The organism is Spirosoma utsteinense (assembly GCF_014282275.1).
In the GTDB taxonomy this organism is placed as follows: domain Bacteria; phylum Bacteroidota; class Bacteroidia; order Cytophagales; family Spirosomataceae; genus Spirosoma; species Spirosoma utsteinense.
In genome coordinates, this window is the sequence record NZ_VFIA01000016.1 from 1 (window position 1) to 115,343 (window position 115,343).

Here is a 115,343-nt window from a genome sequence, read left to right on the forward strand (position 1 = left end):
TTGGAGTTTCACGGTGGCTACGGCTGAAGATAAACTCAAACGATGGTATGAGCAGGTCAATCCTATGAATAAATCAGATTATTCTAATAATTAAATTGGACAAGTACTAGTCCCGTAGTAGAAAAGTAAACCATCTTTATCTATAACTACCTGTTCGTTGGCGCGACCTCCCTTATATCTCTTGATTTAAATCAAGCTCAATAAAAAACGCCGATCTTGCAGTCAAGATCGGCGTTTTTTATAAATGGGTACCCTCGCTAGGGCTAGAAATGCCGGTCGCCTGCTTCGCGTTTGCCCAGCATAACCGCGCCGACCATCGCTACCAGGAACAGGACTGATGCCAGTTCGAAAGGTAAAATGTAGTCGTTATAGAGCAGGTTGCCCAGATTCTCGACCAGACCCGTTTTGGGGTTAAACGCCGTAGCACTATAGGTTGGCACCTGCGCACTTTTGGCGCGGAAAATAGTAATAAGCATGACCATAAGCATTCCACCCACAACGACGGAAGCCATTTTAGTGAGGTTCGTCTTCGACTCTTCATCATCCTGCCGTAGGTTGAGGAACATAATCGTAAACAGGAACAAAACCATGATAGCGCCGGCGTAGACAATGATATTTACCGCTGCCAGAAACTGAGCATTCAGCAGAATATAATGGCCTGACAGACAAAAAAACGTGGCAATTAGCGCTAATACACTATAAATCGGGTTACGGGCCGTAACGACGCCGATAGCACTGAACAACGTAATTATTGTCAGAATCAGAAATAGATACCCGGTCGGTGTCAGGGTTTTAAAAAAGCTTATAAATTCAGTCATAGCTTGGTAGTCAATAGATAGTCGTAACTCATCATTAGCGGTCATTGCAGCCATCGAACATAAAAGTTGTCCACGCCCGGCAATGACACAATGACAAGTTTCTAGGTTGCAGCCCGTGTGAGACTTGGTTCGGTTGGGGTTGCTTTTACTTCGGAGTTGGCGACACGAATATAGCGGTCGTCCATTTTCTCGACCAGTTTGTCTTTTCCATAAATTACGTCCTGCCGCTCGGTGAAGATAGGTACCATCTGGTCATGCCGAAGGTAAACCGCCTGTTTAGGGCATGCTTCTTCACATAAGCCACAGAAGATGCAGCGCAGCATGTTTATTTCGTACACAGCTGCGTATTTCTCTTCCCGGTAGAGCTTCTCTTCGCCCTTCTGACGTTCGGCCGCTACCATAGAGATCGCTTCGGCCGGGCACGCTACCGCACACAGACCGCAAGCCGTACAACGCTCGCGTCCCTGTTCGTCTCGCTTCAATATGTGGTGTCCTCTGTAAATGGGACCGAGGTATTTCTTTACTTCCGGATATTGGATAGTCGGCTTTTTTCGGAAGAAGTGACGGATCGTGATGGCCAGACCACCAATAATGGCGGGCAGGTACATCTTTTCTGCCATCGTCATCTCTTTATTGCTGACTTGTACAGATCGATTAGTTAGTTGCATGGCTTTCAAGTTATGGCTTACGGTAGCGGACATTTGAATAAGTGCCTGTTACCGTAAACTGTGTCCCTGTAACAGATTAGGTTCGTTGCGGAACAATGTTCGGTTTTGGAGCGCGGGCAGTCGATACCACCGCCATCACGATCATAACAATAGCGATTAGCCAGGTAGCATACTTGAAATTGTAAAGCAACCCAGCACCCGTCAACACGACGTTCAGAATAGACAGGGGAATAAATGTCTTCCAACCCAGATTCATCAACTGGTCATAACGGAAGCGGGGAAGCGTCCACCGAACCCACATGAAGAAGAAGATAAAGAAGAAAATTTTGCTGAACATCACCACCACACCAATCAGTGTAGCTACGTTATGACCAGCCACGGCACCCAGGGAGTTCTCAAGAGCCTGGTTCACTTCATTGATGAATGGATAATGGAAACCGCCAAAATACAGGCATGAGATGAAGGCCGATGAGACAAACATGTTGATGTACTCCGAGAACAGGTAAAACCCAAGTTTCATGGAGCTATATTCCGTATGGTACCCGCCAACAAGTTCCGTTTCGCACTCCGGTAAGTCGAAGGGGGTGCGGTTACACTCAGCAAACGAACATGTTAAAAAGATGACGAAGCCCAGGGGTTGCGTAAAAATGTTCCACTCGAAAAAGGTAGCCTGCTCATCGATGATGGCCCGTAACGACAGTGAACCTGTCATCATCAGGATCGTAATCAGCGAAAGCCCCAGTGCAATTTCATAACTAATATTCTGCGATGCCGCACGGATAGCGCCCAGGAGGGAAAATTTGTTGTTCGACGCCCAGCCGCCGACCATAACACCATATACGCCCAGTGAAACAACACCGAAAATGTACAGAACCCCGATGTTGATCTCAATTCCCTGAATAGCTACTTCGTAGTTCACTTTGTCCCAAATGAACCGGACGCTGTCGCCGAAGGGAATGACCGCACTCGACATAAGGGCGGTCAGCATGGCCAGGCAGGGACCCAGAATAAACAACCATTTGCTGGCCTGCGACGGAATAAAATCTTCCTTGAAAAACATCTTGCCCGCGTCGGCTATGGGCTGTAATAAGCCCCATGGACCCGCCCGGTTAGGACCAAGGCGGTCTTGCAGAAACGCTGCCACCTTACGCTCAGCATAGGTGGAGTAGGTCGCAATAAGCAGCGTAATCCCGAAAATAGCGAGGATAATCAGCCCTTTGACCGTTAATACGGGTAGTTCCATATTGAATTAATAGCGGGTTGCTGAACCCGGCCTTGTTGAATAGGTATCCGGTATAGAAACCGGATACCCCGTTGATGTCAAAAATTTAAATCTCTGGCTCCATGGCTGAGGGCAGCGTTTTTGCGAACCGTTCAGGTGGCAATTGCTGGATACCTAACTGCGACGTGTCACGCTCATCATGAATCTGTTTGTACTCTGCAGCAGCCAGCCGCTTGCCGAAGCTTGGCTTGGCAGCGTCGGCCCGATACTTGTTTGTCGAAATGACCGATGCCCGCGATATTTTGGTGGGCCCTTCTATGGTCCAGTCGCTGGTATTTTTCGTTTCGAAACGGCAGGTGTTGCAGATAAACTCGATAGCTTCACCCCACTCATTCTGCCGCGATGTTACCCGAATCACTTCTTCTCCCCGATACCAGAGCGTTACATTACCCGAACAGGTTGGGCAATTACGGTGGGCATCAACGGGTTTAGTGAACCATACCCGGTTTTTAAACCGATACGTTTTGTCGGTTAGCGCACCAACCGGGCATACATCGATGACATTACCCGAAAAATCGTTGTCGATCGCTTTCTCGATGTACGTACCAATTTCAGAGGCATCGCCCCGGCCCAGTACGCCGTGAACCCGTTTGTTCGTAATCTGGTCGGCGGTATACACGCAGCGATAGCAGAGAATGCAACGCGTCATATGCAACTGGACGTAGGGTCCAATGTCATGTTTCTCGAATGTACGGCGTTCCTCTTCGTAACGGGTTGTGGCTTTGCCGTGGTCGAAAGCGAAATTTTGCAGATCGCATTCGCCAGCCTGGTCGCAAACAGGGCAATCGAGCGGGTGATTCAGCAGCAAAAATTCAACGACGCCATTACGCGCATCAATTACCGCTGGATTGGTCTTGTTTTCAACCACCATCCCGTCCTGAACAGCCGTCAGGCAGGAGGCCACTAATTTGGGCATTGGACGCGGATCTTTTTCTGATCCGGCGGCTACCCGAACCAGACAGGCCCGGCATTTTCCACCACTGCCTTTGAGAGGCTGGTAGTAGCACATTGCCGGAGGGGCCACGTCTGGACCTATCTTACGGGCGGCCTGTAAAATGGTCGTTCCCGGCTCCACCTCGACCATGATACCGTCGATGGTGACTTTAAGTAGTTGCGGCTTTATTTCTTCCATGTATCGTAATGCGGCTTATAGCCGCCAATCATTCGTTACTAAACGGCTTTTCAGCCCCATTACAATTACACTAACGCCATTTCGCCCCGATAGACAGCGCCCGGCTGCGTCGCTTCGGTTGGGTGGTCGATATGCCACTGGAACTCGTCACGGAAATGCCGTATGGCACTGGCAACAGGCCAGGCGGCTGCATCGCCCAACGGGCAAATCGTATTTCCTTCAATTTTCCTGGCTACATCAACAAGCAAATCGATGTCCTGCTGATGGCCATGGCCGTACTCGATCCGGTGAAGGACCTTCTCCATCCAGCCCGTTCCTTCCCGGCAGGGGCTGCACTGTCCGCAGGATTCGTGGTGGTAGAACCGTGAAAAATTCCACGTGTTCCGAACGATACAGGCTGTTTCGTCAAAAACGATGAATCCGCCTGAACCAAGCATGGTACCCGTTTGGAAGCCACCTTCCGATAGCGACTCATAACTCATCAGTCGTTTATCACCATTAGCCAGGGTAAGGGCCAGATTCGCAGGCAGGATAGGAACCGATGAACCACCAGCAACAAGGGCCTTGAACTTATGGCCGGGCCGGATACCACCGCACCACTCATCAGCGTAAAGGAAATCTTCGACCGGAAGGCCCAGTTCGATTTCATACACACCCGGTTTGTTAATATGGCCCGAAGCGGAGATTAGCTTCGTACCCGTACTGCGTCCGATTCCAACCGCTGCGTAAGCATCACCGCCGTTGTTTATAATCCAGGGCGTTGTTGCAATCGACTCCACGTTGTTGACAACAGTAGGGGATTGATACAGCCCTTTTACGGCAGGGAACGGTGGTTTGTTGCGTGGATTACCCCGTTTGCCTTCGAGTGATTCGAGTAGCGCCGTTTCTTCACCGCAGATGTAAGCACCACCGCCCGGCTGTACGACCAGTTCAAGGTCATAGCCGCTACCAAGAATATTTTTCCCGAGAAATCCCTTCGCTTTCGCTTCAGCAATGGCTTGTTCAAGGATATTGATCACATACATCAATTCGCCCCGCACATAGATGAAGGACGTATTGGCTCCCAGGGCAAATGACGAAACAATCATTCCCTCAATAAGCAGGTGAGGGTTGTTCTTCATCAGGTAATGGTCCTTGAACGTACCCGGCTCCGACTCGTCGGCGTTGCAGACCAGGTACCGGGGAACGCCTTCGGGCTTAGCCAGAAAGCTCCATTTCATTCCCATCGGGAAACCGGCCCCACCCCGGCCACGGACACCCGCTTTTTTCACTTCTTCAACGATGGTTTCGGGCGTCATCGTTTTCACGGCTTTCTCAACAGCCGTATAGCCACCCTGCTTCCGGTATACATCGAAGGTTTCGATGCCGGGAACATGGATGTGTTCTGTCAATATTTTAGTAGCCATGTGTGGGTTATTTAGACAGTTCGTCGATGATCTCGTCTACACGTTCGTTGGTCAGGTTCATGTAATACTTCTCCCGTACCTGAAACACGGGGCCCATACCGCAGGCTGCCAGACATTCTACTTCCTTAAGCGTAAACTGACCGTCAACAGTAGTTTGGCCCGTATCGATGCCCAGGCGTTGTTTCAGGTGAGCATACACCTCTTCGCCCCCCATCAGGCAACAGGGTCCTGTACGGCAGTACTCGATTACGTGCTTGCCTACGGGCTTAATATGATACATGGTGTAAAAGGTGGCTACTTCGAATACTTCGATGGGCTCAATGCCCAGCAGCTGCCCTACATACTCCATGCCTTCGGGGCTGGTCCAGCCTTCCTGCTCCTGTAGAAGGTGCAACAATGGTAACAGAGCCGATTTTTGTTTGCCCTCCGGATAACGGGCGATCATTTCCTGCGATTTGGCAAGTCGTTCCGGCGTAAATAGTACTTTATTAGGTGTCTCGGTCATCATTATGTACAGCAGGTTTACGCGTCTAATTCACCGGCAATTACGTTCATGCTACTCATGATCACGATGGCATCGGAGAGGGTCAGACCTTTACACATTTCGGGATAGGCCTGGTAATAAATGAAACACGGCCGACGGAAGTGCAGACGGTAAGGTGTCCGGCCACCGTCGCTGATGAGGTAAAAACCTAACTCACCATTACCCCCTTCTACGGCGTGGTACACTTCACCAACCGGCGCGTCGATTTCACCCATAACAATTTTGAAATGGTAAATCAGCGCTTCCATGTTCTTGTAAACTTCCTGCTTCGGAGGTAGGTAATACTGAGGAGCATCGGCGTAGTAAGGTCCTTCGGGCAGGTTGTTGAGCGCCTGCTCTATAATGCGCAGGCTCTGCCACATCTCGCCGTTACGAACCATAAACCGATCGTAGGTGTCGCCACTCTGCCCCACCGGAATATCGAACTCAAAATCCTGATACGAGGAGTATGGGTTCATTACGCGAACGTCATAGTCGACACCGGCTGCCCGCAGGTTCGGCCCTGTAAAGCCATAGCTCAGGGCTCGCTCTGCCGAGATGCCACCCACGTTTACGACGCGGTCCATGAAAATCCGGTTGCGGTTGAACAGGTTTTCAAACTCCGTCAGCACTTTCGGAAACCGAACCAGCAGCTCCTTTATTTTACGGATGGCAGTTGGTGATAAATCACGCTCCATTCCGCCAATACGGCCCATATTTGTAGTCAGACGGGCTCCGCAAACTTCTTCATAGATATCGTAAATGTTCTCCCGCTCCTGATAGATGTACAGAAAGCCGGTGAAGGCACCTGCATCTACGCCCAGGATACCGTTACAGATGAGGTGATCCGATATGCGGGCCAACTCCATCAGGATAACCCGAATATATTGTGCCCGCTTGGGTACGTCGATACCCAGCAGCTTTTCAACCGTCATGTGCCAGCCCATATTGTTAATCGGCGACGAACAATAGTTCATGCGATCAGTGAGGGTGGTAATCTGGTAGAAAGGACGACGCTCGGCAATCTTTTCGAATGCCCGGTGGATATAACCAATGGTCTGCTCACTTGATACGATCTTCTCGCCATCCATTTGAAGGATGTTCTGAAAAATACCGTGGGTGGCGGGGTGGGTTGGTCCGAGGTTGAGTGTTGTCAGTTCATTGACATACTGAACGGGGCCATTATCGTTGCGGGCTGGCAGATCATTACCCGGAACGTTTTTCGGCGCTATATCGAGTTCTTCGGAAATCATAGTCAAAGAGTGAAAGAGCAAAAGAACAAAAGAGTGATAAGGTGCGGCTTCAGCGCTCTTTCACTCTTCAATACTTCTACTTTGGTCATCGTCCAAACAAGGCGTCTATTTTGTCTTCCCGCGTCTCATCCTCGAGCGGGTACTGTTTGCGCATGGGGTGATAATCCATCTCCTCCATGTTCAAAATCCGGCGAAGGTCGGGATGACCATCAAAACTGATACCGAACAGGTCGAAGGTTTCGCGTTCCATCCAGTTAGCACCGGCAAACAACGGAATGATCGTTGGTATATGCACGTCGTCGGCCTGGAGATATACCTTGATCCGTATCCGGAAATTATTGGTCAAACTGTGCATGTGGTAAACCACACAGAACTCTTTTCCAACAGAATCCGGGTAATGGACTGCCGTAACATCGGTTAGAAAACCAACCTGATATACCGGGTGATCTCTCAGGTACTGAACAACCTCAACGATATGATCCCGGCTGGTCGAAAAGGTCAGCAGATCATACGGATCGTCGAAGTCGCTAACGGTCTCGCCAAACTGTTGAATAAGGGTCTGCGCAACTTCCTCGTTGGTCAGCATAGTGGGTGAAAGGTGATTTAGATATCGAAGCCATTTGCTGATTGGTCAGCTCTGGCAAACGCAGGATGAACCGGGCCAGGTATACACTTCATGTACCCGGCCAGCGGTTATTCAATACTATATGAATTCAGCAGCTTTGTATATTCTTCGGTATTGCGTCGGCGCAGTGACTCGTTCTTGGCGAGCTCCTGTACCTGCATTACGCCATCGAGAATCTGCTCCGGGCGGGGTGGGCAGCCGGGCACATAAACATCGACGGGAATAATGCGGTCGATACCCTGCAATACGCTATATGTATCGAAAATACCACCACTCGACGCACAGGCACCAATAGCGATGACCCAGCGGGGTTCTGCCATCTGTAGATACACCTGTTTCACAATAGGGCCCATCTTCTTGGCGATGGTGCCTGCTACCAACAGCATATCGGCCTGACGGGGTGAGAAACTTGGTCGCTCTGAACCAAACCGGGCCAGATCGTAATGGGAAGCCATCGTTGACATAAACTCAATGCCGCAGCAGGAGGTAGCAAATGGTAAGGGCCAAAGCGAATTTGCCCGCGCCAAACCAATCAATTTGTCGAACGATGTGGCCTGAAATCCCGGACCTTCGTAACTCGCCGGGCCTTCTACTATCTTGATGTCAGTTGCCATATAAAACACGGTCCGCCGTGCGGTTGTAGTTGCTTATTATACAACGAATAGGAATGATTAAAAATTCATCTATTGAGCTACTCCCACTTCAGGACGCCCTTCCGGATGATGTAGTAAAAGCCTGCAAGCAGCAAGCCCATAAACAGGACCATTTCAACGAAACCTGTTACCCCCAGTCCTTTAAAATTAACGGCCCAGGGATACAGAAAAATTACCTCCACATCGAAAAGAACGAAGAGGATGGCAATCAGGAAGTACTTGATCGAAATTGGGGTACGGGCATCGCCCTGGACGGGAATACCGCACTCGAAAGGGTCATCCTTTTTCAGGCTGTTGCGCTTTGGTCCAATGTTATGGGTAACAATCATTGTTGTTACAATAAAACCAAGCGCCAGTGCCAATTGAATTAATACCGGTAAATAGTCTGCTGGAACGTATGTTGCGTTCATATTATATGCTTGAGAAGGATACGACAAAGGTAACGATAAAACCAATTGAGCCATGAAGTTAAGTTGGCCACGGGCTTTGGGAAACTAACGTTCAAAAATACGAAATGCGGCTGTGCAATACATTATACGTACCTTAAACTACTGATACTTTATACCTGTTACAAAGAAAAGCCCTTCCACATGGAAGGGCTTTTCTTTGTAACAGGTATAAAGGCTTACCGGTTGATGATGATGCGCCTGGAGACGTTGAATCCCGATGAACGTACCCTAATGATGTATTCGCCCTGGGCAAGACCAGTTAGGTTAATGCTCTTGCGCTCGTCCAGCAGCGGAACCTGTTGTGTAAATAACTGCTGCCCGGTGAGCGAGAAAATAGCTATACTCGCATCATTCAGGTTTTCCAGTGTTTCAATGATCACAACACCATTGGGGGAGGGGTTTGGATATACACTGAGTCCGCCTGCCGACTGGTCGAAGGTAAACGCCTTTGGCGTACTGTAATCGGAGTAGCAGGTCAGGCTGTCACTACCACTGATAGTGAAGGTCGACTTGGCGCGGGTCGTGTAATTAGATGTTACAACCACTTTTATGACCGCGCCTTTTTGAGGCAATAACTCTCCCCCCCGTCGCCAGTCAAATAGATCGGACTGGGCACCAGATGGCGTTGGCAACACGGCCTGTAACGAATAGGTCCCAATCTGTTCGACGCTTGGCGTAGGCACTTTAGGCCGTACAGTCAGGCTGATGGCCGATGTCTGCGCTGATTTACAGCCGTACACACTAATCGATTGTGCCGTATAGTTACCGGCGGTGCTGACAGCTATTGTTTTGCCAACCGTACCATTGCTCCAGATAGCTGAACTGTTCGTTCCCGTATTGGCCAGCAGCGACAGAGACGAGTCGGCACAAACCTGTTGTTGCGCATTGGCAACCCGATTAGGCTGATTGACCAACGAAATAGTTGGGTTGGTGGGCTGGATCGGACCCTGTACGTTGAGAATAGGCGACAGGTAAGTGTTGCCATACTCATCTTTTAAAATGGCCCTGTAATCGCCGGTTTGGTTGATGTTGATGGACTGGGTCTTTTGACCTGAATTCCAGGTGTATGAGGTATACAGGTCGGGAAGTTTGACCGTCAGTGCGTTGTTCGACGCTGCACACGTAACCGCAATGGTTGGTGGGGGTAAGGGTGGCAATGGACGTGAGCTGGCAAAGAAAACAGCGTTCAGACTTTCGAACCAGGCTTGTCCCAGCTGCTTCAACCCTTCGCCACCAAAGTGAACTTCGCCTTCAAATCGCGGCACTTGTATATTATCAGTGAAGGGCCCCGCAAAAACATTGTTATTGTAGGTGTTGATAACATCGTTCTGCGCCTGAATAATCTCCTGACTTACTTTACCGGCGTTGTAGGACGAGCGGGCCAGTACCCAGGCTGGATAACGGCGTGTGTCGGCTCTGGTCTTGTTGATGATATACTGCATATCCTCACTGTAAGCCTGCCGGGTCGAGTTCAGCGGGACATTGTCGTTTTCACCCTGCTGCCATAACACGGCGCGCATACCCTGAATAGAACAGTAATACCGGAGGGCAATAACCAAATTGGCATAAGGCATTCCCACCGGAAAATCCTCGAAAGGCGTACCCATCGCGAAAATGTTCTTTGTTATCTTTCCCTCCGCACTTTCTCGCCAGTTTCTGATTACGGTACCCTGCCAGGCCGTGTTGATAAACAGAACAGGAACTTGATATTGCTTGGCAATCAGATCACCCAAAACGCCCCAGCACCAGGCGCTTTTACCCCGCGGCCCAATTAGCGCCGACGCGCTCAACTGCTGAAAGATTGGCGCTGGCGGATCGTTCAGCGAATTGGCCGTGGAATTATCGTACGTTACGCAGTTGACCCGGTCGTCGGATGCGCCTACCGCCCCAAAATTCTGGAACCCCTGTGCGTTCGACTGGCCTGTAATGATAAATACTTCACCAATACCTACTTTACGAACAACGTCGCTGGATATAACGGTTCTACCTGCGAAAGCCTGTACCTCAAGCCGGTACCAGCCACCTTTTGCCCGTAGCGCTCCCTGGAACACGCCCCCTTGCGGAGCGCGCTGAATCGTGACCCAGTCCGTATTCAGTCCCTGACCAGCTACTTCTGCCTGTACCCTGGCCTGCACACTATCGATGGGCTGGTAATAACTTCCCGATAGATAGATGGTACTGGTATTATCGTTCTCACGTTGAAAGACAGCCCTGCTTTCAGGGTAGGTAATCTTAATGAGCTGACCAGTAGTCTGAGCCGACGCGATGAAAGAAGTTAGCGTCAGACTAAGAACTAATAGTCGCCGTAAAAAATAGTGGTTATTCATTCGCTGTTCATTAGTAGCAATTTCTACCAGACTACGATTTCATTAAAGAACAGATCTGTAGATAAAGTAGAAAATAAACCTCACTCGTTCAATACGATTATGAATTTTGCTCTTTTCCCGGTAAAATGCAAATTCAAAGGTACTGTTTATGATTGAACGGTATGTCTTGGATTAATATTACAATCCGAGAAGAATTCGTTTTGAAACGTCAAAATCAGCGGCTTGGACTCGTAGTATGTATTGGCCCGATTGCATACCCGTTAACCGTAACTGTTTTCGCTCATCGAAGGAAGGTACAACACTTGTAAACACAGCCTGACCTGTTAATGTATAGACTGTTAAGGTTGCATTGGTCAGCACTGTCTGGGTTTCGATCACCAGAACTTTATCTGGATTGGGGTTTGGATAAATGCTCAGGCCATTGATACTCTCATCGATCGTGAACACGTAAGGAGCCGATGGGACTGAAAAGCAAGTGAGCGTTGGTGAGTAAATAATTGAAGCACGAGCTGTATAGCTGCCTGATTGGCTCGCTTTAATAATGGCCGTCGGAGTCGTTAGCGAATCGTTATCCCGGCGCCAGCGGAACTGGGTACCGTTGGTTGAACTGATCGCTTCGAGTGTAAATGTGCCCACCATGTTAATGCTCGGCGCAGGTGGCAGAGGACGCAGTTCAACCGTAGTATTCCGGGATTGGGTCGATACGCATCCATTGACATCACGTACCCTGGCCGAGTAGGCACCAGCCAGATTTGTCGTGATCGTTTGGGTCGAATCGCCCGTACTCCAGAACACGGTATAAGGGCCTTCTACCCGAAACGTAATGCGGTCGCCTTCGCAGATCGTTGGCTCCCGGCTCGATAAAATAGGAGGAGCCGCAGGCAAAGGGTTTACGGTAACGGTAATGGCTGGTGAACTGGGAGACAAACACCCGTTCTGGTCGCGTGACCGAACGGCATAATTCCCCGATGTAGTAACCGAGATCGTCTTGTCGGTTTGGCCACTCGACCATACCACATTCAGGTCGCTGCTGGCATTCAGTGTAACACGGTTGCCAGCACAAAATGTGGTAACGCCTGCCGCCGAAGCAGAAGGCGTTGGGGGTAAGGGATTTACCGTTGTTCTGATCACGTCTGACTGAACGGAGTTGCAACCGAACTGATTACGCGTCTGTACGGAATATGCCCCCGGCTGGTTGGTAGTGATGGAACGAGTGGTTGGCCCGCCTGTCCATTGGTAGGTAAGCCCCTCGGGTGCCGTTAATGTGAGCGATTGATCGGCACAGAATGTAGTTGGTCCGCTCAGCGCAATAACGGGCTTGGCGGGCACTGGGTTAGCCGTTACAACAATCGTATTCGATTGAGCTGAAGTGCAATTGTTTTGATCGGTCACTGTTGTGAAGTAAGCTCCGGATGCGCCGACCGTAATCGTTTTGTTCTGCTGACCATCGCTCCAGTTGTAGCGTACGTTGTCACTGCTACCCCGAAGCACGGTGTTATCGCCCTGGCAAAAAGTAGTGGGCCGGTCGTTGGCAATAGTGGGGGTAGCCGGCAGTGGATTGACCGTTACGTTCAGGGTGTTTGAGGTGAAGTCGCAGCCGCTTACGTCACGGTATCTAACATAATAGGCACCCGCGTTTGTTGTCGTAAGCGTCCGGCTGGTCGATACCGTTTCGTTCGTTTGCTGATTGATCCACGATACGTTATCGTAGTTGGTGGTTAGCCCTAAACTACTGCCAATGCATACCGATGGTGGACCATTCCCCACTACGCTGGCGACGGGCAAATCTGACACCCGCACGTACGTGGTAAAAAAAGTATTGCCGCGACTATCTTTCACCTTGGCCCGTACTTGCGTACCGGGTCCTTTTGTAATGGAACGTCCTGTCTCGCCCGATTCCCACTGGATGGAGGCATAATCGCCATTCACCGTAAACGTCACGTTGGTACCTCCGGCGCAGGCTGCTGTTACAACCGGGGCGGGCGATGCGCTTATGGGTGTTGCTCCCTGAAAAAAGGAATCATTCAGGCTATTACTCCAGGCATTGGCCAACTCAACAAGGCCATTCATGTCGAAATGCAGGCCGTCGAACAGGGGTGCCCGGCTACGCGGTACCTGAATATTGTCGGTTTCAGGTCCTGCAAATACGCTGGGCGTGGAGGCTAGCACCTGATTTTGAGCCGCAATGATAGCGGGGTCTGTACCACCAATGAAGTCGCCATACGACACTCTGGATACAACCCAAGGGACATTCTTACCAAAATCCTGTCGACTTTGATTGATCACGAATTGTAATTCGCTTACATAACGGCTTGTCTCTGTATTGATCAGATTGTCCGTCTCACCCTGATGCCACAACACAGCCCGAACGCCAAGCATATTGGAGTAGAACTGAAGGGCTAATTTAATATTTATGTAGGGTTGACGCGCCAGGTAAGGCAGTCCATTAACAACGCCATAAGCAACACCCCCTTCAGGCGCACTATCGCGCCAGTTTCGCACAGCTGTTCCTGTAAAAGCAGCATTAAAAAACATAACCGGAACATTCAGGCGTTTTACCAACAAATCCCCTAGTTGCCCCCAGCACCAGCTCCCCACGCCACGGGGCGCTATGGTAAAATCGGGTGAGTTATCTAACCGAGTGAATACCGGTACGGGTGGGTCATTTGGAAATGCCTCGTTTGGATAACGATAGTTTACGCAGTTGACCCGGTCATTCTGTGGATTTGGCGCATCCTGGTGAATTCCCTGGGCATTGGATTGTCCGGCAATGATAAATACTTCGCCAATGCCCACACGATCAACCGTTGTCACGCTACCTACCTGCTGATCACCGTTCATACCCCGCACTTCGAGGTTGTACCAGCCGCCACTGCCATTGATATCGCCAGCGTAAACGCCACCCGTCGGGTTGTCCTGGACGGTGCGCCAGTCTGTATTTGTCCCCTGGCCATCACGGGCTATCAAACGGGCTTCAATGCGACCAACGGCCGTTGAATAGAAACCGGTAATCCGAATGGTGGCCTGGTTGGCTCCATTACGCTGGAGGACTGCTCTACTGGTTGGAAAGGAAACCTGTACCTGCGCCAGGGTAAATAGGGGGATCAGCAAAAAAAAACCCGCGCACAAAAATACGGAAAAGTGTTTCATAGCATAGAGCAATGCGGCCGGAATCATAAGCATAGCCGCGTATTGATAGGTATATAGCTATTCCGGTTCATTGGCTATCGTCAGGCTTTGCCAGATAATATCCTTTAACTCGTCTAAGCCTTGCTGATTAACGGAGGAGATAAACGCAACAGGTACATTTTTGGGTAAATTCTCTTTCAAACGGCTCAGTGCCTCCTGATCGACGAGGTCAATTTTGGAAATAGCCAGTAAACGCGTTTTATCCATCAACTCTGGATTGTACTCCCGTAATTCGTTTAGCAGTGTATTGTATTCGTGGCGTATATCTTCACTATTGGCTGGTATAAGAAATAGCAATATGGAGTTACGTTCGATATGTCTCAGAAAACGCAGTCCTAAACCCTTTCCCTGAGAAGCCCCCTCGATGATACCCGGAATATCAGCCATAACAAACGACTTGTAGTCTCTGTAAGCTACGACCCCTAAATTGGGTACAAGGGTTGTAAACGCATAATCAGCAATTTCGGGGCGGGCGGCTGAAACGACGGATAGCAACGTAGATTTACCGGCATTGGGAAAACCAACCAGACCAACGTCAGCCAGTAACTTTAACTCCAGCACAACCCACTCTTCGCAACCTGGTTCGCCCGGCTGGGCATAGTCGGGTGCCTGCTGGGTTGGGGTTTTAAAATGGTCGTTACCCAAGCCGCCCCGTCCACCCGGAAACAAGATAATATCCTGCCCATCTTCTGTTATTTCGGCAAGTACATTGCCCGTGTCCGGATTGCGGGCAATGGTCCCCAAAGGCACCTCCAGGATGACATCTGTTCCCTGAGCCCCGCTTCGTCGGCCACCTTCACCAGCTACACCGGCTTCGGCTTTGATGTGTTTGCGATACTTAAGGTGTAGAAGCGTCCACATCTGCGAGCTGCCCCGCAAAATTATATGCCCTCCACGGCCGCCGTCACCGCCGTCGGGGCCCCCTTTGGGCGTGTGTTTCTCACGACGAAAATGCACAGATCCTGCACCACCCGCGCCTGAGCGACAGTTTATTTTTACGTAATCTATAAAATTCGATGAAGCCATGGTTGTTGTTTACTGCATAGTTTACCCAGCCAGTTTATGTACTGGCAATGGGCATCAATCGGCTTTCTGGTCCGATTTCTCAAGTTCTTTACAAATACCACCAAAAATGGTATCGATATCTCCAATGCCATCAATGGCTGTATATTTTCCCTGTTGGCCGTAATAATCAGCAACGGGTTTTGTCTTACTATTATATTCCAGTACACGTCGGCGGATCAACTCATCGTTCTGATCGTCTGGCCGCCCCGATGTCTCGCCCCGCTTTAATAGTCGGCGAATCAGTTCTTCATCCTCAACCACAAGCGCAATCATCGTTGTGATCTGGGTATTGTACTGCGCCAGTAACTGATCGAGTGCTTCGGCTTGTGGTACGGTACGGGGAAAGCCGTCGAAAATAAACCCTAATGCTGACTGATTTTCGCGCAACTTATGACCAATCATGCCGATCACTACCTCATCCGGTACCAGCAGTCCCTGGTCCATTAATTGTTTTGCCCGTAGCCCAAGCTCAGTCCCGGCAGCAATTTGGGAACGTAATAAATCGCCGGTAGACAGATGAATCAGATTATATTTTGCAATTAGTTTCTCACTTTGGGTTCCTTTTCCGGCGCCTGGAGGGCCAAACAGTACAAGGTTAAGCATACGGATGTATAGTAGTAGTGTCGTTCAGACAAAAAATTGCGCCCGCAAAGTTACGATTAGCCCTGAAAAATAATAACTACCCTTACGGAGCACCGCTGGTTTTTATTATTTGGGCATTAATAAAGAAAAAGCGCGGACAGTTTGCCCGCGCTTTTCTATTGGTTACAATTTGTATATCCAGCTTACTTGCTGGCTGAACTTTTCTTAGCCGGTGCTTTTGTTGCTGGCTTAGCCGCTGGCTTTGCCGGATCAAGCGCCTTCTTCACGTCGGCATCGTTTGGATCGAGTTCCAGCACCTTATTGAAGTACTCTTTTGCCTTCGCTTCATCCTTTTTGGCCAGATTGTAGGAGGCCAGGAATTTATACGATGTTATCAGGTTCTTCAGATAAGACTGCTTCTTGGTTGAATCCGGTTCAGCGTTCGCCATCTCGATGAATTTCTCGTAGTGAGGAACCGCAGCACCTGATGCCAGCGATACAGTCGGCGGATAAGCATAGTACGTCGACTGTCCACGGTAGTAGTAAGCCAGCGGGTATGTTTCACCGGCTGTCTTCTCAACCTGCTGTGCCATTTGAGCAAAGGCCGAATCTGCCCGCAGGAAGTAGGTTTGTCTGCCTACCCGGATCTGCGCCGTGTCCATCGGAGCTGCCAGCGAATCACGTCCTACCCGGAAACCATACTGATAGTTGGATAACGCGTTGAACAGATAGTCGTTGTTCAGCGGTTTCTTGTCTTTCTGGATGGTTTTTGCATAGTAGTCAGCTGCCTTATCATACCGCTTGATATCGTAGTACTTCTTCGCGATTTCACGGTAGAGGTTTTCCGTAGTGTCTTCAACTGCTGCTTTCTCCAGGTTAACGATGCTTAACGAATCGCCTTCTGGCGTACCCAATTGACCCTGGGCCCGACCCAGATATTTGTAATCGTCGTAGATTACTTTCTGAGGAGCTGTCGAGATAAATCGGTTCAAAGATTCTACCGCTTCGTTGTTTTTTCCGAGTGCAGTATAGGCCCAACCGTACATACGGTCGATAATCGGATTGTTGATCTTTCCTTTCAACTGATCCAAATAAGTAATAGCACCCTGATAATCTTCAGCCAGAAACTTATAGCGGGCTACATCGAGTAGTAACTCAGGATCCGTCGTACCACTTTTCTGAATATACAGTTCGTAGTTCTGTGCTGCTGCTTTATAAGCGCGGGAGTTGGCTAGCGCATCGGCAAATGCACGATACGTTGGTGCAAACTCAGGATCGTTCTGGATGGCCAGTTTAAAAAACTCCTGTGCTTTGACATAGTTCTTACCACGCAGATAGAGCTGTCCAATTTTGAAGTTCGCTTCGGCGAGAGTTGGACTGATCGTTAATGCATTCTCATATTTCGTGATAGCGTTACCACCATCATTCTTGAGAAAATAAGCATCGCCCATCGTCATCTCGATGTCTGCACGCTCGTTTTTCTTGTCTTTCTCGTCAGCAATCGTCAGCAAACGCAGTGCCTCCGCAGGATCGTTGGTCTGCTCTGAAATGGTGTACATTTCAGCAGCCCGAACCAGCACATCCTGATTTTTGCTCTTGGTTTGATTAACAGCGTTGTCGATCAACGTTTTAGCCGCAGCCCGGTCCTTTTTCGATAAGGCTACACCAGCAAGCCCAATGTTGTTCAACTGGTTCTTACCATCAGCAGCCGCTCCTTTCTCGAAAGCTGCTTTAGCCTGATCGAGTTGCCCGGTTTTAAGGTAGTAATAACCAAGATAGAACTGATTGTCAGCGGAAGGTGAACTGGACGCTAATTGAGTTAACGTCTGACCTGCTTTGGCAAACCGCTCAGCATCGATGTCTTTCAAGGCCGTTTGTACGTCCTGCGCCATCAGTGGAGCAGTTATAGACGCTCCTACAAACAGGATGGTCAACAGCGACTTTTTCTGGTTGTTCATCATGTATTTTAGGTTGGAAATGGGAAAAAGTTAGTTGTGTCTTATAAACACCCGGCAAAACTAAAAAATTGCGATCAAAGCAAAAAACTTGATCACTTTGTCAGGTTAACCTCTCTATTATACTGCATTGCGGGCCATAAACCCAATTTTCGAACAATTAAAGAGCCTGCGTCCCGAGTAATATAATTGATCAATCCTCCACCTAAACCAGGGTGGCTTTCACGACTTAGTATATAAACTGGCCGACGAAGTGGGTATCGCTGCATACCTAAATCCTCCTGAAACGGCTGGAAATAGTCGCTTCTGCCTGTAGGATTCGTTTTGTTTGAAACACCTACAACGCGCAAATCACGAGCCAGATCAACAGAAAGCGGCTCATCGCTATCGCTAATCCAGTTGACACCAATAAAGCCTAGTGCCGATGGATTTTTACGAACAAAGTCAATTACCTCCCGATTCGATTTCGTTGTGAAAATACGCAGATCTTTTACACTACTGACCTTTAGCGTATCCAGCACAAAGTCCAGATTACTGGAATTATTATTGTCAAAAACGAGTGTAATAGGATTTTTCTGATTACTACCTTTTAATTGTGCCCATTGTTTGGTTCTACCGCTAAAAATATCGCGCAGCTCATTCATGGTGATCAAACTATCCGTATTGGCTTTGTTGACAATAAGCGCAACACCATCGGTAGCAATCTTGATAGCAGCTCCCTTGATTTTCAGGTTATCCAATGCCAAACGCTCATTTGCAGTCAATTTACGGGTAGCAAACACCAGCCGGGCGCTATCCTTCAGCATCATATTGATGGCTTCCTGCTCTGGCTTGAACACGACATTGAAATGGACATTGGGATAGATACCCGCATAAGCCGATGTCAGCTGAGTAACCAACGGTAAAAATGATTCGTCGGCAGCTACCGTTATGGTACCTCGCGACGGATTGTCCAGTTGCGACTTGCCGCCATCGCAACCCATCAACAGTGCCAGACAACCGAATGACAGAGCAACCTTAGACGCCAGATAGTTAATCATCTTCCTGAAAACGTTGATAAGCACGATAGGCCCGAAAGCTCCCGTAAATGAATAGCAGCGTACCCATACTATACCGCAGTAGGCCCGGCTCCGGAAACACACCAAAAGACTGAGAGGAGGCTATCAGTGCGATGCCTCCTCCCAGGTACGCCAGCGAAGCTAGCACTGCAACATACAGCGTTAATCGCGCTGGTCCTTTATTCTGTCTGCGCATGGGAAATTATTCCAGCGTAAAGTTGATAGGCAGGTTGTATTTTACCCGAACAGGCCGTCCTGACTGCTTACCTGGACGCCATTTCGGCATACCTTTTACCACACGTTGTGCTTCTTCATCGGTACCGAAGCCAAGTCCTTTCAGTACTTGAACGTCCTGGATACTGCCATCGGTATTGACAACAAAGCTCACGAATACGCGGCCTGCTACGTTTGCCCGCTGAGCAGCTGCCGGATAGCGAAGGTTCTTTTGAAGATACTGGCCTAAAGCAGCCATACCTCCTGTGAACTCAGGCTGTTGTTCTACTACCGTGAAGATTTGCTCTTCTTTAGGAGCAGCTTCTACAGCTACCTCTACTTTCGTAGGAGCCGCCGATGCTTCAGGTGCAGCAATGATATCTTCCGCGTTAGGATCACCTTCCTGTGTTTGCTCTGCAGCAACTGCTTCTTTCAGTTCTTCTACAGCAGGCGGAGGAGTTTCTTCCGGAACTTCCTCATCCGGCTTCACTTCGGGCGGAAGGAACTTCACCGTATTCACCTTGGGCACCTCAACAGGTGGTGGTGGCGGTGGTGGCGGCTCATTAGGGTCAATGGGTGGTGGTGGTAACTTCATCAAGTCGACCTCAACCATTGCCTGTTTTTCTTCTTCCGGAGCTAAAGCTGTTATGATGGTCGGGGCAAGTACGCCCAGTGTGAACAGGATGCCGCCAATGATGAGGGCCCGTGTTACAGTCTTGGGGTATTCTTTCCGCAACGAATAGGCACCATACGCCTTATTCCGGTTCGCAAACACAATATCATCGAGTGTTGCGTTTTGGGGATTCTCTGCCATGGTGTTATGCGTCTATTTTAGCCTTATCCTTGAGCATTTTTTTCTCATCCGCCGTCAACTGATCAACGAGGGCATATCGCTTCGTTTTTGTGATGGCCATCTCGTCCAGTACATCAACCATATTTTTATAGGTCGACTGCTTGGTTGGCTTGATAACTACCACAAATTTGTCACCGGGTACCTTGCGGGCGTTCTCCTGGATGGCCTGCCGGAATTCGTATCCGTAACCAACCGTTTTCACTTCAGGGTCTTCGTTAGCGGCTTTGCCAAAGATGTAATGCGCCTTGTTGTCTTTGCCCAGAAAAATGGTCATTACGTTCGACGCTTTGATTGGCTCCGTTTCTTCTGTTTTGGTCTTGTCCGGCACGTTGAGCGTCATCGAGGATGGCTTGCTCAGTGTGGTGGCCAGAATGAAAAAGGTAATCAGGAGAAATCCCAGATCAACCATGGGTGTCATATCCACCCGGGTTGACGCTTTCTTGGACCGTACCTTACCACCATCATGCTTACCACCACCACCACCAGTGTTAATTTCTGCCATGATTCGTGTTCGTTTGTGGTTTGTGGCTATTGGCTAATGAACTCATCTCGGAGTCACTACCCATTTCACGACAAACAGAGTTAGTCTGCTTTCCAGCCTGCCGGGGGAGCTTCCGTACCGGTGATCAGGTTGAATTTATTGATGTTCTGAGCCTGGAGCGTAGCCAACACATTTTTGAATTCCGGGAATTTGGCGAGGTTATCACCTTTTACCGCAATCCGCAATTTGTTGTTAGCCTTCCGTGCATTGTAAACCCACTCTTTCAACTCATTCGATGGGGCTGCACCGGTCGAATCTGTTGGAATGCCTGACTGTTTTACTTTGCCCTGCTGTTCTTTGGGTAGGCTCAAAAAGGACTTCAACTGGTTAATGGGCAAGCCGAAATTCGACATCAGCGAGAACTCCTTCTTTTCGTTGTTGGAGAACGTGATTCCTTTTGCGGCAGCAATGTTATCCAGCATGGCAATGCGGTTTGCCGCGTTATCGATGCCGAAATATACTTTGCCATCCCTGCCCAGACCAATCGTCATGATATCGCTGTCGGGGACTTTGATACCAGAGATAGACGAGGGTGTTTCGATGCTGGCCGCATCCTGCGAACGAAATTGAGCCGTCAGGATAAAGAAGGTCAGCAACAGGAACGCCACATCGGTCATCGCCGTCATATCTACCGATGAACTGGCGCGTTTAATTTTAACTGCGGGCATAATTAGTTCTGTTTCTGCCTACCCGGCCTGGGGCCGGGTAGGATGGTTAATTACACAACTGTGATCCGTCAATGACGCAGCCTTAGTTGTGAGCCGCGAAGTTTTGCTGGATGCTCAAACCGATTTCGTCAATGTTGTAGGTCAACACGTCGATCCGGCTAGTAAAGTAGCTATACATGATGGTTGCAATAGCAGCCGTACCGATACCCAGAGCCGTGTTTACAAGGGCCTCAGAGATACCCGTCGACAGAGCGCCTGTGTCAGGCTGGCCCGTAGCACCCATAGCTGCGAAAGCACGGATCATACCAAGTACAGTACCTAGCAGAGCGATCAGAGTCGATACCGAAGCCAGCGTAGCAATGATGGTCAGGTTCTTTTCCAGCATTGGTAGCTCTAGCGTAGTAGCTTCTTCTACTTCCTTCTGGAGAGAAACCAGTTTCTGCTCTTTGGTCAGTTCTGTGTCGGTCGACAGTTGCTGATACTTCACAAGGGCCGTCTTAACAACATTACCGATTGATCCTTTCTGCTTGTCGCACTCCTGGATAGCACCGGCTATGTCGTTACGGTCGAGTTGGCTTTTCACCTTACGAACGAAATCGTCGATCGAACCCGTGCCATTAGCGCGGCCGATGGTGAAGAAACGCTCGATAGAGAAAACCAATACCGTCAGGAAGCAAGTGAACAGAATAGGCACGATAAATCCGCCTTTGTACACGGTACCGAAATAATCTCCTGGCAGAGGTTCTTTTGTGTTGTCACCTTCCTGGAAGTGGCTCCCGTCGCCAAATACGAACATGTACGTCAGGATACCGATCAGCAACAGGACCGGAATAACGAACGCGGGATTCAGGCCACCCGACGACGACTTCTTGGGTGCCGATGCTTTGGCTGGTGCTGGAGAGGGAGTTTGTGTTTTCATTGGAACTGGACTGTAGGGTTAAATTGAAAGTTGGTTTGCCCGGTAAAAAAAGTGAAAATTTTAGACTCTTTCGGTTTGTACTTCCAAAAATTGATGGAAACGCCTTCAAACCTCCACAAAACTATGGCTTTTCTAACTAAAACCACACAATCATGTTTGCCAAATGTTTCACTTTTATAGCAATCCAGCAAGTTTTTTATGGCAATTCGGCAATATTTACTTGGATATATCTGACTCTAAAGACTTAGTAGTAAATAGGCTAAGAGGTAGATAAAACCTTGTTTGTCAAGCCTGAAAATAGTATTCTCTCCAGTTTCATTTGGTAAAATTCGTTGTTTCAGGGGGGCGCGTGGCTCATAAAATAATTGTTAAGGTTAATAAACTGTTTGAACGGGAATCCTCGATTACCTCTCCGAAGGGCTACACCATCTTTTTCAAGGGAGATGAAAAGTTGCCCGTAATTCCATAAAAGAATCTCAAAAAATTAGAGGATAACGCATTTTTTTACCCCTTTTCGGTCTTCGTAGTCGGTAACGCTACCGTGTATAGGCCAATTTATAGGCCAAATAAGTAAGTATAAAATTAAAATTTAGTTACATAAAGTCGGTGCCGGGCGGGTATATATGACATGATTTGCCCGTTCGAAATCCCATAAAACACAACTCAGGCAGGGCCCATAGCCGGGCTATAGGTAGAATGATTCGCTTGTAGAGAGTGCCGTTCGACGAGTTCGGAGCGTACGAGTTGAAGGACTATTTTGAAAGATGGAGTGATAGAAGGTGCCTATAGATCACCCTATTTTACATTGGCAGAACAGGGGTCCGGTTATTTTTTGCACAAAAAAAAGCTGACTAAGTTAGTCAGCTTTGAGTCGGGAAGGCGGGATTCGAACCCACGACCTCTTGCACCCCATGCAAGCACGCTACCGGACTGCGCTACATCCCGAATGGTTTGCAAAAGTAATGGATAAAGAACAATGTACAAGGCCCTAGGAACTGAAATTCTTTATCAACTCATCAGGCCCTGTACATTGTTTACAAATTAAAACCTAGTTCTTGCCGCTTCCCTGGGTAGCAGCAGGCTGAGTAGCCCGCTTCTGCTGCTGCATTGGGTTTGGCGCTGCTCCACCACCACGCTGCTGTTGTCTGAACAACTGAAAGCGCGTTGGAGCTGCCATCCGTGGGAACGCGTTGTTCTCCGTGTCGATGTCCGCAATCTCCTGATAAGGGTCAAGAATCCACTGCGTCACCTTCTTGGGCGTTGCAATCACTTTCTTGATCGACACATCGTTGAAGCGCCAGATCTCGGCCGGGAAACGGGCTACCGAATCGGTGCCGTCTTCGAACTGCATCCGGATGATAACCGGCATGGGCAACCCGCCTTTGTTCTTCAGCGACAGGGTGTAAAAGTTCGTTGCTGCGTTCGTTTCGAGAGTCTTTCGCTCGTCTTCGCTCAACGTAGCCAGGTAATCCTGGTACTTTTTCTTATCGGCATCCGTGACCGTGTAGGGGTCGTAGTTATTGTAAAAGTCTTTCATGGAGGAGTCTTTCGCAACAACTGATTCTGCCTGGGTAGCCGCATCGCGCTGCTTGCTGATCGTACCAGCGCGACGTTTGGCTTCAGCCCGGGCAGCCGCTTTGGTTACTTCCGGATTACCCGAATCGACCTGAAACCAATCGACTTCTACCAGGTCCTGATCTACCGGCTCAACGCCGTAGAACCAGCCTTTCCAGAACCAGTCGAGGTCAACCCCCGATGCATCTTCCAGCGTACGGAACAAGTCGGCGGGCTCGGGTGATTTGAACGCCCACCGGCGCGCATATTCTTTAAAGGCATAGTCGAACAGTTCGCGGCCCATTACCGTCTCCCGCAGGATGTTCAGCGCCGTAGCTGGTTTGGCGTACGCATTTGGCCCAAGACCAATGACGTTGTCAGACGAGGTCATGATCGGCGACAGCACCGCTTTGTCTGATTTCATATAATCGACAATCAGTTGAGGCTCACCACGACGGGTTGGGTAGTTAAAATCCCACTCCTTTTCGGCCAGATACTGGCAGAATGTGTTCAGGCCTTCGTCCATCCAGGTCCACTGGCGCTCGTCGGAGTTGACGATCATGGGGAAGAAGTTGTGCCCTACTTCGTGAATGATAACGCCGATCATACCGTATTTCACCGCTTCGCTATATGTCCCGTCCGCTTCCGGCCGACCACCATTGAACGAGATCATCGGGTATTCCATACCGCCACCCGCCGTCGCGTGGCAGGAGATAGCTACTGGGTACGGGTATTTGATGGTCCGGTTACCGTATGATTTCAGCGTATGCTCTACTACGCGGGTCGAATACTGACCCCATAGCGGGTTACCCTCTTTCGAATAAAACGACATGCTCCAGATCTTGTGGCCATCGCCATAAACGTCGGTTTGCATGGCGTCCCAAATGAACTTACGGCTGCTGGTAAAGGCAAAGTCACGAACGTTCTGCGCGTTATAGACCCAGGTTTTCTTGCCTTTGGCATCGCCGGGTTTGGCTTTCTCGGCGGCTTCGGCTTCCGCCTGCGTCACAATAACGACGGGTGATTTAGACGTAGCGGCCTGGGCCATGCGCTTTTGTTGCGCAGCCGTCAATACCTGCTTGTAGTTCTGACACTCACCCGTAGCGCCAACAATATGGTCATTCGGTACCGTGATGGCTACTTTGTAGTTGCCAAAGATGAGCGTGAACTCGCCCTGTCCCAGAAACTGCTTGTTCTGCCAGCCATTTACGTCATTGTAAGCGCACAGGCGGGGAAACCAGTGGGCAATGAAGTAATTGTAGTTGCCGTCTTTAGCAAAAAACTCCATTCCGCTCCGACCGTAGTACTCGGTGATGAAGTAGTTCCAGTCGACGTTGAACGAATAGCTGCCGCCGGGCTTAATGGCCGCTGGCAGATCGACCCGCATCATGGTCTGGTTAATGGTGTATTGCAACGTTTTACCTGACTTGGCATCTTTAACCGACACAATCTTATAACCGTATTTGTCAGACGCCTGCTGGCTGCTGCGCTCCCGAACCGATGTCAGGTTCTGCAACTGTGCGAAGCTCATCCCGTTTTCGTTGACACCGCCGGTGCGGGTTACGCTGCCGGTCGAGCCTTTTGCAAACAGGTTCTGATCGAGCTGAAGCCAGATAAAAGGCAGTGCATCGGTCGAGTTGTTGTGATAGGTAACAGTCTCCGTACCGATGATCTTCTGGTTGGCGTCGTCGAGTTCGACTTTGATGTCGTAGTCGGCGCGGTTCTGGAAGTAGTCTTTCCCCGGCGCGCCCGATGCCGTGCGAAAGGTGTTCGGCGTGGGCAGAACCGGGCCGAGCTGCTCAAAACGCGTGTTGGCGTTCTGCGTAGGGGCGGCTGGTGCCTGCGCCATCAAAGCGGCTGACCAGAGGGTTAAGCCTGCCATGAGCACTAGTTTTTTCATAGTCGATTGGAATAAAAGATAGGTTAGTTTCGGCCAGTACCTTGTTTAGCCGGTGGCTGCTGCTGCCGTTGCTGCTGCATTGGGTTCGGCGCTGCTCCGCCACCGCGTTGCTGTTGTTTGAATAGCTGGAACCGCGACGGCTGCGAAACCGGCGGAAATGAGTTGTCTTCCGTGTTGATATCGGCGATTTCATAGAACGGATCGAGGGTCCATTGCTTCACCTTCTTCGTAGTCGCCACCACTTTCTTGATCGATGCGTCGTTGAAGCGCCAGATTTCGGCCGGGAAACGGGCTACTGAATCGGTGCCGTCTTCGAACTCCATCCGTACAATGACCGGCATAGGGATACCACCCTTATTTTGCAGCGACAGTGTGTAGAAGTTAGTGCCGGCTTCGGCCTGGGTGCGCTCCTCGGGGGTTAGCGTTGCTAGATAATCCTGGTATTTCTTCTTATCCTCGTCCGTAACGGCGTAGGGATCGTACCGGTTATAGAAGTCCTTCATGGTGCTGTCCTGCGCCACAACCGACTGATCTTTGCTCGCTGCATCACGCTGCTTGCTGATAGTGTTGGCTCGCTTCTGGGCAGCTGCACGGGCTTCCGCTTTGGTGATTTCGGGATTCTGCGAGTTAGGCTGGAACCAGTCCACTTTCACCAGCGACTGATCGACGGGTTGTACGCCGTAGAACCAGCCCTTCCAGAAAAAGTCCAGGTCAACACCAGAGGCATCTTCCATCGTGCGGAAGAAGTCAGCGGGTTCGGGTGATTTGAACGCCCACCGGCGGGCATATTCTTTAAAGGCGTAGTCGAACAGTTCGCGGCCCATGATCGTCTCCCGCAGGATGTTCAGCGCCGTAGCGGGTTTGCTGTAGGCATTTGGACCGAAGGTACCCGGCAGGATATTGTCCGAGCTGCTCATAATGGGCATCTGCTTGCTTGAATCGAGCTGCATGTAGGGCACGATCGACTGCGGTTCGATACCACGCGCCGGGAAGTTGGCATCCCATTCCAGACAGGCCAGCCCTTCCAGAAAGCTGTTCAGGCCCTCATCCATCCACGACCACTGGCGTTCGTCGGAGTTGACGATCATGGGGAAGAAGTTGTGCCCCACTTCGTGAATGACAACCAGGATCAGGAAGTTCTTGGTGCCTTCCGAGTAGGTGCCGTCTGCTTCGGGGCGGGCACCGTTAAACGACATCATCGGATATTCCATACCACCCACGGGTCCGTGGACCGAATACGCTACCGGGTACGGGTAAGCGATAGTTCGGCGGGAGTAGGAGCGGAGGGTATGCGCAATAAGCCGGGTCGAGTACTGACCCCATAACGGGTTAGCTTCTTTAGGATAGAGCGACATCGCCCACACGCGTTTTCCTTCAATGTTGGGTTGCAGGGCGTCCCAGATAAATTTCCGGCTGCTGGAGAACGCGAAATCGCGGACGTTGTCGGCTTTGTATACCCAGGTTTTTGTACCGGTTGGCTTGCCTTTTTCAGCGGCTTCGGCTTCGGCCTGGGTTACAATCAATACGGGGTTCTCGCCGGGCTTGTCGCCCTTCGCTTTAGCTTCGTTCCAGCGTTTCTGCTGGGTAGCGCTCAGCACCTGAGACGTGTTCTGGAGTTCGCCGGTTGCGCCAACGACGTGGTCGTTCGGAGCGGTGATGGCTACCTTATAGTTGCCGAAGATGAGCGTGAACTCGCCCTGTCCCAGAAATTGCTTGTTCTGCCAGCCATATACGTCATTGTAAGCACACAGGCGGGGAAACCACTGGGCAATTTCATAGACGTAGTTGCCATCTTTCGGGAAAAACTCGTAGCCCGAGCGGCCACCGGCTGCTTTAGCGTCGATGATGTTGAAGTTCCAGTCGATTGAGAAGGAAACCGTTTTGCCCGGCGCTACCGCCTGCGGCAAATCGATCCGCATCATGGTTTCATTAATGGTGTACTTGAGCGCTTTACCCGCCTGATCCCGTACCGATGTGATTTTGTGGCCGTAGTCTTTACCCTTCAAAGCCGCGCTGGGGTCCAGTTGCCGCATGGAGGATCCCTGTTCGGCGTTGATGCTGTTGGTCCGGGCAATATTGCCGGTCGCATCAGGTTTGAACAGGTTCTGATCCAGCTGCAGCCACAGGAAGGGCAGGGCGTCGGTCGAGTTGTTGTGGTAGGTGATCGTCTCGGAGCCGGTGATTTTCTGTTTCGTATCGTCGAGCGTCGCTTTAATGTCGTAGTCGGCGCGATTCTGAAAGTAATCTTTTCCGGGCGCACCTGATGCTGTACGGAAGGTATTGGGCGTTGGTAACATAGGCCCAAGTTGCTCAAAGCGCGTATTGGCACGCTGTGTTGGTGCCTGTGCTTGTGCCATACCCATTGGAATGGTCAAACACGTCACCAGCAAAACTATCTTTTGCATAAACAAGGATATAGTTGTTGATAAGAAGGGTAAAAGTACAAAAAAAAGAGGTTGTGCCGTTTCAAATATGATAAACGGAGGAGGGAGTCTACCGGTTGATGATCAGTGATAAGGCCATGCCAGTCACAATCCCTGAGACGATGAGGGTCCAGCGTAACCGGCTTGTACGGAGCAGATCGATTACCACATAGGCCAACCCCAGAATCAGTCCTACAATGACTAGCTGACCAAGCTCCAGCCCGATGTTGAAGGCCAGTAATGGTTCAACGATGCTGGCTTCGCGCCCCAGTAAGCTACGCAGGTAATTGGAGAAACCCATTCCATGAATCAGTCCAAAAGCCAGCGCCAGGCCATATCGCCAGGGGCGGGTTGGTTCCTTACCGGCATTAGCAGACATCAGGCGCGTTCGGGGCTCCTTGTAAAAGAAATTAGTGATGGCTGTGATAAGGATCGTAATCGGAATAAGCAGCTCGATGAAATCAGTACTGTATTCGATAAGCCGAAGGGTAGCCAGAGCAAGGGTAATGGAATGGCCAATGGTGAATGCCGTAACCAGAATGAGCACCTGCCGCCACTGCCGAAGGGTATAAATGGCGCATAGCGCTACCACGAACAGGATATGGTCGTACCCGCGCGGGTCGGTGATGTGGTCGAAGCCTAAGCCGAGGTAGATGAAAAAGTCACTCATTCCTTGAACCAGTCCGCATACATAACGTAGTTATTGGCCGTCCGGGCAAAAATTTCGGCCTGCTCGGGCGAAACGGCTTTCAGGAGCCGGGCCGGATTTCCTGCGTAGATAGAGCCGGGCGGTACCACCGTATGCTGGGTAACAATAGCTCCGGCGGCAACGATACTGCCGGTACCAATCACCGCTCCGTCCATAACGATAGCCCCCATGCCGATGAGTACGTTGTCTTCAACCGTACAGCCATGAACGATGGCGTTGTGGGCAATAGAAACGTTGCTGCCAATGGTCGTCTTAAACCGCTGGTAGGTACAGTGAATAACGGCACCATCCTGAATGTTGGTCCGGTCGCCAATGGTAATGCTGTTGACATCGCCCCGAACAACGGCATTGAACCAGACGGTGCAGTCGCGACCCATCGTTACATCGCCAATGATGGTTGCGTTATCGGCAAACCAGCAGTTGTCGCCAGTTTTGGGATGGATACCGCGAACGGGTTTGATTAGTGCCATGCCGTAAAGGTAAGGAGCGTTTACGGGTGACTCAACAACAAAAGGGCCGATTCTGTTGAACCGGCCCTTTTTGTTACTTACATTCTAATCGAAGCGATTATTTCTTATCGACTTTGTCGACCAGTTTTTCCATAGCATCTTCGATGTCATCGACGACGCGGTTGGTTTCGCGTTTCACTTTTTTCAGGTCATCGTCACTGGCCCGTTGCACCTTGTAATAGGAATCAGTGAGCTGGCGACGCTTGTCTTCGAGGTCTTTAACTTTATCCTGACGTTTTTGACGATCCTTGCGGCTCTCGTTTTTAACATCGGCTTTGGACTCCTCGATCTGCTCATCAAGTTTGTCCATCTGTTCCGAAATCCGGTCGGTTAGCTCACGCTTGTCGCGGTCGCTATCACGATTGCTGGACCGGTCGCGGTCATCACGGCTGTCCCGATCGTTCCGATCCCGTTCGTCGCGGCTGTTATTCCGGTCATCGTCCCGACGGGAACTGCGATCGTCGTCCCGGTTCCGGTCATTATCCCGGTTGCTGTTGCGCGAGTTCCGGTCGTCGTCACGGTCCTGCCTGTCGTTGCGGTTATTGTCATGGCGGTCGTCGTATCGGCTGCTGGATCGATCATCGCGTGAGTTCCGGTCATCCCGGTCGCGGCTGTCGCGATCATCGTAGCGGCTTCGGCTATCACGCGAGTCGCGGTCGTCATTACGACGGGCGCTCCGGTCATCGTCACGGTCACGATCGTTCGTACGGCTATCGCGTGAATCGCGGTCGTCATAACGGCTCCGGCTATCGCGTGAGTCACGGTCGTCATACCGGCTGCTCCGCGAATCGCGATCGTTGTTGTTCTGGCTGTACGAATCGCGGTCACGGTTGTCATCTGACCAGCTGCTCCGGTCACGGTCATCGTATCTATTGCTACTGGAACTGCGCTCGTTGTCCCGGTCGTTATCAGCGTAGCGGTTGTTGTACGAATCGCTACCCGACATGCGGCTTGGGCTGTTTTCATTCCGACCTCCGCTGCTGTAGGGGTTGCGGTATGAATCGCTGGTTCGCGAATTGCTGCGACTATCGCGGTCATTCCGGCTACTGCTCAGATTGCGGTCATTATTTCGGCGGCTGAACAAGCCACCTTCACGGTCTTTGTCCCGATCCTGATCGCTGTCCCGGTTTCTATCGTTTCGGCTCATTGAGCGTTCTTCGTCTCTGTCCCGACGGTCGCTGTCGGTCGTACGATCCCGCGAATCCCGACTGTTACTGCTACGTTGTGATACATCCTGACGCTCGGGTCCCGAGCCGCCATAAAGCCATTTTTCGGTGGTAGCGCATGAGGATAAGCCTACCGTTGCGGCCAGCATGGTGGCAACTATCCATGTTTTCCTTTTCATAACGTTGTAGTAGTCTATTGGTAATGATGATATAATATTCGGCTCAAAAAGTGTACCAGTGCCGTTTGTCGCTGTAAACACGGTATAAGGGCCTGTTGTTGGGCAGTAGTTCTACAGTTTTTGTAGAACTACTGCCCGATCATCATCAGTTTATCAACAAGGTACCTGCCCCGCTATAGCTCCGATATTCACCGTTATACATAGCATCGGCCGATATGGGACCGATTATAAATCGTCCCTTTGTCGTAGCACGGGCCAGATAATAAAACGTCCTGGGATTGCTGTCGGCATTGGTGTAAAAGTTGATCCGATCGTCGCGCAGATCGAAATGGTCTGGTGTCGTCGTGGCTTTGATCCAGGGCATATCCCGTTGTTCGCTAAGCCGGGGATTCTCTACCTCCAGACCGGCAGGCAGCAGATCGGTGATAACGACGTTCTCGATGTTCAGTCCGGTCTGACTCGTTAAGGTGACTTTCACGATCACCAGATCATTCTGTCGAACTGTCCCTGCAATGGGTTTGCCATCGCGGTTCAGGTACTGCCGACGGATCTGTAATCCTGCATCTGTTTCGGGTATCTTTCCCTGCATAGGCACACCTTCACTTTGGGCAAAGTAGTAGATGTTTCCTGATCCTTTAGCATTTAGCAGGAGGGGTACGTTGGTAGGCAGGCGGTTCAGGTTGACGAACGCGCCGGTCAGGTTCCCCAGCGGCTTATTTCCGGCCAGCAGCGTGGCCGTAGCCGTATTGCCGGCGTTCTGGCGGGCAATTTTGCCCAGTGCGAGGAAAGCAAAAGCGGCTTCCTGAGTATTGAGGTAGGTGCTTTGGCGCAAGGCCGTTGACAGTTGCCGGGCAAGCGTTGGAATCTGAAGGTTGTTAGGGTCGGTATCTGCGAGCACGTCGAGAACCAGGGCGAGATTACGCAGGGGCGACGCATAACTGCCGCCGGTCTGGCGCTCCATCGGCTGATCTACAAACTGCCTGGGTAACAAAGCCGCGAAACTGCGTGAATCACCAAGCCGGTAAAAGGCCGCGGCCAGCAGGTAGCGGCTATCGAGGGTGAGGGTGGGCCCCGTTTTTTGAAGAGCCGCTTCTTTGTAGTAATTCATAGCTGGCCGGTTGGGCCTGCCTGCTACCGACAACGTATACAGCCCGTAGATGGCTGTCCGGCTGGCTACTTTCCGAACCGTCTGTCTGCCCGATTCGTCGAACGTGACGGTACTTTCGGTCGATGGGTTATTGGTGAAGGTGGTCAGGAAGTCGATAGCCGAACTAAGTACCGATGGTCGAACCTCATAGCCAGCTTCCTGCGCTTCGGAGAGAAAGTGCAGTGCATAAGCCGACGCCCACATATCGACGCCCGCCCCGCTAAACCGATTTTGACCTGTACTGGCTCCGGTCGCTCCCGGCCACATCGCAAAGCCACCCGTCTGTAATTGCAGGCTTTCTACTTTCTGTACAGCTTCCCGCACTGTAGTAGTCGGGTTGAAATCACTCTCCCCCGACCTGACGAAGTAGGTATGGCTGCCAAACTGTTTCGTCAGATCGGCAAAATACAGTTGCGGAAATGCTTTTGAGATCGTCTGCTCAATGCAGCCGTGTGGATATCCAAGCAGGTAAGACAGCTCCCGGCCATACTGAGCGATCGGCGACCGGCTCAAGGTCATACTGGCCCGCGCCGTACCGGGCAAGAACTGACCGGCCAGTTTCAGCGGCTGTCCCTGTCCACCCGCTACCATCCCTGCTATAGTGATTTTCTGTAAAGAAGCGGCCGGGCGAACTGTTACGTCTGTTTTCTCGGTAAACGTCTCGTTCAGCCCGTTTACCGTTACCAGCACCATACCGGGACCGATGGACTGGCTGGCACTGATCCGGAAGGTAGTGCGTACTTCGCGGCCGGGCTGGATAGTAAGTTTTCGCGTACCAGCGCTATCGGCTGTCAATGGGCCCGTCAGGCTGAGTCTGGCCGTAACGACAGCGGCTTTACTGGTTGTATTGCTGAGATTGACGGGTAACTCAACCTGATCTCCGGGGGTTAGAAACCGGGGAACGCCGGTACTGATCACGATAGGGTCGGCTACTTTTATGTTGCTCGTGGCCGACCCGAAAGCGTTGTCTTTATAGGCCACCGCCATCACCCGCAAATCGCCGGAGAACTGCGGCACATCGATCGAAAACGCTGCTTCGCCGTCCGAGCCTGTTTCCAGAATACCGCTCCAAAGGGCTACGAGTCGCACCCGGCCGTTGCTGAGCGGGTTCACGCGCCGTTCGAGGTCATAGCCATCACCACCGGTACTCGACCGGGCAGACCGCAGGGATAACTCGGGGTAAAGTAACGCGTAGAGATCATGGCTGCCCACCTCCAGCGCGCGTTTCTGATAGAAAAAGCCGTGCGGATCGGGGGTTCTGAAGTTTTTCAACTGTAAAATTCCCTCATCCACCACGGCCACCGTTACCTGCGCATTACGAGCGGTTTTGATGCGAATCGTTTGTTTCGTCTTCGATCGGGACTGTGGGCTGGCTGCTATGCTGATGGGAAGTTGTGTGGCGGGGTTCCCCACCGGAACCGATATATAACCGTGGGCTACCGTAATGGGTAAGTTAGCATCGGCCCCTGCACTGCTGCCGATGGCCCGGATAAGCGTGGCGGTTATGTAGACGTTGGGCAGGTGATCGGCTGTAAGGGCAAAGCTCCACTCAGCTGCTTTGTTGGCCGTCGTTAGCCAGTGATGTTCCAGTACCTGATTCCGTTCCACCGTTACCAGTAGCTTTCCATCAAAAGGGGCCTTGAAAAGAAGGGTGGCCCGGTCGCCGGTTTGATAGGTTGGTTTGTCGAGTGTCATCAATACCTGGCCTTCCTGACTCACATCGAACGAAGACGCCGATGTACTGCCGTAGCCGTAAGCATAAAAACGCGTGGCCGAATAGCCCGTCGATACGCCGGGCTGGCCCAACCGACGGACCCGTATTTCGTACTCACCCGACACGGTAGGTACATACCGGATGGCTGCCTTACCACCCTTGAACGGCAGTGTGTTGCTGTAGACGGATTTCTCCCGTCGCCGGGTAGTGTAATTGACCTGTGATTGATTACCCTCGCCCTTTTTCTCGATCACGGTCTGATAGTCGTACCGGACGATTTCGATTTGGGCCGATGCCGACAGACGCAGCGCACCCGCCGGATCGAGGGCAACGACTTCTGCCGCCAGGGGCGTGCCGGTTGTAACGTACCGATCCGGAATTCGTACGCCATACAGGGTTTCCTGCGTCAGTACGTCGAAGCGCCGGAGCCGGTTAACGGGCCGCCCGTTTTCGTCGAAGACCGTTACGAACAGCTTCCCGTCCAGCAGACCCATGTCCTGGTAAATAGCCGGTAGGAGGAATCGCTCGGTGGCTTGCCCGTTGGCGTTCGTTCGTCCCTGTCGTAACTCTTTGGGGAAAGCGTTCTGCCCGCCTGTTCCCGCAGCCTGATCGCTGGCCATCTTGAAATTGTACTCCTCGTAGCCTTTTGGCGCAAAGATTCTGGGTTTCAGCTGCAACTCCATCTCATAGGCGCGGTCGGCTGCGGGCGGGCCGAACAGGTTCAGGGCCGTTGCCGAAAGCGTGACGGTCTGGCCTGCTTTATACTGGCTTCGGTCGGTGAGAACGTCTACCTTGATGCGGTCAGGTACGAACTCTTCTACACTTACGGATTGAGACGTGAGCAACACCGTATTGGCGTTCAGTACCTCAATGGTGTAGTTGCCCGTTACTACAGCCGGGTCGAGGGGTACATCGGTTGAAATGGCTCCCTGTGCGTTGGTCGTTTTTCGGAACGCGCGTAACTCCCGGCCATTGGGTGTCAATATCCGGATCAGAACGGGGACTTCGGCTACGCTCTGCCACGACTGAGACCGGATAACGGTGTTAAAATGAATGGTTTCGCCGGGGCGGTATATGTCGCGATCGCCGTAAACAAATGCGTTGAACCCCGATTCGTTGTCCCGCTTGCCATCGACCTCGAAACGGGACGTTTCTATCTGCGTATCGGGCAGAAACAGAAAGTTGAAATCATTTGGACTAACCGCATCGCCGGAGCGAGCCGTCAACAGACTGATTTTAAAGCCGGGTGCTTTCTCGCTGACCTTGTCGAACCTGACAAAGCCGCTGCCATCGGTTTTCAGGGAATAAACCGACTGATTATTACTACTAATAAGCGTTACCTCAACACCCTGCATTGGCTCGGTGGTATGGATTGAGTTAGCCCATACGAGTATCTCGTCGTTCGTCTGCCGGGCAACCAGACCGATATCCGATACCGATACCAGTTGGCTTGCCTGTAGGTAAGCCTCCTCTTTTGAAGCAACCGATACCAGATAGATGCCCCGCAGGGGTTGTCCCTGAACCTGCTTTTCGTCGGGGAGGGCCACATTCAGCGCCGAAACGCCCCGCACGGTCGGCAGGTCACCGACGGCCACCGTTTTGTTGACCAGCACATCGCTGAGGTCGGCCTGCTCGTCGGCGCTGTAGGTAAATCCACCGGTGGGTTTCCATTGGCCATCGGCGGCTTCGGCATATTGCTCATAGCGGTTTGAGCGCAGGTAGGTCAGCAGGTTGTTCTCGTAGAGCTTCGCAATCTTCACCTGTACGTTGGGAACGTTAACGATGTTGAGGCCGATATTTCGGGCTCCTTTTGAGGTCAGGTACAACGCTTTGCTGTTGACGAACGATATGCTGGCGGGCATTTTGCCGAAAAACAGATCCCGCGTTACCGGCTCCGTCAGCTTTGTCCCCAATACACCCCGAATCTGATCGGTGAGGGTCAGCACATAGGTATCGGCCTCGGTGAAGTTGCCCCGGATGACGAACCCGTTTTCGGTCAGTTCAGCGGTTGTGGCCACCTGGGGCTGAATCGTATAATACTGGTCCAGCGCACCGGGCTGTAACTCCTGGGTCGTGATAACCCGCACAACGCCCTGCGGGCCACCCGCCCGATTGCCATCGAAACTCGTTTGTACGTCGGCAATGTCGATGGTATACCGCGACGGTATCGCTGTCTTTTGCTCAATGGCCTCCTGGCTGACATACGCTGTGCCGGATACTTTCAGCCCTTTATCGATATGCAGTGTCAATGGTTGTTCATTCCTGGCCTGCGACGACCCGGCGGGGAGGTTGTTGAGTACCAGCGCCATCGTGTGCTGCACGCTGCTGCCTACAACCTGTGTCGTAAGTGCCTGGTCGTTGCTGGTCGCGCTTAGTTTGCCCGATACCTCCGCTGAATTGACGGCGTAGTTGAAGTTAAGCCGGACTTTGGCTACCGGCTGTCCTGACTCAGCCGATCGGGACCACCAGCTTTCGGTACCGGCTAGTTGCAGGTAAGGTGTATGGAACGTGATCGGACTGGCCGACAGGCGCATTTCCTTGGCATCGGTTTGCCTGAGCAGATCACTGGTCAACTCAGCCCGGTAGTCAGTTGCCGGATCGAACGCAACGGCCGGCGAAAACACCAGTTCGTTAGGAGCTGTCCATTTAAACTTACCCCGAACAGCCGGTTTAAACCGGAGATACTGGGTCGAATCCCACTCGTTGATGGCCCTCTCGGCACCAACATTTTTATTGAAGGTGAAGGTCAGGTTTTGGGTCTGCTGGACTTCGTCTTCGAAGTTGCGGCCTACAACGGCTACTTCGTTGAACGACAGCCGGGAACAGCCCAGCCCGACAAAAACAAGACAGAGTAAGGTGTAGGCTAAACGGTGGGTGTAGAGTGCGTTCATGACAGGAAGATATTGGGGCGAATACTAACGAAAAAAACCCATTCCGTTGCTGGATGGGTTTTTCTGTGGCACAGTAAAGCACACGCTGGTTAAGGGCGCGGCAACGGCTGCGTTACTTGGTCGGCGTAAACTGGATATGCATGATTTTCCAGCTGGCACCCTGTTTGGCGCTAACAACGGATATTGCTGCGGTAGACTCCAGGGGTTGCCCCTGAATGGTGCCTTTTACTTTCCAGGTACCGGTCATCACAGCTGAGTCGCTGTTATACTGCCGCGTGCGGGCGTCGGAGACGACACCTGTTTCAATGACGACGAATCCTCCGCCAACACCTTGAACGAGCAGGTCGCCATCCACCGAACTGCCGTCGAAACTGGTCAGGCTAAAATCGCTGGACACCAACTTACCGATCGTAGTAGCATCTTCGTCAAGCATAGCTTTGAAAAAGGCATTGCCAAGGGCTGTTGGGTCCTGTGTGGGGTCGGCGGCTTGCTGAGCAAATGTGGCGGTGGTAATGAAAAAGGCCGCAATGAGGGATAATAGTACTTTCATGAATGAACGGATATAGAGTTTTCAGGCAGGAAAAGTCTTGAAAAATAGTGGTAAAGCCAAATTGTGCTGGCTCTATTCATTTTTTATTGTTACCCGTAAATCGCTGTGCCGCCCCCGGTCGTCGGCGCAGGAAATTTTGAGTTGGCCCGGCCACGGTCTGAAAAATACAGCTTCGTCAGGGCGGGCTCGGCGGTAAAGTTTATCGTTCAGATACCAGAAAACGAGTTGAACATCGTTAGCCGCCTGACAACCCAACTCCAGTTCGGCAGGTTGGGCCGCATCGATAAAGTATTCGCTGCCTTCATTCAGGCTCGTAATGGCTGGCCCCGCCATACCCGATACCCGTTCGCAGGCCGGGTTGTGGGGCGGTATTGGTTCAAAAGGGATGTGGCGGCTTTGGTAAAAGGTAACCAGATCGGGCGTTAAGTTAGGGTATGAACGGCGTACCCAGCCGGAGTCGGGCCGGCAGTGCGGGCAGTAGGCCAGCGTTCTGGCTGCGTTCGTGAATACCACTTTTCGGTGCTGACAGGTTCGGTGCCGCGATACACCCATAATTTGGAAATCGGTAACGGGGTTCAGGCAGGAGTCGCCCGGAATATCACCGGTCTCGGGGCAGACGAGCCGCGTCGTGAGTCGGCTGGTTGGGCTGGCGGGTGGCTGAAACCAGCCGTTAGGCGAGTTGTAGTCAAGTGCGTTAAATAACTGAAAGAGCAGCGGTGTGGCTGTATTGGCCCCGCTTAGTTCGGCCACGCCCACCCCCGAAAAATTTCCAATCCACACCCCGATCGTGTACCGCCGATTGTACCCGATACTCCAGGCATCACGCCGACCATAAGACGTTCCTGTTTTCCAGGCGATGCGTGGCAGGTGGTAGCTGTTGTCGAAGTTATTGGGCAGATCGGGGCGAGTGATCTGCGTGAGCGTATGGGTGATCAGATAAGCCGCTTCGGGAGAAAGAATTTTCACGGATTCTACGGCCCGTTTCTGCCCACCGTTGCGGGCGGGGTGAAGGGGGTCCGACGGGGTGGTAAGGGTAAGTGGCATCACCAGGCCGCCGTTGGCCAGCCCTACATACAAGCGTGTCATTTCTTCCAGCGTTACCCCACAACCACCCAGGATCATAGACAATCCCAGGTCTTTCGCCTGTCGTTTTACGGTCGAAAACCCCGCTTTCTGTAACGTCGAAACAAGCGCAGATGTGCCCATTTCCCGCAACAGCGAAACGGCGGGTATGTTGAGGGAGTTGGCGAGGGCAAACGATGCCGTAACGGGTCCGTTGAACTGACGGTCGTAGTTGTCCGGTTCATACCCGCTAAAATTAGTGGGAACATCATTAAGCTTGGTTTTGGGCGTTATAATGCCCGCATCGAACGCCAGCCCGTACAGGATGGGTTTCAGGGCGCTTCCCGGCGATCGTATGGCCCGCACGCCGTCTACCTGCCCCCCGTCGACGGGGTCCCTGAAATCTGACGATCCTACATAAGCTACCACAGCCTGCGTCTGGTTATCCACAATGAGCACGGCTGCGTTGTGGATATCGTTGACCCGGATACGATTGGCGTAGTTCTGCACGAGTTGCTCGGCGGTAGCCTGAATGCCCGGACTTAGTGCCGACCGGATAATAGGCTCTCCCGGCTGTTCGGCTTTAAGCCGGCGCGACAGGTGTGGGGCCAGTTGGGGCGCTTCGTGCCGGTAGGCCGTCAGCGGTTCGTTCAGGGCATCAATCAGGATTGTTTCGTCGTAGACATGCGCGGTCCGGAAGCGATTAAGCCAGCGGTTGCGCTCCTGCATTACCCGCTCGTTATCGACACCCAGGCGCAGGCTCGACGGCCGGTTCGGAATAATAGTGAGCGTAGTTAGTTCGGCCAGGCTGAGCAGTACGGGCGGTTTGCCGAAATACAGCAGCGACGCCGATTTCAGCCCTTCGATATTGCCGCCGTATGGAATCAGGTTCAGGTACAGTTGCAGGATCTCATCCTTCGAATAATGAAGTTCCAGCTGGATGGCCCGGCCCAGTTCGATGAGTTTATTGAGGTAGGTACGCCGACGGGGTTCGAGCAGGCGAACCGTTTGCATCGTAATCGTGGAGGCTCCCGATGTCCGGCGTCCGGCCAGCAGGTTACGCCCGGCAGCCCGTACCATAGACACGGGATTGAAGCCGGGGTGAACGTAAAAATATTTATCCTCTTTGTACAGAATGGCGTCCCGTAAGGTGGGGGTAATGTCAGAAAGTTCGGCATACATCCGCCATTTGTCATCCCGGCTCAGAAATGCGTGCAGGATAGAGCCATCGCGTGCTGTGATGACTGTAGAATAGGGAACAGCAGTGTTGATCGGGAACAGGCTGTCGAGGCCCAACGCGACGAGCAGCGCCAGCCCACAGGCCCTGACCGGTTTGCGCCGGCTAATTTGTTTCAGCCACGTCCAAATGCTTTCCACTGATCAAGTTGATAACTCCGTAAATATGTGTGTTTCTTTGTGGTTCTTCGTCTGCCAGCGTGGCTTCGGAGAGATCAGCCTAAATATACGTTCCTGAACGATGACCATTCAATTTTTTGGTGCAGCCCGTACGGTCACAGGCAGTAAGCACCTGATCACGACAGCCGACGGTACCCGGATTTTGCTCGACTGCGGGCTGTTCCAGGGTATCAACACCGACGAACTCAATCAGCAATTTGGTTTCGATCCGGCCGCAGTAGACTACATGGTGCTGTCACACGCCCATATTGACCATACCGGGTTGATTCCCCGGCTTGTTGCCAAAGGATTCGAAGGACCTATCTATACGACAGCATCTACCATCGATTTGTGTGAGGTAATGCTCATGGATAGTGCCCGGATTCAGGAGCGTGATCTGGAACGGGTCAACAATCGGCGCAGTCGCCGGGGACAGCCTGAACTGGAAGCACTCTACAATGAAAAAGATGTTCAACAGGCGCTCGACCAGATGGTAGCCGTTGGGTACAACAAGCCGTTCGAAATAGGAAAGTCGGTAACGGGACTGCTGACCGATGCGGCTCACCTGCTTGGCAGCGCAGCCATCAGCCTGACCGTCCGTGAGCAGGATAAGACAACGCAACTTGTTTTTAGTGGCGATATCGGCCGCCCGGATGATAAGATCCTGCGTAAACCAGATTCGTTTCCACAGGCGGATTATATCATTTGCGAATCGACCTATGGTGACCGGATACACGAACCCGAACCTGATGTGAAGGCTCATTTACTGCGTATCGTGCACCAGACGTGTGTGGAAAAGCGGGGTAAACTGCTGATCCCCGCGTTTGCTGTCGACCGCACGCAGGAACTGATTTACGCGCTCGATCAACTGGAGACGGAAGGCAAACTGCCTCGCTTACCCGTACACATCGATAGCCCGATGTCGGTGAAAGCAACGCAGGTAATGCGCGATCATGAGGAAGACTTCAATCCCGAGATACTGGCTTATATCAAGCGGGATGGCGATGCGTTCGATTTCAAAAATCTGCATTACGTGTCAGAGGTTGAGGGGTCCAAAGCCATCAACAGCAGTGATGAACCGTGCATCATTATTGCGCCGTCGGGTATGGCCGAAGCGGGTCGGATCAAGCACCACATCAAAAATAACGTCGAGGATCCCAGCACGACCATTCTGATGGTCGGCTATGCGTCGCCGAGTAGCCTTGGCGGTGCCCTGAAGCGGGGAGATAAAGAAGTGGTGATCTTTGGCGAACGGCTTGCGGTAAATGCCCGGATCGAAATTATGGATTCATTTTCGGCCCACGGTGATTACCGCGAAATGCTGCATTTTCTGAGTTGTCAGGACCCTGCGCAGGTTAAAACGGTGTTTCTGGTACACGGTGAGTATGAAAAACAGCTGATCTGGAAAGAAAAGCTAGAGGCAGCTGGCTTTGCGCACGTAGTCATACCCGACATGGAAGAAAAAGTGGATCTGTAGGGGACGAATGTCCATAAAAAAACCCGGCCTCACGGCCGGGTTCAGGAAAGTTGAAAAAGGAAGGGTAATGTCGCTATGTGAATCGAACCCGTGCGAAACAACGGTTTAGTACTACGCGGTACATTTTTCCAAACTGCGCATAACACCATCGTTTAAGTTGCTTTACTTCGTCAGGGATGAGCATTTTTATTGCTTTAGCAAGTTCTTTCTCGAATAAAGCTTTATCGAAACTCACCTTCTGAAGGATGGTTTTGATGTATTCTAACATCGAAAGCATGAGGAATCATTTTTTTAGTTAAAGTGCTAGAGAGATAGATAGAGACTAAAAATCCGTTACTCTCTGGTATATGAAAACGTAACGGCTCACGTTGTTAATTGTTGCTACAAAATAACAATGATGCTTGCAATATTCCGCAAATTTCTTGTATTATTTATTTGTTACTCAACGGCTTGCTTCGGCCAAGTTGCTGAAACTGTTAGTGCTATAGAATTGGGGCCAACTTCTTTTCCGATTGAACGGCCTTTCGCTATTTCGGTTACAATAGCGAACAGTGAGACTCGGCCGGTTCTGGTGTTCCCTGATATCCCGGGTTTCGTTAAAAAAGGGATTCTGACCAGTGTGACATCACCCGATATCAACGAAAAAAAAGCTGGTAGTCAGATTATTACCCAAAATTACCAGGCGCGGGCAGCGGGCCGATTTATACTGGCTCCTTTTACTATTACGGTTGAGGGAACGGTACTGAGATCAGAAGGAGCGGTGCTGATTGTACGGGCGTCGGCAACCGCATCGGTACCCAATACAACAACCGTGGTCAACAACCTCCCCCCACCCGGGGGCGCAGCGTTTATGGCATTGCGGGCCTCTAAAGCTACGGTCTACACAGGCGAAGGTGTAGGGTTGACACTGTCCTTCTTTGTTGCTGATAATTACCCCTACCAGTTGAATTTTACGGCCCTCGACCGGCAGCTGCAGGCCATCATCAAGAAAATCCGACCTGCGAATGCCTGGGAAGAAAATAGGCCCATTACGGAACTGAAGCCCGTTCCGGTATTGATTGGGGGCAAAAAATTCCGGGAGATCCAGTTGTATCAATCTGTTTTCTATCCGCTCGCCACCCGGTTGCTGACCCTGCCGGCTGTTACACTCTACCTGATCCGACCCCGTCCTAAAATTGGTCCTCCATCTGCCGAAGCAGAAACCGAAAGAGTCCTGTTCAGCAGCAAACCACTTACCATTGCCGTCCGGGCCTTGCCCCAACATCCGTTGCGGGGGCAGGTAGCCGTTGGCTCATTTCGGTTGAACGAGCAGCTGGAACGGAAGCACGTTCAGGTAGGCCAGAGTATTCGTTATAGGTTTTCTATTGCGGGAGAAGGTAACATCGCTACCCTGCCAGCACCCGTGGAACTGGCTAAATCAACGGATATCGACATATTCCCGCCCAAAGAACAACATAGCCTCAAACACACCGGCAATCAGGTGGATGGACAGAAGACATTCACTTATTTTATTGTGCCCCGTCAAAATGGTACTATTTCACTGGCCGACCATTTTCAGTGGATCTATTTCGACCCGCAACGGGCGCGCTATGACACGCTGCGACCTCGGGTTCGATTGGAGGCCGGAGGGGCCGATGTAGCCGCGCTGGCAACCGATTCGGTACCTATAGCAACGTCGGCCGAGTCGGTCGATGGTACGTTGTCAGCTTCGTCGGCGGGGCGATCTCTGTACACGGGCATCAGTACGCTCGACAGCACCTATCAGCCGATCAGTATTCCGGTTTTGATTCGGTCTGTAGCCAATGTATTGATTGTATTAATGCTGTTGGGGATGATCTTTGTGTTTTTTAGGAGATAAAGGCGGTAGCGTGCAGACGTCAGTGTTTGTGCGAGGCACCTATCGGTTCTTTCGGTAGCTATTATTTTGTCACATGAGTAGTACATACGGGACAGTATTCAAGATTTCTACATTTGGTGAATCGCACGGGCCGGGTATTGGTGTTATCATCGATGGATGCCCGGCGGGTCTGGCGTTCGACACTGATTTTATTCAGCAGGAGTTGACCCGGCGCAAACCCGGTCAGTCACGTATTACCACCCAACGGCGCGAAGCCGACGAGTTCGAAGTACTGTCGGGCGTGTTCGAAGGGCAGACGCAGGGTACGCCCATCGCACTGCTTATCCGCAACACCGATCAGCGCAGCAAAGATTACGGTCATATTGCCCAGCAGTTCCGGCCTTCGCACGCCGATTATACCTATCAGGTTAAATATGGCTCCCGCGACTACCGGGGTGGCGGACGTTCGTCGGCTCGCGAAACGGCGGCCCGCGTGGCCGCTGGTGCCGTAGCCAAGCTCTTGCTACGCCAGCAGGGTGTTCAGATCCAGGCTTACGTGTCGCAGGTGGGAACGCTGAAACTAGGAAAAGCATACACGGAGATGAACCTCGCCCTGGCCGAAGAGAATGCCGTTCGCTGCCCCGATCCCGAAACTGCAGAGCGGATGTTTCAGTACATCGACGACGTTCGTAAGCAGGGTGACTCCGTCGGCGGTGTCGTCGATTGTGTGGCTACAGGCGTTCCGGTTGGCTGGGGCGAACCCGTTTTCGATAAACTACACGCCGAGCTGGGTAAAGCCATGCTTAGCATCAATGCCGTAAAAGGGTTTGAATATGGCAGCGGATTCGCCGGGGTGGAGCAACTGGGTTCAACACACAACGACGAGTTCTATATCGAAGCGGGAGCCGGGTCGGAGCCGGGCCGGGTTCGCACCAAGACCAACCAGTCGGGTGGTATTCAGGGGGGCATCAGCAACGGCGAAGACATCTATTTCCGGACAGCTTTCAAGCCGGTAGCTACCATCATGCAGGATCAGGACAGCGTGGACGTAAACGGTGATCCGGTTACGGTTTCGGGTAAAGGCCGGCATGATCCCTGCGTAGTTCCCCGCGCCGTACCTATCGTGGAAGCTATGGCAGCACTGGTCCTGGCCGACATGTATTTGCGAAATAAGCTGGCGCGTGTGTAGTGGTTGGACGATCCCGTTTGTGCCGGCTGAAGTAATCTTGTCTGTGGCTAACACGAACGACTTCTCTGGTCGAAATCAGGAGAGTAACGTGAATTCGAGATTAAGCTGCCTTTTTTTGGCCCGTTAGGGCCTTTACAGCGCAGCGTCGGTAGGATAATTTGGTTTCAGCAGCGTCCATGTACCGTCAGGTATATAAGGCTTTTGTCTACCGACGCTGCGCTGTGAAGGCCCTACGGGCCAAATCTAACTATCTGACTCGGAGTCGCAGCACGATGTGCCTCAAAAGTGCAGGATTTACCCCACGCTTAACGAATGACTAATGCTGATTTCGACGGTCGAAAAAAACGGACTATTTCTTCCGGAAAACAGCCTGCATGATCGCAAAGCCCAGAAAGCCGAAGCCGACAGCCTGCGCCGAAATACCACTCGTGAGCAGGGTGCCTGTTGCTTCCCACTGGTGGCGCTTCCCATAAGCGCCCAAACCAGTCAGGGTAAGGCCCGATAGCCAGAAGAAAGCCGCCAGTAGTATAAATTTGTTTTTGATAGTAACCATTGTTCCGTCGATTCGGTAAGACTGTCTCGCTCAACGACCTTGAACGTCCGTATCTCTTTAGGTTTCCTGACTCGTCCGCTGCTGATCCTGCTCCTAATGCCGGGGCTGGTGATTGCGCAACCCGAAATGGCGCGGTTTTCGTTCCGGCGGGGCCTAATGGGTACCCAGTTTACCCTGACGTTTTTTGCGCCGGATAGTCTGACCGCCCGGCGGGTCAACGAGGCTGTTAACGCCCGGATGGATTCGCTGAACCAGGTCATGAGCGATTACATGGACGGGTCAGAAATCAACCGCCTGTCGGAAAGCAGCGGACAAAACCGATGGGTACGCGTTTCGCCCGATCTATTCAACGTATTAGAAAAAGCCAAAACCATTGCCCGGCAGTCGAACGGGCGATTTGACCCAACTATCGGCCCGCTCTCGCTCCTCTGGCGACGGGCCGTTCGGCGGGGCGAATTCCCAGCAGCATCGGCCCGGCGGCAGGCACACCGGGCGGTGGGGTATCGATTTATGGGGCTCGATAGCGCAACCCGGTCGGTTAAGTTGCTACGGCCCGGTATGAGGCTGGACGTTGGAGGAATCGGGCAGGGGTTCGCCACCGACGAAGCGGCCCTGCTGCTGCGGAAGCTGGGTATCAACGCCTTTGTGATGGATATTGGGGGCGATGTGCTGGCGGGTGAAGGCAGCTGGACCGTTGCGCTGGACTCCACCGTAATCACGTTACGCAACGCGGCCATCACGACCTCGGGCGATGTATACCGGTACCTCGACTACCGCGGCCGACGCTATTCGCACATTATGAATCCGCGGTCGGGTTTAGGGTTACGGCATTTCGTGCGGGTTACCGTGCAGGCCCCCGATGGCTACCGCGCCGATGCGCTCACCAAAGTATTCAGTGTGGCCCGCAGTAGGGCGTTTGGATGGCATAAAAGCCGTCGGTTACTACGTCGTTTTCCCGGAGTGACGGTACTGATCGTAGAAAACAAACGGGGCCGACTCCGCAAATGGCAGTCGGCCCCGTTTTGATAGACAGCCAAAAGATGGGTACGGAAGGCGTATCCTTTGGCGTGTAGGTTATACCGTTATCGTTTTGCCCGGTACTGCAATGGAGTAGAGGCCATTCGCGTCGGGTAAGCTCTTTGGCATGGCATCCCAGGCGAGTTTGTCGGGGAAGAGATCGATCTGCGAATTCAGGGCTTCGTCCCACTTCACCACTTTGCCGGAGTACGTAGCCATCCGGCCCATGATAGCGGTCATCGTGCTCTTGGCTACCCGTTCGGCATCGGCAAATTTGTATTCGCCTTTAGCAATGGCATCGAACAGTTCGTCGTGTTCGATCTGGTAGGGGTTACCATCTGCTTTTGCGTTGTGGGTATACAGTGCCTGGCCATTATAGCCCATCAAGGCACTGCTTTTCTTCTCCATACCTTCAATCTTGCCTTTGGTACCCAAAAACATTTCGTCTACCCGGCTGTAGGTTCCTTCGTAGTGACGACACTGGCTGTTGATAGTTGTTCCATCGGCATAGACGAAATCGACGATGTGGTGGTCGAAAATTTCACCATAATCTTTACCCGATCGAACCTGTCGGCCGCCCGTTCCCTGGCACGAAACCGGATAGCTGTCTTTTACCCAGTTGGCTACGTCGATATTGTGAACGTGCTGCTCATTGATATGGTCGCCACAAAGCCAGTTGAAATAATACCAGTTGCGCATCTGGTAATCCATTTCGGTCTGGTTGGGTTTGCGGGGTTTCTGCCAAACGCCCCCGCTGACCCAGTACACCGAACCACCCACAATGTCGCCAATAGCACCATCATGGATGCGCTTGATCATATCGCGGTAGCTAGGCTGGTAGCGACGCTGTAAACCGACGACTACATTTAGTTTTTTACGTTTAGCTTCTTCTGCAGCCGCCAGCACCCGCCGAATACCCGGCGCATCGGTGGCGACTGGTTTTTCCATAAATACCTGCTTACCCTGCTTCACGGCCTCTTCAAAATGACTCGGACGGAAACCGGGAGGAGTTGCCAGAATAACGACGTCGGCCAGGGCCATAGCCTGCTTGTACGCATCGAAGCCCACAAATTTGTGGTCTTCCGGGATGTCTACTTTTGGCGAACCATCGGCCGCTTTGGCACCGCGCTCGGTCAAGGCTTTGTAGGCATCATCCAGGCGATCGCGATACGCATCGGCCAGCGCTACGATCTTAACGTTTTGCTTCGTGCTGAGCGCTTGTTGAGCCGCTCCGGTGCCACGTCCGCCACAGCCAATCAAGGCTACTTTTATCGTATCATTTACCGAAAAATGATAACCAGCGGCTTTGGACCCAAACGGCATGGCAACACCAGGCAGGCTGCTCAGCAAGGCACCACCGGTTAGAAGACCCGACGCTTTCAAAAAGTCCCGCCGGTCCTGATTTGATTCGCTTTTCATACCTGTAAATATAGTGGCTAAGAGATATTTACCGAAGAAAGGCAGGGCTTTGGCCAATTTACTAGTTCAACCAAAATATTTGCCGGGTTTCCTGAGCATAACCCGTTGGCTTTGCCAACCAGCCACCAGGTGCTATTTCTGTCAGGTAGATAAAACCCGTCAGCGTGTTGATTTGCATAAAAAGGAAGTGCGTCCTTTCTAAAACGTTTATAGGGAGCGTTCTTATTTACCTGAACAAAAACACTCGATCAAAACCTTACTATTTGTAACTAGAGGTGACATGTTTTTGTATTGATAGTCAACTGGTTATATTTTTACCTGTAAATAAAATTTTTTAATATGAAGATTTTATTGCACTAAATTTATGCTTATCCGTATGTTTATCGCATAAATCATCTGGCTGTTGCAAACACGGGGATTAACGATAACCACCTATGAGAAAAATTACTACGCACTTCACAGTACTTGTCTGGCTTTTGTGTTTGATCAGCATCAGCACTATAGCGCAGACACGAGTTTCAGGTAAGGTAACTGCCGACGCGGATAAAGAAACGCTCGCCGGAATCAGCGTCGCGGTCAAAGGAAAAGTTGTAGGAACTATTACCGACACGAAAGGCAATTTCTCGTTCACTACCAACACGGAGCGGCCGTTCGTGATCGCCGTAACGGGCGTTGGTTTTCAGCCGCAGGAGTTCACGATCAGCAATGCCCGGAATGACCTGAATATTTCCCTCAAAGAACAGGTATTGATAGGGCAGGAAGTAGTCGTTTCGGCGTCGCGGGTAGAGGAGAGCGTCCTCAAATCGCCGGTGTCGGTGGAGCGTCTCGACATTCGCTCGTTTCAATCGACACCAGCTGCTACTTTTTATGATGCCCTGCAAAACATCAAAGGTGTAGATATGAGTACGCAGAGTCTGACCTTCAAGTCGGTCAACGTGCGCGGGTTTGGTTCTAATGGCAATACGCGGGTTGTCCAGCTGCTGGATGGTATGGATAACCAGGCACCGGGGCTAAACTTTTCGGTAGGTAACCTCGCTGGCGTATCGGAACTGGACCTGGAAAGTGTTGAACTCTTACCTGGGGCGGCTTCGGCTCTCTACGGTCCTAATGCTATTAACGGTTTGCTGTTAATGACCTCGAAAAGCCCGTTCCTGTATCAGGGATTAAGTGCTTACACAAAAGTAGGGGTCATGAATGCGAGCAATCGGTCAACGGCGACGACGCCTTTCTATGATGCCGCTTTTCGGTATGCCAAAGCTTTTAACAACAAGTTTGCCGTCAAGGTTGGTGTTTCATACCTGAAAGCAAATGACTGGCAGGCAACGGACTACCGCGACCAGAGTTTTTCGAATAGGAGTACGCTCGAAACAGGTAGTCGTGCCAACAATCCCGGTTACGACGGTATAAACATTTACGGCGACGCCAGTGCTAATCTCTACTCCAGTCTCTTCGCTAACGGGCAACCGGGGACAGGCGCGAATGGGTCGTCGGCCATTTTGGGTGCCATTGCCACTACTCAGATTCCGCAGGCGGGTAACAGAACATTGCCTCAATTGACAGGCCTGACACCCCAGCAGATTTTCAATAACATTATACCCAATCTGAATATTTCGCGGACGGGGTATCAGGAGAACGATCTGGTCAATTACAATGCAACCAACTTAAAACTAAATGGTGCCATACACTATCGTTTAACGGAGAATGTAGAAGCCATTGCACAGGCCAACTGGGGTACCGGAACGACAGTGTACACAGGTGCTGACCGTTATTACATCAAAGGATTTCAACTGGGGCAGTACAAGCTCGAACTGCGTGGATCTAACTTTTTCGTGCGGGCGTATACCACACAGGAACGATCAGGTAATTCATATGCTACCGCAACCCTGGGTCAGGGTATCAACGAAGCCTGGAGTGGCAGTGTCGCCAAATGGTTTCCCACTTATTTTGGCACCTACGCACAGAATGCGCTCACAGGATATGCAGGTGCTTACTTAACCGCTCTTGGTGCTGGTCAGGCTCCTGCCGCGGCATTGGCGGGTGCCCAGGCGTATGCAAACAGTCAGCAGCAGACATTGTTAGACCAGGCCCGCGGAGTAGCTGACCAGGGTCGGCTGTTGCCCGGAACCCCCGGTTTCCAGCAGGCACTTGAAACGGTAACCGGGAAACCCATACCAGGTGATGCAACGGGCGTAGGAGCGCGGTTTCTGGATAAAACCAACCTGTACCATGCGGAATTCATGTATAACTTCAGCAAGCAGATTGACCCGAAGACGGTTGAGCTGATCGTTGGTAGCAACTTCCGGCGGTATGCATTGAATTCAGAAGGCACGCTGTTCGCCCGCAATGAGGCTGGTGAAGAGTTTTCGATCGATGAGTATGGTGCATACGCACAGGCATCGAAAACACTGGCCAATGTGCTGAAACTGACGGGTTCGGTGCGCTACGACAAAAACCAGAACTTTAAGGCACAAATAAGCCCTCGTTTTTCGGCGGTGCTGACTGTGGCAAAACAACATAATCTACGTGCTTCATTCCAGCGGGGTTTCCGTATTCCTACTACGCAGGATCAGTACATTGATCTTAACACGCCGACCGCACGTCTGATCGGGGGGCTGCCATTTCTTAAGGAGCGATATAATTTTAGTGGTAGCCCTGTATATACACTTCAGTCTGTACAGGCGTTTGGAGCTGCTTTACAGCAGGGGGGGGCAGCCGCTTTGCCGCAGGCACTTACTCAGTTAAAACCAGCTGTCAATGCCGGCTATGATCCTGAGCGGGTAGAAACGTATGAGGTAGGTTACAAAGGATTGCTGGGTAATAAGCTATTTATTGATGCCTACTACTACTACAACCGGTTCCTGAACTTCCTGGGTAGTCAGGTAGTCGTTCAAGGTAAAAATCCTGTTTCTCTTACTAATCCTGTCACAGCCTTACAGTTGATAAATGGCTCTGCCCGCAACGTGTATTCATACCCCGTCAATTCACCAACCCAGTTGAAAAACGCAGGTTGGGCTATCGGTGCCGATTACATGCTTCCCGGGAACTACATGATTGGGGCAAACGTATCGTCTAATTTTCTAATGGATCAGGATAAGATCCCGGCGGGCTTCGTTACCTTTTTCAACACGCCTAAGTATCGCTATAACCTGTCGTTCGGTAACCGCAATGTGGCCCGTACCGGATTTGGTTTCAATGTCGTTTATCGGGCGCAGGATGCCTTCCTGTGGGAAGCAAGTTTTGCTAACACAGAAGCTACGGCTCGTAAACAAACCATCATCCCGGCTTATAGCACACTCGATGCCCAGATCAGCAAGAAGATTTCAGGGATCAAGTCTATTCTAAAAGTGGGCGGAACCAACCTGACTGGAAAACTATACAAACAGTCGTGGGGTAACCCGAGCGTTGGGTCCATGTACTACGTTAGTTTGACGTTCGATGAACTACTGAACTAACCAGTGCCTCCGCAAAAAAGAGCGCCTTTCCTGAATAACGGGAAAGGCGCTCTTTTTTTGTGCTGATTGTAACGGCCTGTTTGTTGGCTTACTGGTTTTTCGTCCCCGTTTGCGGATAGCTGTTTCCACCCGCTTTCTTACCGGCTGCATTGCCCGATGGCGTACCGGCTTTACCGGCACCGGTTGGCTGTGGTCCATTGGTCGATACGTTGGCATCGCTGGTCTTCGCTTCTTTCTGTACCGCAGCAGTCGACGTAGGCCGCTTGGAGCCGCCCGTTGCGCCGGATGTCGATTTGGTATCGACTTTAGCGCCGTAAGTCGGGGTTCCACCGCTGGTCAGGCCACCGTCAGACGCCGTACCGTTCTTGGTGCTTTTTGGACCATTCGACGACCGGGCGGCTTTTACGCCCGTACCGGGTGCGCCACCCGCCGAGGGTCGGCTGGCCGATCCCTGTGAAGTACTGCCCTGGGTATTGGTTGGCGACGTAGGTGAAAGGTTACTGTTGCCATTACGGGTTACGCCGGAAGCCATTTTGCCGCTTCCTTTACGCTTCATGCCTTCTGTCGAACTAGTGTTGGCGTTGGCCGATGTTCCCGACTGCGCCGTAGCGCCACCCGACGTCTGTTGTGATGGCGTTTGCGCCATCGATTCGGTTAGCAAGCCTGTTAGAAGAGCGGCAGCAAAAAGGATTATCTTTTTCATAACGGTTTTGTTGTAAGTACTGTCTATTAACTGATCGTTCATTTATCAACCTTTGTCTATCGGAATTGTTCTTTACTAGGCCGTTGACTCACCTGGTTTGGAAACCGAGTAGTTGAAGACGGCTAATTCATCTAAAACGAACTTTTACGCTGCCTGCGGCCGTTGGCGGAATAGTGCTATCGATGCTGGTATGTCTTTATTTCTGTTACGCTATTGATCGATTCTACCTCTCCCGAACTGCCCGATGATACAGTGCCTGCCACGTCGACAACAGCAGGCCAGGATGCGCTTCCCCGGCGGCTGAATCTCGTACAGGGAACGGCGTTGAACATGATCGACATGGTCGGTATCGGGCCGTTCGTGGTGCTGCCGCTGGTCATAAAAACCCTGGGTGGCCCGCAGTTTATGTGGGCCTGGGTGCTGGGAGCCTTTATCTCGCTGATCGATGCATTCGTGTGGGCCGAGTTAGGAGCGGCTTTTCCACAAGCGGGTGGTAGCTACAATTTTCTTAAAATTTCCTACGGCGAACGACGCTGGGGGCGTTTGCTGTCATTTCTCTACGTTTGGCAAACCCTCATTCAGGCACCACTGGTCATGGCCTCCGGCGCTATTGGATTTGCTCAGTATGCTTCGTACCTGATGCCGCTCGACGACTGGCAGCGCCGGGCTGTTTCGGGGGGCGTCGTATTGCTGATCATCGTATTGCTCTACCGGAAAATCGATTCGATCGGTAAGATCGGGCTGGTCATGTGGGGCGCTGTGCTGCTTACCCTTGGCTGGATTATCATTGGAGGGCTTACCAATGCCCGCATTCCGCTGTCGGAAACGATTTCGGGTATGATACCCGCTGTGGGGTCGGTGAGTGGCGGGTTGCTGGCGGCCGGATTGGGTCAGGCATCAGTAAAAACGATTTACTGTTACCTGGGCTACTACAACGTTTGCCACCTGGGTGGCGAAATTCAGCGGCCAACGCGCAACATTCCGGCCAGCATGTTTATTTCCATTGTCGGAATAGCGGCCCTGTATCTGCTGATGAACCTCAGTGTGGTGAGCGTGGTACCCTGGCAGGAAGCGCAAAATAGTGAGTTCATCGTTAGCACGTTTGTTGAAACGCTTTACGGCCCCGGCGCGGGCAAGCTGGCTACCATACTGGTGCTGCTGGTTGCGTTCTCCTCCCTGTTTGCGGTATTGCTGGGTTACTCGCGGGTACCGTATGCCGCAGCGGTAGATGGCCAGTTCTTCAAGATTTTTGCCCGGCTACACCCCACCCGGCAGTTCCCCTATGTTTCGCTGCTGTTTTTGGGTGGACTGGGATTTATCTTTAGCCTGCTCTTTCGGCTTGGCGATGTTATCACGGCCATTCTGGCCATGCGTATTGTCATTCAGTTTGTGGGCCAGGCTATTGGCCTGCTGCTGCTGCACCGCCGACGGGCCGTCAGCGATTTCCCGTTTCGGATGCCGCTCTTCCCCCTGCCGGTTTTACTGGCGATCTGTATCTGGCTGTTCGTTTTCTTTTCCACGGGCCTGACGTTTATGCTATCCGGCCTGACGGTGATCGGCCTCGGTATTGTCGCGTTTCTCGTCTCGGCGGGACTCAAGAAACGCTGGCCGTTCGACCCAACCAAGGGCGCATAGCCGTTACGGACCGACGCGCAGATCAAGCCCGGCGGTATCATCCTCCCCATTGAAATTGTTGGCGGCAGGGGTCGCTGATCCGGGTATTGAGTCAGGGTCGGGCTGGCCCGCCGACCAGATTTGCGCTGCATTCCGGACGTAGCCACTATCGGTCGGTGTAGCTATGAAGGCAATTGCTGCGGTTCCATTCACAGGTATTGATGCTATTGTACCCTCAACGATCGAGTAGCTGTCTCCTGTTGCGGCTATCCGGACACCAGCGGTTAAGACTGGGACGGTGAAGCCCCGCAACGTATCGCGCACTACCACATTGGTAGCCGCCAGTCCACCCGTATTTTTCACGATGATCGTAAACGTCACCGGTTGCCCCGGGGCGGGTGTTCGGTTGCTGACCGACATGGATAGCGACAGGTCTGCCTTGTTAGGGTCGGCTGTGGGCTGGCCGGACGATACCGCAGGCAACTCAACCTGATTGGGGTTTGGCGATGCGAAAATTGCCTCGGTCGTTGGTATGGTACGAATGTCGGCCCCGGCCGCATCGTCCTGCCCGTCGCCGGTGCCGGAGCCCGGCTGCGAGTCTGGGTCGGGCTGGTTGCTGGCCAGGATTTGGGCGGTGTTGAGGTAGATGCCGGGCTGGGTCGGTTTTAGCTGATACCCGATCGTGACCGATGTTCCGCTGGACAGCGACAGGCTGTTACCCGTTACGGCCGTGCCCGAGCTAACTACACCCGCATCGCCACCGGCAAATTCCAGCCCCGCCGGTAACCGATTTTGCCAGCTAACCCCGGTTGCCGTAGAGGGTCCATCATTGGTGATCGTCAACGAATACCCGACAGGCTGGTCGAGCATCACCGACCGGTTCGTTACGTGCATCGACAGGCGGAGGTCGGCCTGGGTGAGGGCTGGGGTTGTGTTAACGACCGAAAGCACATAATCTTCCGCTTCGCCATAGGCATATGACCCACATGGATCGAACGGAACAGCGTCGTTTCGGACCACGACCCGTAGCGATAACGTTCCGCTGGTTAGGGTGGCGGGCAGTGTTAGCGTACCTGAAAACGGTTCTGCCTGCGGAGTTGGGGTTTGATAGATCAACTCATTTTCGCCAGTTTCGTAAAGGCCATTCCGGTTCAGGTCAGCCCAGACGGTTACGCCCTGCGAGCGGATCGATGAAATAAGGGTACCCGAAAAAGGATAGGTCTTACCCGCCGTCAGCGTTGTCGACGTGGCCGTATACGATGAATAGCCGTTTGCCGAGCAACCCGAGTTGGTACTAAGCGGTGTATCGTTAACCACAAAGCTCGTTAGCCCATCACCCGATCCGCACCCATTATCGTAAAACGGGTGACAGATGCCGGTTGTCAGGCTGATGGCTGGGCTTACGCCGACCGTTGTGGCATTGGATGGACGTATCCGGTAAGTATACCGGGTAAACGCTGCCGTTCGTCGATCGGTAAAGGTCGTCGTGTTTGGCCCGACTCCACCGATCGGAACAAATCCGGATGTTGCCGAGGTAGATCGTTCGATAAAATAGCCCATCTCGTTGGATGCATTATCCTGCCAGCTCAGGACCACGCTGGCGTTGACGATCGATGCGGATAGATTATCGGGAGTAGCCACCGCCGTAGCCGGGCAGTTGAGCGAGTAGGCGGTATGGCTTTCGCGAAGAGCCAGCCCGGCCTGCATGCGATCATACTGGCCCGACGTAAAATCATGCGTGCAGGGAAAATAATACGACATGATGTTGGTGATGGAAGGTGCAAACAGTGCGCCCTGCGCATCTCTGGCCGTACCCTTATAGGCCAGACAGCCGTTTACGTCTGTTAGGGATGCGCCGGATACACCATGTGGATCGGCAGGGGTATCGCAGACCTCGTCGCCGTTGGTGAGGCAGTTGGCTCCAGCGCCCCGGGTCACCAGTTCCGTCGTGCCCGAGTTCGTGTTGCCGAACGTGTGGAACAGGCCGAAATTATGGCCTAGCTCGTGGGGGAGCAGTCGGTTGGCCAGATCGGCTTCATCGTCTTCGTTCAGGATGAATGACCGGGTCGATTCAAGTTTGTTATCTTTGGGGAACTCCGCATACCCACCCAGCCCGCTTTGACTAAACTGATTGACGTAGTACTGATTCATGGCATTAGCGGCATCGCGTCCACTAATGCCTGACTCGCTGAATGCCACGAAACCGTTGTACAAATTATCGTTATCGATATAATCGGGGGTGGTTCCGCAGAAATAGAACTGGATACCCGCCCCCCGCGAGAGATAGTAGCTGTTGGTAATGGCCATAACATTGTTCAGCTTCGCCAGTGTCATGCCGCCCGTACCGTCGCTTCTTCGAAAGATATGCGGCCGGATAGGGACATACGTAATTGTCGTTGGGGCTCCGTTCGTTGCCAGCTTCATACTCAGCGCCAGCGCGGCCTGGCTACTAAGGTTTCTGCGTTGCGCATCGGTGAGGCCGGGGGTAGCACACAGGGGAAAGTCGCTTCGGGGCGTTTGCTGTGCCAGCGTCAGTCCGGGCGTCAGTAACAGCAGGGTCAGACAGGAAAGCAAAAGGCCAGGAAAAGATTTATTCATGCAAACCAGTTGGAAAAACGCAATAAAGCTGGTAAAAATAGCCTATGCAACAACCACGAATGAACGCAATGGCTACAATTAGCAGAAATGCTGGATGAGATACTGACTCAGCCGTATAATTCAGTAATTTAGCCCGTAGAAACGTCGACACATGTGAAACAGGCACTGGCAGTTTTGATGGCAATGATGCTTTTTTTTGGGAGCTTGATTCCCCGGATGAGCATGGAGCAGGCGGCCCGCCTGCCCGAATTGCTGACGCACTACCAGCAGCACCAGCGCGAAGAGAACTGCGATCTTAGCTTCATGGCCTTTCTGATCGAACATTACGTGCTCGATTCCGATCACCATAAAGCACCCAGCCATAGCCATACCCGACTGCCGTCGCTGGATGGGGGTTCTCCTACGTACGATTTCAATCTGACGCTCCACCTGACGTACATACCGCTTGTGGTCGAGCTGCATTCCCTGGCTGTTTTTCGGTTGCGGTTCATGAACGCCTACCAGCATTTTACGTCGCTGCTTCAGCCTCCCCGCCGGTAGGGCTGCCATCTTTCTTCTGTATGGTTGCTATCCAGTAGTTCATACCAGCTAGTGTTGTTTGGCCTGGTATCCAGCTGGATATAGTCGCCCATATAAAATCTGCTTTTCCCCGTATTCAACGAACTGCCGTGGTGGTTCGCTTCTCCCTGTCTATTCATGTTTGATGCGATTATCCGATTTAGTATTCGGAATAAGTTAGTCGTTGGCGCGTTCGTGCTGGCCCTGATTGGCTGGGGCGGCTACTCCGCCTACTACCTACCCGTCGATGCTGTTCCCGATATTACCAACAACCAGGTAGTTGTTATTACCCAGACGCCCGCGCTGGCCGCTCAGGAAGCCGAACGGTTCATCACGACGCCCCTTGAACTGGCGATGGCCAACCTCCAGAATGTCGAGGAAATTCGATCGGTCTCCAAACTGGGCATATCGGTTTTAACGGTTGTCTTCACCGAAGATACCGATATGCTGAAAGCCCGGCAGTTGGTGTCGGAGCAGCTACAAACGGCGGTGCAGACCATTCCGGCTGATTATGGCCGACCTTTTCTGGCTCCCATCACGACCGGCCTGGGCGAAATCTATCAGTATACGATTGTGCCGCAGCCGGGTTACGAACACAAATATTCCCTCACCGAATTGCGTACGGTTCAGGACTGGATCGTGAAGCGGCAGTTGGCGGGTGTGCCGGGCGTTATCGAAATCAGCAGCTTTGGTGGCTACCTGAAACAGTATGAAGTGGCGGTTGACCCCGAGCGGCTACGAGCCTCGGGGGTAACGCTCACCGAACTTGCCGACGCCATGGCCCGCAACAACGCCAATACGGGCGGTAGCTACATCGAACGCAACAGCCAGGCTTATTTTATCCGGGGCGAAGGGGTTGTGGGGAGCCTCAAGGATATTGAGAACACCATTATCCGCACCCGTAACGGGCTTCCGGTACGGATTGGCAACGTTGCAGCGGTACGGTTTGGCCACGCGGTACGGTTCGGCGCACTGACCCGGAATGGGCAGGGCGAAGCCGTTGGCGCGGTGGTACTGATGCTCAAGGGAGCCGATTCCGAAACGACCATTAACAACGTAAAGGAGCGTATCAAACGAATTCAGGCGTCGCTGCCCGAGGGCCTTCGGGTTGTGCCGTTCATTGACCGGACCAAACTGATTGGCAAGACGATCAGTACCGTTGAGCGCAACCTGCTCGAAGGCGGGCTGATTGTCGTGTTCGTGTTGCTGTTGCTGATGGGCAACTGGCGGGCGGGCCTCATCGTGGCCTCGGTGATTCCGTTGGCCATGTTATTCACGCTCGGCATGATGAAAACGCTGGGGCTGTCGGCCAACCTGATGAGTCTGGGAGCCATCGACTTCGGCCTGATCGTCGACGGTTCCATCATCATCGTCGAAGCCGTACTCCACCACTTCGGCCAGGACAAAAAACTCATTGGCCGAACCCTCAACGCCGACGAAATGGACGAAGCGGTGTTCGAATCGGCATCGGCTATCCGGCGATCAGCGGCTTTCGGGGAGATCATCATATTGATCGTATACCTGCCCATTCTTTCCCTGACGGGCATTGAAGGTAAAATGTTCCGCCCTATGGCCGAGACAGTATCGTTCGCTATTCTGGCCGCACTCATCCTGTCGCTCACCTATGTACCGATGATGGCCGCGCTGCTGCTCCCCAGGACGGTGGTGGCAAAACGCACCGTTTCGGATCGCATCATGGACTGGCTCTACCGGGGCTACGAACCCATGGTGGTCTGGGCGCTACGCTGGCGCAAAACGGTGGTGCTGGTTGCGCTTGGCATGCTGGCGGGCGTCGTGCTGTTGTTCAGTCGGCTTGGTGGGGAGTTCATCCCGCAGCTGGACGAAGGCGACATGGCTATCGACTTCCGGATGCCCTCAGGTACGTCCCTGTCGGCCACCATCGACGCTACGCTGAAAGCCGAACGGGCCTTGCAAACGCACTTTCACGAGATCAGGCAGGTTGTGGCCCGCGTGGGTGCATCGGAGGTGCCAACCGACCCGATGAACGTTGAGCAATGTGATTTGATGATGAACATGAAGGACCGGTCGGAGTGGACCAACGCCACGGATCGGGACGATATGGCCGCCAAGATGGCCGACGTACTGGAGCAGGAGGTTCCCGGTTCTTCGTCGGAGTTTACGCAGCCTATTCAGATGCGGTTCAATGAAATGATGACGGGTGTGAAGTCCGATATTGTCGTTAAAATCTTTGGCGACGACTTGCAGGTACTCTTCGATCAGGCTACTGCCTGCGGTCGGCAAATCGAAAAAATACCGGGCATTTCAAGTGTGCGCGTCGAGCAAACGGTGGGCCTGCCGCAGATCAATGTGCAGTACGACCGGGCTAAACTGGCGCAGTATGGCGTAGCCGTTTCCGACGTAAACCGGCTCATCAAAGCCGGTTTTGCGGGCGAAATTACCGGTCCTGTTTACGAAGGCGAACGACGCTACGATATGGTGGTGCGGCTGGACAGCGCTCACCGGCAGACAATGGGTGATCTGAGTGGTTTGTATGTGTCACTGCCGGATGGTCATAGCATTCCAATTACCGAAGTTGCTACGATTCAGTACGTTCAGGCACCGGCACAGATTTCGCACGATGGGACTAAACGGCGTATCACCATCGGCGTCAACATCCGGGGGCGTGATGTAGAGAGCGTAGTTGGCGATATTCAGCAGCGGCTGGGCGCTAAGGTCAAGTTGCCCCCCGGTTACTATTTCACGTATGGCGGAGCGTTCGAGAACCTGCAACGGGCCAAAGACCGGTTGAGTGTTGCCGTTCCCGTTGCGCTCTTCCTGATCTTCCTGTTGCTGTTCGCTACGTTCGGCTCGCTCAGGTATGCCCTGCTCATTTTTAGCTCCATCCCGCTGGCCGCCATTGGGGGGGTACTGGCGCTGTGGCTGCGCGATATGCCGTTCAGTATTTCGGCGGGGGTTGGCTTCATTGCGCTGTTCGGTGTGGCTGTGCTGAACGGGATCGTGCTGATCGGCTACCTGAACGAACTCGAAAAAGCGGGTGAGCAAAACCTCACCGAACGGATCATGCATGGTATTCGGGTGCGGTTCAGGCCCGTGATCATGACCGCAGCCGTCGCGTCGCTGGGATTTCTGCCTATGGCTCTGTCGACATCAGCCGGCGCAGAAGTGCAGAAACCACTGGCTACGGTCGTCATTGGCGGCCTGTTTACGGCTACGTTGCTGACCTTGCTGGTATTGCCCGTTCTGTATAGTCTGGTAGCGGGCCGGAACAAGCGGAATACTGACCGCCCGTCACGGGTAGTCCCAACAGCGCTACTGGTAGGGTTGATGGTGGGGGCGGGTACGGTGGCTATAGGGCAAGCTCCGGTTCCTACTCCCCGACTGCAGCCCGCCGTTGTGGGCAGGACCGGCGAGGAAATACCAGCACCCGTACTGTCGCTCTCTCAGGCGCTTGATCTGGCCAACCGGCAGAGCCTGTTGCTGCGCGGCAGTACGCTGGAAATTGAAAGCCAGCGGGCGCTGGTTGGTTCAGCCTTCGATCCAGCCAAAACAAACGTAGAAGTACAGATTGGTCAGATACAGGCCCGGCCAACGGACTATGTACTGGGGGCCACCCAACTGTTTGCCATGCCCTCCTTTTACCGGGCACAGAAGCAGTTATACCAAAGTGCAGCCACATCGGCCGAGCGTCGGCTGGTGTTCCGGCGGGTACAGCTGCATACCGAAATCAAACAGGTCTACTACCGGCTTCTCTATGACGCGCAGGTATCGGTGTTACTCAGGCGTCAGGATAGTTTGTATCAGAATGCGGCTCGGGCGGCTACCGTGCGGTATAAAACCGGCGAAACGAACCGGCTGGAGCAGGTGTCGGCCGAGACGCGGCTGCAAAGCGTTCAGCTCCGGCAGTTGACGCTCCGCGCCGATATCGAAGCCAATACGCGGGCGCTTCAACTGCTCGTCAACACATCCGACCCCATCCGTGTCGATACAACGCTGGCCCTCCGGCGCGATCTGACCGGGCTGGAACCACTGGCCGATTCGGCCCGGCTGGCCAGCAGTCCGGCGCTGTCTGTGCTGGAACAGGACCGGACGGTTAGCCGTAATCAGACCTATCTCGAACGGCAGCGGCTCAAACCCGATTTGCTGCTTGGCTACTACAACCAGTCGATCCTGCGCGAAGCGGGCTACAATGTGGTGCCGGCCGGCGTGGCGCTGCCGCTCTTTACGCAGGCTACGAAAGCGCGTATTGCGGCTGCCCGCATCAACGAACAGATCACCGACAATAACCTGACATACAGCCAAACCCAGCTGACGGGGCAACTGGCTATTCTGCAACGCAATGCCGAAACGATACGGGCCTCGCTCGCCTACTTCGAGCAGGGCGCTCTGCCGCAGGCCCGGCTTATCCAGTCGACAGCCCTGAGAAGCTACCGCGCCGGCGAAATCGACTACGTCGAGTTTTTTCAGGCCATCCAGCAGGCTTTTGTCATCGAGGAAGAATACCTCAACGCCGTACTCAATTACTCAAACCTTATCATTCAAACCGAACAGTTAATTGGGTTATAAGCGGAAACGCCTTGTCGTTTTAGTCTGTATCCTCATGTTCACTCCTTTATGAACCGATTCATCCTTAGTTGCCTGATACTCTTCCTGGCTGGCTGTGCCAGTAAATCTGCCGACGAAGACACGGAACAAACGACGACCACCACCGAAAAACCGACACCCGATCAGATTCTGATCTCTCCCGAGCAGTTGAAGGCTATGGATCTGCAACTGGGTGCGGCCAGTCAAACGACCGTCAGCGATGAGGTGAAAACGACGGGCACAGTCGACGTCCCCCCGCAGTACATGGCTTCTGTAAGCCCGCTGATCAATGGGGTTATTAAAAGCGTCAATGTCCTGCCCGGCCAGCGGGTCGGTAAGGGGGCCACGCTGGCCACGCTGCAGAGTCTCGACTACATTCAGATGCAGCAGGATTATTTGCAGGCCATCAGCCAACTGACTTATCAGCAGGCCGAGTTACAGCGGCAGAAAACGCTGAATGCGGAGGAAGTGGGCGCTAAGAAACGACTCCAGCAAGCCGAAGCCGACTACGGAAGCAACCGGGCGCTGGTTAGCTCGCTGGCACTCAAACTGCAAACGCTGGGCACATCGGTTGAGACGCTCAACCAGGGCAGACTCTCGCCGGTCATGCGAATCACCTCGCCGGTTGGGGGCTATGTTACGGCGTCCAATATCCACCTGGGGCAACAAGTGGCCATGGCCGATGTGCTGTTCGAGGTGATGGATCAGACCCATAAACACCTTGAATTGAGCGTTTTTGAAAACGATGCATTTAAGATCAAAAATGGCCAGACGATTCTGCTTAACGATCCGAAGCTGGGCACCGAGACCGTGCGGGGGCGGGTCTATCTGGTTGGAAAAGCGTTTTCGGGCGACGCACGGACCATTACTATACACGGTCACGTCGACAATGAGCGGCTGGAATCGCGACTTATTCCGGGTATGTTTCTGAACGCCCGTATCCTCACCGGCTCCCGGATGGCCACAACGTTACCCGAAGAGGCCGTTGTACGCAAGGGCCAAAGCGGGTTCATTTATATTCCAACCGGTGAAGCCCGAACGTACCGGCGTATCCCGGTAAAGCTGGGCCAGGCCGAGCAGGGCCGTATCGAAGTTACCCTGCAAACACCGGTCGATCTGGCCAGGGTTGTCATCAAAGGCGCGTATTTGCTCGAAGCCCAGTTGACAAAAGGCGACGAGGAGGAAGAGTAAGGCCCGGTCTCGTTACAGCCGGCCGGGCCCTATTACTTAAGTGCGTCGAACAAAATCTCGGCGGGGTGTTTGGATTTGCGGCCCGTTCCGTCGTGAATCTGGTGGCGGCAGGAGGTACCAGCCGCAGCAATGATTACCGCTTCCGGTTGTTGCCGGACGGTTGGAAACAAAACCAGTTCGCCAATTTTCATTGATACGTCATAGTGTTCAGCTTCGTAGCCGAACGAACCTGCCATGCCGCAACAGCCTGATGGGATCAACTGAACGGTATAATTTTTGGGTAAAGACAATGCCTTTTTGCTCGGGACCAGCGATGAAACGGCTTTCTGCTGACAGTGGCCGTGCAGCTTGATGAGCCTGGTTTCGTCGGTAAACTGTTCGGGGCTGATACGGCCTGCTTCCAGCTCACGGGCAAAAAATTCCTCGAACGTGAGGGTATGCTCGGCAATTCGTTTGGCATCTTCCATCAGCGACTCACCAACCAGATCAGGATACTCGTCGCGGAAGGTCAGGATAGCCGACGGTTCCAGCCCTACCAGTGGTGTGTCGGCCGTGATGACATCCTTTAACGCTCGTACGTTCCGTTCAGCCAGCGTTTTGGCATACTTGAGCATTCCCTTCGACAAAGCCGCCCGGCCACTTTCTCCATGCTCGGGAATGACGACGGTATAGCCCAGCCGCTCGAACAGCTGAATCGCTTTCTGACCAACTTCAACATCATTGAAATTGGTAAATTCATCCATGAAAAGCAGGATCTGACCAACTTCCCTGCTTTCAAACCCGTCTCGCCGTTGTGGCGTAGGGCGCGACTTAAACCAGCTCGTTACCGTCGTTTTCCCCATCAACGGCATTGTCCGGTCGGGGTGAAAACCGATGGTGCGGTTGGCGATACGCCGGAGCGCGGGCGTTCCCAGCACACCGTTCCAGGCCCAGGGCACAAGCGAGGCCAGGCCCGACAATCGGGCGAAGTTGGCAATCAGCCGCGACCGGATCGGGATGCCGTGTTCGTCGTAGTAATGCTGTAAGAATTCTGCTTTTAGCTTCGACACGTCCACATTAGACGGACATTCGTTTTTGCAGCCCTTGCACGACAGACACAGGTCATACACCTCTTTGATCTCCTCGTGGTCGAAACGGTTTTCCTTCGGCGAGTGCGTCAGCATCTCGCGCAGGATATTGGCCCGCGCGCGTGTTGAGTCTTTCTCGTTTCGGGTAGCCATGTAGCTGGGGCACATAGTCCCGCCCGATGCTTCGGTTTTGCGGCAGTCGCCGGAGCCGTTGCATTGCTCGGCATGCTGGAGAATGGTCTGGTCTTTATACCGGAAATACGTCTGAAAGGCGGGCGTTTGCTGACCGGCTTCGTAGCGCAGGAACGTATCCATGGGGGGCGTCTCAACTACTTTGCCGGGGTTGAAGATGCCGTTCGGGTCCCAGGTATGCTTGATCGTTCGCATCAACTCGTAGTTGTGTGCGCCTACCATTTTCGGAATGAACTCACCCCGCAAGCGCCCGTCGCCATGCTCGCCCGATAGCGAACCGTCGTACTTTTTGACCAGCGTCGCAATTTCCTCGGCAATCATCCGGTACTGCCGGTGACCTTCTTCCGTTTTCAGGTTGATGATGGGGCGCAGGTGCAGCTCGCCCGACCCTGCGTGTGCGTAGTGGACCGAATGCATCTTATGCTTCGTCAGGATCTCGTTGAACTCCCGGATATAATCGGGCAGATCATGTACATCGACGGCGGTATCCTCGATCACCGCTACCGCTTTCGCGTCGCCGGGGAGGTTCCCCAACAGCCCGAGTCCGGCTTTACGGAGCGTCCAGATTTTTTTGGTGTCTTCGCCGAAGAGCAGGGGAAAATGGTAGCCCATGCCCGCGGCCCGCATCTCGGCTTCCATCTGAGCCGCCAGTTGTTCAATTTCGGCCCGCGTATCGCGCGACAGATCGACAACGAGGATGATCGGGAAATGGTCGGTCGGGGTCTTTTGAACGAAGAAACTGTTTTTGCGCTGTTCGGGGTTCGTGTCGGCCCGTTCCAGGATAATATCGTCGATCAGTTCGACCGCGTAAGGCTTATACTTGAGCGCTACCAGCGTAGCACGAAGCGACTCATCGATGGAGTGGCAATGCACACAAACCAGCCCGCTTTCTTTTGGGGGGAGTGGGACGATATTGAGCTTGATTTCGGTCAGGAAGCAGAGCGTTCCCTCCGAGCCGGCAATGAATTTGGCGAGGTTAAACGGTGGTCCGGCGGGCGTAAATGGCTCCATCTCCAGGACTTCGTCGAGCGCGTAACCCGTGTTGCGTCGTTCGATGGTGCGCTTCGGAAAGTTGCGCCGGATCTCTGCCTGATTAGCCTGGTTGGTCAGGATCTCGTTCGTAGTGAGCAGAATCTTATCGGCCAGGGTAGCGCTGCCATTCCGGCGGCTGGCTTCGCCCACGGCTTTGGTGAACTCCCAGCCGCTCATATCGCCAAACTCCACTTCGGAGCCGTCGGCCAGTAACGCTTTCACCGAGATCGTATGCTCGCGGGTGGCCCGGTACACGACCGAATTGGAGCCGCAGGAATTGTTGCCCACCATGCCGCCAATCATAGCCCGGTTCGCCGTTGAGGTCTCCGGGCCAAAATACAGTCCGTATGGTTTAAGCGCCTGATTCAGCTCATCGCGGATAACGCCCGGCTGCACCCGCACCCATCGCTCCTCAGGATTGATCTCCAGGATTTTTGTGAAATGCTTCGATACGTCGACGACGATGCCGCTGCCCACCACCTGACCCGCCAGCGACGTGCCGCCCGTTCGCGGAATCAGCGATGTTTTGTGCTCCCGGGCAAAGGCGATCAGTGTTTTCAGATCATCGATCGTTTGAGGAATGGCAACGGCGGCCGGCATCTCCCGGTAGGCGGAAGCATCGGTAGCGTAGAGCGTACGATGCGTATTGTCGGTCAAAAAATCACCCTGCAAGCGGGTTTTCAGGTCGTCGAACGGGTGAGCAGTCGTTGTGGGCATCTCCTGGCTGATTGGCAAAAATCGGATGGTAAAGGTAACGAAAATCGCCGGAACAAGCCCGTCTAAGGCGCTTTGGTCAGCTGTTGAAGTACCAGCAGGGGCTCATTGTTACGCACAAGGATAACATCGGTTTTGCCGTTTACGTGCACTTTTGTCATCCGTTTCACTTGCCCGCTTATGGGTAAGCCGTCTAGCGGAACGGGCTCAAACCGGCAGTTCCCTTTGTTAACCAGTACCATACCATGGTCGGCATCGTAGCGTCCCATCTGGATATTACAGCCGTAGAAATTGCCGCCTAGCAGTACGTCCGGGAGAGCATCGCCATTGGCATCAATTACGGTGGCAGCATAGTAGGGAGCCAGCTGCGCCATGAACGGAAGCGGTCGTGCCGAAAAGTGTCCTGTGCCGTCGTTGACCAGCACAAGGTTGTCGAAGGTGTTTGCTTCCAGGGTTCGGGCGTTCGCCAGATTGTCGGCCCCGATCAGGTCCTTAATGCTGGCGCTGACAAAATCGCGGGCGTAGATAAATTTCTTCTTGATGAACGGAAATTGTTTTTCCGTCTCGGCCTTGTTGGCAAACAGGACTTCTTCGTGACCGAGGTAGTAGCTCAGCACCTGATCTATTTTTTCATTCTTGTCGAAGTCGCCAACGTACAGCCGAACGGGTTCCTCGGGCGTGGCCTGCAAGCGGCTGTTGCGGCCCAGGTTGCCAACCAGAATATCCACGTCGCCGTCCTTGTCGAAATCCTGCGGCAGCACCATGTTCCACCAGCCTTTCTGATCGGTCAGTATGCGTTTGGTAAACTGCCCGTTCTGATTTTCGAGCAGACAAATACCGTCCCATTCCATCGCTACCAACAAATCGGGATCGTGGTCGTGGTCAAAATCGACCCATTCGGCACTTTTAACCATACCAATGTTGGGAAGCTCGGGTGCCCGGCGGGCTGTCATATCCGTAAATCGCCCGGTGCCGTCGTTCATGAGCAGATAGGAGCGGGGCGAGTTGCCGTACTCGAACGGAGTGGTCCGGCCACCGATGAACAGATCAGGCTTGCCATCGCCGGTTATGTCCATTGCCCGAGTATAATAGGTGCATGTACTCAGTTGAGATTGTTATCACTAACCCTTCAGCGTAAAGTTTGCATGATCTAATATTTATTGAAAGTAAAAAAGTACGGGTTTAAGGAGGGGCGTTGATGGATCTTATTAATTACTGTTGCTCGACTGGCTATGGCTAGGCTAATTCATTTTTAATCCAGATTTATCTTGTAGCTAAACCAGGAGTTATATAGGCAATTATATAAATTTTTTGAAAAATAAAATGCTGATAACCAGCACCTTATTTTTCAAATTTTACCTATGGGCTAAGTGGGAAGCGTAGTCGAAAGAAAAAATTATGGTACTATATTCACTAACTATAATCTGATTTTGATATTTACTAGTTTGTATTTCTCGAGTTAACATGACTACTTTTGCTACTTGGCTACTGATTATGTTCTATTAATTCCGGTCAATTTGCAATAAAAGTCTACTATTATTGCAGACTAAATTAGCGCCAGATATGCTATCTTATTGATAGACATACTATTAACGGAATTTATACTGCCAAAAAGTCAACCAATTATCTTTAACTTTTTAGTTTAAACTTATGATGGACAAATCCTACAAATCAAGCCGCTTTAGTGGTTGCGTAGGTCTGGTTGGGCAATCCCAGCCCCAGTCATTCGTGCAGAGGGCCTTCTTCAGCTTTCTGACAATGCTGGTAATGGTAGTGCTGTTAAGTAGCCAGACAGCCTGGGCGCAGGAGCGCACTGTAACCGGTAAAGTAACGGACGCAACGGGTTCCGTTTTGCCAGGGGTAAGTATTCAGGTGAAGGGAACTACGCGGGGGGCCAATACCAATGCAGATGGGGTGTATACCTTGACTGTAGGTGACAATGCAACGCTTGTGTTCAGTTTCATTGGTTACACCTCGCAGGAAGTTGTGGTAGGAAATCGGTCGACAGTTGATGTTCAACTAGCCGACGATACGAAAGCGCTACAGGAGGTGGTAGTAGTTGGCTACGGTACGCAGAAAGCCAAAGACGTTACCGGATCGGTAGCAACGCTGGGAACGAAAGATTTTAACAAAGGCGTGATCTCATCGCCTGAACAACTGTTACAAGGCCGGGTGGCGGGTGTTCAGATCACGCCAGCCAGTGGTGAGCCGGGCGCGGCCAACAACATCCAGATTCGGGGTGCTGTTTCGCTGCGCGGTGGTAACACGCCTTTGTACGTTATTGACGGTGTGCCCCTCGACGGTGGCGACTTCAGCAGTGGTACACCGGATTTTGGTACGGGTACCACCACAGCTCGTAACCCGCTGTCATTCCTGAACCCGAGCGATATTGAAAATATTTCGGTATTGAAAGACGCTTCGGCGGCTGCTATTTATGGTGCACGGGGTGCGAACGGTGTTGTCCTGATCACGACGCGCAAAGGCCGGGCCGGTGCACCGCAGTTCAACTTCTCCGCATCGGCAGCCGTTTCTTCCTCGCTGAAGCGCTACGATCTGCTGTCGGCTTCCGATTTCCTGGCCGGTGTAACCAAGGCGGGTGGCGATGCGACGCTGAGCACCGTGAATGCGGGTGCTGACGTAAACTGGCAGGATCAGATTCTGCGCACCAGTGTTTCGCAGATCTACAACGCCAGCTTTGGTGGTGGTTCCAACGACACGCGTTACCTGTTCTCTTTAGGTTATCAGGACCAACAGGGCCTTGTTAAAAACACGGGTCAGCAGCGGGTCACGGGTCGTATTAATGCCTCGCAGGACTTGTTCAACAAAAAAGTGAACCTGGCTGTGAACGCCACAACCTCGTCGGTGAGCGATCAGTATGCACTGACCGGCAACCAGGCTGGTGCGCTGGGAAACCTGTTTGGTGCTATGATTGGTGCCAACCCGACGTATCCGGTATTCACCAACAGCAGCGATACGGCATCCTACTACCAGTTGGCGGGTGGATCGTACCGGAACCCACGGGCTATGCTTGACTACTACCACGACCGTGGGGTAACCAACCGTACGCTGGCTAACCTCAGTGCTACCTGGAACATCCTGGAAGGGTTGTCGCTGAAGGCCAACTTCGGTGTCGATAACTCTACCTCGACCCGTACCACCTCGATCGATTCGCGGTTGAACGGTCAGTTCTCGGTACCGCTGGGCTCGGTAACGAACCAGGTATATGCAGATGCCACAACAGGATTGGGTGGGGCTGCTTATATCAATAGCCTGAACCGCTTGTCTAAACTGGTTGAATACACCGCTAACTACAACAGAACGCTCGGGTCGGGTGTACTGGATGCGGTAGTTGGCTTTGCTTACCAGACCTTTGGTACAAGAACGAACTACGTAGCGGCCAGCCGGTTCCCCTTCAACGAATCCTCCATTTCGTATCCCGACAACATCGGTGCCGCAAATACCCTGACGGGAACCGCTATTGGTGGTGGTTCGTCGCGCAATCAGAATGACCTGCAGTCGTTCTTTGGCCGTGCCAACTACAACTTCAAAGAGAAGTACCTCCTCACCGCCACCGTGCGGGTCGATGGTTCGTCGCGCTTCGGGGTCAACAACAAGTATGGTACGTTCCCATCGGTAGCCGCTGCCTGGCGCATCTCGCAAGAAGACTTTATGCCGAAGGGTATTTTCGATGACCTGAAATTGCGTGCAAACTACGGTATCGTAGGAAACCAGGATTTCACGGGTGGTGCGTCGAAAATCATATACACCTATAACAATACAGGTGCACAGATTCGGCAGAACAACCCAAACCCGGATCTGAAGTGGGAACAGAACACCACGACGGGTGCTGGGATTGACTTCAGCGTGGCGAAAGGACGTCTGTCGGGTTCGATCGACTACTACAACCGCGCGGGAACGAATACTCTATTGCAAGTCTTCTACGCGCAGCCTGCGCCGGTGAACTACAGATGGATCAACCTGCCCGGTCAGATCGTGAGCCGGGGTATCGAGTTGAACCTGATCTATCAGGTGTTCCAGAAAGCTTCGTTTGGCTGGGAGTCGGTGTTTAACCTGACTACGCTCAACATCAAAGCGCAGAACATTGGTACGAACCAGGCCGTTGGTGCCATTAGCGGTCAAGGTTTGTCAGGTGCTTATGCCGAGCGGATCACCGATGGCTACCCACCGTTCGCTTTCTTCATTCCCAAGTTCACGGGCTTCGATGCAAACGGGTTCTCGACTTACGCCGACGATGGCCGCCCTACGTATCAGGGCAGCCCATTTGCTAAGCTACGTCTTGGTCTGACTAACAACTTCACGTTTGGTCAGTGGACAGCCAGTCTTTTCGTCAACGGTCAGTTTGGTGGTAAAATCTACAACAATACGGCCAACGCGCTGTTTGCGAAAGGTGCCCTCAAAAACGCCCGCAACGTAACCTACGAAGTGGCGAACAGCAACGAGAACGGCCTGAACCCCGCTTCGGTATCGACTCGCTTCCTGGAGAAGAGTGACTACGTTCGGATCACCAACCTGACACTGTCGCGCCGGTTCGACCTGCCGCAGGGTGGTTTTGCCAAGTCGCTGTCGCTGTCGCTCACGGGGCAGAACCTGTTCATCTTCACAGGCTACACCGGCCTGAATCCGGACGTGAACACGGTGACTTACAACGGTAACGGGAATGGTATTCCATCGTTAGGTATCGACTATACGCCGTACCCAACGCCCCGTACCGTGACGCTGGGATTAAATGTTGGATTCTAAGCAACCATACGTGTTCTTATTCCGTATCTACTGGTGAATCGGTAAACCGGGTTGCCGGTAGATACGAATTGGAAAACAACAGACTACTTTTCATTATAAAAAACATGAATTTATCTAAATATCAGACCATTGGGTTGCTGACCGCCACGATGCTGGTTGGTAGTGTTGGAATAAATGGCTGTACCGATTTGGACGATAAAGTGTTTGGTTCACTCTCGTCGACAAACGCTTCGCAGGGATCGATCAAGTTAGATCCTACAGCTACGCTGCAAGGTGCCTATCAGGCGCTGTACGTCATTGCCAATAGCCAGGGACGGACCTATGCACTACAGGAGCATTCGTCTGACGAAATGATGGGCCCAACGCGGGGAACCGACTGGGACGATTTCGGTGTGTGGCGTAAACTGCACCAACACACCTGGGATTCGCAGCACGTTGAAGTCCTGAATGCATGGAATGACATGAACACGGGCGCTTTCCGCTCATCGCAGGCCGTGTTTGCCGCTGGTACGAATGCGCAGCTCGTTGCCCAAGCCAAATTCCTGCGGGGTTTCTTCACGTCTTATGTCGTTGACTTGTTTGGCCGTACGCCGGTTCGTCAGGTAACGGACGCGGCTGATGCCAATCCACAAGTGCTGAGTCGGAAAGCAGCGTCTGATTTCGTAATCGGCGATTTGCGGGCCGCGTTTGCCACCTTGCCCGCTTACACTAAAGCAACGGCAAACGTAGCCAGTAAGGAAGCGGCTGCCACTATGCTGGCCAAAATGTATCTAAACCGGGCGGTGTACAATCAGTCGCCTGCCAGCCCGGCCGGTCCGTATACATTCGCCAAAAGCGACATGGACTCCGCTGTCTATTTTTGCAATCAGGTGATCGCCAATACCGCGTTCTCCCTGACGACCAAAGGCAAGTATTTCGACAACTTCCACTGGGACAATGACCAGCGTTCGAACGAGCTGATCTTTACCATTCAGAATACGTCAACGGCGCAGCCCGGTAGCGTACAGAATCGGTACTTCATGACGGAGCACTACAATCAGTACATTGGTGCCTGGAATGGTTTCACGACGCTGGCTGATTTCTACAACAGCTTTGAAGCAACGGATGAACGGCGTTCGGCTCAACCATCGGACTTGACCCCGTTAACGGGTCTGACGGCTGGTTTCCAGGTGGGTCAGCAATATGGTGCGCCCGCCAAAGGAACGACCGCGCTTGTCCCTCTGAAAGATCGTAGTGGTAACCCACTGGTCTTCACACCTGAGGTGAACATTGGGCTGGCTAACGAGGTGCAGGGTATCCGGGTTATCAAATACCTGCCAAACCCGCTGACCTTTAACAACCCAACCAATGATTACATATTGCTGCGTTATGCCGACGTATTGCTGATGAAGGCCGAAGCGGTGTTGCGCGGTGGTACGGATTCGCAAGGCCAAACGGCTGCGGCTATCGTAAACAATCTGCGGGCAACGCGTGGCGCATCGGTACTGGCAACCGTCGATCTGCCGGCTGTGCTGGCCGAACGGGGTCGTGAGTTGTACTGGGAAGGCTGGCGCAGGAGCGATGAAATTCGCTTTGGTACGTTCCTGAACCCGGTTGATCAGCGCCCATCCAAATCGCCGGATACAGCTGTCCTGTTCCCGTTCCCACAACAGGCCATCGATAGTAATCCAAATTTACAGCCTCAGAATACAGGCTATTAATCAGTCGATAACGTATTTATACGGACGAACAGCAGCTCACTACGGGCTGCTGTTCGTGTTTATACGGTTGTTGGTCAGCCCAATAAAATAATCGTGATACAGCACTTATCGGGTCTGTTGTGCGTTTTTTTGCTTAGATGAAACCGTACCTTGTTTGCCTGTGTTGCCTGCTCCTGTTCTCCTGCTCGGAGAAGGTGCCCTTATTTGAAAAAACAGATCAGAAAGCCACGGGGATAGCTTTTATAAACCAGCTTCAGGAAACTGAACAGGAAAACGTACTGGCATTCGAGTATTTCTACAACGGGGGGGGCGTGGCCGCTGGCGACCTCAATAACGATGGTTTAATCGACTTGTTCTTTACTGGTAATCAGGTAGCTAACAAGCTGTACCTGAATAAAGGGGAAATGACGTTTACCGATATATCAGGGAAGGCCGGTGTTGGTGGGCGACCGACGGGGTGGAAAACCGGCGTTACGCTGGCCGACGTTAACGCCGATGGCTGGCTCGATATCTACATCTGCTATTCAGGATTGCGCCCCGATTCGCTGCGTCAAAATCAACTGCTCATCAATAATCACAACCTGACCTTTACGGATCGGGCCGTGGAATATGGACTGGCCGATAGGGGCTATTCGGTCCAGGCTACTTTCTTTGACTATGACCGCGACGGGGATCTGGACTGTTTCCTGATCAACCATAACCTCAAAAATTACCAGCGCAAAGAAGCCGCCGTAATGCGGTATGAGCGCGATGCCAACGCGGGCGACAAACTGTTTCGGAACGAAAACGGGCATTTCGTCGACGTTTCAGAAGCGGCCGGTATTCGGGGCAATGCGCTTGGCTTTGGGCTTAGTTGCGCCGTGTCGGATATTAACGGCGATGGCTGGCCCGACATCTACGTCACCAACGATTTTGTTGAGGATGATTATTGCTATATCAATCAGCAGGGGCAGCAGCCGGCCGGGCCAGCCTTTCGGGACGAGCTACGGCAGCGTATAGACCACACATCGTACTCGGCCATGGGTGCCGACGTGGCCGATCTGAATAATGATGCCCGCCCGGATATTATGACCCTCGATATGATGCCGGAGAGCAATGCCCGGCAGAAAACCCTGCCCTGGCCCGATAACTGGAATGTGTATCAGGCTCAGTTGCAGAACGGGTTCTGGCACCAGAACATGCGCAACATGCTGCAGATTCAGCAGCCGAACGGGCAGTTTGCTGAGGTTGGTCAACTGGCGGGCCTATCCGCTACTGACTGGAGTTGGGGGGTCGTACTCGCTGATTTCGACCTGGACGGTTTCAAAGACGTTTTCGTGAGCAACGGGATTCTGCGCGACTTTACCAATGCCGATTTTATCAAGTTTTCCGACGAAGCGGAACTGACGGGGCGGCCCGTACTGGAGCAGATCCGCCAAATGCCGTCGACGCCGACTAACAATTATATATTTCGTAATAACGGCGATTTAACCTTTACCAACGAGCAGGAGGGATGGGGTTTTAGTGAGCCTACCGTATCGAACGGCTGCGCCTATGCCGATCTGGATAACGACGGTGACCTGGACATCATCACCAATAACCTCAACGAAACAGCACGCGTCTACCGGAATACCAGTCGCGAAACCAAAGAAGCCGCTTACCTGAGTATTCACCTGAACGGGTCAACCGCCAATCCATTTGGAGTAGGAACAACCGTGACTGTCGATGCGAACGGGCAGCGTCAGACACAGGAGTTTTACCCTACGCGTGGTTTTGAATCCTGTAGTCACGGTAAACTGATTTTCGGACTCGGTCCCGACGCTAAGCCAGTGCGGGTTCGAATCGACTGGCCTGATGGCCGGACGCAGACGTTCAACGGCGTTATGCCCAACATAACCCTGCCTGTACACTATAAACAAGCGGTACCTGCTACAACGTCAAAGCCCGTTTTACCGACAGCCTTGTTTGAAAGCAGCGCGGGGATTGACTTTCGGCATCAGATCGACTCCTCGAATAGTTTCGACCGGCAGATTTTATTGCCGATGCAGTACACCGCTTCCGGACCGCGTATGGCTACGGGTGACGTAAACAACGATGGGCAAGAAGATATCTTCATTGGTGGCAATGCCAAACAGGCGGGTTCCCTGTTTCTACAACAGCCGGACGGTTCATTCAGCCCCCAGCTCTTGCCCGGTTTAGGAGCCGCTGCCAATGCTGACGCAGTTCTGGCCGATTTCAACGGTGACAAACAACTCGACTTATACGTCGTAAATGGCGGTTACGCTGTGAATGATGTAGCAAAAAAACAGGATCAGCTCTGGCTGAATACAAAAGGTATGTTTACGGCTAAGCCGATACCGCAGGAAGCTGAAAACGGTAGCTGTGTCAAGGTAATCGATGTCGACCGCGATGGTGATCTGGATTTGTTCGTGGGTGGTTTTGTGAAGCCGTTCCGGTTTCCGGCTGATGACGAAAGCTTTCTGCTCATCAACGATGGCAAGGCCAACTTCACGAAGCGATCGCTGGGGCGGTTAGGTATGGTGTCGGATGCGGCCGTGCTGGATGTTGACAGGGACGGCTGGCCCGATTTAGTAGTGGTGGGTGAGTGGATGCCCGTAACGGTGTTACGGAACCAGCAAGGGAAATTCTCTGCCGATCAACAAACCGTCTACGAAAATCTGGCCGGCTGGTGGAACCGTATCGAAAAGGCAGACCTGGACGGCGATGGCGACGATGACCTTATTGTAGGTAACATGGGTCTGAATACAGGCATAAAAGCTAGTGAAGAACTTCCTGCCACGCTTACCTACGACGATTTCGACCTGAACGGTACGCTCGACTTTTTCATGAGCTATGCTATCCAGGGGAAAGTATACCCCGCTTACTCACGCGATGAAATCTGCGAACAGGTGCCCACGCTTCGGAAGCGGTTTACGACCTACAAAGCCTACACCGATGCGTCACTTGCCGACTGCTTCGATGAACAGCAACTCAGCCAGGCTAAGTCCCGACGCATTACTGAACTAAGATCCCTCGTTTTAGAGAACAGGACAGGTACGCTGGTGCCCCATAGTTTACCCCTGTCGGCACAGGTGGCCCCCGTATACGCTATCCTGGCAAACGACTTTGACCGGGACGGAACGGCCGACCTGCTATTGATGGGCAATAACTCACGGATGCGGCTGCGCATTGGTAAGGTCGACGCTAACCATGGGCTTATGCTCAGAAACCTCGGTAACTGGCAATTTGCTGAGGTGTCGCCCCAACAAACGGGCCTGTATGTGCGGGGCGACGTGCGCGATATCAAAAAAGCAGGCAACCAGTTGATCGTTGGGATGAGTGGCCAAAAAGCACTCACATTTAGCGGCCCCGCTGGCAAACAAAGTAGATTGAAAAGAAATCAATGAGCAAAAAACTGTACCTGATGGCGCTTAGCGTCTGGGGGCTGTGGTCATGTAGCGGCAATCCGGAGACGCTATTTGAGTCGTTGCCCGCTACCGAAACAGGCGTTGACTTCGTAAACCGGAGCCTTGACAAAAAAAACTTTAATATTTTCAACTACCGTAACTTCTACAACGGTGGCGGTGTGGCTATTGGCGACCTCAACAACGATGGACTACCCGACCTGTTTTTAACCTCCAATTTTGAAGCCAACAAACTCTACCTGAACCGGGGAGGGATGACCTTCGAGGACGTAACGGCGAAAGCTGGTATACTCGGTAAGAAGTTCTGGTCGACGGGCGTAACCTTTGCCGATGTCGACGGCGACGGACGGCTCGATATCTACGTCTGTAATTCGGGTAGCCGCGACGGGCGGGGTAACCAGCTCTACATCAATCAGGGTGTTCAGAACGGCATACCGGTCTTTGCCGAAAAAGCGGCTGCCTACGGATTGGTCGACGGTGGCTTCTCGACCCACGCGGCTTTCTTCGACTATGACCACGATGGCGATCTGGACATGTACCTGCTCAACAACAGCTTCACGCCAATGGACCGGCTGGGCTTCGCCAACATGCGCGATACCCGCGACAAACTCGGTGGCGACAAACTATTCAGAAACGAAGGTGCGGATAAACCCTTTACCGATGTCAGTGCCGAAGCAGGCATTTATGGGAGCCTGATCGGCTTTGGTCTGGGCATCACCATTGGTGACGTGAACAATGATAACTGGCCGGATATTTATATCTCCAACGATTTCTACGAGCGCGATTACCTGTACATCAACCAGAAAAACGGTACGTTCAAGGAAGATATCGAAAACCAGATGGGGCATGTGAGCCTGGCATCGATGGGAGCCGATATTGCCGACGTTAACAACGATGGGAACCTCGACATTTTCGTGACCGACATGCTGCCCGACGATGATTACCGGCTCAAAACCACGACATCGTTCGACAGCTACGAGACAAATCAGTTGAAAGAAACGCGGGATTTCTTCTTTCAGGATTCGCGCAACATGCTGCACCTGAACAATGGAAACGGCACCTTTTCCGAAATTGGCCGGATGGCGGGTACCAGCGCTACCGACTGGAGCTGGGGCGCGTTGCTGTTCGATATGGATATGGATGGCAAGAAGGATGTCTTTGTAGCCAATGGCATTTTGAAAGACCTGACCGATCAGGATTATGTGGCTTATCTGGCCGATAATCCTGACCTGCAATCTATGATCGAAGGCACAAAAAAATTCGATTACAAGGAATACGTCAATAAAATGGGGTCGAGCCCGCTGCCGAATTACGCGTTCAGGAACACCGGTACCGGCATGCAGTATGAAAACAAAGCCGCCGAGTGGGGGCTGGCCGAACCCAGTTTCTCCAACGGATCGGCTTACGGCGACCTGGACAACGACGGTGATCTGGACCTGGTTGTGAATAACAACAATGCCGCCGTGTCGATCTACAAAAACACGTCCGTCGACAAGAAAAAGAAGAACTTCCTGCGGGTGAAATTGAGCGGCTCCGGCCGGAATCCCAATGCGATCGGGGCTAAAGTGTATGTGCACCGGAAAGGTGCCGACGGTAAGCCCGAAACGCAGTATCTACAGCAGATGCCGAACCGGGGCTTCGAGTCGTCGGTCGATCTGACGATGGTGTTCGGGCTGGGTGACAGTCCGGCTATTGACTCGCTGACGGTGATCTGGCCCACCGACCGGAAAGAGGTGATCCGGACCCCCAAAGCAAACACAACGCTCACGCTGGTGGAGAAAAATGCGAACCAAACCGCTACATTCCCCGTCGCGGGCCCGTCGGCAAACCAGTTATTCACCGATGTAACAGGGTTGTCGCAATTGAACTACGTGCATAAAGAGAACGACTTCGTCGACTATAACCGCGATGGTATGCTGAAGCAGATGTTGTCCCGTGAGGGTCCTGCCCTGGCCGTTGGCGACGTCAACGGCGATGGACTGGAAGATGTATTTCTGGGTGGAGCGGCCAACATGCCCCGGTCGCTGTATGTGCAGCAGGCTTCGGGGGCCTTTATTGCGCAGAAACAACCCTTCCTGCTCGATGCGCTCTATTCCGAAGACGTGGCTGCCACGTTCTTCGATGCTGACGGCGACAAAGACCTAGACCTTTATGTTGCAACGGGTGGGAATGAGTTCGAAGAACCGTCGGCCCTGAACGACCGGCTGTTTCGAAACGATGGCAAAGGCAACTTCGTCTGGGACAATACGCAGCCCCGTAGTGGCGTAAACAACTCCTGCGTGGCGGCTGCCGACTTCGACCGCGACGGTGATCTGGACCTGTTCGTGGGCGGACGGATGGTGTCGGGCGAATACGGCAAAAATCCCGAACAGCTCTTGCTGGTAAATGACCGGGGTAACTTCCGTAAGGCCACCAAAGAACTTATGCCCTTCTCCGATGAGATCGGCATGGTAAAGGACGCCGTCTGGGCCGATATCGACAAAGATGGTTATCCTGATCTGGTACTTGTTGGCGACTGGATGCCCATTACCGTATTGAAAAATAAGGGGGGTAAAGGGTTTGAACGCCTGAACTCCGATGTGCTGGACAAAACCGGCGGCTGGTGGAATTCAATCCGGGCTACCGACCTGGACAACGACGGTGATTTGGACTTTGTCGTAGGCAACCTCGGCCTGAACAGCCGCATGAACGCATCGGTGAGCGAACCGGCCCATATGTACAGCAACGACTTCGACCAAAATGGATCGTACGAGCAGATCATCACCTGTTTCCGGCCCGTTGGCACGGCTGGCGAACGGCGTGAATGCGTCATGGCCCAGAAGCCGGATTTGCAGAAACGTATCCCATCCATTAAAACCAAATACATCAAACATACCGATTATGCGAACGCAACGTTTGAGGATATTTTCTCAGTCAAGCAGCGCGAGGGCATGACCGTCCACAGTGTGCAAACCGCCGAAACATCGATTCTTATCAATCAGGGTAATGGTACGTTTTCTCTGAAAGCATTGCCCCTCCAGGCCCAGACATCGCCGATCTATGGCATCCTGACGGGGGATTACAATCGGGATGGTAAAATGGATATCCTGCTGACCGGTAATTTCTACGACGTACTCGCCGAAATTGGTCGTTATGATGCCAACTACGGCCTGTTGCTGCTGGGCGACAACCAAATGAACTTCACCGCTACCAAACCTGAACAGACTGGGTTTTTCGTTCGGGGCCAGGTGCGCCGAATGCAGTCAGTACGGGGCGCTGGCGGGAAACAGTTCATTGTGCTGGCCAAGAACAACGACCGGGCGCAGATACTGTCGGTCGCTAACGACGAAAAGCCATGAGAATCGGGCTGCTATTCCTGTTGGTTGGGCTGGCCTTTCTGATCGGTTGCTCAGGTGACAACATGCCAGCAGAGAAACCCCTGTTTCATAAGCTGGACTCCGCCCAAACGGGTATCGGCTTTCGGAACCACCTTCAGAATACAGATAGTCTATCCATCCTGGATTACCTGTATTTCTACAACGGTGGGGGAGTGGCGGCCGGTGACCTTAACAACGACGGGCTCACCGACCTGTATTTTGTATCCAATCAGGGACCCAACAAACTTTACCTCAATGGGACCATACCCGGCAGTGGAACGTTCCGCTTCTCTGATGCTACTGCAAAAGCAGGTGTAGCGGGGCGCGCTGACTGGCAGACGGGCGTTACCCTGGCCGATGTCAATGGCGATGGTCTGCTCGATATTTATGTGTGTGCCGTCGGCAAGTTCAAGGGCCTGCGTGGTACCAACGAACTCTACATCAACAATGGTCCCGGCCCCGACAAGGTGCCCACTTTCACCGAACGGGCGGCTGAGTATGGCCTGGCTTTCTCAGGTTTCTCGACCCAGGCTGCTTTTTTCGACTATGACCACGATGGCGACCTGGATTGTTTCCTGCTGAATCACGCTGTTCACACGTCACGCAGCTTCGACATGGTATCGACCCGGAACAACCGCAACCGTGAGTCGGGGGATTACTTATTCCGGAATATGAGTGTGGAAAGGGGGGGAGGAAGGGGAAGAGAGGGAGGAAGGGGAGGAGAGGGAAGAGAGGGAAGAAGGGGAGGAGAGGGACGAAGGGGCGCTCCAGTGGCCCAGGCGGTTTCCTCCCCCTCTTCCCCCCTTTTCACCGATGTTTCGGAGCAGGCGGGCATTTATGGGGCGGCTATGGGATATGGCCTCGGTATTTCGGTGGCCGACCTGAATAACGATGGCTGGGAGGATCTGTATGTGTCGAATGATTTTCACGAAGACGATTACTACTACGTCAATGATCACAAAGGCGGCTTTGTCGAGAGTATCCGGCAGGTATTTGGCCATACGAGCCGCTTCTCAATGGGTAACGATATCGCCGATGTGAACAACGATGGCTACCCCGATTTGATGACCCTCGACATGTACCCGGCCGAAGAAACAGTCGAAAAATCCTCGCAGGGCGAAGACCCACTCGATATCTACCGCTATAAACTTACCTACGGCTACATGGATCAATACAGCCGCAACTGCTTGCAGATCAGTCAATCGGGTAAGAAATTCATGGACGTTGGGTTGCTGGCGGGCGTAGCGGCTACCGATTGGAGCTGGTCGCCCCTGCTGGCCGACTACGACAATGATGGTATCAAAGACCTGTTCATTGCAAATGGGATTGTACGACGGCCCAACAACCTCGATTATGTCAAGTACATCTCGGATCAGAGTCAGTCGTACGGCAACCGGCAGCAGGACGCTAAAGCCATTGCGCAAATGCCCGATGGGAAAGTACACAACTACCTCTATTGGGGCAGGCCTGACGTACAGTTTGACGATAAATCACTCGCGTGGGGATTCGAAACGCCAACCTACTCGTGTGGTGCGGTTTATGCCGATCTGGACAACGATGGCGACCTCGACCTGGTGACCAATAATATCGAAGACCCGGCCGGGTTGTATCAGAACGAGGCTAACGTCCTGTTTCCCGAAAATCGTCACCTAACCCTACGCTTTAAGGGCGAGGGGTCGAATACCTTCGGAATTGGCACAAAGGTCATCCTCAAATATGGTGACTCACTTCAGCTGCAACAGCTAATGCCAACACGGGGCTTCGAGTCGGCGGTGGCACCGGAGCTGCTGTTTGGCTTGGGAAAGCGTGCTGTCGTCGACTCTTTGATTGTGATCTGGCCCGATCAGCGGATGGAAATTCGAACCCACGTCAAGGCTAATCAGCGCCTGACGCTTCATCAGGCCGATGCCAAACTCGATGGTACCGGCTATCGGTATGTGGCCCCGGCTAGTCGGCCGTTATTGGCAGCGGTCACGGATACGACTGTTTTTCCATACGTTCATCAGGAAGATAAACCCTTTTTCGACTTCACGCGGGAATCGCTGATGCCGTTTAAAATCTCTACCGAGGGGCCGCGTCTGGCGGTAGGTGATGTCAATGGTGATGGGTTGGATGATGTGTATGCGGGTGGAGCCCGAGATCAGGCAGGTAGTTTGCTGATTCAGCAGGTTGGCGGGCGTTTTCTTCCCGTGCCTCAACCCGACTTCGAGAAGGATCGCGTCTGTGAAGATGTGGACGCTGTATTCTTCGACGCCGACGGCGATAAAGACCTCGACCTGTATGTTGTTTCGGGTGGCAACGAGTTCTACGGGAAAATGCCCGAGCAGTTCGACCGCCTATACCTGAACGATGGCCGGGGTGCGTTCAGCCGTTCGGCCAATGCGCTGCCGCCCATGTACGATACCAAAAGCTGCGTGCGTCCCAGCGATATCGATCAGGATGGTGACCTCGATTTATTCGTGGGCGGCCGGGTGGTGGGGTTTGCCTATGGGAAATCGCCCAACTCATACTTACTCATCAATGATGGCCGCGGACGCTTCACCGATCAAACCGATCAGCTTGCCCGTACGCTGCGTAAAGCGGGCCTGATCACCGATGCCGTCTGGGCTGACTATGATGGCGATAAAGACGTCGATCTGATTCTGGCGGGCGACTGGATGCCCATACGCATCTTCGTGAATGACAAGGGCACATTTGCCGAAAGTGAGCCCTTTACGGTCGATGCGACGCCATTGAATGGTTTATACCAGCGCATCGTTGCCGCCGATTTTGACCGCGATGGCGATATAGACCTCATGGCGGCTAATATTGGCACAAATACCAAGTTTCACAAAAGCCCCGCTTCGGGAGGAACAGCCCGGCTGAAGATGTGGGTGAAGGACATCGACAACAACCAGCGCGTTGAACAGATCATTACCTACGATAGGGGAGATGACAACTGGTTTCCGGTAGCGACGAAAGATGAACTGGGCAAACAGCTACCCGGTATCATCAACAAGCGATTTACCAACTATGCCTCCTTTGCCGGTAAGCCGATTACCGATGTGCTAACCAGCAGCGAATTACAGGGAGCCGATGAATTTATGGTCGACCAGTTTGCCTCGATTTACCTCGAAAATCAGTCTAAACGAAACGGGAAGCCTGCCTTTTTCGTACATGCGTTACCCATGCTGGCGCAGGTTTCCAAACTGTTTGCGCTACTACCTTACGATGTTGACCAGGATGGCGATCTGGATGTACTGGCAGGCGGGAATTTTTACGGAGCCAGCATGTATCAGGGCCGGTACGATGCCAGCAACGGGCTGATACTAAGAAACGATGGGCGCGGGACGTTTACCGCTGCATCGGGCGTAGACGGCGGGTTTTTGCTGAACGGCGAGATCCGGGATATCCGGTCGGTACGCACAGGACAGGGTATATACGTCATTGTGGCCCGGAATGGAGCCGGTACCCAGCTTTTCAGGCCTGTAAACTAATCACACTCAGCGGGTATCTTTATTTTGTCCGATATTTTCTGTTAATTTTGTAAGCATGTCTATTCCCGGTCATGGCTTACGTATGCTTTTAACTTGTCTTTTAATCGTATGAACTTACTGCTTCGATATAACTCACTGCTGGTCGTGCTGGTGCTTGGCCTTGCTGGTTGTCAGAAGCCTGCTACACCCGCCGAGTATAATGCAAAAGCGGCCAACCCTGCGTATTACAATGCCGCGCTCGACAAACTGACTCAGGTTGTGATTCACGACATTTTTTCCCCGCCCGTAGCCAGCCGGATTTATGCCTATGCGAACCTGGCCGGGTATGAAGCGCTCGTTCCCTTCGACCCCAATTATGAATCGCTGGGTGGCCAGCTCAAGCGATTTCAGTCGGGCCCGAAGCCCGAACCCGGCAAAGACTATTGTTTCCCGCTGGCCAGCGCCAGCGCCTTTCTGACAGTAGCCCGCGCCCTGACGTTCTCGGTCGATTTTTACGACGAATTTGAGAAACCCTTCTACGAGCAGTACAAAAAAGATGGTGTTCCTGACGAGGTCTATGATCGCTCATTGGCCTACGGGGAAGCCATTGCCAAGCATGTGCTGGACTATGCGGCTAAGGACAACTATAAGCAAACGCGCGGTTTCAAACATACCGTTACCAATGCCGATGGAACCTGGGTGCCAACGCCCCCGGCCTATATGGATGCTGCCGAACCACAGTGGAACAAACTTCGCTGCTGGGCCATGGATACATGCAATCAGTTTATGCCAGCGCGTCCCTACGCCTACAACCTGACCAAAGGGAGCCCTTATCAAAAGGAACTTCAGGAAGTCTACGAGATAGGCAAATCACTGAGCAAGCAGCAGCAGGATATTGCTTATTTCTGGGATGATAACGCCTTCGTGATGAATGTAGCGGGCCATGTATCCTATGCATCGAAGAAGATGACGCCAGGTGGACACTGGCTGGCTATTGCCGAAACGGTAGCCCGGCAAAAGAAGATGGCTCTGATGCCGACTGTAGAAGCCTATGTGCTGACCTCGTTTGCGCTGACTGATGGGTTTATCTCGTGTTGGGACGAAAAGTACCGTAGCAATACGGTTCGGCCCGAAACCGTCATCAACAAGCACGTAGACCCTCAATGGACCCCCTTTCTGCAAACGCCCCCCTTTCCGGAATACCCCAGCGGTCACAGCGTCATTTCAACGGCCGCTGCCACCGTTATGACGAACCTGATGGGCGACAATATTGCCTTTACTGACTCGACAGAATTTAAATACGGCCACGGTGTCCGCTCATTCAAATCGATTCGGGAAGCGGCCGATGAAGCCTCCATCAGCCGGCTGTACGGCGGTATTCACTATCGTTCTGCGATGACGAATGGCCAGATAGAAGGCGAAAACGTAGGGAAGTGGATACTTCAGAAAATCCATACCCGCAAGTCGTCGGTAGCGAATCGGTAAGTTACGGGTAGCCCGTCGAGAGGTCTGGTTCAGTAATGGAGCCAGACCTTTTTTTATGCGGGCTGGTAATAGAACGCGTATTTTCAGCCTGCACCTAACACAGCAGCCATTCCCCTGTTGTATGAGAACGCTAACCGGTACTACCCTGCCGCGCGAAACCTCAACCTCACATACTCAACTCAAAACGCTTTATGAAGCTCACCATTTGGAAAACGCTTTTACTCCTTTTCGTCACGACCGTCCAGCACAGCTATGCTCAGCAAACGTACTTCAACGTTCCCTCATCGGACGTTGTTGATAAGCACAAGGTGTCTGTTCAGCAGCAGGTCAGTTTTGGCGAGTCTTTTCGAGCGGGCACTACGGTCAATTATGGATTGGGCCGGGAATGGGAAATTGGATTAAACGTATATAACCTCGATTACCTGCCGTCTGAACGTCGGTTCACGCTTAATGACTCAACCGTTCAGGAAGCTTATGGTCCCCTGCTGCTGCTGAACAGCCAGAAAGCGTTCGATATCACCAAGCATATTGAAGTTGCTGTTGGTATGCAGGCAGGCGTGAACATGAGTCCAAGGTCGAAAAGCAAACTGGTAGGCTACGCGTATGCACACGTGGCCGGTTCGTTTCACGATGAACACTATAACTGGTCGATGGGTGTGTATGGGGCCAATTCGAGGTATGCCGGCGAAGGTCGGAGGACAGGCTATCAGGCCGGTTTCGACGCGGGTATTTTCTATCAGAAAGTGCACTTGCTGGGCGACTTTATATCAGGTCAGCATAGCCTTGGCCAGCTCATCCTGGGCGTTGAGGTATATGCGGGGAAGCACTTTCCACTGTCTATTGGCTGGCAGCGCGCTAACCAGGATGGAGCACAGGCACTGGTTCTTCAGCTAACCTATAACCCAGAATAAGGAAGATGGAGATAATAGGGTACGAATCAGATGAAATAGAATTATTTTTAGCCTTTATTCCATCTTAGGACACGCATGGTAAAAAAAATAATGTTCAGCTGCCTGCTGTTGCTAACGCCCTGGTGTGTAGTAGCAACGAGGGCACAATCCACTTCCGCTGACTGGCAAATTGTCGCACAGGCTATTGACCCGGCCAACTATTACGGCATTACCGTCGCTAATGGAATGATTGGCCTGGTTTCGTCGCCTGAGCCCATGAAAGTAAAAGATGTGGTGCTGAATGGAGCATTCGATACCTATGGTCGCGGGCGTGTCTCGAATATCCTGAAGGTGTTCAATTTTGTGAATATGAACCTCGATGTTGACGGGCAGCGAATTGGGCAAAAATCCATTAGCAACTACCGCCAAACCCTCGATATGCAGAAAGCGGTGCTGACCACTACCTTCGATTATCAGGATAAGGTCAGCGTTCAGCAACAGGTGATGGCCCTCCGCCACCTGCCTTATTCGACTTTGACGATGGTTGAAATTACAGCGAAGAAAGATTGTGAGATCATACCGATGAGTGTTATTGAAACGCCGGAAAACCTCAAAGAAGTCAAAAATTTCTATGCTGAAATTGACCGCGAACACGTGACAATCCGGTTGCTGACATCGGTAGCCAAGAGTCCATCGGGAAAACATACCGTAGCGGCATCGAACAGCTTTATTTTTAACGAACCCCACGGGCAGGAGCCTGATGTAATTCATGAAGACTGGGATTACAACATGCACCTCGCCAAGTTTAAAAAGAAGCTGAAAGCGGGCGAAACCTACAAATTCAGCGTGGTTGGCTCTGTATCGTCAACGGCCCATACGGCCGATCCCCATAACGAAGCCGAACGATTGACGTTGTTTGCCGCACTGGAACGTACCGAGCGGCTTCTGATGCGGCATAATGCGGAGTGGGTCAAACTCTGGCAGAGTGATATCGTCATCGACGGTGACCCCGACGCGCAGCGGGCGGTTCGATCGGCACTTTATCATTTGTACTCCTTTGTCCGGGAGGGCACGGGCTATAGCTTATCACCAATGGGCCTGTCGGGGTTGGGCTATAACGGGCACGTATTCTGGGATACCGAGCTGTGGATGTATCCGCCAATTCTGATGCTTAAACCTGAAATTGCCCGATCGATACTTGAGTACCGATTCGAGCGCATGGCTATGGCCAAACAGAACGCCTTCAGTCACGGATACGCAGGCGTGATGTTTCCGTGGGAGTCCGATGCCGACGGGCAGGAAGCGACACCTGTATGGGCATTGACGGGCCCCTTCCAGCACCACATTACGGGCTGCGTTGGGTGGGCCTTCTGGAAATATTACCAGGTGACAAAAGATAAGGAATGGCTTCGTACGCGGGGTTATCCGATGTTAAAAGAGGTTGCCGATTTCTGGGCCAGCCGTGTTGAACGGGAGGTCGGACCAGCGGGTCAGCCCGGTAAGTACCATATCAACAACGTTATTGGGGCAAACGAATGGCAGGAAAATATAGACGATAACGCGTTTACAAACGGAATGGCCAAAACATCGCTCCAGTATGCCAGCCAGGCAGCGCAGGAACTTGGTCTGACACCTAATCCTGACTGGAAGGTAGTAGCTGATAATATACCTATTCTGAAGTTTCCCGACGGAACGACCAGGGAGAACAGAACCTACTCAGGAGTTATGATCAAGCAGGCTGATGTAAACCTATTGGCTTATCCATTAACTATAGTGACAGGCGAAGCCGCTATTCGGAAGGATCTGATTTATTATGAACCGAAGTATTCCCCCGAAGGACCCGCAATGGGTTGGTCGGCCTTAGCGACACTCAACGCCCGCCTGGGTGATACGGATAAAGCATATAACTGGTTTGTTAAGAGTTATAAGCCGAATGAGGTACCTCCGTTTGGCGTTTTGGCCGAAACGGCCGGTGGGACCAATCCTTATTTCGCAACGGGTGCCGGGGGGATGCTACAGGCAGTACTGAACGGCTTTGGCGGCCTGGATATAAACGACGCCGGTATCACGCAATTAAAAACGAAGTTGCCGAAGAAGTGGAAATCGTTGACAATAAAAGGCGTTGGCATTCAACGGAAGACGGTGCAGATTCAGTAACAGGTAGAATACAAACTGTTTACAAAGTAACGAGCCGATGATCTATAAGATCATCGGCTCGTTACTTTGTAAGGTATATAGGTTACCACTGCGCTACTGGCAGTTGAACAGATTGTAATTCCAAATCAACTTCTTTCGATTGGATCGCCATCCGGTTCAGTGCGATGTAGATAGCTTTAACGGCGTTTTCGATACGTTTCCAGCCTTCTTCGCTCCGCAGATCAATACTGATCATCGTGCGGTCGTTTTGAGCCATTATAGTCAGATAGGTCATAGCACCCAGGACTACAGCTGAAATAGCTTGTGTATCAGCGCCTTTCACAAAAGATAACTGCTCAACGAGCCGTGTCATTTCTTCATCCTGAGCACGGGCAGTTGTTTCGGCAATGGAGTCATTTTCGATAACGCTGGCTTTCAGGATCTCGCGAGCCGCTTTGAACGTGCGGAAATAGCGATATGTCTGAATTACCTGTCGATACCAGATACGAGCCACATCCGACTCGTGTAAAGGACGAATTTGGTCAAGTACGGCAGGATTGAAGACAGGAAACAGTTTGCCCATTTTCACATAATACTCAAGCAAGCCTTCCATACCACCGAAATACCGGTAAATCAACACCTTGCTGACATTAGCCTTTTCGGCTACCCGGTTTACTCCTACGCCCTCGAGACCCCGCTCAGCAATGACTTCTTCCAACGCTTCCACAATGCGTTGAGTGGTCTTAGCCCGGTTCCGTCTTACTTTCTCGTCCTTCTCCATTGAATACGTTCTTTATTTAAATTCAAGAGTTTATACTTGTTTGACTGCAAAGAGCAATGTAGGTCACACTTTGGTATTATTAATGATACAATAAATTGTGACGTCAGATGACAACATATCAGTAGTATACTACTTTATATGCCCTAATTGCGGTAGTTTCGTTCGTATGACTCAGTAGAGTCAATAGAATAATATTGATTAAATGCGTACAACAAGTCACTATTGATTACTTTTAGCAAAGGAAGTGAATTTTAAAAGATAAGCAAAAAAATATAATCAACTTGTGGTAAAAAATTATTAAATACAGACATGTATACTAAGGATTTACTTAAATCTCGAAAAACAAAAAAAAGCCACTCGGCTAATGCTGAGTGGCTTTAGGGTGTAGCCCGAGAAGGATTCGAACCTCCACAAACAGAACCAAAATCTGTCGTACTACCCTTATACTATCGGGCCTTTACTATTTGCGAGTGCAAAGATAACGGATGACGATTGGTAAAAACAAGCTTCGTTTCCTTTTTTTGACATTGTCATCCGTTATTTATTTGCTTTCCGTTGATAATCAAGAGCCCTACGAGCTGACACGTGCTGATTATATTCCTGAAATCGTTGCCGAGGGGCTTATTTTTTTGATCAGCCCCTGCAATACCTTGCCCGGACCGCACTCCGTGAACGACAAAGCGCCATCTGTTACCATCTTTTCAATCGACTGGGTCCAGCGCACAGGTGATGTTAGCTGGGCAATCAGATTAGCCTTGATGCGGGCAGGATCGGTAGCCGGTTGAGCGTCGACATTTTGATAAACAAAACAACGGGGTGCATTAAACGTCATCCGCTCAACGGCCTCGGCAAATTCTGTTTGTGCAGGTTCCATAAACGGGGAGTGGAAAGCACCGCTCACGGCTAGCGGAACCACCCGTTTGGCTCCAGCCACTTTGAGCCGCTCTTCGGCCAGCTGCAAACCTGCTACACTACCTGAAATAACGACCTGACCCGGGCAGTTATAATTAGCCGGCACAACAATCTCTTCCGTAATACCGGCACACACCTCTTCAATGGCGGCATCGGACAAGCCCAGAACAGCTGCCATACTCGATGGTACCAGTTCACAGGCCCTTTGCATGGCCGTGGCGCGAACAGAAGCCAACTGCAGGCCGTCGGTAAACGAGAGGACCCCAGCCGCTGTCAGGGCCGACAACTCGCCGAGCGAATGACCTGCTACCATATCCGGTTTGAACGAATCGGTTGTCAGGGCCAGCGTAACACCATGCAGAAATACAGCGGGTTGTGTATAGATCGTTTGTTTAAGGTCTTCGTCTGTTCCCTCAAACATGATGTGAGTCAGGTCATAGCCCAGTACCTCATTAGCCTGATCGAATAACCGGCGAACTTGTTCTGACTGCTGGTACAAGTCCTGCCCCATGCCACGAAACTGGGAGCCCTGTCCCGGGAAAACATATGCATTCATAGTAATATACCCGCGTGATAATTGCCATCGGGGATGCAAAGTAAGCCTGTTAATTGGCTCGGGTCAAGGATAGGTATTGGCAAGAGGGCTGGCGGGCGTTAACCGATCGGTGGCGTGAAGTTGTACCTCTGTTCAATTACAGGTGTAAATAAGCACGCAACAACAAACAAAAAAAAGACACACGCTGTTAGAGAATTGAGTGATTTGTTGAATTTTTCGGCCTTCTCTGTTAGACGTAAAATCGTTGAAAAAGTTGACTAATCTTGTTTCCAACGGGTTTGTGCTTTAGTTTTGATGCGCCGTTTAAACCGGCTTTTTCTCAATTGGTTAACCACTAAATTTTCGTGTCGTTCATCCTATGGCTTGGGTAACACAAACACTATCCAGCTCCCTCGGCCGCAAGGTCATCATGTCGCTGACGGGACTGTTTTTAAGTTCATTTCTGATTGTCCATATGGCTGGCAATCTACAGCTATTTAAGGGCGATAATGGGCGGGCGTTCAATGAGTATACGTACTTCATGACCCACAACCCAGTCATTATTACCGTTTCTTATCTGCTCTACACCTCTATTCTGGCACATGCCTTAATGGCCTGGGTGCTCACGCGCCACAACCAGTCTTCGCGACCCGTTAAGTATGCCTACTCGCGTCCGGAAGCTAACAGCCCCTGGTCGTCCCGTAACATGGGTATTCTGGGTACGGTACTGTTGCTGTTCATCATCATTCACATGCGCACGTTCTGGTACGAGATGCACTTTGGATCGGTACCGATGGCGGAGTATGATGGGAAGCAGTACAAAGACCTGTATGCTGTCGTTAAGGAAGCGTTTTCGCAATGGTGGTATGTGCTGCTGTACGTTATTTCGATGGTCGCTATCGGCTTTCACCTCGCTCACGGGTTCCAGAGTGGCTTTCAGTCCCTGGGTATCCGGCACACAAAATATACGCCTATGATCGAGTTCGTGGGCCGTTATTTCTTTGCATTGATCATACCGGCTGCTTTTGCGGCCATGCCGATCTATGTGTTTTTGCAAGTTCACGGGATAATTTAAAGAGCGAAAGACGTAGCTAGGCAGACGACCGGACCGGCCACTTTCGCTTAGCTACTCTTCCACTCATTCACTCTTTAAAATGGTAAATTCATGAATCTGGAGTCCAAAATCCCCGAAGGACCGTTAGCCGAAAAGTGGTCCCGGCATAAATTTGGTTTGAAGCTGGTGAATCCGGCTAACAAACGGAAGTATGATATTATCGTAGTTGGCACGGGTCTGGCCGGCGCTTCGGCGGCTGCTTCACTTGCTGAACTGGGGTATAACGTCAAGGCGTTTACCTTCCACGACAGCCCCCGGCGCGCGCACTCCATTGCGGCTCAGGGTGGTATCAATGCGGCCAAGAACTACCAGAACGATGGAGACAGCGTTTTCCGTCTGTTCTATGATACAATCAAGGGGGGTGACTACCGCGCCCGGGAAGGAAACGTGTACCGGCTGGCCGAAGTGAGTGTTAATATCATCGACCAGTGTGTAGCCCAGGGTGTACCCTTCGCCCGTGAGTACGGCGGCTTGCTGGCCAACCGTTCGTTCGGTGGTGCGCAGGTGTCGCGTACGTTCTATGCCCGCGGTCAAACCGGGCAGCAGCTGTTGCTGGGTGCCTACTCGGCTCTGAGCCGTCAGGTGACCAATGGCAAGGTGAAACTGATTACCCGTACCGAACTCCTCGACGTTGTCGTTGAAGGCGGTAAGACACGCGGTATTGTTACCCGTAACCTCATTACAGGTAAAATTGAGTCGCACTCGGCCCATGCCGTTTTACTCTGCACCGGGGGCTACGGTAACGTGTTCTACCTGTCGACAAACGCCATGAACTCCAACGTGACGGCCGCCTGGCGGGCACACAAACGGGGTGCGTTTTTCGCCAATCCATGCTATACCCAGATTCACCCAACCTGTATTCCCGTTAAAGGGGACTACCAATCCAAGCTGACACTGATGTCGGAGTCGCTGCGGAACGATGGTCGGGTATGGGTACCAAAAACCAAAGAAGATGCCGAGAAGATCCGGAAAGGCCAGCTGAAAGCAACCGACCTGACCGAAGATCAGCGCGACTACTTCCTGGAGCGCCGGTATCCGTCGTTCGGTAACCTGGTGCCACGTGACGTAGCTTCCCGTAACGCCAAGCACGTTTGCGACGAAGGACGTGGCGTTGCCGCTACAGGTCTGGCTGTATACCTCGACTTTGCCGATGCTATCAAGCGCGATGGTAAGAAGACTATCGAAGCCAAGTATGGTAACCTGTTCGAGATGTATGAAAAGATCGTCGACGACAACCCGTACGAGATGCCGATGATGATCTACCCGGCTGTCCACTATACAATGGGCGGTTTGTGGGTCGATTACAACCTGATGACCAGCGTACCGGGTCTGTACGCGCTTGGCGAAGCGAACTTCTCTGATCACGGTGCTAACCGCCTGGGTGCGTCGGCGCTGATGCAGGGTCTGGCCGATGGTTATTTCGTGGTTCCCTACACAGTAGGAGACTACCTGGCTACGATTGGTCCGGCCGATAAAGTATCAGTCGACAGTCCTGCTTTTAAAGAAGCCGAGCAACACGTGTCGGACATGACGCAGCGGTTCCTGTCGATCAAAGGCACTGAGCCGGTCGATAGCTTCCACAAGCGTCTGGGCCATATCATGTGGGAATACTGCGGTATGTCGCGGAACGCCGAAGGACTGACGAAAGCGAAAGGCCTGATTCAGGACCTGAAGAAAGAGTTCTGGAGCAACGTTCGGGTAACGGGCGAAGGCGACGAGATGAACCAGTCGCTTGAGCATGCCGGTCGGGTTGCCGACTTCATCGAACTGGGCGAACTGATGGTCGATGACGCGCTGGCCCGGAACGAATCGTGCGGAGGTCACTTCCGTGAGGAGTTCCAGACCGAAGAGGGTGAAGCCCTGCGCGACGATGCGAACTTTACTTACGTAGCTGCCTGGCAGTTTCAGGGTGAAAACCAGCCTGAGTTGCTGAATAAAGAACCACTTGAGTTCGAAAACGTGAAACTCACCCAGCGTAGCTATAAATAATAGTTGAACTAGTCGTAAGTCGAAGCAGTCGGAAGTCGTAAGAAAACCTTACACTACGACCCCACTTTTGACTTACGACTACTACGACTTCTGACCATTTACCATGAAAATCAATCTTAAAGTCTGGAGACAGAAAAATAATAATACGGAGGGTAAACTGGTTGAGTACCAACTGGATAAAATATCCCCCGATATGTCGTTTCTGGAGATGTTCGACGTGCTGAACGGCGAGCTGACCAAAAAGGGCGAAGAGATTATTGCTTTCGATCACGATTGCCGGGAAGGTATTTGTGGTTCGTGCAGTATGTACATCAATGGCCGTGCTCATGGTCCGCAAACGGGTGCCACAACCTGCCAGTTGCACATGCGCTCCTTCAACGACGGCGATACGATCGTAGTTGAGCCCTGGCGGTCACGGGCGTTCCCGGTTATCAAAGACCTGATGGTCGACCGGACAGCCTTTGACCGGGTCATTCAGTCGGGTGGTTACGTATCGGTAAACACGGGTTCGGCCCGTGATGCCAACGAAACACTTATCCCCCGTAGCATCGCTGATGAGGCAATGGATGCGGCTCAGTGTATCGGCTGTGGTGCCTGCGTGGCAGCCTGCAAAAATGCATCGGCTATGTTGTTCGTGGCGGCAAAAGTATCGCATATGGCGGTGCTGCCACAGGGACAGGCTGAGAGCACGGAGCGTGCCGAACGCATGGTTGCGCAGATGGATGCTGAAGGATTCGGTGCCTGCTCATTTACGGGTGCCTGCTCGGTGGAGTGTCCCAAGTCGATCTCACTTGATCACATTGCCCGGATGAACCGGGAGTATCTGGGTGCCAAGCTGACCTCGACAAACGTTCAGGGCTAGGCAGCAAAGCCAGACACAAAAAATCCCGGTCAGCGGTGGTTTATAGCCACTGCTGACCGGGATTTTCTGTGTCAACCCTGCCAGTGGTCCGCCAGGACCCTGGTAGTGGTTTTAAAGAATCCAGTGGCTAAATCTTTCAAAACCACTACCAGGGTCCTGGCGGACCACTGGCAGGGTTGTCGTACCTACCTTACCGCAGGCGTACTAACTTCAGATAACAGGGCTGGTCGCAACGCTGGCTTAGGATCAGGGTGTCCCGCACAAAGCTTAGCTTTTGCCGAAAAGAAACGTTGGCACCGTTGGTATTGATATATAAATTGACGCCCAGGCCTTCGTCAAACGTCGAATCGACGCGGAACTGCCGGATGGGGGTATAATACGTCATCTCGCTGCCACTGGTAGATAAGTTGCCTTCGCTGTCGAAGGTAAGCGTTTGAGGCCTCAGCCCAGCGTACCGCCTGGTCACGTAAAACGAGGTGTCGCGTAAAACGGAAAGCGTGTCTGGCCGGGTCGTATAAACAGTATCCCGATTGGTAATGACCGTGTCAGGTCGGGTCGCGTAAACCGGCACCCGGTAGGTAGAATCTTTGGGGAACCGGCGTTCATGCAGCTGCCATGTGCCAACGATACGTAAGTCGCCCGCTCCCGAGGAGAAAGCCGGAGACGTGTCTTTACAGCTAGTGACGAAACCCGTTACGGCCAGAAAGAAAATCAATAATAAACCGCTATTTTTCATGGTTGCGGGTGGGTGTTACTTCACCTATCGGGTGGCATACGTTCAACCGGACTACCCGGTAAATGAAGCTGGTTTTGGGGTGAGTCAACTAGCTAGTCATAGCCGCTAATTCACGAACGGCCAGCCAACTCATGAGCCCGGCACCGGTTTCCAGTGAGGCCTCGTCAATATCAAACGTTGGCGTATGGACACCTGATATAATGCCCCGTTCTTCGTTGCGCGTACCAAGTCGGTAGAAGCACGAGTCGACGACCTGCGAGTAGAAGGCAAAGTCTTCGCCCGCCATCCATAGATCGAGATCGACTACGTTTTCCTGGCCCATATACTCCACCGCCTGCGCCCGAACACGCCGGGTCAGTTCGGGGTGATTTTTCAGGTAAGGGTAGCCGTTGACGATGGTAAATTCGCAACTACCGCCCATGGCTTCGGCAATGCCTTCGGCCAGTTTGACCATCCGCTTCTTACCCTCGGCCCGCCACTCCTCATTCATACACCGGAACGTACCCTGAATGGTGACCTCGTTTGGAATGACGTTGGTGACACCGTCGGCAATAAACCGGCCGAACGACAACACAGAAGGACTGGCCGGCGGGCGGTTGCGGCTGATGATCTGCTGCAACGCAACGATGATGTGCGACGCAATCAGCACCGGATCGACCAGGCTGTCGGGCATAGCCGCGTGCCCGCCTTTGCCGCGGACGGTCAGGTACAGTTCATCGGTGCTGGCCATGTACATACCTTCGCGAAAGCCGATTTTACCAACGGGAATATTAGGGGCTACGTGCTGACCGATCATGCTCACGGGTGTGGGATTCTCCAGAACGCCTTCCTTGATCATGAGCGAAGCACCACCGGGGGCTTTCTCTTCGCCCGGCTGAAACACCAGCTTTACCGTTCCGTCAAACTCATCGCGCAGTACGTTAAGAATGCGCGCCACGCCCAGCAAACTAGCCGTATGAGCATCGTGTCCGCAGGCATGCATGACGCCCTCGACGGTCGATTTATAGGGTACATTGTTGGCTTCGTGGATCGGGAGCGCGTCCATGTCGGCCCGGAGCGCAATAACCCGATTGCCGGCGGACTCGGTCCCTTTTCGTCCTTCGATCAGCGCTACCAGTCCTGTATCGGCCACTCCTTCCTGAGGCTGGATACCAATAGCCCTGAGTTGATCGGCAACGAAACGGGCCGTGTTGCGTTCCTGAAACGACAGTTCGGGGTGGGCGTGCAGGTGTCGGCGGGTCTGGACGATGTCGGCCGCATAGTGTCGGGCGAGCGATTTAATGGATTCTTGCAGTGCCATATAGTAAGGGTAGAACACAGGTCTGAATGCTTGATCCGTTCGATCTGTGTTTGTTTATTGGGTTGTTACAAATTGATAATCTGTACAAATGGTTTCCAGAAAAGCCCGGTTGCTCAATTCGCTCCGAATACCGGTTACCTCTTTGATTTTATCGGCTGTGCGGTTTAGAACCCATTCGTCGCCCCGCTGAAGTACCTGCCGTACGATATGGATATCGCGGTCAGACAGCAGTCGTGCGTCAGGAAACTGAACATTGTATGAATCAGGCAACGGACGGATCAGAATATCGTTCAGTGAAACAGCCGGTTTCGCTTTAACGACGGTTGTGCCAGCGGCAATATCGCCCAGGCGCTGGCCTTTCCCATTAGCCGCTACCGTAATCACCGGAACAACACCGCCAAAGAACACAACAGACTCGACAATACGGAGCAGCCACCGGATCAGGTAAGCGCCCAGGCCCGGTTGAGATCCATCGAGCATGACAACGCGGGTTTCCATGGCCAGTTTCCCCACACTACGCCCATTGAGTAGCCATTCGCAGATCAGATCGTAAAAACCAATCGGCAACACGCCGACCAGCAGGGTGTAATAGTTGCCTAACCGAAGGCCCATAGCAGCCGGCACACCCAGCGTGAGGAGGAACCAGCCCAGAAATACAACATAATCGAGTAAGGTGGCTAGAATCCGGTCGCCAAGGCTGGCGGGTTCATATTCAAGCAGAACGTTTTGGGAGGTGCGAATAGCAACGGACATGAAAGCAGTTAGTAGGTTGATTAGTCAGATAGTTGCACCCGGTAGATTTCTCAAAATTAGTACCCAGATAGTTTGTCTTTACCACATTATTCGCCAAATTTTCGCTTTCTGCCATTTATCGAGTTTGACTGACAGACCTGGCAACTTCCTGACTGATTTAACGCCTGTATGCGCGAATCTCAATTTGTTAAACGCAATACCGACAAGTGGCAGGCCATCGAGCAAAATCCATCCCGCAATCCTGATGAACTAACGGAACGCTTTGTGGAACTGACCGATGATCTATCGTATGCCCGTACCTTCTATCCCGACTCAAACGTTACGCGGTACCTGAACGGGCTAACGGCGCAGATGCACCGGGGATTGATGCAGAACCGGCGCGACGACCGTAGCCGGTTTATTACTTTCTGGCAGTACGAGCTACCACTCTTGTTTCGGCAATCGCAGCGGCTACTGGCTGTATCGGCCGGTATATTTCTGATAGCCTGTGTGCTGGGCTGGGTGTCGGCGGCACACGACAATACATTTGTCCGACTGATTCTAGGCGATCAATACGTGAATATGACGCTCGAAAACATCAGGAAAGGCGATCCGCTGGGTGTGTATAACAGCAGCGATCAGGCTACGATGTTTGTGCAGATCACACTCAACAATATTTACGTAGCGTTCCGGACCTTTATTTTCGGGCTGTTCGCATCGTTCGGCACGATCGCCATGCTCTTCTACAACGGCGTGATGCTCGGTTCATTTCAGTATTTTTTTTACGAGCGGGGGTTATTGCTGGACTCGGTACTGAAAATCTGGGTTCACGGCACACTGGAGATATCGGCCATCGTTATTGCGGGTTGTGCAGGCCTTACCGTTGGCAACAGTCTGCTCTTTCCCGGTACGTTCTCCCGGCTGGATTCGTTCAAACGCGGGATCAGGCAGGGTCTGAAAATTGCGGTGGGGCTGGTCCCTATTTTCATTGCCGCTGGTTTTCTGGAAAGCTTCATTACACGCCTTACCCTGCCGCCCCTCGTTAGCGGAAGTATTATCCTGATTTCAGCCGCTTTTATTATCTGGTACTTCATTATCTATCCAATTCACCTTAACCGTAAAGTACAGCCATGATTCAACTTTTCCAGCAGCGCGATTTTGGTAACAAGATCAACGTTACCTTTCAGTACATTATCCAGAACTTCCGAAGCCTGGGCATGGTGTTGCTTTATATTGTAGCCCCGGTGGCCGTAGTAGCCGGCATAGCATCGGGAATCCTGCAATCCAATATGCTGCGCCTGACCAACGAAATGGCCCAGTCACAATCCAGCAATCCAATGGTGGTGCTTCAGGCAATGGCTCAGCTCATGTCGCCTGCATTTTGGTTAGCCATGCTGTTTGGCCTGCTGGCCAACGTGACGGTCGTGTTGGCTACCTATGCCCACATGAAGGTATATGAACGCACAGGGGGGCAGGACGTTTCAGTGGCCAGCGTGTGGGCTGAGATGCAACCTGTCATTGGGCGCGCTATCATCATCTCGGTGCTGGGATCGATTTTTACAGCTGTTGGTATGCTGTTTTTCGTTATTCCGGGTATTTATGTGGCGGTTGTGCTATCACTTGCACTAGCCGTAACATCGTTCGAGGGGGCCAGCTTCGGTGAAACCCTGGAACGCTGCTTCAAGCTGATCCGCGACAAGTGGTGGTCCACGTTCGGACTACTGATAGTTATGGCCATCATCGTTACCATTGTAGGGATGATTTTTGCCCTCCCTACGGCCATCATTGGGTTTTTTATCGGCGCAAAAATGTTGCCCGATGTTTCAACTGGCTGGCTGGTAATTGGAAACGTCATTGCGCTCGTTGGGCGGACTTTACTCAATTCTATTTTGTACCTGGCTATCGGATTCCAGTACACCAATCTGGTTGAGCGGCAGGAAGGCCGGGGCTTGCTTTCGGCCATCGATAACATTGGTGCTCCATCACAACCCCACGACCGGAATGAGGAGTAGCCGTACTAAATGGCAGGCGCTGCTGGTTTGGTTGCTGATTCTGACCGCTATCGGACCGATCAGTTCGTTGGCGCAATCAGCCAAAGCGCCTGCTAAGGCTGTAAACGCGCCTGACGACCAGCTGCCGGTACAGATTCGGTATCCCAACGCTGGGCGCCTTCGTGAGCTACAAACCGACCGCGACTATCAGTATGGCCGCGATACCCCACCGCCCGAAAACCCGATGGCCCGGTTCGGGCAATGGCTGTGGCGTAAAATCGGTGATTTCTTCCGGAGTCAGGCTTATAAAAATGTCGGGCAATATGTGGTGCTGGTACTCATTGCCGGACTGGTGGTGTACCTGCTCATGAAAGCCGAAGTAATGGGCTTCCTGTTTTCCAAACGAGCCCAGTCAGGCCAGTTGGATTACGAAAACCTGACGGAAAATATCCATGCGATTGATTTCGACAGGGCCATAGAAGAAGCGGTGAATGGACGCAGCTACCGGCTGGCAATACGGCTACTTTATTTACGAACGTTAAAACAACTGACCGACACGGCTCATATTCAGTATAAGCCCGACAAAACCAACCGGCAGTATGTATATGAGCTGGCATCACCCCTGCAAGCTGATTTTGAAACGCTGACACGCCAGTTCGAGTTTGTCTGGTACGGTGATTCTCCGGTAGATGAAACCCGATTTGAAGCGATCCGTCAGCAGTTTCAAACCTTCAACCGACTCTTCGTCCAGTAGCCATAACGTATAAAAGGCGGGAAACCCCGTAGAAATCACCGTTGAAGCCTAATAAATACTTACTGATTCTACTGGCTACGATAGGGGCTTATGTCGTGTTCGAGTACTACCGCCCCAAGCCGCTCGACTGGACGCCTACGTACCGGAACGATACTAAAATTCCGTTCGGTACGCAGGCGCTTTATGAATTACTCCCGGCCGTAATGCAACAGCCAGCGGTCAAGTCGGTGCGTTTGCCCGTTTACAATTTCCTGACCACAGAAAAATTGACTGGCCGAAGTAATTACGTTTTTGTAAGCCAGAACTTTAAGGTCGATGGTAACGACCTGAAGCAATTACTGAATTACGTCCGGCGGGGTAACAACGTCTTCATATCGGCCTACGACTTACCCGACACATTAGGTAGGGTACTTGGCTTCAAGGCTGAGGTGAAAGACCCGACAAAAGCCGATACGACGTTGCGACAGAACCTGGTGAACCGGCAACTCCGGAAGCCTGGGGGCTACAACTTCTTCCATGACGATGGCCGGAATTTTCTGACCGTGACCAAACAAACGGGCGTGACTGTCCTGGGGCGTAATGCCCGGAACGAACCTGTATTTATTCGGATTCGGTATGGTAGCGGGCAGTTTCTGGTGCATAATCTACCGTTGGCATTCACGAATTACTATGTGCTCGACCCCAAAACGTCTGATTATGTCAGCAAGGCACTGGCCTACCTGCCAGCCTTGCCAACCTACTGGGACGAATACCTGAAGCAGGGTCGGTTCGATGAAGACCAACAATCCATTTTCCGGTATGTCTGGAGTCAGCCTGCGCTCAACTGGGCTTATTATATCGTTGTCTTCGGCCTGGTCTTTTACGCACTTTTCGCGGGGAAGCGCACCCAGCGCGTTATCCCGGTTGTGGAAGCGCCCCGGAATACATCGGTAGATTTCGTGAAAACCGTTGGCCGGCTTTATTTTCAGCAAGGCGATCATGATAACCTCGCCCGTAAAAGAATCCGGTATTTTCTGGCTGATCTGCGAGAACGGTACGGCCTGAACACAAATAACCTGGATAACGAGTTTACCGACAGTCTGGCTCACAAACGTGGGATTCCCCGCGACGATGCCCGTGAGTTGGTCCTTTTGCTGCGTAATGCCCAGAAAAGTATTTCACTATCGGAATACGACCTGTTGACGCTTAATGCAGCCATTGAAAAATTTAATCAAACTGCCTGAATGGATACGCTTAATTCCCGCATAGACCTCACCAGCCTTACCACCGCCGTCAATGCCATCCGGGCCGAAGTCGGAAAAGTCATCGTAGGCCAGCACCAAACGGTTGATCTACTGCTAACGGCCCTGCTGGCTGATGGCCACGTCCTGATCGAGGGCGTACCGGGGGTGGCAAAAACATTGACCGCTAAACTGCTCGCCAAAACCATGTCGGTTGGCTTCAGCCGCATTCAGTTCACACCCGATCTGATGCCATCGGATGTGCTGGGTACATCGATTTTTGTGCCTAAAACGGGTGAGTTCTCGTTCAGGCAGGGCCCCATTTTTTCGAACCTGGTGCTTATCGACGAAATCAACCGGGCACCAGCCAAAACCCAGGCTGCGCTGTTTGAGGTGATGGAAGAACGGCAGGTCACCAACGATGGGATTACCTATCGACTCAATGAGCCGTTTATGGTTCTGGCTACGCAAAACCCCATCGAACAGGAAGGTACCTACCGGCTACCGGAAGCGCAGCTGGACCGGTTTCTGTTCAAGATCGTTGTTGGCTACCCGGCCCCGGCCGAAGAGGTAGATATCCTGCGGGGGCATCACCAGCGCCGGCATCTTTCCGATGCCGTTGACGCGGTCCAGTCGGTACTGGACGCTGCGCAACTGGCAACCCTGCGTGCTCAGGTTCATCAGGTACATGTAGAAGACAAGCTGTTCGATTACATCGCGCAGATCGTGCTGGCTACCCGCGCCAACAAGTCGCTTTACCTGGGTGCGTCGCCCAGAGCATCCGTGGCCTTACTCAATAGTGCCAAAGCGCTGGCTACGCTCCGGGGCCGCGACTTCATCACACCTGAAGATGTACAGGAATTAGCTGCGTCGGTATTGCGTCACCGGATACTGCTTACGCCCGAGCGTGAAATGGAAGGCGGCACCGCCGATGAGGTCATAGCCCAGCTGGTTCAAAAAATAGAGGTGCCGAGGTAAGTAGCCGGGCAAGATGAACGGACTATCCAGCTTATCGAATAAATTCATCCCATAAAATGACCCGTATACGCGCTTTGTTCGTTGCCAATCGCCTGTGGTTTGCCCTGATCGCTTTTGTGTTGCTGTTCGTGGCGGCCTACGGCTTCCCATGGCACTTTCCGCTGGTACAGGTCGGATTTGTCGTGTTCGCAGGCCTGGTCGGAATCGATGCCTGGCTGCTGTTCCGGCCAACAGCGGATAGCGGCAACCGGACGGACGGGACGGAATCATTTTTTGCCCGGCGCGATGTGCCGGCCCGACTCTCCAATGGCGACGAAAACCCGCTGACTATCTACCTCGAAAATCGATATTTCTTCCAGGTCGATGTGGAGGTTATCGATGAGATACCTTTCCAGTTTCAACGGCGTGATGTGCTCTTTCAGGCCCGGCTTGGTCCCCGTCAAACACAAACCATCCGGTATGGACTCCGGCCCACCCGCCGGGGCGAATATAGCTTTGGCGCTGTCAACGTATTTGTACTGTCGCCGTTGGGGTTGCTTAAGCGACGTTACCAGTTCGAGTCGGGGAGGATGGTGGCGGTATATCCGTCGTTCCTGCAAATGCGGCAGTACGAACTACTGGCGGCTACGAATCGGCTGAGCGAGGTTGGGATGAAGCGTATCCGACGGCTGGGTCACAGCATGGAATTCGAGCAGGTGCGGCCTTATACCACCGGCGACGATGTCAGAACAGTGAACTGGAAAGCCACCGCCCGCCGGAGCGACCCCCAGGGGGCGTCCTTACAGATCAATGCTTATCAGGACGAACGGTCGCAGCCAGTATACTGCCTGATCGACAAAGGACGCGTAATGCAGTCGCCCTTTGCGGGACTTACGCTACTCGACTACGCCATAAACGCCAGTCTGGTGTTGAGCAACATTGCGTTGCAGAAACAGGACCGGGCCGGTATCCTGACCTTTTCCGATCAGGTAGGCCAGCTTCTGCCCGCTGATCGCCGTTCAGGGCAGGTGCTAAAGATCCTTGAATTGCTGTACCGTCAGAAAACGCGCTTTATGGAAACGGATTACGAACGCCTGTATACCAGTGTTCGCACCCACATCCGGCAGCGAAGCCTGTTATTGCTGTTTACCAATTTTGAAACCGTGAGTGCCCTCCACCGGCAATTGCCTTACCTGCGTCGGTTGGCCAAAGACCATTTGTTGCTCGTTATTTTTTTCGAGAACACCGAGTTGCGTGGCCTGCTCGATCAGCCGGCTACAGATACGGAACAGATCTACCTGAAGACGATCGGTGAGAAATTCGCTTTTGAGAAAAAGCAGATTGTAAAAGAATTAACGCAGTACGGTATTCAAAGCATTCTGACCACCCCCCAGAACCTGACCGCTAATACGGTCAATAAATACCTGGAGCTGAAAGCGCGGGGCATGATCTGATCTAGTTATCGCCCAGGCCACCCTTCACCGACTCATAGTCGGATTTGATCCGGCCTACTTCCTTCGACAGGAAGAGCTGAAGCTGCTGGTTGAACACATCTTTTTCCGCATCGGATAGCGAAGCATACAGGTCTTTCAGCTCCTGGTTGATGGCCGCCCGTTCGGCATCACTGGCTGCGTTGATGGAACGGATATGGTATCGGCGAAAATCGAAAGTAAGCATTGTTCTGGTTTTGTACGTCCGGCAGTTGAGCGAACCCCCGCTGCCAGAGGGTTGGATTACGATTCGTTAACGATAGTGTAAAGGTTTGTAACGCAAAAAGGTCCGTTCGAGTGAACAGACCTTTTTGCGTTACTCAGGAATTGATCAGGATTGCATCAGTTCCCGCTGTGCTTTGAGTCGGGCTCGCTCAATCCGGGCCGACACCAGAATACTTACTTCGTACAAGAGTGTCAACGGTAGAGCAACCAGGACCTGGCTATAAATATCAGGCGATGGGGTAATGATACCGGCTACCACCAGAATGACGATCCAGGCATGCTTGCGGTATTCACGCATGAACTTGGGCGTCAGTACGCCCACTTTCGATAGCACGTACGCAACCATCGGCATCTGGAATATCAGGGCGCATCCCAGCGAGAGCGTTACAAGAATACCAATGTAGGATGTGATGTCGAACTGGTTTTTGATTTCCGGAGTGATCTGGAAATTGGCCAGAAAATTGATGGCGAGGGGCGACACAATGTAGTACCCAAAGAGCAGCCCCAGCAGGAACAACAGCGAAACAAAGAAGACGGCACCCCGCGCAGCCTGTTTTTCGACGTTCCGGAGACCAGGCTTGATAAAGCGCCATACTTCCCAGAAAGCATACGGAAAGGCGAAGCAAAGACCAATAATGGCCGATGATGTCATGGCCATCGTAAACTGGTCCGATACGCCAAGTGACTGCAACTCGAAATTAAGCTTCTTCACACATAGGTCCGCATAGCCCGTAGTATCTGCCAGCTTACACATCATTCGATAGGTCCAGAAATCAGGGTTTTTAGGACCCAAGATCACTACTCTGAAAATATCCTCAATGAAGATAAATGCGATAATAGCAAACAGGAATATGGACCCGACAGCGCGGATAATATGCCAGCGGAGTTCTTCCAGATGATCTAAAAAGGACATTTCATTTCCTTCCTGATCAATTTCTTCGTCAGTCAGTTGGTCGAGTGGCATTTTTTAAATGGCGAATGAGTAAATGAGTAAATGAGTGAATGAGTGAAAGCTGGTTGCGCCAATTGGCTATTCACTCATTCATTCATTCAACATTCACAATTAACTTTTAAAGAGCGGAAATGCTTTCATCCACTCGTTGATTTCCTCTTTAACGGTTGCCAACGTAGCGGCATCATCGTGATTCATCAGCACCTTGTCGATATATACGACAACTTGTTCCATGTCCGATTCATTCAGGCCCCGAGTTGTCATAGCCGCCGTTCCAACCCGCATGCCGGACGTTACCATCGGCGATTTATCGTCGAAAGGCACCATGTTTTTGTTGATCGTGATATCGGCTTTTATGAGCGTATTTTCGGCCAGCTTACCTGTCAGACCTTTGCTGCGCAGGTCGATCAGCATCAGGTGATTATCGGTTCCGCCCGAGATGATCGAGTAGCCCCGGTCGGTAAATGCTTTGGCCATAGCCTGCGCATTGGATTTAACCCGAACCGCATAATCGTAGAAATCGTCGGTCAGAGCTTCGCCAAAAGCAACGGCTTTAGCGGCAATGATGTGTTCCAGCGGTCCACCTTGGGTACCCGGGAATACACCGGAGTCCAGCAGCGACGACATCAGCCGTGTCTCGCCTTTCATGGTTTTGATGCCAAACGGGTTCTCGAAATCGTTCCGCATCATAATCATGCCACCCCGTGTTCCGCGCAGGGTTTTGTGCGTTGTTGTCGTTACGATATGGGCATGAGCCAGCGGATCGTTCAGCAAGCCTTTGGCAATCAGACCAGCCGGGTGCGATACATCGGCGAGTAACAAAGCCCCAACTTCATCGGCAATGGCACGCAGCCGGGCATAATCCCAGTCGCGGCTATAGGCCGAAGCCCCGCAGATAAGCATTTTAGGCCGCTCACGTTTAGCTGTTTCTTCGACGACGTCGTAGTTGATAACCCCTGTTTCGCGCTCAACGCCGTAGAACGTTGGCCGAAAGTATTTACCCGAGATGTTGACCGAAGAGCCATGAGTCAGGTGACCGCCGTGGCTCAGATCGAAACCTAGGATGGTATCGCCGGGATGCAGACAGGCGACAAAAACAGCCGTATTGGCGTTGGCACCGGAATGCGGCTGAACGTTTACCCAGGTAGCGCCAAACAGTTCTTTCGCCCGGTCGATCGCGATCTGCTCGACATGGTCGACCACTTCGCAGCCCCCGTAGTAGCGTTTGCCGGGGAGCCCTTCTGCATATTTATTGGTAAGTACGCTCCCGGCCGCTTCCATGACGGCAGGCGACACAAAGTTTTCGGATGCGATCAGTTCGATACCCGACTCCTGCCGGTGCTGTTCTTGTGCAATCAGGTCAAACACCTGCGTATCGCGGGTGGCGGTGGTTTCGGTCGTCATTGCTGCGAGCGGTTTTGTATTCAGTTAGTTCGGCGTTTAGTGCTGCTTTTGAAAACTGCTAAACAACCGGTTAGCATACAAAGGTACGGGAGAAAATGTAGAGAATAAGGAAGATTTTGCCTTCATCCCGGCGATAAAAATCATTGCCGCACACTATTTCTTCTGCGACACCGACTGATACCGTAAAGGTGTCATACCCGTATGTAATTTAAACTGCCGGTGGAAGTGCGACACATTGTTGAAGCCACATTCGAGTCCGGCCTGCCCTACGCTCAGATCGGCGTTGGTCAGCAACTTGCGGGCATGGCTGATACGGAGTTCATTGAGGTACTCGACGAACGATTTTCGCGTACGTTTCTTGAAATAGCGACAAAACGCAGCAGGTGCCAGCCCCGCTACGGAGGCAATCTGTTCTACGCGGATCTCTTCCCGAAAGTGGTTCAGGATAAATTCGAGAACCCGTTTCATCCGTTCCGTTTCGGCGGTACCCGGTGCGAGCTGGTAGCCGTCACTGGCCAGTAACTGAACGTCGCGGTCGGCTGAGAGCTGGTCTAAAATATTGAGAACGCTCAGAACCTGTTTCAATCCGGATTGGGTGGTGAGTGCAGTTATCTCCTGCGCCATCCGGGCCGATGCCTCTGCGCTGAATCGCAGGCCGTAACGGGCGCGGTCCAGCAAAGCGGTTACCGTGTTGGCTTCGGGAAGATTGGCCAGGACGTCTTCTCTGAACGCCGAGGGAAACTGAACCACTACCCACTCCGCCTGCAAAGTCGATGTGTCGTTATAATATTCTTCGTCACTTCGCCAGAAATGCGGCATATCCGGCCCGATCAGGACAAGATCGCCCGTCACGAACGATTCTACATGGTCGCCTACAAACCGACGGCCATCACCCCGGGCAATGTAAGTCAGTTCGTATTCGGGATGATAGTGCCAGGGTACATCGAAATGGGGCTTTTGAAATCGACGGACCAGGAGCGAGTTCTGTTCACTGATTGTGATCTTTTCAAATAAAGCTTTCATTTGATGCGCTATTTTGACGGGATATTCTTGGGAGTTGGTAAAATAATGTCAAAATTACATATAAATGAGATAAGAGATTCTTATTTCTGTTACTACACAATCCTTACTTTTGTCCTATTGAATCTGGATATATGTAAGTTTAACCGCTAGAAAGTTTTAGGTATGAACGCAGTTATTGGGAATGACAGGCTACAGGACGAACTAAGCACTCCCTATCCGCTCGATCCAGGCGCTGTCACGTTTTATCGTGAGAAAGGGTATGTCAAGCTCAGGCAGGTATTGAGTCCGGCTGTGCTGGCCCATTATGGCTCGATCATTACAGATTTAGTGATACGGCTCAATACGCTCATCAAGCCTATGGAGGAACGCACCACTTATGAGCGGGCGTTTCTACAGATCATGAATCTGTGGCAGGAAGACGAGCAAGCTAAGGAGTTCGTGTTTTCGAAACGATTGGCTCAACTAGCTACAGACCTGATGGGCGTTCAGGGCGTTCGGCTTTACCACGATCAGGCCCTGTATAAAGAGCCGTCGGGGGGCATTACGCCCTGGCATGCCGACCAGTTCTACTGGCCCCTGTCCTCACCCAATACAACTACCGTCTGGATTCCATTGCAGGAGACGCCCATGGAGATGGGCCCGCTGGCCTTCGCCGAAGGAAGCCAACATGTCGAAATCGGTCGGGATATTGAAATCAGTGACGATAGTGAAGCTATTCTGGCCAGTGAACTTCAGAAACAAAATTTTTCTCTGAACAACACACCCTTTGATTTGGGGGAGGTCAGTTTCCACGCAGGCTGGACGTTTCACCGCGCCGGCCCGAACCTGTCGGAGACGCCCCGGAAGGTAATGACGATGATCTATATGGACAAAGACCAGGTCATTACAGCACCCCGTAACCGCTTTCAGGTGGCAGACCATGCCAAATGGCTGGCCAATGTGCCCGTTGGAAATCATCCGCAGGATGCGTTGAATCCGGTTCTATTCAGCTATTGATTGGTTTGACAAAGTATAGGTTGGTTGCCGTAACGCCGGGTCGCTTGACCGGGCGTTATTCGTTTACAGGGAAATGCCTATTCTACGTTTGTTTATCGGGAGAGCGGCTTATGCTGTATTTTTGGAAATGTTTTTGCTGCAAACTTGTTCATCTACCAAATCATCACGTATCCAACGCGATATGAAATCAATATCTGCGCTCGTGGTCTGGCTATTGCTGCCGCTTGCCACGTTCGCCCAGTTACATAAAGACCCCACGGCCTGGTCTGCCAGTTTAGCTAAACAGCCCGCTAAAGTTGGCGATGTGGTTACGGTTCAGATTCAGGCCTCTATATCTGGCGATTGGCACATTTATTCCAATGACCTCAATCCCGATATTGGTCCGCTACCCACCACGTTCAAGTTCAAACCTTCCGATGGTTTACAGCGGATGGGCGATCCGGTACCGGTAGGTGTTGAGGAAGCCTACGAGGAGGTATGGAAGTCTAAAATTCGTCAGTTTTCGGGTAAAGCCCTGTTCCTGCAGAAGGTGAAGGTGCTGAAACCGAATGCTGTATTCGAGGGAACGGTTGAGTACATGGCCTGCTCCTCGAAGGATGGTACCTGTTTGCCGCCCGCCGAAGCCGAGTTCTCGGTAGCCATCACTACAGCTGGGTCGGAGGCAGCCAAACCGCCTGTCGTTGCCGATGCATCGACGCCAAAAGCAACGTCGGCCGTTACCGAAGGGGCCGCCCAACCTGGAGCCACGACGATACCGCCAGCCGATACCGTGGCATCAGCTCCGGCCGGGCAGACGATCGATTCAACGGTGGCCAGGGCGGTCTCGGCACCCGTACAGACGCTGAACGAAACCGCTACGGAAGCCGACGGGTCATTATGGGGATTTATCGTGGCTGCTTTTCTTTCCGGCCTGGTAGCCCTGTTGACGCCCTGCGTGTTTCCCATCATCCCGGCTACGGTGAGTTTCTTTACCAATCAGCAGGGGGGGCAGTGGAAAGCCCTGCTGTATGGCGTATTTATCGTTGCCATCTATGTACTGATCGGCACGGTCGTGTCGCGCTTTAACGGCCCCGCTTTTGCCAACTTTGTTAGTACACACTGGTTGCCAAATGTGCTGTTCTTTGCTACTTTCTTCATTTTTGGTCTGTCGTTTCTGGGCTTGTTCGAGATTGTTCTGCCAAACGCGCTCATCAATAAGGCCGATGCTCAGTCGGAGAAGGGTGGTATTGCGGGTATCTTCTTCATGGCCTTCACGCTTGTACTGGTGTCGTTTTCCTGCACCGGTCCTATTGTGGGTAGTTTACTGGTAGCCTCGGCAGGGGGGGAGATTATCAAACCCATTATTGGCATGGCCGCCTTTTCGTCGGCTTTTGCTATTCCGTTCACCTTGTTTGCTGCTTTCCCGCACTGGCTGAAAAGTCTGCCAAAATCGGGTGGCTGGCTCAACTCAGTGAAGGTGGTACTGGGCTTTCTGGAGATTGCGCTGGCGCTTAAATTTCTGAGCGTTGCTGATCAGGTATACCACTGGAACCTGCTGGACCGCGAAGTATTCCTCTCGCTCTGGATCGTTATTTTCGCGCTGATCGGCTTTTATTTCCTGGGTAAAATACGCCTGCCGCACGATAGTGAGACGAAAGTTGTCAGCGTCCCGCGCCTGTTGATGGCTATTGCCACGTTTGCCTTTGTCGTGTATATGGTTCCTGGTCTTTGGGGAGCGCCGTTAAAAGCGCTTTCCGGCTACCTCCCGCCCGAAACCTCTCAGGATTTCAGCCTGCATAATTCGACTGCGTCGACAGAGATAATTGAAAACCCGCTAGGCGAGCAGCCCAAGTATGCCGACCTGTTTCATTTCCCGCGTGGGTTACAGGGGTTCTTCGACTACAACCAGGCAATGGCGTATGCCAAAAAAGTAAACAAGCCGGTATTTATCGATTTTACCGGGTGGGGCTGCGTAAACTGCCGGGAAATGGAAGCCCGTGTCTGGTCGGACCCGGCGGTCATGTCGCGCCTGCAAAAAGACTTCGTTATGCTGGCGTTGTATGTCGACGATAAAACCGAGTTGCCCGAAGCAGACTGGTACACGTCCGTATATGATGGTAAAGTCAAAAAGTCGATTGGGGCGCAGAACGCTGATCTACAGATCACGAAATATAATGCCAACGCGCAACCGCATTACTGTATAGTTGGTAGTGATGGCAAACTGCTGGTTGCGCCAAAGAATTACGACCGCAGCGTTGAGAACTTTGTAACGTTTCTTGACACGGGAAAAGGAAAGTTTATTCCCTGAGGTTTACAAGCCCTGCCAGTGGTCCGATAGGACCCTGGTAGTGGCTTTATTTTGCTCAGCTACTACCAGACCGGAAAAAACGGGGGCGATAGGCCACCCTATTGGTTCAGCCACATTCAGCCACTACCAGGGTCCTACCGGACCACTGGCAGGGCTTGTAAACAAGAAGCCCCGTCAATCTCGTTGGCGGGGCTTCTTGTTTGTGCCTGGTAGTCTAGGGAGTCTGTACCAACTCCATATCCGGCTTCGACTGGTCGGTGATAGCTACCCGGCCACGCTCTTTACGAACGATGCGCGAGTAAAGCGAAATCTCCTGGTCGAACAGGAAGCGGAAGAAAAGTCGTACGTAAGACGTATGAAATTTTAACGTATCGTAATATTCGGGTGCCGACTTTCTGATGTCGGGTAGTCTGTTCCAGGGAATAGACGGGAAGTCGTGGTGTTCATTGTGAAAGCCAACATTCAGGTTAGGCCCGTTCATGCCGCCGTAGTAGCTGTACGTTTCCTGTTCGGGATCGAGGGTGAGGTAGTGTTCCTGAATCCAGCGCGCTCCGAGTGGGTGAAGTCCCACCGAGAAGAAAAGACACAGGACCATAAAGATCAGCGCCTTCCAGCCAAACAACGTTACAATCAGCACATCGAAAGCGAGTTGAACAACAAAATTGGCAATTACCCACTTGTCGACAACCGCCAGTTCCTTCATCCGAAGCGTGCGAACGCCCTGAAAGAGAGGAAATAGCAATAACCAGATGGCCTTACCAATCGCGTAATTGTTGATCAGTTTCGCTTCGTACCAATCGGGGAGGTCAGCATCCAACTCATGCACACCCTGAAACGCGTGGTGTTTGATATGAAAGTTTTTAAAGGTCAAGGCCGTTGGGAACACGGTGGGCAGGTTGGCAAAAATAGACGCCCAGGCATTGGCCGCCGGTTTGCGGAAGATCAGGTTGTGTGCTGCCTCGTGAATACAGACGAATAGCGTGTGAGCCGGGAAGGCACCAATAAACCACGCAGCCGCTACAACGATCCACCACGATTGATCGCGGACAAGGTAAGCCATGCCCGTCATTAGTGTCACGCAGCCCAGGATGACCCAAAACGTAGTCGGGTTCTTCTGCCCGATAAATTTCTTAATTTCCGGGTGAGCTTTCAGGATTTGTCGGGTACGGATGCGGTGTGGCTCAGGAGCCGTCGACCTAACAAAATCAGTTAAAGTAGCCATAATGGATGTCGCCGTTATAAAAAGCGGTGAGTAAACAGAAGGTAAAACTACTGAAATTTCAGTTTTATCGCCTTATCACATGGATGTGAATAGTATAATTTTAACCTATTTATCATGCAAAGGTCCTTTATTCAGAAAAGACCGTGTTTTCCAGGCAGAAGGGGCAGACGAATGGGCTGGTCCAATCCCTGGGCTGGCAAACAAGAAAGGCGAAGCCGATTGGCCCCGCCTTTACTGACTCAGGTTGATTCAACAAAAATATAGTGTAGCAAAGCAGGCGAAGAGGTGTTGGTATGTATAGGAAGGGTGGGATGCCTGATAGAGTACCACACCTACATCACCTGCTTTGCTTAATAACCAATAGGAAAGGAGTAGCCTATAGAAGCCGCGATACCCCGGTTGCGAACGTCGATATTCACGATGGGTACCTGCACCTGGCGGGTGAACCCATGGGTATAACGCCCTTCGATGAAGAATTTACCCGCACCTGCATCCATGGCCAGACCCAGTCCACCAACAGCGCCGATGTCCCATCGATTCAGCATACCGCCGTAGTTGAGATCGACATCATAAGGCTGAGTCGAGAAAAACGCAGTGGCGCGCGTCCGGATGCGACCATCAAGCGCATATCCTACCGATGGACCGGCAATGAGGTAAGGCTGGATAGCGCCGTCGCTCAGGTTTACTTTGATTAGCAGGGGAATTTCTATGTTTTTGGACTGGTAGGCCACCCGGGCACCGATCGGCAGGTTAAAGCCGCCCAGGTTTATATCGAGGCCTTCCCGAACAACAAAGCCCTTTTGAACATACGCTGCTTCGGGGCGGAACGAGACGCGATCGCTCAGGGGAATATCCAGAAAGATAGCACCGGTAGGGCCAGCTGATGGGTGGAGACTAGGTGTCAGGTTACCCATGTAAGCAGGCTTGGAAACAAAGCCCCAGTTGCCACCACCCCGGATGCCAAGCTGAACCTGGGCAAAAGACGTTTGAGCAATCAACATACCCAACGCAGCGACACTGGCAAGCACAATACGTTTCATGACTGTAAGCGAGAAAAGGTTAATAAAGTGAACATGAACTTGGTTGTGTAGAGTCGTTCGATAGGTAGCCTGTTGTGTGTGATTTGGTGGTTTGACAGCGCTGTTTGGCGAAGGATTAATCGCCATGAAAAAAGATTTAACCACCTTGTTTTGCGTAATTCTGTTTACAGGGAGTTTGGCAAGGCGTTTTCCTTGCTGGTCAGTCACTTGCGTTTTTGTTGAAAACATAGCAGCAGTCTTGTAACTTTACCCATTACCTGCGACCCTAACCTATAATGAAATACATTAAGCCAACTAAATTCAGCTACTTACCTAAGTTCCTGATGCCACTGGACGTACTTGGACTACTGGAGCGCGATCCGTTCGGTAATTCGCTGCTAGTCAGGCGAATTATGATTGGTATAGTTGGTTGGTTAACCTACGCCCGCTACACGGTCGTGAACCGGATTCAGATTGAGGGCACCGAGAACCTGGAGAATCTGCCCATCAACAACGTCCTGTTCTTATCGAACCATCAGACGTATTTTGCCGACGTGATCGCTTTTTTTCAGATATTCTGCGCCGTTAAGTGGGGATTTCAGAATACCATGCTGCCACCCGTATACCTGCTGGGTCCCCGGGCGCGGCAGTATTATGTGGCTGCATCAGAAACGATGAGCAAAGGCATTATTCCCCGATTTTTTGCGCTGGGCGGGGCGCTAACCATCGAGCGCTCCTGGCGGGCCGAAGGGCGTGAGGTGAAGCGCGAGGTGGATACAAGTGCCAATGACAAGATTGCTCAGGCATTAGCCCATGGTTGGGTAGTTAGTTTCCCGCAGGGCACCACCAGCCCGTATGCCCCGGTTCGGAAGGGGACAGGCTACCTGATCAAGAACAACGAGCCAATCGTTATACCCGTTGTTATCAATGGTTTCCGGCGCGCTTTCGATAAAAAGGGGCTACGATTTAAAAAACGGAATACCCTGCTGACCGTTCGCTTCAAAGAACCGCTTCAGTTTGGCCCTGATGAAACCGTCGATGACATCGTTGCCAAAGTTCGGCACGCGATTGAGCAGGATGCCCCCACCTGGGTCAGGCAAAACCCGTCTGACTAATCACTTATCTATTGGTTGGCCAATGCCGGTATCGCTGGGCGGGAAGGCTGTCTGCGCCCAGGTCGAGTTTCACTGGCCGGATGCTGTACCGCTGTTTGCTGTCGATTGTGAGCGTCCCCCTGCGTTTTTCGGCTGTGGCGGTAAATGTGCCGAAATAGCTGCCCGTCTGCGCCCGCCCGGTCGTTAACACATTCTTTATCTGACGCCGATAGATAGCATAGCTTTTGACCGCAAACCGGTAAGCGCCGGGCTTGATGGGCATAAACCGGATGCGGTGGATGCTGCCATCGGACGAATCGCAGTAGCCGTCGACGCGTGAGGTATCATTAGTTTGACTGATAAACATACCGGTTATCAGTACATCTTCAACAGGGTTTCCCGATTTTGCCGGCGGCATATTGACCGTAATTACCGCATAGTCAAATGTCTCGACGGCGTTGTGATTAAGCGTGAACGAAGGCCGCTGAGCCAGCAGGAGCGTAGGCGTAGCGGCAAGGAGCAGGATGAACCTCAGGCAACAAAACGATTGACGCATAACAGTGACCAGCCTTTGAGAAAAAACGTCCGGGAACAACGGCAAGGTAGATACTTTTTTAGGCCGACCTTCATAAAGCAGACTCCGTACCTTTGTTTTTAGTAATGATCGCTTATCACCGCATGGCAAAAACACAGGTTGTCCATATTCCAACTGCTTCACCGGATAAAACTCCGCTCTCAAAAGCACAAAACGAATTTAATCGGCTAACACAGAAGATTAGTGAGCTTGAAATCCAGCTGGGTGATTTTCGGGTATCGGCAACGAGTGTCCATCAACGCATCCGGGCCGAATACATACCGCTGCTCCGTGACTATAACGAGCAGCGGGCCAATCTGGTACGGCTGTTCGATCGGGCTTATAACCGGCCGGAGACGACTAAAGCGGAGCGCAGAAAACTGGCTGACCTGATTGTCGATATTGCTCATGATCTGATTGGCCAACACGGCATGGAAGAATTAAAGCCGATTCTGTCCAGCTACGATTCGGTGGATTTCGAGCCGGTAACCGACGAGGAAGATAAGCTACAGGCGATGAAGGAAAAGCTGTCAGCCCAGTATGGCATCGAGTTCGATGAGCAGGCCGATGTGAGTACGCCGGAGAAGTTGAAGGCATACGTCGAAGCGCACTTACATAACCGGCAGCGCAGCGAACAACAGGAACAGCAGGCACGCGCCGATAGACCCCGGTCGGCAAAAAAACAGGCACGTGATGCCAAACGCCAGCTGGAGGAACGGAATAGTACGAAAGCCGTTCGGACGATGTATATGGATCTGGTAAAAGCGTTTCACCCCGACCGGGAGCCCGACGAGGCCGAAAAAGCCCGTAAAACGGCTATCATGCAGCATGTGACGGAAGCCTACGAGAAGAACGACCTCATGGCGCTGTTCCGCCTACAACTGGAGTACAACCGCATTGATCAGGCCCACCTCGAACGGCTAGCTGAAGACCAGCTGCGTTATTACAACAAAATTCTGAAGCAGCAGGCCGACGAACTGTCCCAGGAACTGCTTCGGCTACAGCAGGAACTGGCCGATATGCTCGGCAGGCCATTAACAGCCGTTGGCTCGTTACAGGGGTTGGAATTCAGTTTCAATAACGACGTTCGTGCGTTGAAACGAAGCGTTAAAGAGGTGAAGCGGGAAGTGAAAGAACTATCGAATCCGGCCTACCTGAAAGGCTGGCTGAAACTATACGGCCAGTAATGGTATCGACCGGCCAAATCTAGGCTGACCACTGCCCGGTATCTGAATCGCTGTTTATGCCTTTTCGCAGCCTTTGGCGGTAGTTGATTACTTCGAGTGTGCCAACAACAAGAACGATGCTGTACTCAAGAGCCGTAAGCCACAGATTTTCCTGATAAGGCTCTGTATGGTATGTAAAATACGACAGCGGAATCAGCGCCGACCACACCAGCGGGTAGCGAAATGGGGTAAAGACCGAAGCCGCCAGTAAAGTTGTTACATACCAGGGGTGGACTGTTGTGGCGAAACTTAAATAAATCGTCAATATGGCGAGCAACTGAACGGAAGCCGGAATCAGGCGCCAGCGAAACGCAATCCATAACGTACTTAGGAGTATCGTACCGGATAGCACAGCACCAATAAATTTAATGGTGTTATAGCCCTTTATCCAGTACCCAACTGCGCGCATTATATAATAGAGGCTGGCATTGAACTCGAATTTCTGGAAGTACAGGTTGATACTGGAAAAAATATTGCGAGCGAGTTCCAGACTGGCAAACGGCGCGAACAGGGCCACCGTCAATACGCCCGTTAGCAGGGTGTAGATGATTCCCGGTTTCCAGCTGATACGCCGAATGATCAACGGCAACAGCAGGAGTGGCAGTAATTTCGTTCCAATGGCCAAAGCCAGTGCCCCCGCCGACAGCGCGAACCGGCCTTCCAGGAGCAGCCAGGTCGCCAGCAGGGTAAAGAAAATCATGACGGCTTCGAAATGTAAATTACCGGTCAGTTCCAGAATCACCACCGGATTTAAGCTGTACACAAAGGCCAGGTTAGGAGACAGGCTGAACCGACGCAGTAACTTTGCCAGTAACCAGATCGATCCCAGTTCGCTTACCACGATCGGCACCCGCAGCCATACCGCATTACCGGTCAAATTGGTTGGTGATAGCCAGGACGCCAGCCCAAACAAAGCTTGATTGAACGGCGGGTAAACCGTGAAGTAGTCGGGGGAGTTAAGTTGTCTGAACAGCCCTTGGTCTAACCCACAGGCCGCAGCAATGGGTGTGTCCAGTAATTGACTCGGGAGATATACATAAGGATTATACCCGTGTACCAGCAATCGGCCGTCCCATATGAACCGGTACACATCGTCGGACAGTTGCGGCATTGCAAACAGCAGCAGCAGCCGGAATAAGATAGCCGATGCGAACAGAAAGCGATAGGTGTCCTGCTCACCGAGCCGCCGGACTGTTCCGTTGTCTTTACCGTCGAGAGAGGGGAATACCGATCTATTCAGCATCCATACATAGCCAAAAAACAACCCCGTGAGCAACCCGATCAACAGATCGAATTGCTCACGGGGGACGGCATAAGCCAGGATTACATAAATAGCGGCCGATCCAATCAGCCAAAAAATGCGGAGAATGAATGGGCTCATGCGCTCACCGACCGCAACGGCGGGGAAGCCGTCTGTCGACTGGCTGGCCGTTGACCTGCGTGGACGAGCGAATATACAAATACCATTCCGAACCCAACCATAAGCATGATGTGTAGAAAAAACATTCGGAAGTCGTGCACGTAAAAGGCCAGTACCAGCCCTCCCAGAAAATACAACGCCAGTAATCCTTCGGCAATCGCCAGCCAGCCTAATTGCCGGCTAACATACTTATTGGCATTCCAACTGTCGGTAGAGGCCGTGACGTTGAACTTGGGGGTTCGAACAAAGGGCGTCTTACGGCCCATGTAACCTTCGATAACGGCGATGGTGTTGTGTAGCGACAAACCCATCATCAGCGACGAATACATAGGAAAGTACCAGGCTAATTTGGCCTTGTTCTCTTTTTCCAGCAGCCAGAACGGAATCCCGTAAAACGTAATCAGGATGAGCAGGTTCAGTTGAAACAGGTTAATGACGAAGAATACCCATTCCCATTCAGGGTGACGGCTGCGGATATAAATCAAAGGCACACTCATAAGGCCAAGAACCAGGACCAGGATGAAGGTGGCACTACTGAAGAGATGATAAAACGCGTGGATTTTTACCGATAGCGACACGCCGGGTGTTCGAAGCACCTTTACGAATAGCTTACGGGCACATTCGGCTGCACCCTTCATCCAGCGGTATTGCTGGGATTTCAGGGCGTTCATCGCTACGGGCAACTCAGCCGGCGAACCAATGTCCTCGCGATAAACGAATTTCCAGCCTCGTAACTGCGCCCGGTAGCTCAGGTCGAGGTCTTCGGTAAGGGTGTCGCTCTGCCAGC

The 115,343-nt window shown here is 52.3% G+C and carries 80 protein-coding genes and 2 tRNA genes (1 of these 82 running past the window's edge); 30 read left to right on the top strand and 52 right to left on the bottom strand.

Annotated features, from left to right (window positions below):
* Window positions 1–263: 263 nt before the first annotated feature.
* From FH603_RS14140 to pbpC, 30 genes are all read right to left on the bottom strand, one after another.
* Window positions 264–818: an NADH-quinone oxidoreductase subunit J family protein gene (locus tag FH603_RS14140; protein WP_186738180.1), complete on the bottom strand. Its 555-nt coding sequence runs from the start codon at window positions 816–818 to the stop codon at window positions 264–266.
* Window positions 819–919: 101 nt separating this feature from the next.
* On the bottom strand, window positions 920–1,486 hold the full coding sequence (locus tag FH603_RS14145) for a NuoI/complex I 23 kDa subunit family protein (RefSeq protein ID WP_186738181.1): 567 nt from the start codon (window positions 1,484–1,486) through the stop codon (window positions 920–922).
* A gap of 76 nt (window positions 1,487–1,562) precedes the next feature.
* Window positions 1,563–2,729 carry an NADH-quinone oxidoreductase subunit NuoH gene (gene nuoH, locus FH603_RS14150; protein ID WP_186738182.1) on the bottom strand — a complete coding sequence of 389 codons (1,167 nt, stop codon included), beginning with the start codon at window positions 2,727–2,729 and terminating at the stop codon, window positions 1,563–1,565.
* 85 nt (window positions 2,730–2,814) lie between these two features.
* Entirely contained in the window at window positions 2,815–3,900 is a 1,086-nt protein-coding gene (locus tag FH603_RS14155) for an NADH-quinone oxidoreductase subunit G (RefSeq protein ID WP_186738183.1), read from the bottom strand.
* Between the two features lie 65 nt (window positions 3,901–3,965).
* A complete protein-coding gene (gene nuoF / locus FH603_RS14160) occupies window positions 3,966–5,306 on the bottom strand; it encodes an NADH-quinone oxidoreductase subunit NuoF (RefSeq protein WP_186738184.1) in 1,341 nt (446 codons plus the stop codon).
* Window positions 5,307–5,313: 7 nt separating this feature from the next.
* Window positions 5,314–5,814, bottom strand: coding sequence for an NADH-quinone oxidoreductase subunit NuoE family protein (locus FH603_RS14165; RefSeq protein ID WP_186738185.1), 501 nt, complete (start codon window positions 5,812–5,814; stop codon window positions 5,314–5,316).
* A gap of 14 nt (window positions 5,815–5,828) precedes the next feature.
* A complete protein-coding gene (nuoD, locus tag FH603_RS14170; protein WP_186738186.1) occupies window positions 5,829–7,082 on the bottom strand; it encodes an NADH dehydrogenase (quinone) subunit D in 1,254 nt (417 codons plus the stop codon).
* An 85-nt stretch (window positions 7,083–7,167) separates the two neighbouring features.
* On the bottom strand, window positions 7,168–7,668 hold the full coding sequence (locus FH603_RS14175) for an NADH-quinone oxidoreductase subunit C (RefSeq protein WP_186738187.1): 501 nt from the start codon (window positions 7,666–7,668) through the stop codon (window positions 7,168–7,170).
* A gap of 107 nt (window positions 7,669–7,775) precedes the next feature.
* The gene (locus FH603_RS14180) at window positions 7,776–8,321 is read right to left on the bottom strand and encodes an NADH-quinone oxidoreductase subunit B (protein WP_186738188.1); all 546 of its coding nucleotides are present in this window, start codon (window positions 8,319–8,321) and stop codon (window positions 7,776–7,778) included.
* A gap of 77 nt (window positions 8,322–8,398) precedes the next feature.
* Complete coding sequence (locus tag FH603_RS14185; protein WP_186738189.1) at window positions 8,399–8,770, bottom strand: NADH-quinone oxidoreductase subunit A; 372 nt, start codon at window positions 8,768–8,770, stop codon at window positions 8,399–8,401.
* Window positions 8,771–8,985: 215 nt separating this feature from the next.
* On the bottom strand, window positions 8,986–11,136 hold the full coding sequence (locus FH603_RS14190) for a T9SS type A sorting domain-containing protein (protein WP_186738190.1): 2,151 nt from the start codon (window positions 11,134–11,136) through the stop codon (window positions 8,986–8,988).
* A gap of 177 nt (window positions 11,137–11,313) precedes the next feature.
* Window positions 11,314–14,286, bottom strand: coding sequence for a sialate O-acetylesterase (locus FH603_RS14195; RefSeq protein WP_186738191.1), 2,973 nt, complete (start codon window positions 14,284–14,286; stop codon window positions 11,314–11,316).
* 57 nt (window positions 14,287–14,343) lie between these two features.
* On the bottom strand, window positions 14,344–15,351 hold the full coding sequence (gene obgE / locus FH603_RS14200) for a GTPase ObgE (RefSeq protein ID WP_186738192.1): 1,008 nt from the start codon (window positions 15,349–15,351) through the stop codon (window positions 14,344–14,346).
* A gap of 54 nt (window positions 15,352–15,405) precedes the next feature.
* Window positions 15,406–15,993 (bottom strand): adenylate kinase, encoded by a 588-nt coding sequence (locus FH603_RS14205; RefSeq protein ID WP_186738193.1) that lies wholly within the window; start codon window positions 15,991–15,993, stop codon window positions 15,406–15,408.
* 182 nt (window positions 15,994–16,175) lie between these two features.
* On the bottom strand, window positions 16,176–17,933 hold the full coding sequence (locus FH603_RS14210) for a tetratricopeptide repeat protein (protein WP_186738194.1): 1,758 nt from the start codon (window positions 17,931–17,933) through the stop codon (window positions 16,176–16,178).
* Window positions 17,934–18,022: 89 nt separating this feature from the next.
* Entirely contained in the window at window positions 18,023–18,967 is a 945-nt protein-coding gene (locus tag FH603_RS14215) for a PstS family phosphate ABC transporter substrate-binding protein (RefSeq protein ID WP_186738195.1), read from the bottom strand.
* The gene (locus FH603_RS14220; protein ID WP_186738196.1) at window positions 18,960–19,181 is read right to left on the bottom strand and encodes a hypothetical protein; all 222 of its coding nucleotides are present in this window, start codon (window positions 19,179–19,181) and stop codon (window positions 18,960–18,962) included. Before FH603_RS14220 ends, FH603_RS14215 begins: the two co-directional genes overlap by 8 nt.
* Window positions 19,182–19,187: 6 nt before the next feature.
* Window positions 19,188–20,012, bottom strand: a complete 825-nt coding sequence (locus FH603_RS14225) for an energy transducer TonB (RefSeq protein ID WP_186738197.1) — start codon at window positions 20,010–20,012, stop codon at window positions 19,188–19,190.
* A gap of 4 nt (window positions 20,013–20,016) precedes the next feature.
* The gene (locus FH603_RS14230; RefSeq protein WP_186738198.1) at window positions 20,017–20,553 is read right to left on the bottom strand and encodes an ExbD/TolR family protein; all 537 of its coding nucleotides are present in this window, start codon (window positions 20,551–20,553) and stop codon (window positions 20,017–20,019) included.
* 80 nt (window positions 20,554–20,633) lie between these two features.
* Entirely contained in the window at window positions 20,634–21,260 is a 627-nt protein-coding gene (locus FH603_RS14235) for an ExbD/TolR family protein (RefSeq protein ID WP_186738199.1), read from the bottom strand.
* 82 nt (window positions 21,261–21,342) lie between these two features.
* The gene (locus FH603_RS14240) at window positions 21,343–22,179 is read right to left on the bottom strand and encodes a MotA/TolQ/ExbB proton channel family protein (RefSeq protein WP_186738200.1); all 837 of its coding nucleotides are present in this window, start codon (window positions 22,177–22,179) and stop codon (window positions 21,343–21,345) included.
* Between the two features lie 871 nt (window positions 22,180–23,050).
* Window positions 23,051–23,124 (bottom strand) — tRNA-Pro (locus tag FH603_RS14245).
* Between the two features lie 103 nt (window positions 23,125–23,227).
* The gene (locus FH603_RS14250) at window positions 23,228–25,633 is read right to left on the bottom strand and encodes a M1 family metallopeptidase (protein ID WP_186738201.1); all 2,406 of its coding nucleotides are present in this window, start codon (window positions 25,631–25,633) and stop codon (window positions 23,228–23,230) included.
* Between the two features lie 23 nt (window positions 25,634–25,656).
* Window positions 25,657–28,038 carry a M1 family metallopeptidase gene (locus FH603_RS14255; RefSeq protein WP_186738202.1) on the bottom strand — a complete coding sequence of 794 codons (2,382 nt, stop codon included), beginning with the start codon at window positions 28,036–28,038 and terminating at the stop codon, window positions 25,657–25,659.
* Window positions 28,039–28,126: 88 nt separating this feature from the next.
* Window positions 28,127–28,726 (bottom strand): HupE/UreJ family protein, encoded by a 600-nt coding sequence (locus FH603_RS14260; protein WP_186738203.1) that lies wholly within the window; start codon window positions 28,724–28,726, stop codon window positions 28,127–28,129.
* Window positions 28,723–29,235, bottom strand: a complete 513-nt coding sequence (locus FH603_RS14265) for a gamma carbonic anhydrase family protein (RefSeq protein ID WP_186738204.1) — start codon at window positions 29,233–29,235, stop codon at window positions 28,723–28,725. The genes FH603_RS14260 and FH603_RS14265 overlap by 4 nt, the downstream gene beginning before the upstream one ends.
* Before the next feature lie 97 nt (window positions 29,236–29,332).
* On the bottom strand, window positions 29,333–30,619 hold the full coding sequence (locus FH603_RS14270) for a hypothetical protein (RefSeq protein WP_186738205.1): 1,287 nt from the start codon (window positions 30,617–30,619) through the stop codon (window positions 29,333–29,335).
* Window positions 30,620–30,764: 145 nt separating this feature from the next.
* The gene (locus FH603_RS14275) at window positions 30,765–36,371 is read right to left on the bottom strand and encodes an alpha-2-macroglobulin family protein (RefSeq protein ID WP_186738206.1); all 5,607 of its coding nucleotides are present in this window, start codon (window positions 36,369–36,371) and stop codon (window positions 30,765–30,767) included.
* Between the two features lie 112 nt (window positions 36,372–36,483).
* Window positions 36,484–36,921, bottom strand: coding sequence for a nuclear transport factor 2 family protein (locus FH603_RS14280; RefSeq protein ID WP_186738207.1), 438 nt, complete (start codon window positions 36,919–36,921; stop codon window positions 36,484–36,486).
* 72 nt (window positions 36,922–36,993) lie between these two features.
* Window positions 36,994–39,351, bottom strand: a complete 2,358-nt coding sequence (gene pbpC, locus FH603_RS14285; RefSeq protein WP_317171206.1) for a penicillin-binding protein 1C — start codon at window positions 39,349–39,351, stop codon at window positions 36,994–36,996.
* A 109-nt stretch (window positions 39,352–39,460) separates the two neighbouring features.
* Between pbpC and FH603_RS14290 the strand changes: the two genes are divergently transcribed.
* Window positions 39,461–40,855 (top strand): MBL fold metallo-hydrolase RNA specificity domain-containing protein, encoded by a 1,395-nt coding sequence (locus tag FH603_RS14290; RefSeq protein WP_186738209.1) that lies wholly within the window; start codon window positions 39,461–39,463, stop codon window positions 40,853–40,855.
* Between the two features lie 73 nt (window positions 40,856–40,928).
* Here the strand turns inward: FH603_RS14290 and FH603_RS28595 are convergent, their stop codons facing one another.
* On the bottom strand, window positions 40,929–41,132 hold the full coding sequence (locus FH603_RS28595; protein WP_080237408.1) for a hypothetical protein: 204 nt from the start codon (window positions 41,130–41,132) through the stop codon (window positions 40,929–40,931).
* A gap of 342 nt (window positions 41,133–41,474) precedes the next feature.
* Between FH603_RS28595 and FH603_RS14295 the strand changes: the two genes are divergently transcribed.
* Window positions 41,475–42,713, top strand: a complete 1,239-nt coding sequence (locus FH603_RS14295; RefSeq protein WP_317171204.1) for a BatD family protein — start codon at window positions 41,475–41,477, stop codon at window positions 42,711–42,713.
* Between the two features lie 73 nt (window positions 42,714–42,786).
* Window positions 42,787–43,881, top strand: a complete 1,095-nt coding sequence (gene aroC / locus FH603_RS14300) for a chorismate synthase (RefSeq protein ID WP_186738211.1) — start codon at window positions 42,787–42,789, stop codon at window positions 43,879–43,881.
* Window positions 43,882–44,230: 349 nt separating this feature from the next.
* Here the strand turns inward: aroC and FH603_RS14305 are convergent, their stop codons facing one another.
* A complete protein-coding gene (locus FH603_RS14305) occupies window positions 44,231–44,434 on the bottom strand; it encodes a hypothetical protein (protein ID WP_186738212.1) in 204 nt (67 codons plus the stop codon).
* Between the two features lie 39 nt (window positions 44,435–44,473).
* Here FH603_RS14305 and FH603_RS14310 point away from each other — a divergent pair, with 39 nt between their 5' ends.
* Window positions 44,474–45,460, top strand: coding sequence for an FAD:protein FMN transferase (locus FH603_RS14310; protein ID WP_235985318.1), 987 nt, complete (start codon window positions 44,474–44,476; stop codon window positions 45,458–45,460).
* Between the two features lie 48 nt (window positions 45,461–45,508).
* Here FH603_RS14310 and FH603_RS14315 read toward each other — a convergent pair whose 3' ends face one another.
* The gene (locus tag FH603_RS14315; protein ID WP_186738213.1) at window positions 45,509–46,870 is read right to left on the bottom strand and encodes a Gfo/Idh/MocA family protein; all 1,362 of its coding nucleotides are present in this window, start codon (window positions 46,868–46,870) and stop codon (window positions 45,509–45,511) included.
* A gap of 434 nt (window positions 46,871–47,304) precedes the next feature.
* Here FH603_RS14315 and FH603_RS14320 point away from each other — a divergent pair, with 434 nt between their 5' ends.
* Window positions 47,305–50,322: a TonB-dependent receptor gene (locus FH603_RS14320; RefSeq protein WP_186738214.1), complete on the top strand. Its 3,018-nt coding sequence runs from the start codon at window positions 47,305–47,307 to the stop codon at window positions 50,320–50,322.
* A gap of 88 nt (window positions 50,323–50,410) precedes the next feature.
* Here the strand turns inward: FH603_RS14320 and FH603_RS14325 are convergent, their stop codons facing one another.
* Window positions 50,411–51,025, bottom strand: coding sequence for a hypothetical protein (locus FH603_RS14325; RefSeq protein WP_186738215.1), 615 nt, complete (start codon window positions 51,023–51,025; stop codon window positions 50,411–50,413).
* 213 nt (window positions 51,026–51,238) lie between these two features.
* Here FH603_RS14325 and FH603_RS14330 point away from each other — a divergent pair, with 213 nt between their 5' ends.
* Window positions 51,239–52,660 carry an APC family permease gene (locus tag FH603_RS14330; protein WP_208493005.1) on the top strand — a complete coding sequence of 474 codons (1,422 nt, stop codon included), beginning with the start codon at window positions 51,239–51,241 and terminating at the stop codon, window positions 52,658–52,660.
* 3 nt (window positions 52,661–52,663) lie between these two features.
* On the opposite strand, the gene FH603_RS14335 is transcribed toward FH603_RS14330, so the two are convergent.
* Window positions 52,664–55,237: a GEVED domain-containing protein gene (locus FH603_RS14335; RefSeq protein ID WP_186738216.1), complete on the bottom strand. Its 2,574-nt coding sequence runs from the start codon at window positions 55,235–55,237 to the stop codon at window positions 52,664–52,666.
* 183 nt (window positions 55,238–55,420) lie between these two features.
* On the opposite strand from FH603_RS14335, the gene FH603_RS14340 reads away from it, so the two are divergent.
* The 3 genes from FH603_RS14340 to FH603_RS14350 all read left to right on the top strand — a co-directional run bounded on the left by FH603_RS14340 (window position 55,421) and on the right by FH603_RS14350 (window position 61,549).
* Entirely contained in the window at window positions 55,421–55,777 is a 357-nt protein-coding gene (locus FH603_RS14340) for a hypothetical protein (protein ID WP_186738217.1), read from the top strand.
* Window positions 55,778–55,933: 156 nt separating this feature from the next.
* Window positions 55,934–60,340: a CusA/CzcA family heavy metal efflux RND transporter gene (locus tag FH603_RS14345; protein WP_186738218.1), complete on the top strand. Its 4,407-nt coding sequence runs from the start codon at window positions 55,934–55,936 to the stop codon at window positions 60,338–60,340.
* A gap of 48 nt (window positions 60,341–60,388) precedes the next feature.
* Entirely contained in the window at window positions 60,389–61,549 is a 1,161-nt protein-coding gene (locus tag FH603_RS14350) for an efflux RND transporter periplasmic adaptor subunit (RefSeq protein WP_186738219.1), read from the top strand.
* A 32-nt stretch (window positions 61,550–61,581) separates the two neighbouring features.
* On the opposite strand, the gene FH603_RS14355 is transcribed toward FH603_RS14350, so the two are convergent.
* Window positions 61,582–64,557, bottom strand: a complete 2,976-nt coding sequence (locus FH603_RS14355) for an FAD-binding and (Fe-S)-binding domain-containing protein (protein WP_186738220.1) — start codon at window positions 64,555–64,557, stop codon at window positions 61,582–61,584.
* 62 nt (window positions 64,558–64,619) lie between these two features.
* On the bottom strand, window positions 64,620–65,630 hold the full coding sequence (locus FH603_RS14360) for an FG-GAP repeat domain-containing protein (RefSeq protein WP_186738221.1): 1,011 nt from the start codon (window positions 65,628–65,630) through the stop codon (window positions 64,620–64,622).
* Window positions 65,631–66,204: 574 nt separating this feature from the next.
* Here FH603_RS14360 and FH603_RS14365 point away from each other — a divergent pair.
* The 8 genes from FH603_RS14365 (at window position 66,205) to FH603_RS14400 (ending at window position 85,762) form a co-directional block, all read left to right on the top strand.
* Window positions 66,205–69,315 carry a SusC/RagA family TonB-linked outer membrane protein gene (locus tag FH603_RS14365; protein ID WP_186738222.1) on the top strand — a complete coding sequence of 1,037 codons (3,111 nt, stop codon included), beginning with the start codon at window positions 66,205–66,207 and terminating at the stop codon, window positions 69,313–69,315.
* 104 nt (window positions 69,316–69,419) lie between these two features.
* Window positions 69,420–71,015, top strand: coding sequence for a RagB/SusD family nutrient uptake outer membrane protein (locus FH603_RS14370; RefSeq protein WP_186738223.1), 1,596 nt, complete (start codon window positions 69,420–69,422; stop codon window positions 71,013–71,015).
* A 137-nt stretch (window positions 71,016–71,152) separates the two neighbouring features.
* Window positions 71,153–74,401 (top strand): VCBS repeat-containing protein, encoded by a 3,249-nt coding sequence (locus FH603_RS14375; protein ID WP_186738224.1) that lies wholly within the window; start codon window positions 71,153–71,155, stop codon window positions 74,399–74,401.
* Window positions 74,398–77,757, top strand: coding sequence for a VCBS repeat-containing protein (locus FH603_RS14380; protein ID WP_186738225.1), 3,360 nt, complete (start codon window positions 74,398–74,400; stop codon window positions 77,755–77,757). The genes FH603_RS14375 and FH603_RS14380 overlap by 4 nt, the downstream gene beginning before the upstream one ends.
* The gene (locus FH603_RS14385) at window positions 77,754–81,251 is read left to right on the top strand and encodes a VCBS repeat-containing protein (RefSeq protein ID WP_186738226.1); all 3,498 of its coding nucleotides are present in this window, start codon (window positions 77,754–77,756) and stop codon (window positions 81,249–81,251) included. The genes FH603_RS14380 and FH603_RS14385 overlap by 4 nt, the downstream gene beginning before the upstream one ends.
* A 108-nt stretch (window positions 81,252–81,359) precedes the next feature.
* A complete protein-coding gene (locus FH603_RS14390; RefSeq protein ID WP_186738227.1) occupies window positions 81,360–82,715 on the top strand; it encodes a vanadium-dependent haloperoxidase in 1,356 nt (451 codons plus the stop codon).
* 191 nt (window positions 82,716–82,906) lie between these two features.
* Window positions 82,907–83,626, top strand: a complete 720-nt coding sequence (locus tag FH603_RS14395) for a hypothetical protein (RefSeq protein WP_186738228.1) — start codon at window positions 82,907–82,909, stop codon at window positions 83,624–83,626.
* Window positions 83,627–83,716: 90 nt separating this feature from the next.
* The gene (locus FH603_RS14400; RefSeq protein WP_186738276.1) at window positions 83,717–85,762 is read left to right on the top strand and encodes a kojibiose hydrolase; all 2,046 of its coding nucleotides are present in this window, start codon (window positions 83,717–83,719) and stop codon (window positions 85,760–85,762) included.
* Window positions 85,763–85,844: 82 nt separating this feature from the next.
* Here the strand turns inward: FH603_RS14400 and FH603_RS14405 are convergent, their stop codons facing one another.
* From FH603_RS14405 to fabD, 3 genes are all read right to left on the bottom strand, one after another.
* Window positions 85,845–86,522 carry a TetR/AcrR family transcriptional regulator gene (locus FH603_RS14405; RefSeq protein ID WP_186738229.1) on the bottom strand — a complete coding sequence of 226 codons (678 nt, stop codon included), beginning with the start codon at window positions 86,520–86,522 and terminating at the stop codon, window positions 85,845–85,847.
* Between the two features lie 385 nt (window positions 86,523–86,907).
* Window positions 86,908–86,978: transfer RNA gene (locus FH603_RS14410), tRNA-Gln, on the bottom strand.
* A 136-nt stretch (window positions 86,979–87,114) separates the two neighbouring features.
* Window positions 87,115–87,990: an ACP S-malonyltransferase gene (gene fabD, locus FH603_RS14415; protein WP_186738230.1), complete on the bottom strand. Its 876-nt coding sequence runs from the start codon at window positions 87,988–87,990 to the stop codon at window positions 87,115–87,117.
* Between the two features lie 358 nt (window positions 87,991–88,348).
* Between fabD and FH603_RS14420 the strand changes: the two genes are divergently transcribed.
* The 3 genes from FH603_RS14420 (at window position 88,349) to FH603_RS14430 (ending at window position 91,934) form a co-directional block, all read left to right on the top strand.
* Window positions 88,349–89,044 (top strand): succinate dehydrogenase cytochrome b subunit, encoded by a 696-nt coding sequence (locus tag FH603_RS14420; RefSeq protein WP_186738231.1) that lies wholly within the window; start codon window positions 88,349–88,351, stop codon window positions 89,042–89,044.
* Between the two features lie 90 nt (window positions 89,045–89,134).
* The gene (locus FH603_RS14425) at window positions 89,135–91,072 is read left to right on the top strand and encodes a fumarate reductase/succinate dehydrogenase flavoprotein subunit (RefSeq protein WP_186738232.1); all 1,938 of its coding nucleotides are present in this window, start codon (window positions 89,135–89,137) and stop codon (window positions 91,070–91,072) included.
* Window positions 91,073–91,175: 103 nt separating this feature from the next.
* Window positions 91,176–91,934: a succinate dehydrogenase/fumarate reductase iron-sulfur subunit gene (locus FH603_RS14430; RefSeq protein WP_186738233.1), complete on the top strand. Its 759-nt coding sequence runs from the start codon at window positions 91,176–91,178 to the stop codon at window positions 91,932–91,934.
* Between the two features lie 190 nt (window positions 91,935–92,124).
* Here the strand turns inward: FH603_RS14430 and FH603_RS14435 are convergent, their stop codons facing one another.
* From FH603_RS14435 to FH603_RS14445, 3 genes are all read right to left on the bottom strand, one after another.
* Window positions 92,125–92,670, bottom strand: coding sequence for a hypothetical protein (locus tag FH603_RS14435; RefSeq protein ID WP_186738234.1), 546 nt, complete (start codon window positions 92,668–92,670; stop codon window positions 92,125–92,127).
* A gap of 88 nt (window positions 92,671–92,758) precedes the next feature.
* A complete protein-coding gene (locus FH603_RS14440; protein WP_186738235.1) occupies window positions 92,759–93,970 on the bottom strand; it encodes a M20 metallopeptidase family protein in 1,212 nt (403 codons plus the stop codon).
* Between the two features lie 54 nt (window positions 93,971–94,024).
* On the bottom strand, window positions 94,025–94,723 hold the full coding sequence (locus FH603_RS14445) for an RDD family protein (RefSeq protein WP_186738236.1): 699 nt from the start codon (window positions 94,721–94,723) through the stop codon (window positions 94,025–94,027).
* A gap of 168 nt (window positions 94,724–94,891) precedes the next feature.
* Between FH603_RS14445 and FH603_RS14450 the strand changes: the two genes are divergently transcribed.
* From FH603_RS14450 to FH603_RS14475, 6 genes are read left to right on the top strand one after another with little or no spacing between them, the layout of a single operon-like run.
* Complete coding sequence (locus tag FH603_RS14450; protein ID WP_186738237.1) at window positions 94,892–95,836, top strand: stage II sporulation protein M; 945 nt, start codon at window positions 94,892–94,894, stop codon at window positions 95,834–95,836.
* Window positions 95,833–96,714: a hypothetical protein gene (locus FH603_RS14455; RefSeq protein WP_186738238.1), complete on the top strand. Its 882-nt coding sequence runs from the start codon at window positions 95,833–95,835 to the stop codon at window positions 96,712–96,714. The genes FH603_RS14450 and FH603_RS14455 overlap by 4 nt, the downstream gene beginning before the upstream one ends.
* A complete protein-coding gene (locus FH603_RS14460) occupies window positions 96,704–97,447 on the top strand; it encodes a DUF4129 domain-containing protein (RefSeq protein ID WP_186738239.1) in 744 nt (247 codons plus the stop codon). The genes FH603_RS14455 and FH603_RS14460 overlap by 11 nt, the downstream gene beginning before the upstream one ends.
* Window positions 97,448–97,488: 41 nt before the next feature.
* Complete coding sequence (locus tag FH603_RS14465; protein ID WP_186738240.1) at window positions 97,489–98,670, top strand: DUF4350 domain-containing protein; 1,182 nt, start codon at window positions 97,489–97,491, stop codon at window positions 98,668–98,670.
* A complete protein-coding gene (locus FH603_RS14470; protein WP_186738241.1) occupies window positions 98,671–99,645 on the top strand; it encodes an AAA family ATPase in 975 nt (324 codons plus the stop codon).
* 56 nt (window positions 99,646–99,701) lie between these two features.
* The gene (locus FH603_RS14475; RefSeq protein ID WP_186738242.1) at window positions 99,702–101,078 is read left to right on the top strand and encodes a DUF58 domain-containing protein; all 1,377 of its coding nucleotides are present in this window, start codon (window positions 99,702–99,704) and stop codon (window positions 101,076–101,078) included.
* Between the two features lies 1 nt (window position 101,079).
* Here the strand turns inward: FH603_RS14475 and FH603_RS14480 are convergent, their stop codons facing one another.
* From FH603_RS14480 to FH603_RS14495, 4 genes are all read right to left on the bottom strand, one after another.
* Complete coding sequence (locus FH603_RS14480; RefSeq protein WP_186738243.1) at window positions 101,080–101,301, bottom strand: hypothetical protein; 222 nt, start codon at window positions 101,299–101,301, stop codon at window positions 101,080–101,082.
* Between the two features lie 144 nt (window positions 101,302–101,445).
* Window positions 101,446–102,303, bottom strand: coding sequence for a twin-arginine translocase subunit TatC (gene tatC / locus FH603_RS14485; RefSeq protein ID WP_186738244.1), 858 nt, complete (start codon window positions 102,301–102,303; stop codon window positions 101,446–101,448).
* 99 nt (window positions 102,304–102,402) lie between these two features.
* Window positions 102,403–103,695, bottom strand: a complete 1,293-nt coding sequence (locus FH603_RS14490) for a serine hydroxymethyltransferase (protein ID WP_186738245.1) — start codon at window positions 103,693–103,695, stop codon at window positions 102,403–102,405.
* Between the two features lie 153 nt (window positions 103,696–103,848).
* The gene (locus tag FH603_RS14495; protein ID WP_186738246.1) at window positions 103,849–104,718 is read right to left on the bottom strand and encodes a helix-turn-helix domain-containing protein; all 870 of its coding nucleotides are present in this window, start codon (window positions 104,716–104,718) and stop codon (window positions 103,849–103,851) included.
* A 162-nt stretch (window positions 104,719–104,880) separates the two neighbouring features.
* Between FH603_RS14495 and FH603_RS14500 the strand changes: the two genes are divergently transcribed.
* Window positions 104,881–105,714, top strand: coding sequence for a phytanoyl-CoA dioxygenase family protein (locus FH603_RS14500; protein WP_186738247.1), 834 nt, complete (start codon window positions 104,881–104,883; stop codon window positions 105,712–105,714).
* 181 nt (window positions 105,715–105,895) lie between these two features.
* Window positions 105,896–108,001, top strand: a complete 2,106-nt coding sequence (locus FH603_RS14505) for a cytochrome c biogenesis protein CcdA (RefSeq protein ID WP_186738248.1) — start codon at window positions 105,896–105,898, stop codon at window positions 107,999–108,001.
* 214 nt (window positions 108,002–108,215) lie between these two features.
* Here the strand turns inward: FH603_RS14505 and FH603_RS14510 are convergent, their stop codons facing one another.
* Both FH603_RS14510 and FH603_RS14515 read right to left on the bottom strand, forming a co-directional pair.
* Window positions 108,216–109,223, bottom strand: coding sequence for a fatty acid desaturase (locus tag FH603_RS14510; protein WP_186738249.1), 1,008 nt, complete (start codon window positions 109,221–109,223; stop codon window positions 108,216–108,218).
* Window positions 109,224–109,573: 350 nt separating this feature from the next.
* Complete coding sequence (locus FH603_RS14515; protein WP_186738250.1) at window positions 109,574–110,263, bottom strand: porin family protein; 690 nt, start codon at window positions 110,261–110,263, stop codon at window positions 109,574–109,576.
* A 275-nt stretch (window positions 110,264–110,538) separates the two neighbouring features.
* Between FH603_RS14515 and FH603_RS14520 the strand changes: the two genes are divergently transcribed.
* A complete protein-coding gene (locus FH603_RS14520) occupies window positions 110,539–111,357 on the top strand; it encodes a lysophospholipid acyltransferase family protein (RefSeq protein WP_186738251.1) in 819 nt (272 codons plus the stop codon).
* A gap of 4 nt (window positions 111,358–111,361) precedes the next feature.
* On the opposite strand, the gene FH603_RS14525 is transcribed toward FH603_RS14520, so the two are convergent.
* A complete protein-coding gene (locus FH603_RS14525) occupies window positions 111,362–111,892 on the bottom strand; it encodes a DUF5060 domain-containing protein (protein ID WP_186738252.1) in 531 nt (176 codons plus the stop codon).
* Window positions 111,893–112,014: 122 nt separating this feature from the next.
* On the opposite strand from FH603_RS14525, the gene FH603_RS14530 reads away from it, so the two are divergent.
* Window positions 112,015–113,097 (top strand): hypothetical protein, encoded by a 1,083-nt coding sequence (locus tag FH603_RS14530; RefSeq protein WP_186738253.1) that lies wholly within the window; start codon window positions 112,015–112,017, stop codon window positions 113,095–113,097.
* A 19-nt stretch (window positions 113,098–113,116) separates the two neighbouring features.
* Here the strand turns inward: FH603_RS14530 and FH603_RS14535 are convergent, their stop codons facing one another.
* Together FH603_RS14535 and FH603_RS14540 are read right to left on the bottom strand one after the other, a co-directional pair.
* Window positions 113,117–114,517, bottom strand: a complete 1,401-nt coding sequence (locus FH603_RS14535; protein ID WP_186738254.1) for an MptA/MptB family glycosyltransferase — start codon at window positions 114,515–114,517, stop codon at window positions 113,117–113,119.
* Window positions 114,514–115,343, bottom strand: the 3' portion of a protein-coding gene (locus FH603_RS14540) for a cellulose synthase family protein (protein ID WP_186738255.1). Its footprint extends 691 nt past the window's final position; 830 of the gene's 1,521 nt are visible here — the last part of the coding sequence; its start codon lies off the right edge, out of view; the stop codon is at window positions 114,514–114,516. Before FH603_RS14540 ends, FH603_RS14535 begins: the two co-directional genes overlap by 4 nt.

What these genes read in the sequence shown, in the direction of transcription:
- FH603_RS14140 (WP_186738180.1), bottom strand. Translation starts at nt 818, where the DNA reads ATGACTGAATTTATAAGCTTTTTTAAAACCCTGACACCGACCGGGTAT.
- FH603_RS14145 (WP_186738181.1), bottom strand. Translation starts at nt 1,486, where the DNA reads ATGCAACTAACTAATCGATCTGTACAAGTCAGCAATAAAGAGATGACG.
- nuoH (WP_186738182.1), bottom strand. Translation starts at nt 2,729, where the DNA reads ATGGAACTACCCGTATTAACGGTCAAAGGGCTGATTATCCTCGCTATT.
- FH603_RS14155 (WP_186738183.1), bottom strand. Translation starts at nt 3,900, where the DNA reads ATGGAAGAAATAAAGCCGCAACTACTTAAAGTCACCATCGACGGTATC.
- nuoF (WP_186738184.1), bottom strand. Translation starts at nt 5,306, where the DNA reads ATGGCTACTAAAATATTGACAGAACACATCCATGTTCCCGGCATCGAA.
- FH603_RS14165 (WP_186738185.1), bottom strand. Translation starts at nt 5,814, where the DNA reads ATGATGACCGAGACACCTAATAAAGTACTATTTACGCCGGAACGACTT.
- nuoD (WP_186738186.1), bottom strand. Translation starts at nt 7,082, where the DNA reads ATGATTTCCGAAGAACTCGATATAGCGCCGAAAAACGTTCCGGGTAAT.
- FH603_RS14175 (WP_186738187.1), bottom strand. Translation starts at nt 7,668, where the DNA reads ATGCTGACCAACGAGGAAGTTGCGCAGACCCTTATTCAACAGTTTGGC.
- FH603_RS14180 (WP_186738188.1), bottom strand. Translation starts at nt 8,321, where the DNA reads ATGGCAACTGACATCAAGATAGTAGAAGGCCCGGCGAGTTACGAAGGT.
- FH603_RS14185 (WP_186738189.1), bottom strand. Translation starts at nt 8,770, where the DNA reads ATGAACGCAACATACGTTCCAGCAGACTATTTACCGGTATTAATTCAA.
- FH603_RS14190 (WP_186738190.1), bottom strand. Translation starts at nt 11,136, where the DNA reads ATGAATAACCACTATTTTTTACGGCGACTATTAGTTCTTAGTCTGACG.
- FH603_RS14195 (WP_186738191.1), bottom strand. Translation starts at nt 14,286, where the DNA reads ATGAAACACTTTTCCGTATTTTTGTGCGCGGGTTTTTTTTTGCTGATC.
- obgE (WP_186738192.1), bottom strand. Translation starts at nt 15,351, where the DNA reads ATGGCTTCATCGAATTTTATAGATTACGTAAAAATAAACTGTCGCTCA.
- FH603_RS14205 (WP_186738193.1), bottom strand. Translation starts at nt 15,993, where the DNA reads ATGCTTAACCTTGTACTGTTTGGCCCTCCAGGCGCCGGAAAAGGAACC.
- FH603_RS14210 (WP_186738194.1), bottom strand. Translation starts at nt 17,933, where the DNA reads ATGATGAACAACCAGAAAAAGTCGCTGTTGACCATCCTGTTTGTAGGA.
- FH603_RS14215 (WP_186738195.1), bottom strand. Translation starts at nt 18,967, where the DNA reads ATGATTAACTATCTGGCGTCTAAGGTTGCTCTGTCATTCGGTTGTCTG.
- FH603_RS14220 (WP_186738196.1), bottom strand. Translation starts at nt 19,181, where the DNA reads ATGCGCAGACAGAATAAAGGACCAGCGCGATTAACGCTGTATGTTGCA.
- FH603_RS14225 (WP_186738197.1), bottom strand. Translation starts at nt 20,012, where the DNA reads ATGGCAGAGAATCCCCAAAACGCAACACTCGATGATATTGTGTTTGCG.
- FH603_RS14230 (WP_186738198.1), bottom strand. Translation starts at nt 20,553, where the DNA reads ATGGCAGAAATTAACACTGGTGGTGGTGGTGGTAAGCATGATGGTGGT.
- FH603_RS14235 (WP_186738199.1), bottom strand. Translation starts at nt 21,260, where the DNA reads ATGCCCGCAGTTAAAATTAAACGCGCCAGTTCATCGGTAGATATGACG.
- FH603_RS14240 (WP_186738200.1), bottom strand. Translation starts at nt 22,179, where the DNA reads ATGAAAACACAAACTCCCTCTCCAGCACCAGCCAAAGCATCGGCACCC.
- FH603_RS14250 (WP_186738201.1), bottom strand. Translation starts at nt 25,633, where the DNA reads ATGAAAAAACTAGTGCTCATGGCAGGCTTAACCCTCTGGTCAGCCGCT.
- FH603_RS14255 (WP_186738202.1), bottom strand. Translation starts at nt 28,038, where the DNA reads ATGCAAAAGATAGTTTTGCTGGTGACGTGTTTGACCATTCCAATGGGT.
- FH603_RS14260 (WP_186738203.1), bottom strand. Translation starts at nt 28,726, where the DNA reads ATGAGTGACTTTTTCATCTACCTCGGCTTAGGCTTCGACCACATCACC.
- FH603_RS14265 (WP_186738204.1), bottom strand. Translation starts at nt 29,235, where the DNA reads ATGGCACTAATCAAACCCGTTCGCGGTATCCATCCCAAAACTGGCGAC.
- FH603_RS14270 (WP_186738205.1), bottom strand. Translation starts at nt 30,619, where the DNA reads ATGAAAAGGAAAACATGGATAGTTGCCACCATGCTGGCCGCAACGGTA.
- FH603_RS14275 (WP_186738206.1), bottom strand. Translation starts at nt 36,371, where the DNA reads ATGAACGCACTCTACACCCACCGTTTAGCCTACACCTTACTCTGTCTT.
- FH603_RS14280 (WP_186738207.1), bottom strand. Translation starts at nt 36,921, where the DNA reads ATGAAAGTACTATTATCCCTCATTGCGGCCTTTTTCATTACCACCGCC.
- FH603_RS14290 (WP_186738209.1), top strand. Translation starts at nt 39,461, where the DNA reads ATGACCATTCAATTTTTTGGTGCAGCCCGTACGGTCACAGGCAGTAAG.
- FH603_RS28595 (WP_080237408.1), bottom strand. Translation starts at nt 41,132, where the DNA reads ATGCTTTCGATGTTAGAATACATCAAAACCATCCTTCAGAAGGTGAGT.
- aroC (WP_186738211.1), top strand. Translation starts at nt 42,787, where the DNA reads ATGAGTAGTACATACGGGACAGTATTCAAGATTTCTACATTTGGTGAA.
- FH603_RS14305 (WP_186738212.1), bottom strand. Translation starts at nt 44,434, where the DNA reads ATGGTTACTATCAAAAACAAATTTATACTACTGGCGGCTTTCTTCTGG.
- FH603_RS14315 (WP_186738213.1), bottom strand. Translation starts at nt 46,870, where the DNA reads ATGAAAAGCGAATCAAATCAGGACCGGCGGGACTTTTTGAAAGCGTCG.
- FH603_RS14320 (WP_186738214.1), top strand. Translation starts at nt 47,305, where the DNA reads ATGAGAAAAATTACTACGCACTTCACAGTACTTGTCTGGCTTTTGTGT.
- FH603_RS14325 (WP_186738215.1), bottom strand. Translation starts at nt 51,025, where the DNA reads ATGAAAAAGATAATCCTTTTTGCTGCCGCTCTTCTAACAGGCTTGCTA.
- FH603_RS14335 (WP_186738216.1), bottom strand. Translation starts at nt 55,237, where the DNA reads ATGAATAAATCTTTTCCTGGCCTTTTGCTTTCCTGTCTGACCCTGCTG.
- FH603_RS14340 (WP_186738217.1), top strand. Translation starts at nt 55,421, where the DNA reads ATGATGCTTTTTTTTGGGAGCTTGATTCCCCGGATGAGCATGGAGCAG.
- FH603_RS14345 (WP_186738218.1), top strand. Translation starts at nt 55,934, where the DNA reads ATGTTTGATGCGATTATCCGATTTAGTATTCGGAATAAGTTAGTCGTT.
- FH603_RS14350 (WP_186738219.1), top strand. Translation starts at nt 60,389, where the DNA reads ATGAACCGATTCATCCTTAGTTGCCTGATACTCTTCCTGGCTGGCTGT.
- FH603_RS14355 (WP_186738220.1), bottom strand. Translation starts at nt 64,557, where the DNA reads ATGCCCACAACGACTGCTCACCCGTTCGACGACCTGAAAACCCGCTTG.
- FH603_RS14360 (WP_186738221.1), bottom strand. Translation starts at nt 65,630, where the DNA reads ATGGACATAACCGGCGATGGCAAGCCTGATCTGTTCATCGGTGGCCGG.
- FH603_RS14365 (WP_186738222.1), top strand. Translation starts at nt 66,205, where the DNA reads ATGATGGACAAATCCTACAAATCAAGCCGCTTTAGTGGTTGCGTAGGT.
- FH603_RS14370 (WP_186738223.1), top strand. Translation starts at nt 69,420, where the DNA reads ATGAATTTATCTAAATATCAGACCATTGGGTTGCTGACCGCCACGATG.
- FH603_RS14375 (WP_186738224.1), top strand. Translation starts at nt 71,153, where the DNA reads ATGAAACCGTACCTTGTTTGCCTGTGTTGCCTGCTCCTGTTCTCCTGC.
- FH603_RS14380 (WP_186738225.1), top strand. Translation starts at nt 74,398, where the DNA reads ATGAGCAAAAAACTGTACCTGATGGCGCTTAGCGTCTGGGGGCTGTGG.
- FH603_RS14385 (WP_186738226.1), top strand. Translation starts at nt 77,754, where the DNA reads ATGAGAATCGGGCTGCTATTCCTGTTGGTTGGGCTGGCCTTTCTGATC.
- FH603_RS14390 (WP_186738227.1), top strand. Translation starts at nt 81,360, where the DNA reads ATGAACTTACTGCTTCGATATAACTCACTGCTGGTCGTGCTGGTGCTT.
- FH603_RS14395 (WP_186738228.1), top strand. Translation starts at nt 82,907, where the DNA reads ATGAAGCTCACCATTTGGAAAACGCTTTTACTCCTTTTCGTCACGACC.
- FH603_RS14400 (WP_186738276.1), top strand. Translation starts at nt 83,717, where the DNA reads ATGTTCAGCTGCCTGCTGTTGCTAACGCCCTGGTGTGTAGTAGCAACG.
- FH603_RS14405 (WP_186738229.1), bottom strand. Translation starts at nt 86,522, where the DNA reads ATGGAGAAGGACGAGAAAGTAAGACGGAACCGGGCTAAGACCACTCAA.
- fabD (WP_186738230.1), bottom strand. Translation starts at nt 87,990, where the DNA reads ATGAATGCATATGTTTTCCCGGGACAGGGCTCCCAGTTTCGTGGCATG.
- FH603_RS14420 (WP_186738231.1), top strand. Translation starts at nt 88,349, where the DNA reads ATGGCTTGGGTAACACAAACACTATCCAGCTCCCTCGGCCGCAAGGTC.
- FH603_RS14425 (WP_186738232.1), top strand. Translation starts at nt 89,135, where the DNA reads ATGAATCTGGAGTCCAAAATCCCCGAAGGACCGTTAGCCGAAAAGTGG.
- FH603_RS14430 (WP_186738233.1), top strand. Translation starts at nt 91,176, where the DNA reads ATGAAAATCAATCTTAAAGTCTGGAGACAGAAAAATAATAATACGGAG.
- FH603_RS14435 (WP_186738234.1), bottom strand. Translation starts at nt 92,670, where the DNA reads ATGAAAAATAGCGGTTTATTATTGATTTTCTTTCTGGCCGTAACGGGT.
- FH603_RS14440 (WP_186738235.1), bottom strand. Translation starts at nt 93,970, where the DNA reads ATGGCACTGCAAGAATCCATTAAATCGCTCGCCCGACACTATGCGGCC.
- FH603_RS14445 (WP_186738236.1), bottom strand. Translation starts at nt 94,723, where the DNA reads ATGTCCGTTGCTATTCGCACCTCCCAAAACGTTCTGCTTGAATATGAA.
- FH603_RS14450 (WP_186738237.1), top strand. Translation starts at nt 94,892, where the DNA reads ATGCGCGAATCTCAATTTGTTAAACGCAATACCGACAAGTGGCAGGCC.
- FH603_RS14455 (WP_186738238.1), top strand. Translation starts at nt 95,833, where the DNA reads ATGATTCAACTTTTCCAGCAGCGCGATTTTGGTAACAAGATCAACGTT.
- FH603_RS14460 (WP_186738239.1), top strand. Translation starts at nt 96,704, where the DNA reads ATGAGGAGTAGCCGTACTAAATGGCAGGCGCTGCTGGTTTGGTTGCTG.
- FH603_RS14470 (WP_186738241.1), top strand. Translation starts at nt 98,671, where the DNA reads ATGGATACGCTTAATTCCCGCATAGACCTCACCAGCCTTACCACCGCC.
- FH603_RS14475 (WP_186738242.1), top strand. Translation starts at nt 99,702, where the DNA reads ATGACCCGTATACGCGCTTTGTTCGTTGCCAATCGCCTGTGGTTTGCC.
- FH603_RS14480 (WP_186738243.1), bottom strand. Translation starts at nt 101,301, where the DNA reads ATGCTTACTTTCGATTTTCGCCGATACCATATCCGTTCCATCAACGCA.
- tatC (WP_186738244.1), bottom strand. Translation starts at nt 102,303, where the DNA reads ATGCCACTCGACCAACTGACTGACGAAGAAATTGATCAGGAAGGAAAT.
- FH603_RS14490 (WP_186738245.1), bottom strand. Translation starts at nt 103,695, where the DNA reads ATGACGACCGAAACCACCGCCACCCGCGATACGCAGGTGTTTGACCTG.
- FH603_RS14495 (WP_186738246.1), bottom strand. Translation starts at nt 104,718, where the DNA reads ATGAAAGCTTTATTTGAAAAGATCACAATCAGTGAACAGAACTCGCTC.
- FH603_RS14500 (WP_186738247.1), top strand. Translation starts at nt 104,881, where the DNA reads ATGAACGCAGTTATTGGGAATGACAGGCTACAGGACGAACTAAGCACT.
- FH603_RS14505 (WP_186738248.1), top strand. Translation starts at nt 105,896, where the DNA reads ATGAAATCAATATCTGCGCTCGTGGTCTGGCTATTGCTGCCGCTTGCC.
- FH603_RS14510 (WP_186738249.1), bottom strand. Translation starts at nt 109,223, where the DNA reads ATGGCTACTTTAACTGATTTTGTTAGGTCGACGGCTCCTGAGCCACAC.
- FH603_RS14515 (WP_186738250.1), bottom strand. Translation starts at nt 110,263, where the DNA reads ATGAAACGTATTGTGCTTGCCAGTGTCGCTGCGTTGGGTATGTTGATT.
- FH603_RS14520 (WP_186738251.1), top strand. Translation starts at nt 110,539, where the DNA reads ATGAAATACATTAAGCCAACTAAATTCAGCTACTTACCTAAGTTCCTG.
- FH603_RS14525 (WP_186738252.1), bottom strand. Translation starts at nt 111,892, where the DNA reads ATGCGTCAATCGTTTTGTTGCCTGAGGTTCATCCTGCTCCTTGCCGCT.
- FH603_RS14530 (WP_186738253.1), top strand. Translation starts at nt 112,015, where the DNA reads ATGGCAAAAACACAGGTTGTCCATATTCCAACTGCTTCACCGGATAAA.
- FH603_RS14535 (WP_186738254.1), bottom strand. Translation starts at nt 114,517, where the DNA reads ATGAGCCCATTCATTCTCCGCATTTTTTGGCTGATTGGATCGGCCGCT.